This is a genomic window from Flagellimonas flava, from assembly GCF_050617915.1.
Lineage (GTDB): Bacteria > Bacteroidota > Bacteroidia > Flavobacteriales > Flavobacteriaceae > Flagellimonas > Flagellimonas flava_A.
In genome coordinates, this window is record NZ_JBODQE010000011.1 from 1 (window position 1) to 85,440 (window position 85,440).

Sequence of the window (85,440 nt, forward strand, 5' to 3'; positions counted from 1 at the left end):
GGTATCTTTTAGTGGTTTGCACGTGTTTTTTAACCTTGATTTGAAAAACATGGTGAATTCAAATCAATTGGTCGAACCAATGCCGAGCTTGGCTCGGTATCTTTTAGTGGTTTTCACGTGTTTTTTAACCTTGATTTGAAAAACATGGTGAATTCAAATCAAATGGTCGAACCAATGCCGGGCTTGGCGAGGTATCTTTTTTGTAATTGACCGGATTTTTATCCGAAATAGCTACCTTCGAATCCATGGAAAAAATAAACAGCTTTTTGGTAGATGCCAATTCATGGGCAAACTGGCCCATGTTCATCTTATTGATAGGAGGTGGCCTCTTCTTGATTTTTTATTCCAAATTGACCCCATATCGTTTTTTTGGTCATGCCATTGCCATTACCAGAGGAAAGTACGATGACAAAAATGCCAAAGGGGATGTGAGTTCATTGCAGGCCCTATCTGCTGCAGTGGCGGCTACCGTGGGTCTGGGAAACATTTCTGGGGTTGCCATTGCTATTCACGATGGGGGTCCTGGGGTTGTCTTTTGGATATGGATGACGGCCCTAATAGGGATGTGCATAAAATTCTATTCCTGTAGTTTATCCATCATGTTCAGAGGCGAGGATTCCGAAGGAAAACTCCAAGGAGGCCCCATGTTTTATATCACCAAAGGATTGGGAAAAAAGTACAAGCCCCTAGCTATCTTCTTTTGCCTCTCAGGCATTTTTGGATTTCTGGGCGTTTTCACAGCCAATCAATTTACCGAGACCTTTATGAGTGTGATTGAACCTGCTGACTCGCTTTTTGCCATGAGCGATTTCAATTGGAAATTGAGCGTAGGAATTGTTCTAGCCATCATTACCTCCTTTGTAATCTTTGGAGGTCTGACCAAGATTGCCAAAGTGGCCACAGCCATTGTTCCAGTTATGGTCATGGTATATTTAGTGGCTGTAATCGTTGTTATGGTGTTGAATGCCTCCCAAGTGATTCCTGCTTTAAAACTTATCATAACTGAAGCCTGGAACTTTAAGACTATAGTAACCGGTGGATTCTGGGGCTTGGTCATCATTGGTGTTAAACGGGCCATGTTCTCCAATGAAGCAGGTTTGGGTAGTGCGCCCATGTATCATGGGCAATCCAAAAATGATGAGCCCATTCGTGAAGGTTTGGTGGCTATGTTGGGTCCATTTATTGACACTATTTTGGTTTGTACCTTTACCGCAGTGGTTATTATTTTAAGTGGTGCCTATTTGGATGATTCCAGCGGAATAGTGATGACATTGCAGGCGTTTAGGACTACCTTGTTTGGTTTTGGGGATGATTTGTTAATGATTATTGTTACCGCTTTTGCCTTGTCTACCTTGTTTACCTATTCCTATTATGGGGTAAAATGTCTGTCCTTTCTAACCAACGCAAAAATTGGGAGGTTTTATAACCATTATTTTGTGATTATGATTGTCTTTGCAGCAGTAGCCTCGTTGGAATTGGTCAAAAACCTAATTGATTTGTCCTACGCCTTGATGGTAATCCCCAATATGATCGCTGTATTGATTTTGGCCCCCAAGGTAAATGCAGCGGCTAAAAAGTACTTTCAAAAGTTGAAACATGAACAAGCATAGATCGGGCTTTGTAAATATTATCGGCAACCCCAATGTGGGGAAGTCTACCTTGATGAACGCTTTTGTTGGTGAAAAACTCTCCATTATTACCTCCAAAGCACAAACCACTAGGCATCGTATTCTTGGTATTGTAAATGGGGATGATTTTCAGGTGATACTTTCCGATACCCCTGGAATCATTAAACCGGCCTATGAGCTGCAAAGTTCAATGATGGATTTTGTAAAATCGGCCTTTGAAGATGCAGATGTACTGCTCTATATGGTGGAAATTGGTGAAAAAGCCCTAAAGGACGAAGCCTTCTTCAAAAAGATTGAAAACAGTAAAATACCAGTGCTTTTGCTTCTCAATAAAATTGACACTTCGGAACAGGAAATCCTTGAAGAACAGATTCAGCATTGGCAAAAACTACTTCCCCAGGCAGAAATTCATCCCATATCCGCGCTTGAAAACTTCAATGTGAAAGAAGTTTTTGACCGAATTTTGGAGTTGCTTCCAGAAGCACCACCCTATTATCCCAAAGATCAATTGACCGATAAACCGGAACGCTTTTTTGTGAATGAGACCCTACGGGAGAAAATCCTTTTACATTATAAAAAGGAGATTCCCTATGCAGTTGAGGTGGAAACCGAAGAATTTATTGAGGACGAGAACATTATCAGGATCCGTTCGGTAATTATGGTAGAACGTGATACCCAAAAAGGAATCATTATTGGTCACAAGGGGAGTGCATTGAAAAGAGTGGGAGTTGAGGCCCGAAAGGATTTGGAGAAGTTTTTTGATAAGCAAGTTCATATAGAACTGTACGTCAAGGTCAACAAAAACTGGAGAAACAATACATCCCAGCTACGCCGTTTCGGATATAATAGTTAAAACCCTGTTTTCTTCATCGCTTGAGGCCAGCAATAAGTTGCCTGATATAGGTTTTAAGTTGATCTGTTTGCGGTTGACCCTTGGCTCGTCCCATTCTTCCAAAAGCGTACAGGGCAAACCAGATAACCACCAAAAAGAACATTCCCGCCAACCAAAGAGTAACATCATACCCCAATGAATAATTGGAATAGGCAAAAACGCCCAAAATTATAAATAGGGTACCTACCCCAAAATGTAGGAACATAAAAAAGGTCCATAGGGTAGGATTTGGCCCAAAAACCCCATGGATCTTGCTAATCCCTTCTTCAAAGGAGGTGAGCTCCAAGTGCACCTGGGGGGTCCAAAAATTGGTTTCGGACTTTTTGAACCGGATGTAAATATGCTCATCCAAACGCTTGATCAAAAAAGGATCTGGGGCTTTTTTGTCAAAAACGGACTTTAGTTGTTCCAAATCTTCGTGAAAAGAAATCTCAAAACGTGGTCGTAAAACAATTTCATTGGTAAAATCACTCATAAGTGGTTGACATTGATAAAAAAAGGTATCATTTTTTCTTCATAAATAATGGTATTTTTGCCAAAATTTAATGCGGATGGGAGCTATTGTAGCCATTGTGGGAAGACCCAATGTAGGCAAATCCACTTTTTTTAACCGATTGATCCAACGTAGGGAAGCCATCGTGGATGCTGTGAGTGGGGTTACACGTGATCGCCATTATGGAAAAAGCGATTGGAACGGCAAGGAATTTTCTTTGATCGATACCGGTGGATATGTTGTGGGAAGTGATGACATTTTTGAGCAGGAAATTGATAAACAAGTTGAGTTGGCCATTGATGAGGCAGATGCTATAATTTTTATGGTGGATGTGGAATCTGGGGTAACCGGGATGGATGAAGATGTTTCCAGATTACTACGTAAAGTAGATAAACCAGTATTCCTGGCCGTCAATAAAGTAGATAATGCCCAGCGCGAATCCGATGCTGTGGAATTTTATGCCTTGGGTTTGGGAGATTACTACACCTTGTCCAGTATCAATGGTAGTGGAACGGGAGAGTTGTTGGATGCCTTGGTCGAGGTGCTTCCAGAGATAGAGGAGGAAGAAAGTGAACTGCCCCGCTTTGCAGTCGTGGGCAGGCCCAATGCTGGAAAATCATCCTTCATCAATGCCTTGATCGGGGAAGAAAGATATATCGTAACTGATATTGCAGGGACTACCCGTGATAGTATCGATACCAAATACAACAGGTTTGGGTTTGAATTTAATTTGGTGGATACGGCAGGTATCCGAAGAAAGGCCAAAGTAAAGGAAGACTTGGAATTTTACTCCGTAATGCGATCCGTAAGGGCCATTGAACATTGCGATGTTTGTATTCTATTGTTGGATGCCACCCGTGGATTTGACGGACAGGTGCAGAACATTTTTTGGCTCGCACAGCGCAACAACAAGGGGATTGTAATTCTTGTCAACAAATGGGATTTGGTGGAAAAAGAAACCAATTCGGTCAAGGAGTACACCCAGAAAATCAAAAAGGCCATAGAACCTTTTGACGATGTCCCTATTTTGTTCATTTCCGTGCTTACCAAGCAACGGATATTTAAGGCCATTGAGACTGCCGTTGACGTGTACAAAAACCGCTCAAAAAAGGTTGTTACACGGAAGCTAAACGATATTATGCTGCCCATTATTGAGCATACACCACCTCCGGCTTATAAAGGAAAGTATGTGAAAATAAAATTCTGTACGCAACTACCTACCCCGTATCCGCAGTTTGCATTTTTCTGCAATTTGCCCCAGTATGTCCGCGACCCGTACAAGCGATTTTTGGAGAACAAGCTTCGGGAGCATTTTGATTTTAGTGGTGTACCCATCACCATTTTTATGCGGAAAAAGTAGGTCTTATTGGTCGGAAGCCAACTCCACTTGTATAGGTTGTTGAATTCGATTACCACCGCCATCTACCGCAGTAAGGGTATATGACCCTGGCTTCACCGGCAAGATCAGCTCATGAAAGCTGGTGGTCGTGTTCACATAGGTCTCATCCAAATACCAGTGCACGGTGCTATCCTCTTGTTGATGGGCCAGTTTAAAAACCACATCTTTTTGACTTGTTCCCAAATCTTTAGGAATAAGAATTTCCTCATTTAATCGGGGATGAATGAACTCCATCAGTTGCTGTTCTTCTGAACCACATCCAGAAAGATATGGGGGTAAGCTTTTATAATTGGGATTGGTATCGGCATAGTAGTACTCCACAACAGGCGGTAGGCTAAACCAACTTTTTTGTACCATATCCTCCATCGGATAACAAGAGGAGGTAACTCGATAGGATTCTTGGGCATCCAAAAAAACTTGATGATGGTAAGGGCAGGTGGCACTTTTAAATCCGTTGGCGGGAAGTTGCAGTTTCTGGGTATCTTCACAGAAAACTGAAGCCCGTTGTCCGCTTCTGGTACAGGTTTCCAAAGCAACAAGGTCGTCATAGGGCTCTTGGAACCAACCACTATGGGGTAAAGTGGCCAAAACATCAAACAAAATGGGAGCCGCTGCCGAAATGCCTACCAACCCGGGTCTGCCCTCGCCATCTGCATTACCAGCCCAAACACCTATGGCATATTTTGGGGTTACCCCCACTGCCCAAGCATCTTTAAAGCCAAAACTTGTTCCAGTTTTCCAGGCTATGGGTTGGGCAGCATCAAAAAACTGCCAATTTTCATCCCCTTCCGGGCGATTGACCTCCCTTAAGGATTTAAATGTATGATAAATGGCTCCTGCACCGAATATTGGGGCTTCGAACTGCTCTTTCCCAAAATCGGTTTCCTGCTCGTTTAGATAGGAAGGTTCAGAAAACTCATCGGAACGATAGGTGCTGGAATGGGACACAAAGTAATTTAGGGTTGATGTGGCGGAAGCGTAGCTTTTGGTGACATCCCACAAGGAGCTTTCAGCACCTCCTAAAATCAAGGACAATCCATAATAATCAGCGGGCTTGTCCAAGGATTTCATTTGCATTTTTTGGAGTTTGTTGTAAAACTTTTGAAGCCCAAATTGCCTTAATAAGCGAACGGCCGGCACATTCAATGATCGGGAAAGCGCCCAGCTAGCTGGAACTACTCCCGCATGTTTTTTGTTGAAGTTTTTTGGATTATATCCATTGATTACAGTTGGAATATCGTTGACCAAGCTGTTCGGGAGCAATTGCCCTTCATGCAACAAGGATGTAAATAGAAAGGGTTTTAGGGTGCTTCCTGTACTTCGGTTTTTGGTGATGATATCCACATAATTGCCATGTTCCCCAGATGCTGGGGAGTTTCCCACATAGGCCAAGACCTTTCTGGTTTCCACATCAAGAACCAAAATGGCCAAATTATGGATTTCGTTGCTTTTTAAGCGTTGATAATGTTGCTCAGCAAGCCTGTTGACATGAATTTGCAGCTGCCTGTCCAAAGAAGTGGTAACCGATTTTCCTGAGTGCTCTCTTTTGATTCGTTCCGTTAAATGGGGCGCAATATTGGGCAGCGGCATCGGTTTTTGAGGCAATGGCTCAGCTATGGCAAGCTCATAGGTGGTTTGACCAATGATGCCCTTGGCCCACAACTTTTTCAATAGGTGGTTCCGTTTGTTTCTGAGGGTTTGCTCGTTTCTTCCAGGAAAAATTAGAGATGGGGCATTGGGTAACACCGCCAAAGTTGCCGATTGCCCCCAACTTAGCTCATGGGCTGGAATGCCAAAGTAGCGCCAAGCAGCCGTTTCCAATCCTACTACATTCCCACCGTAAGGGGTATGGCTGGCATAAAGGCGTAAGATATCTTCTTTGGAATAGCGTAGTTCCAATCGGGTGGCCAGAAAAAGTTCAATGCCTTTTTCCCAATAGGTTCTGGATTTGTTTTTTCTGCTCAGCCTTATGAGCTGCTGGGTAATCGTGCTTCCACCCCTTCGGGAGTTCTTGGTAAGGTTGTGCTGTATCGCTTTGAAGATGGAAACCGGGTTAAAACCGGGGTGTTGGTAAAAATACTCGTCCTCAAAGAATAGAACAGATTGCTTAAATCGGTAAGGAACCGAATCAAGCTCAGGAAAACGCCACTGGCCGTCCTCTGCAATTCGGGCTCCGACCAATACTTGGTCTGAGCTTAAAACTACGGTAGAGGTGGGGTCATCAAAGAGCAATTTAGGAAGACAAAACAGCCATATAGTGAATAGCATCAGAAAGGATCCCAGCCCAATCTTGTGCTGTAATGTTAGCTTGTTGTATATGGATGTGAGGTTTATCATCCTGTACTTGATATTATCGTACCACTTTGATCCATTGCCCCTTGTTTCGGGCACTATAGTTATTATCGTACATGGCCTCTACTTGTGCTCCAGGCAGATAGTAATCCCCTAGGTAAGAGGCGTTTAATTTTACAGTAAAAGTTTTACTCTTTTTAGCATCCAAATCGAAATAGAAATGGGTTCGGTCATCCCTTGTGTCCATATAAGATGCATTCCCCGAATTATCATTCCCGATGCCAGCATAAGAGGTGTCCACAATTTCCCATCCGCTTGGAACAATCTGGGTCAAGGCCACATCATTAATGAAATCGTTGGAAGTGTTGAACACATTAATTCGGGCTTGAAGTTCGGTTCCTTGTCGCAACTGACGCACATCCACTGCATTACCCAGTGGATCCTGATAAGTTACCGAAAGCCTTAGGTTTTGTTGTTGGGCAAGTTCTTGTCCTACCGGAAGTCGACCACTTAGCGAAAGGGTGGCATAAATGATGTTCCCTTGATGATTTTCTATCTGCACCTTATCCGTGGCAGATGTGATAGAAAGGGGCCGTTGGGCAATGGCCCTATCTGTTTTTACATTCACTTTTTTGCCATTTTGGGTAAAGCTCAAATCCAAGGATTTACCTCCATTTTTACTTACCATTTTTGCCATGGACAGCAGGGCATAGGCGGTTTCTTGGGTACTGTACCACCTTTGGGACGACAAATTTTTTGCTAAGGATTCGGCAAGTTCCCGCTGTTGGCTATGACCCAGAATCACCGTGGTTTCCAACGCCATGGCTCTATTCCGGAAAACAGAACCATAGGTTCTGTAATTGTAGCTATTTGACTGAAAATTGATATTGGCGGTTTGCGCAATCTGCTGGGCCACTTCTTTTTTGCCGGCCAGGGCATAGGCTGCCGCCAATCGCCATTTGGCTTCATTGCTCAATTTGTTGGACTCCCGTAATCTATTCATGGCCGCCAATTCCGGTTGTTGGGCCAGGGCCAGGGTATACAAACGATACGCCTGGGCCATATCATCATTATAACTGCTGCGTTGATTGCTCCATTGCTTGGCCGTATTTTTCTGATAGCGCAACCAATTGCTCAAAAAAGTGAGGGGTAGTTGATATCCTTTTTGCTTGGCTTCCAACATAAAATGGCCTGCATAAGAGGTTCCCCAATCGTTAGCACCTCCATAATTGGGCCAATAACTGAGTCCTCCATTGGGCATCTGAAAATCGTTCAAGCGTTTAATGGCAGCCTTCACATTTTTCTCTACCTCTTTTTCCTTGTCAAAAGTGATATCAAGGACATCGGCCAAAAAGAGCTGTGGAAAAGCGGCTGAGGTAGTTTGCTCAACGCATCCATGCGGATATCGAATCAAATATTCCATGCGTTTGGAGAAGTCCATGGGCGGTAGTGTGGAAAACTCTATGAATGCTGCGTTAGTCCCGGAAGTTCCGAAGGGTTCCAATGAGACCATTTGGGATTGGTTGCCTTCAATGGTATGTAAGCTGTTTTTGGAAGTGATTGGATTGGGGTTTTCCACATTAATTTCTATGGAACTACTAGCGCTTTCTCCCGCCCCGGAGGCTGTAACTTTTATATTTTGAAAGGAGGTTGTTGGATGTGCCTCAAAGTCAAAATTGACGATTTGTTCTCCAACGGAATCAAATGTGATATCCTTTGTTGTTGGACCAATAGGCTTTAGCGCTTTGTCAGATTCTATGGTAACCCTAACATTTTTCACCTTTTTCTCCATGGCAAAAACGGTTACGGGGATGGTTACTTTTTCTCCAGGAGATAATTTCCTTGGAATGGATGTCAATACCATCAACGGTTTCCGGACAGGAGTAGTTTTATCTACATTGCCATAGGCTCCTTTTTGATTACCAGCCACCACCATGGTTCGCACAGAACCTATATAATTGGGCATTTTTATGGTGTGGTCTGCTTTTTCCCCAGCATTTAAACTGAAGGGACCCAGGTAGGTGACCACGGGTTTAAAACGCTGCGCTTTACGGTTTTTGGCGCCTTCTCCAATTCCACCCCCTCCAATGGCGTAGATATTGTCCACACTAACGGAATAGGCTCCCATCACATCATCAAAAATGTCAAAGGTTTTGACCCCAAGCGCCTGTCTGGCATAAAAGGAGCTATGAATGTCCGGGGTTTTGAATCGGGTTAGATCCAAGAGTCCGTCATCCACTACTGCCAAGGAATAGGTCATGGGTTTGTTATCGGCTTCGGATACGGTTACCTTGAAAGATTGTTCCGGTTGCAACACTTCCGGCATTTTTAGTTCGGGTTTTAGAAAAGTGTCTGGATTCTCTACCAATAGGGGAACTACGCCGTACAATCGTATGGGGAGGTCATTTTTAACTTGCCCATGTGGTTGTAAAAGGGAAATATTGACATATACATTGGGAGCCATCTCTGCCGTTATCGGAATTTTGGCTTGGGTTTCCTTGGCTGATGTCTCTATCCATTGCTGGGACAAGACTTCGGAGCCATTTTCTATGCTGAGCAGGGCCCGCCCTCCTCTGTCTGAAGGGAAGGTGACCACGGCGTTTTCGCCTAGGGTATATTTCTCTTTATCTGCCGAAAAAATGAGAATCTTGGAGCTTTCCGAATCGCCTGAAGCTGGTCTTCGCCACCAATTTCGATAAAAGTAAGCGGTGCGACCAGTAGCATGTCCAGATGCCTCGTCAATGACCCTGATCAGGAAACGACCTCCATCATCATCGGGAATGTTGAGGTTAAAACTGCCCTTTCCATCGGCTTTGGTGGTAACTGAGATTTCCTTGAAAGGACGGTGAACCGTTGCGTTTTCATATCGGGAAAGATTGTCATATCCCCGGTTCCACCACCAGCGCCATTCGATTTTGAAGATTTGCACCTTGAGTTTTCGGTTGCCCTCGGTTTTACCCAATGCATCCACGCTGACCACATCAAAGTTGTTGTTTTCATCCGTAAGGAAAGAACCATATTGCTTGGCTTTTGGGGAACGAAGTCCCACAAAATGTGTAAACGGGGCCAACTTTTTGCTAAAAACATCTATGGAAAAATCACCACCACCTTCAAACACCTTTGTGGTAAAAACCGCTTGAAGCATCCCTGGAGCTTTTGCATTGACATCCAATTTCTTATTGATGTCCAAAATCCCATTTTCATTAAGTTTGGCATCGACCCATTGGGTTTCAATTTCATTGAATGTGCGCACAGGATCTTGAAAAACATAACCATTAAAGCCGGAAAAAGCGGATGCAGCATTTTGCAATTTGGCATTGATGTCCACTTTAAGATTACGTGCTGGGGCACCATGGAGCCATTGCACCTTGGCCTGCCCTTTGTTGTTTTGATTTGCTTTTAATATCTCGTCCTCAAAAGCAAAATCCACCTTTAAACGGTTGGGCTTTATGGTAGCAACCTTGAGACTTTTATGAAATTGGGCGCCACCAACCACAATTTTGGCGTTCCAAGTACCAGTGGGAGCATTGGGTTTGGTGGGTATTGGGAAATAGTAGAACTGCCCTTCCTTTATGGCATATAGTCCATCTGCAACCTGATTGCTTTCTTTTTTCAACAGGGTACGCTGCACCAACTTTCCACGAGCATCGTTGACTTCCAAGGTAATTGGGTGCCCTTCGGGCAATGGATTGTTTCTGTCATCCAGCACGAAGGTTAAATGGACGGTGTCACCAGGTCGGTGAACCCCTCTTTCGGTATATATAAATCCTTGCAGTCCGCTTTGCAATTCTTCCCCGGATACGTCAAATTTACTTAATGAAAGTGCATTGCCATCCACTAACTTAGCGTAGGCGAAATTGTTGTTTTTTTCTGCTACGGCAAACGCCAAACTTTTCTCACCATCATAGATACCAAATCCGGAGGCGTCCGTGGTCACTTCACCCAACAATTGCTGCTGAAAATTGTAAAGCCTGATTTTGGTGTTGGCCTCTGGCATCGCTGTCAGTAAATTGGTGGCTGCAAAATGATAGGAGCGGTTGTTCCCCTTTTTTACGATCAATCCCAAATCGCTGCCCAACAAATGTGTAGAAGCTATTCTATCCTCATTGTAATAAGCTTGATGACAAGGATTGTCCCGTTCCTCCCAATTGTAGGAGTAATTTCTCCAATAGTAAATTTCATTGTCCCAATACCGTTCCTCCAGACGCTCTTCCTCAGCATTTAGTGAGGAGTTCACCTTCTCTTGTACCGCGAGCATTTCGCTTTCCACTCCGTCATTACAGCTATAGGTTGTATGCTCCTTTTTAAAACTGAACTCTACACGATACAACGAACCTGGGTTTATGCTGATCAATTCCGATAAATCCAGAGCATTTGCTTTCCAATAGCTTGAGTTTTCATCCCCTTCTGTAGCGAGGGGAATGACCTTATGGGCGACCCTTCGTCCCACGGGTCTTAAATCTGACCGGTACTGGGGCGTGAGGTTATTGTCTTGCAGAAATTGCAGCATATTATTTTCAAAAACCTGAATGACCCTGACCTCCACAGCCGCAAGATTGACCGTTTCAAAATATATGGGGGTGGAAGCGGCATTGGGTAGGATGGTGCCTTTGGAGAGGAGCCGAACATTGGGTTTGAGTTGTTCGAAGGAAATCCACTTGGAAAAACTGTTTTTAAGACTGAATCCGTAAGCACTTTTGATACCCTCAAAGGCATTCACTTTAACTTCTCCCAATATTCTGTTTGAGGGATAAACCCGGAGGACATTTCCATCCACTTCATAACGTAGGCTTTCGGCACCTTCAATGGTGACCAGTCCGTTCAGATTTTGGTTTTCATTTATGGGCTCCGAAAAGTTCAGGGTTAGGGCGGCATTGGGAGCTGTTGAGGTTTTGGCATCGACCACCACAAACTTGTTCAGCCCTGGAATGGTATATGCCTCTGAGCCTTTGTTGTCAATATTGAGTTTGGAGCCGTCCCAACTGAGTCGTAATTCACTGTCATCTGTTTTTCGGGAAATACTATCTATGGTAAAACTGAAGTATTTGGCATCTTCTGTAGTGTTTTGCCAGTTAATGGCAACTTTATTATTTTCCTGCGTTGCGGACAAAATAACGGATATTTTTTCAGCGGATAACACATCAGAAGCTTCCAGGGTGCCCGTCAAATACTGCCAATTTTTGCTGTAGGATTGCAGATTTCCAAGGCTAATCTTAAAATTGGGAGCAAGAGTTTTAAATCCGAAGGTGTATTTTTTGAAATCACTCTTAATGTCATCAAACAACTTGTGAAGTTGCAGGCTTACCATGTATTCTGTGTCCGGTTTTAAATATTCCGATGGTTGAAAAGTGAGTTCCCTACCATTTTCAATGACCAGTTTTCCATCCACTTTTGGAGATATTTTTAAATATTCCGAAGGAAGTTCTTGGGTCAGTTCAAACTGATCCAATTGTTGGGCCAGCACTATTTGTATGGGTGCGGCAATACTTTCATTGCCATGGGTATGGTAACTGATATAATCCTTAAACTTAAATAGGTTGTCCAGATTTTCTGGATCTATCTTCTTTCTACAGGATATGGTAGATAACAAAAGGAAAACGAATAGAAAACGAAGCGTGCGAGCCATCTTGAAAACGGAATTTAATGAACAATGAATTTGCCAAAGACAAGATAGCTTAATTATGGAGAGAAGCGGGGGACGATCTTATGAAGAACGTGTTATGATTTACGGATGGGCCATTTGAATGGACGGAACCTTATGAAAAATTTATGATTTGACCATTTCAAATGGCTTTCAAAAACAATATCTTGAAATTCATACAACAACCTAAAAACGAACATCATGCGAAATCTTTTTCTTTGCCTATTTTCCCTGGGAATCATGGGAATGGTAAATGCCCAATCTGACTATGAATTGATAGAACAAACCTTGGGCTATTATATGGAAGGGGGTTCCAATAGGGACTTCAACACCTTAAAAAAGGCCTTTCATGAAACGGCCACCATGAAGTACATTACGGAAGAAGGCTACAAAGAAGTTAATGCACTGGAGTTTTTCAGTGGAATGAAAACAGGGGATCGGGTAAACCGCAAGAACCGAATTGCTGAAATCACTGTCTCCGGACATGCTGCCAACGCCCGATTGGAACTGGAATATCCAGATTTCACTTTTGTGGATTTCATGAACCTGCTCAAAATTGATGGAGAGTGGAAAATTGTAAACAAGATTTTCTATAAACGCGTAGACTAAGTCATAATCCCAATAACTTTTTTAAAATGATAAGAACTGCTTTGATCATGGCGGTAATGCTCGTATTTGCCGCTTGCAAACAAACCGCTGAGCCGGTTGCAGAACTGGAAACAGAAGATAAAATAACCGAAGAAGAAGCCTTGGACCTGCTTCATACCTGGACCAACGCCTATATAAAAGGGGATGCCGGTCCCCTCATAGAAGTACTGGATGATACTTGGGAATACTCTGGCTCCAGCGATGGAAAAACCACAAATAAAATTGCCACCATTGACGAGTTTAGTCAGGCGGATTATTCATTTGACGCGATTGAGTACCACGACCTAAAGGTTAAGCTTTACAACGATATAGCAGTGGTCAGGGGATGGGAAAGAATGGTGATTTTAGGGGCCGACAAACAGGATACCACAATTTTAAAGTTGCGATTTACCGATGTTTACCAGAAAAAAGAGGGCAAGGTGAAGGCTATAGCCACGCATAGCTCGCCCATGGATTAGCTTTTTAAACCTTTCTACAGATTAACCGTGGCGACCCCATCTGTCAGGGGAACCTCTTGGTTGATATCATTTATCCTAATGGCTGTTAGGACGGGAATAGGGCTGCAACATTCGGTCGCTTGCGAAAACTCGAAGGTGGCATTTACGGTAAACGAGTGTTCATCACTTAGCCTAATGAAGTAATTAAAGGAACCTTCGCTCCAATCGGGGTCCTGAACCAACATGATGGGACTTGAGATGGATTCCAATGAAAATTGCGTGTTTTCATCATCCACGGTTACATCGTTAATGCTATAGGTGCCGTTATCAAACACATTGTTACCGTCCAGAAGAACATCAAAAGCCAAAACGCCCAACCGCGGGCATAAGTCAGAACAGTTCTCATCGTCAGAATTCAAACAGGACCAAAAAAGGAGGGCGGGTAAAGTCAGGAGAAACCGTCTACGTATCATGGCGAAGTTTTTTTGATAAAATTTAACCAAAAAAGTTGCTTTTCACAAGGGTTTGGGGACTAATTACCAGACTATTGGGAAATAGTTACCATCCTCCAGAAGCACCACCGCCTCCAAATCCGCCCCCTCCGAAGCCTCCACCAAAGCCACCGGAGCCACCGGAGCCAAAACCTCCACCTCCAAATCCACCAGAGGAACCAGAGCTTCTGCCCATATTGCTCAAGATGATCATGTCCCAGATATCTGGGCCTCGTCTTCGGCCTCCGCCACGACCGCCGCGGTTGTTTTTGCCCTTTCTGAAGAGGATGATCAAAACAATAAGAAATATGATCAGGGGCAACAGTTTTTCAAAAGGAAATCCTGAATCGTTCCCAAAACTTCGATCTTCAGTGAATTCCCCATTTAAAACCTGAAAAATGGCATTGGTTCCTTTGTCCAGTCCCCCATAATAATCCCCTTTTTTAAATTCGGGAATGATAACGGATTCGATAATACGTTTGGACATAAAATCCGTGAGGGCGCCCTCTACGCCATAACCAGTATTAATAGCAATTTTGCGATCATCCCTCGCTAAAAGTATCAATACACCATTGTCCTCATCCGCTTGTCCTATGCCCCATTTATGCCCCCATTGAGCCCCAAGGTAAGTAATGTCCTCCCCTTTGGTGGTGCCAATAATGGCAACCACAATCTGGGTAGAGGTGCTATCCGAATATCGAAGAAGTTTTTGCTCTAAAGCCTGGTTTTGGTGAACTGACAAAAGCTTTACATAGTCGTAGACTCTGGTTTGTTTTTGGGGTTTTTCAGGTATGGTAAACTGCCCCCAAGAGATGGAGGTTAAAAAGAGAGCAAGGAGAAGGTTAACCTTTGGATATGGCATCGCTCAATTCATTGGTGTCTGTTTGGTCCCAAGGAAAATGAACCTGCAATTCCTTCCCGGCGCGTTGCACGCCCTCTACAATGCCCTGTTTAAAGTCGCCAGTTTTAAAATGATTGGAAATAACCTCCTTGGTGGATTCCCAAAAACCTTTGGGTACCGCCCTGTCAATTCCCGTATCACCGTAGATCACAAATTTCTTGTCCTCCACCGCAACGTACAGTAGCACACCATTACTTTCTTTGGTGTTGTCCATTTTTAGGAAATGGAATACCTGTTGGGCGCGGCTAAAGTGATCCATTTTGGCCGTTGACTCTATATGTACCCGAATTTCACCGGAGGTGTTTTTCTCTGCTTCAAGAATAGCTGTCACTATATCTTGTTCTTCCTCATAGCTAAGGAAATCCTCTACTTTGGACATGTTTAATCAAATTCTAAATTGACTTCAGGAACTATTTCAGCACCATCCTCAGCTTCAAAATATGCCATTTCCTCGAAGTCAAATATGTTGGCAAGCAGGTTGTTGGGAAAATCTCGTACATGTTCATTGTAAGGGCGGACTGTTTCATTAAACCTGTCCCGTGCAACATTTATTCTGTTTTCAGTTCCTTCCAGTTGAGATTGAAGCTCTAAAAAGTTTTGGTTAGCCTTTAAATCGGGATAGCGCTCTACAACCACCAATAGCCTACTTAGTGCACTGGTAAGGCCACTTTGAGCAGCGTTGAATTCGTTTAATTGCTCAGGTGTAATTTGAGTTGGGTCAATGTTAATTCCTGAAGCTTTGGATCTGGCTTCAATTACATCCTTAAGTGTTCCTCGTTCAAAATCGGCAGCGCCTTGTACCGTTTTTACCAGATTGCCAATTAAGTCACTTCTTCGCTGATAAGAGCTTTCCACCTTGGCCCATTCTTGCTTCGTCGTTTCTTCTAGACCAATTGTCGTGTTATAAAATCCTTTTACCCATCCATAAATGCCAACCGCTAAGACAGCAATAATTATCAACGGTATTAACCACTTTTTCATCTTCTTGGTTTTAGTGTTTTATATAGTTATAGTTGTTCCTTGATCTTGAGCAGTTCGGCCTTCACTTTTTGTAGTTTCTGAATGACCTCGAAATTGGAGAGGGTTTTTTGTTTTTCCTCCTTCAGATGGATTTTGGCACCCTCCAGGGTGAAGCCCCTTTCCTTGACCAAATGATAGATCAGCTGTAGATTTTTTATGTCTTGGGGAGTAAACTTACGGTTGCCCTTGGCATTCTTTTTGGGTTGGAGCACATCAAATTCCTTTTCCCAAAAACGAATCAGGGAGGTATTTACCCCAAAAGCCTTGGCCACTTCGCCAATGCCATAATATCGTTTTTCGGGAAGATCTATGTGCATTAATCCAAGGATTGATTCTCTTGATTGGCGAACTTGAGCATGTTTTCAAACTCTTCCGCCGTCAAACTTCCGTAGTAGAAGTTGATCGGATTGATCCGTTCCTCGTCCTTAAAGACTTCGTAATGTAAGTGCGGGGCCTCTGACCTACCCGTATTGCCCACAAAGCCAATAAGATCCCCACGCTTGACTTTTTGACCTTTGGTTACGTTGTATTTGCTCAAATGGGCGTATAGCGACATATAGCCATAACCATGATCTATGCGAATGTGCTTTCCATATCCCGAGGACCCATTATCTGCTCGTTTGACAACACCATCCCCTGTGGCGTAGATCGGAACCCCCCTTGGAGCGGTAAAATCCATGCCCCAGTGCATCTTTCTTGCTTTTGTAAAGGGATCGGAACGCCATCCAAACCCGGAGGCCATTCGGGTTAAATCCTCGTTACGCACTGGCTGAATGGCAGGAATCGCAGCCAACAGTTTTTCTTTTTCCTCCGCCAACTTGGCAATTTCATCCAAGGATTTGGATTGGATTACCATCTGCTTCTGAATAATGTCTAACTGCTGAGTAGCATTGATGATGATTTCTGAATTATTGAAACCTTCCAAGGATTTATATCTATTGATTCCCCCAAATCCTGCCCTGCGTTGTTCCTCAGGAATGGGATTGGCCTCAAAATATAAGCGGTAAATATTGTTGTCCCTATCCTCAATGTTGGCCAAAACCTGCTCCATTTGCTCCATCTTTTTGGTCAAAATCTCAAATTGAAGCTCATAATTCCGCACCTCCCGATCCAGGGAAAGTTCCTTGGGGGTATTTAACCAACTGGTGTTTAGAAGGACGATCAATCCAAGAATACCAAACAAAGCTGAACCCAACAGGAAAAAGAGAAAATTTCGGTACTTTTTGGACTTTTTGGGTTCAATCTTTCGGTAAGAAAGAGTATCCGGATCGTAATAGTACTTAACTTTAGACATGTAGGGATTTTATCCTATTTTTGCGCATTCTTTTTAAGGAGAACAAACAAATATAAAAATTGTTTTGCTTAAAGTGTTAAATTTAATAAAACCCTTGCATTTCCGATGACATCCCAAGAAGTCAGAAACCACTTTTTAAACTTTTTCAAGGACAAAAAACACAAGATTGTCCCTTCGGCTCCCATGGTCATGAAGGATGATCCCACTTTAATGTTCACCAATGCGGGAATGAACCAGTTCAAAGAGTTTTTCTTGGGAAATTCCGTACCCAAATCCAAACGGGTGACAGATACCCAAAAATGCCTTAGGGTGAGTGGTAAACACAATGATTTGGAAGAGGTGGGCAAAGATACCTACCACCACACCATGTTTGAGATGTTGGGGAACTGGAGTTTTGGGGATTATTTTAAAAAGGAGGCCATTCAGTGGGCTTGGGAATTGCTTACCTCAGTTTATAAAATTGACAAGGATAGCCTGTATGTCTCTGTTTTTGAGGGGAGCGATGATGCGGACAATTTGGAGATGGACAAGGAAGCCTTTGAGCTTTGGAAGGCCATTGTTCCTGAGGATAGAATCATTATGGGGAACAAAAAGGACAACTTTTGGGAAATGGGAGACCAAGGTCCCTGCGGTCCTTGTTCCGAAATCCATGTGGATATACGATCTAAGGAGGAGAAAGCCAAAGTATCAGGCGCCTCCCTGGTAAACCAAGACCATCCACAGGTAGTGGAAATATGGAACCTGGTGTTTATGCAGTACAACCGTAAGGCCAACGGACAACTGGAAAGCCTTCCGGAAAAACACGTGGACACTGGAATGGGCTTTGAGCGACTCTGTATGGTGTTGCAGGGGGTTCAATCCAACTACGATACGGATGTATTTACCCCTTTGATTCGGGAAATTGAGACCATAACGGGCAAGAAATACGGCAAAAACGAGGAAACCGATATTGCCATCAGGGTGGTGGCTGACCACATAAGGGCCGTTGCCTTTTCCATTGCTGACGGACAACTTCCTAGTAACAATGGAGCAGGGTATGTGATCCGAAGGATTTTAAGACGGGCCATCCGTTATGGATTTACTTTTTTGGGAACCAACAAGCCTTTTATCTATCGCTTGGTAAAGGTGTTGGGGGAGACCATGGGGAAAGCTTTTCCAGAACTTCGGGAGCAATATCAGCTTATAGAAAACGTGGTCAAGGAAGAGGAAAGTTCCTTTTTGAGCACTTTGGAACAAGGTTTGGTCCTGTTGGATTCTGTAATCAAATCTTCAAAGGATAAAACCATTGATGGGCAGAAAGCCTTTGAATTATATGACACTTTTGGGTTTCCTATTGACTTGACTTCCTTGATTTTGGAAGAAAAGGGATATCAGTTGGATACGGAAGGTTTTGAAAAAGCCCTGAAAGCCCAAAAAGACCGATCTAGGGCTGCCTCAGAAGTGTCCAAAGAAGATTGGACGGTTCTTTTAGAGGACTCGGAGCAAGAATTTATTGGTTATGATAGTCTGGAAGCAGAGGTAAAGGTGGTCAAGTATCGAAAGGTAACCAGCAAGAAAGGTGGAGATCAATATCAATTGGTTTTCAATCTAACTCCATTTTATGCTGAAGGTGGTGGACAGGTTGGGGATAAAGGTTACTTGGAAACATCCAATGGCGATGTGGTCTATATCATCGATACCAAAAGAGAAAACAACGAGATTGTCCATTTTACGGAAAATTTACCCAAGAATATCTCTGGAACCTTTAAGGCAGCGGTGGACCAAAAACAACGTTGGCGCACGGCCAGCAACCATACGGCTACCCACTTGTTGCACCAGGCTTTGAGAGAGGTGCTGGGAACCCACGTAGAGCAAAAAGGTTCTGCAGTGCATTCCAAATATTTACGTTTTGATTTTTCCCATTTTTCCAAATTGAGCACCAAAGAACTTCGGGATGTGGAGAATTTCGTCAATGCACGAATAGAGGGGCAACTGCCTTTGGAAGAAAATAGGAACATTCCTTTGCAAGAGGCTATGAACCAAGGTGCGATGGCCCTGTTTGGGGAAAAGTACGGCGATACCGTGCGGACTGTTCGTTTTGGCCAATCCATTGAACTTTGTGGAGGTACCCATGTAAAGAATACGGCAGATATCTGGCATTTTAAAATTGTTTCCGAAGGAGCAGTGGCAGCAGGTATCCGAAGGATAGAGGCCATTACTTCTGATGCGGTAAAGGAATTCTACTTTTCCAATAACCGAATGCTTTTCGAGATCAAGGACTTGTTGAACAAAGCTCAGGACCCAGTAAAGGCGGTGACAGCACTTCAGGAAGAAAACAATGCGCTAAAAAAGCAAGTGGAGCAATTGTTGAAGGACAAGGCCAAAGGCCTTAAAAATGAACTTATTTCAGAATTGAAGGAGGTAAACGGAATCCAGTTTCTGGCCAAACAGGTGGAATTGGATGCAGCTGGAATCAAGGATTTGGCCTTTGAAATGGGCGGGCAAGTCAATAATCTTTTCCTTCTTTTGGGAGCAGAAAAAGATGGAAAAGCACTTTTATCCTGTTACATTTCCAAAGAATTGACGTCCAACAAGGGATTGAACGCTGGAGCCATTGTTCGTGAATTGGGAAAACACATCCAAGGCGGAGGAGGAGGACAACCTTTCTTTGCCACGGCCGGAGGGAAAAATCCGTCCGGGATACCCGCAGCATTGGACAATGCCCTGGAAATTGTAAAAACAACCACATAATAAGTGCCCTTTAAGCTAAAGCATATCAACTGGAAATACATTTTTGGAGAAATCCTTTTGTTGTTTGTTGGTATTAACTTGGCCATTTGGTTCAACGATTGGAATGCTTCCAAATCCATCCAAAAAGATAAGGAGGTGGCCCTGGTTAAGATCAAGGAAGAAATAGAGGCCAATAGGGAAGAATTAGTGGCCAATAGTGCCGAGAACCAAAAGATTCCCGCCTTTTTTGCTGAGATGGATAGCTTACAGGGCAACAATGACTTGTTGGTCACTTCCGTGGAAGTGATGCAAGGGTTTGTAGGCCGATATCCCCAATTTTTTCAGGAGATTGATTCGAGCAGGGTTGAAGATGGCCTGTACCAATATGAAGTAGGGGCCTTGGTGAACCTGGAAATATCGGATTTGAGCAGCATTGCTTGGGAAATTGCCAAGAGTACTGGCATATTCCACGAATTTGGCTACGAATGCCTATATGAGCTTCAAAGCCTGTACAATACCCAAGATCTGGTTAAAATTGAACTCAACAACGCCACCACGGCTTTAAGAAATGGATCCATGAAGGAGCTTGTGAGAGTGTTGAATGTTATGGGGCAGTTGGAAGACCAATTGGAAGGGCAGTACGAGGAGATGATCCAATCCATTGACAACTGTAAATAAGGTTGGAATGAAACTGCAGACAAATATTCCTTTGGAAAAGGAAGGGAATCCCATCAACTATCAAAGCAAATTACTCTTATTGGGTTCTTGCTTTGTTAAAAATATGGGAAACAAACTGAAGTTTTACCAGTTCAAAACCATACTAAATCCCTTTGGGATTCTGTTTCACCCACTGGCTATCGAGAATTTGGTCAGTCGGGCTGTAAAGGAAAAACCCTATCAAGCAGAAGAAGTATTTGAACAGAATGGAAGATGGCTGTGTTTTGACGCGCATTCTGATTTAGCAGCAAATTCTAAGGATTCACTCCTTGAAAATTTGAATTCGACTTTACAGGAGACACAAAAACGGCTTCATTCAGCTTCGCATATAATGATCACCTTGGGGACAGCTTGGGTGTATCGAAACCATTCAACCCAAAAAATAGTGGCCAATTGCCATAAGGTACCCCAAAAGGAGTTTGGCAAGGAATTGTTGACGATCAAAGAAATTGAATCCAGTCTAGAGCGTACCTTGGAGTGCATTTCAGAAGTAAACAAAAAAGCAACCGTTGTTTTCACGGTATCTCCTGTTCGGCACCTCAAAGATGGCTTTGTGGAGAATCAGCGGAGCAAGGCGCACCTAATTGCGGCAGTGAATGGTTTTTTGTCGCCTCAAGATGTCACCCTGAGCCAGTCGAAGGGGCGGTCGAGAGTGCATTACTTTCCAAGCTATGAAATCATGATGGATGAGCTACGGGATTATCGGTTTTATGGCAAAGACTTGATCCATCCCAACGAATTGGCGGTTGACTATATCTGGGAACGGCTTAAATCGGTTTGGATATCCGAAGAAATCTATCCAGTGATGGAGGAAGTGGAAGGAATTCAAAAAGGGTTGGAACACCGTCCCCTTAACCCGGAATCAGAAGCACATCAAAAGTTCAGAACGTCGCTAGAGGCGAAAATCACGTATCTCAAGGAGAGGTATCCCTTAATGCATTTTGAACGATGAAAAAAATACTCATGGGGGCTTTGGTCGCCCTTACTTCCATTTTAATTTACAAATCTTGTACGGACTACACCCAGGATAAAGCCGTTTTATCGGAGAGTTCCCTGCTTATTCAACAAGAGTTGAAAAATGTCTCCAAGTTGATTGTGACCGAGGGGCATTTTTCGGAAGTATATAATTATGCAGATTCCAAGGAGTTGTTTGGAAGTTTGGTCACCGCGGACAAAAAAGCGTTGGTCGTGGCAAATGCCCAAGCCATCATTTCCTATGACCTTTCCCAATTGGAAGTTGAAGTGATTGAGGCGGAGAAAACCATTCGGATTTTGTCGATACCGGAACCGGAGATTACAATCAATCCAGATTTTGAATATTATGATGTAACGGCAGATTATTTTAATCCTTTTAGGGCGGAGGACTATAATTTAATCAAGGAAAATGTAAACGAGTCTCTCCGAAAAAAAATTGAGGCTTCATCCCTAAAATCAAATGCTGAGAACAGATTATTGAGCGAGCTTTCGCGGATTTACGTGCTGTCAAATTCGATGGGTTGGAGACTCACCTATCAAGAAAAACCCATTGCTTCGACCAATGAATTAATTGACCTTGGTAAAACTTTGGTCGATTAGTTGTAATCCGTCGTCAATCAAATGTCCAACCTCTGGACGCAACTTTTTTACTTCTTCCAAATGGGATTTAATGGTGATGGCCAACTCGTCTCGCTCCCCTTTCCTGGCCAGTTCGTAGAGTTCAACAGGTAGCAACCAATCTTCAGGGAATTCCTCTTTAACTTCCTCAAAAAGCTTGCCTCGGGAAATGAAGGTATTGATACCATCTCGATAATCACGAACCCGCTTGTAATGTGCTTCAAGTTTTAAACGCTGATCATCCCTTGTTTTTTTAATGGTAGTTTCTGTAATCTTGTGCGTGATGAGGTCAAAACTGAGTAAATCGGCTGGGCCATTATAGGCTGATACCACATGCTGTCCAACGGCCATATGATACAGGCCCCATTCGGGTAAGAACAGCACTTCATCCTGATAGCTTACTTTACAATCCTTGAAAGTAATCAGAATAATTTTTCCCTGTAGGTTTCGGGTACCGGTTACAATGGTACCTTCTACTTTTACGCCCCCTTCAAACTCAAGGGTGACCTGTTCCTCCTCAAAAATCTTATAGGCTTTTAGATCGCGCGGGCTCATATCTTCTATGGCAAGATTAATTCCCTTTAGTTTTCCAATGGGAGAGCCAAATCCATCAGCATGGTCCAAAGTGCTATGGCCTACGAGTTCCTTATCCCTGTACGCCAGGGCAGTTGGGCCATTGGTTTTGATATAAATGGGTTTTCCGTTATGCTCCATAACCTCACTAAAAGTCCCGGAAATTTGAAGCCCGGTACTCAATTCCAAAGTTCCCAGAGCTTTGGAAGAAATAAGTTTTTGAACCCCTTCCAGGCCACCCGTTCGCAATGCCATGCTGTTGGCAAAATCCTCCAACACTTGACTCAAATGCGCAAAGTGTGGGGTAACGAACAGTTGAGGTTGGGGTTTTGTTATGTCAAAAGCGGTTTGCGCTGCTTCAAGGGTATACGGTAATTTTTGCACATCGCTTTGCATGCACCATTTGCTCTCACCGATGGAGGAAAGCAGTCCAGCTCCGTAAATTTTTGGATTCTCAACGGTACCGATCAGGCCATACTCCACGGTCCACCAATGCAAGTTTCTGATGAGCGCCATTTCACTGGGGTCGCCCATGTTCTCCTGCAAATGTTCAATATGTTTTTCGGCCTCGTCGATTTCTTTTTGGGGCGTACCGGCAGCTTCCTTGATAATGGAAAGATGTCGCACTGCTTCGTACAGCTCATAATCCTTGGCACTGGAGATGGCCTTGCAACCAATTTCCCCAAACCTTCGCAAATATTCCGCATATTCCGGATTGGCAATTATGGGGGCATGCCCAGCACCTTCATGGATAATGTCGGGAGCAGGGGTATATTCAATGTTTTCCAATTGCCGAATATCCGAGGCGATGACCAATACATTATAGGCTTGGAACTCCATGAAAGCGGCTGGAGGGATAAAACCATCCACTGCTACGGCAGCCCATCCGATTTCCTTCAGAATGCGGTTCATTCCGTACATATTGGGAATATTGTCGATGGAAATTCCAGTCTTTTCCAATCCTTCCACGTACGATTTGTGGGCTACTTTGCTCAAATAATCCACATTTTTTCGCATCACATAGCGCCAAACAGCCTGATCTATGGGGGTGTACTCCTCGTAGTTCTGTGGTTTGATGAACTGCTTTAGGTGTTCTGGAAGCTTGTCCAAAATAGGATTGCTTTCGTAGGCTCCTTGTTCCATTGAATGCTATAAATAAGGTATATATACTACATAAAGTTACAATATATAGTCGTAACACTGGTAAATGAATAAAATGAAGGAATAAAGTCTTTTTTATTTATAAAATTTAGTAATTATGTCTAATTTTATGATAAAATGAACACTTGGACAGGAAAATATGCAGGAACGCTTGGACGCCATTGATCGTGAGATTCTAAAAATATTGGAAAAGGATGCCAAAACCATTGCAAAGACCATTGCGGAGCAGCTGGGATTGACCAAGACACCGGTCTATGAGCGTATACGAAGATTGGAGCAGGAGGGCTACATCAAAAACTACGCTGCCATTCTTGACAAGGAGAAGATTGAACACAGTATCACCGTATTTAGTTTTGTGTCCCTAGAAGCCCAAAAAGGCCATTTAATGGACGACTTTTTAAACCAAGTGAAACAGTTTGCAGAAGTAACCGAATGTTTTGTGGTGGGAGGGGAATTTGACTTTTTACTCAAGGTCATTGTCAAGGACCTGGATGCCTATTACGATTTTGCCAAGACCAAGATTGCCTCTTTGCCCAATATTGGCGCTGTAAAAAGTGCCTTTGTATTAAAGGAAGTGAAAAACGAAACGAGTTTTCCGTTATTGTAAAAAAGAGAACGAAGAATCCAATTCACTTATCAACCGCAATAAACTCCAAACCAGTTACTACAGACTCTTCGTTCTACTTATTTTTTTAGTTGGATGCCACCGCTGGCATCGGAGGATATTCTTTAAGAATATGGGAAACAAATTCGCGGATGCGCTCCTCCTTCTTTTCAATGTTCTTGGTATTGTTAAGCGTGCCCACACCACGTCCCTGCCAAACCAGTTCTTTTTTGTTGGCATCAATAACGTCAATGTACAGGGAGCCTTCGGTACGGGTGCTTACATTGTTGCCGAAGCCTCCTCCCCAGCCCCAGCCCCAACCAGGACCCCAGACCCAAGGATTGTAGAAACCGCCCCATGCGCCGCCCCATCCAAAGTTATTGTTGTACACATCCACACGTTCACGTTCCTTGGTGAAAATGCTGATCAGCACGTCAGGTTTTTGGGATTTGGCAAAGCCACGGGAAGTCATTTCCGTCTCAATAGCCTTTAGAATTCGTTTTTTGTCCAAATCTGATATTTGGGCCTTATCAATGCCGGTTTTGTAGAAGGCATAGGTTTGATATTCGCCAAAATTCGTTTGGGTATCATAATCGGAAACCACGCGTACAGAAGAGCAGGAAACCATAAATGTCGCCGCTAAGGCGACCAAGGTGAGAAGTTTTACATTTTTCATATCAATTTTACTTTTGAGTTCAACAGAAAAGACTATAAATAAGTCACAAATATTATGCCGAACATACTATTAACGCTGGCTATTTGTCTTTTTATCATAGCCATAGGGGCAGTGTCGGCATCCACTTTCACAGCAATAGCCCCTTTTAAGGTGGTATTGTTTTGTAAAGACCTTATATCCTTCCTCGGATAAGTAATAATCGCCCTCTTCAAGAGGAATGAGCTCCTTCATTTATAATGAATCCTGTCCAATTACCTATAAAATTAAACTATTCCGATGAAAGGCTTTATATGGGGTAAATTGGGTTATTCACCGAAATTGTTAATCTTATTATCGATGCAATCCATTCTTGAGTGGCTTCAAAAGTTATATTTGTAGGAAACCTATGATAATTCGGTTTGATCTTAGTCTTTAAACATTTCTTTTATCGAAACTATGTTGGCTTGTCCGTATGGCCCTTTATCATCTTAAAGGAAGGTGCACTTAGGAAGGACGATGTACTGATTAACCACGAGCGCATACATCTGAAACAACAACGGGAGCTTCTCATCATACCATTTTACATCCTGTATATTTCCGAGTGGTTATTGCGTACCGTTTTATATCTGGATAGTTATAGGGCCTACCAAAATATCAGTTTTGAACGGGAGGCCTACGCCAATGAAGATGATATGGAGTATATTTTCCAGAGAAAACCCTATAGTTTTGTAAACTATTTGATGCGTTAATTCCCAAGCTTGTTGATTCCCAACCAGAAAATTGAACTACCACTTTTAAAGGAAAGTGGCGTGACTCTTTACATGAAAAGGGAGGACATCATTCACCCTCATATTTCCGGGAACAAATACCGAAAACTCAAATACAATCTTATTGAGGCGAAACAGCAGGGACATGACACCTTGCTTACCTTCGGTGGGGCATTTTCCAATCATATAGCAGCTACAGCCTATGCGGGAAAGGAAGCTGGACTGAAAACCATCGGGGTCATCCGTGGGGAGGAGTTGGAGGAGGGGTGGCAAGATAATCCAACCTTAAAACTGGCTTCCGAACATGGAATGCGATTTCATTTTGTTTCACGAAGCGAATATCGGAATAAGACAACGGATGCCTATCAGGAAAAATTGAAGATGACTCTTGGCGGATTTTATCTACTACCTGAAGGCGGCACCAATGATTTGGCCATCAAAGGGTGCGAAGAAATTTTGACGGAAGAGGATAAGAAATTCGAATTTGTTTGTAGCGCCGTGGGTACAGGTGGAACCATCGCCGGAATTATCAATTCGGCCCAACCGCATCAACGGGTATTGGGCTTTCCTGCCCTTAAAGGCGACTTTTTGCAAGCTGAAATTCGGAAATGGTCCGATGGTGGTGATTGGGACTTGATCCAGGACTACCATTTTGGCGGATATGCAAAGATCACAACAGAACTGGTGGACTTTATCAACCATTATAAAAAGAAAACTGGCATTCCCTTAGATCCTATTTATACTGGAAAGATGCTTTTTGGTATTTTTGACCTAATTAAAAAAGGCTTTTTTAAGTCGGGCACCCAAATTTTGGCCATCCATACTGGTGGTTTGCAAGGGATAAAAGGCATGAACGAAGTACTTAAACGAAAGAATTTACCGTTATTGGATTTATGATCAGGAGAATTGGATATGTTGTGGTACTCGCCATGTTACTAACGGGTTGTAAGTCCAAAAAGCGAACGGTTACACGTCAGCCCAAACCTGTTGTGGAGACCAAGACCAACATTCCACGAAACCCTAACCGGGATTTACCTAAGGATGGACCCAAAGAGTCCGAACTGTATCCAATGCCTGCCAACCCAGGCCGATTTGTTAAATTCCCGATTGCAGATACCCAGGAATACATTGAAACTTTTGCGGAAATCGCCCAATACGAAATGCGAGCCTTTGGCATTCCGGCCAGTATTACCTTGGCGCAAGGAATTTTGGAAAGCGGATCGGGCAAAGGCGAGTTGACCAGAAAGACCAATAACCATTTCGGGATCAAATGCCATACGGGATGGGATGGTGAGTTTGATTTTCATGATGACGACGCCAAAGGAGAGTGTTTTAGAAAATACAACCACCCCATGTATTCCTTTAGGGACCATAGCATTTTTCTTTCGTCACGTTCACGCTATGCTTTTCTCTTTAATTACCGACGTGATGATTATAAAAAATGGGCTTACGGACTGAGACAAGCGGGCTATGCAACGGACCGCAAATACCCCCAAAAGCTGATAGCCTTGATAGAGCGGTACGATTTGGACCAATACGATGATGAAGTAGTCCGAGGAGGTTTGGACACCGTTCGGGCACCCAAAAAATACGATGTGTTCACCCATGTGGTAGAACAAGGAGATACGCTGTATGGCATCTCCAGAAAATATACCATTTCGGTGGATGAGTTAAAAAGGCTCAACAATCTGAACAGCAACACCATTTCCATTGGGCAGGTGCTCAACATCAGAAAAGAAAAAACGAAGTAAACGCCTCAGTTCGAGTGGTTCCGACTTTGTCGGAAGTGTATCAAGAACAGCAACGCGTCTATAACAATAAGATTCCCGTTTACACGGGAATGACATAAGAACACTACATGCTATACCAACGAAGCAGTGCCTTGTTTACGGAGGCCAAGAAATACATCCCCGGTGGGGTAAATTCCCCAGTACGAGCCTTTAAAGCCGTAGGCGGAGATCCCATATTTGTAAAAGAGGCCAAAGGGGCTTATTTATACGATGAAGATGGTAACCAATTAATTGATTACATCGCTTCTTGGGGCCCATTGATTTTGGGTCACGCCCATGAACCCGTAATCAATGCGGTGATTGAAAAGGCCAAAAAAGGAACCTCATTTGGTATGCCCACCGAAATTGAAACCGAACTGGCCCAACTGGCCGTTTCCATGGTGCCCAATATTGACAAGATTCGTTTTGTGAACAGCGGTACCGAAGCGTGTATGAGTGCTGTGCGTTTGGCTCGAGGGTATACGGGCAAAGACAAAATCATCAAATTCGCGGGCTGTTACCACGGCCATTCCGATTCTTTTTTGATTCAGGCAGGGAGTGGAGCAGTGACTTTTGGAAGTCCCAATAGTCCTGGAGTGACCCAAGGAACCGCTAAGGATACCTTACTGGCCAATTATAACGATTTGGAAGGGGTGAAAGCCCTTGCCGAAGCCAATAAAGGTGAGATTGCTGCGATTATTTTGGAACCCGTAGCAGGGAATATGGGTTGTATTATTCCTACAGACGAATTTATCCATGGCCTTCGTGAGTTGTGCACTCAAGAGGGTGTTTTGTTGCTATTTGATGAGGTGATGACTGGCTTTCGATTGGGCAAAGGTGGAGCACAGGAAGCGTTGGGCATTGATGCCGATATTGTAATGTTCGGAAAAGTAATTGGGGGAGGATTGCCTGTGGGTGCTTTTGCAGCTAGGGCCGAAATCATGTCGCATTTAGCTCCCGATGGACCAGTGTATCAGGCTGGAACCTTAAGCGGAAACCCCTTGGCTATGAGCGCTGGATTGGCCATGCTCACGGAGCTCAATAACAAACCTGAAGTGTTCAGCAGTCTAGCCGAAAAAACGGAGTATCTACATAAAGGCATTGCCGAAGTTTTGACCGAAAAAGGAGTGACGCACCAAATCAACCGATATGGCAGCATGATTTCGGTGCATTTTTGCGAAGACCCGGTAGTGGATTTTGCTTCTTCGGCCAAAGGCAATAACGATACTTTCAAAAAATATTTCCATGGCATGCTGAAGCAAGGGGTGTACCTCCCACCTTCCGCATTTGAAAGTTACTTCCTAAATGATGCGCTTACCTATTCGGATTTGGACAAGACCATTGAGGCTGTAAAAACTATGTTTTAGTTTTCATCCTTACCGATTTCTTACGAAATCACCTTTCACTCAACAGGGAGAGGAGCAATTATGAACTTGACACGAGACCTCCTTCCCTTTAAGGGAAGGTGTCCGAAGGACAGAAGGGTCAAAATATGAACCTGGTTACAACTAATCAAAATGCTCCCGAATCTCCTGTAGCACCGAAGCCAAATTCTCAAACACCATACTGTTTTCAAACCGAAGCACGGTGAGACCAAGACCTTCTAGATGTTGGGTACGGAAATAATCCTTTTCTTGGGCCACAGCATTAAAATGAACCTGCCCGTCCAATTCAATGATCAGTTTTTCAGAAGCGCAATAGAAATCCGCAATGAAATTATCAATGCTGTGCTGTCTTCGGAACTTTCTTCCGTCCAGTTGTTTGCGTTGCAATTTGGTCCACAGAAAAGCCTCAGCTGGAGTCAGGTTTTTGCGTAGGTCTTTCCGATACTGTTTAAGTATACGTTTGTTATGTCGCCTCATTGGGTATTGTAAGATTGGGTAGGGGTAAGGTAGGTAAAATAATATTTAGCTAAAACCCCTCCGTCCTCGAGCACCTCGCCTCCTAGGAAGGAAGGAGTTTTTTTAAGTGTAAGACATAAGTAAATACTAAACCTCCTCCATGATCATCTCCTTGCTCACGATCATACCTGTAAAAGTGCCTTGGTATACCGCATTGGAAACCGTCCGCATACGGGTGGTATTGTCCCCGCAGGCATAAATTCCTTCCACGGTGGTTTTTTGCATCCCGTTCACAACAATGTATCCTTGCTCGTCCAGTTCTGCGCCCAGGGAAATGGGAATATCACAATGTTGTTCAAAAGGGATATGGGCATAGAGCGCTGTGACCGCTGCCGTACTTCCATCCGAAAAACGTAGCTGTTTCAGATAGCCTTCCTCATGCTCCACTTTCTGTATTTCCTTGTTCACTACCTCAATATTGAGGTCTTTTAGTTGCGTTATTTGTTCTGGGGATAAATTGGACTTGCCATTGGTATAAAGGGTAAGGTCTTTGGTCCAATTGGTCAGAAATTTGGCAAATTCAAAAGCTTCTTCCCCATGGGCCAACACCCCTGTTTTGGCACCTCTTACTTCGTAACCATGGCAATACGGACAGTGCAAAATGGAAATCCCCCAACAATCCGAAAAGCCTTCAATGGGGGGCATAATGTCCTTTATGCCCGTGGCAAATACCAGCTTGTTAGCCGTGAACCGCTCCTTGTTGGAAGTGGTAATTTCAAACCCATCTGCAATCTTTCTACCTTCGATAGCCAAGCCATCAAAAAAATGAACGGTACTGTATTGCTCCACCTGACTTCGGCCCAGTTGGGCAATCTCATGGGGAGGCACCCCGTCCTGGGTCAAAAAATTATGAGAATAAGGCGTCTGTCGGTTACAGGGTTTGCCGCTATCTATGATCAATACTTTTTTCAGGGCCCTGCCCAGGGCCATGGCCGCAGAAAGGCCTGAGTAGCTTCCGCCAACGATAATAACATCAAAGTGGTTCTTTTTCATGGGATTATAGGTGCTAAAATTTAAGGGATGGAGCAGCATGCTGGAAGCCGTGACCGTCCCGCTCTTGTTTATAAATGTCCTTCGGCTCATGGGTCTCATGACATACTCTTAATTGTACAGGTACAAAAGTAGCGGTCATCGGAGTCATGGAGGTAGGACAAGTATGGGCTTGAATAGGACTTATGTGAAGTTTTGCCGGTAGGCGTCCGGCGATTGCCCAGAATGTTTTTTAAAGAAGCGGATAAAATAGGAAACGTCCTCGTAGCCCAACTGATGGGCAATTTCCTTCACCTGGTTACTTGTGGCCAGTAATCTCCGTTTGGATTCCAAAATTATTTGGTCGTTGATCACCTCACGACAGGTCTTACCCAATCCGGATTTGGTAATGGCATTGAGTTGATAGGAACTCAAGTGCAGCATTTCTGCATAGTCTGATACCTTTTTATGGGCAGCCAGATGGGTTTCCAAAAGTTCCAAAAAAGCCTCCAGTCGCTCACGGGGATAGAGATCTGGGCCTTTAAGCTTGGGAACATTGGGCTGCTGCTGACGTAAAAGCTCAATGAGGAAAATGTCCAGTTGCGCCTTGATCATTTTTTCATGGCCAGGTCGTTCCGCGGAAAATTCGTCCAAGATGGCATGTAGGGGAGCGGTCACTTTAGTGTAGGTTGTTGGATTGAAGGAATACAGTGTGGTATTGCTGCAAGAGCGGAGCAGTAATCTGGAATCCATGCTGCAATTGTCAAAAAAGTCCGAGGTAAACTGCATTACAAAACCAGTGGAACCTGTATCCAATTGCAGGTCGTGCACCTGGCCGGGCCGCATAAAGAACACGCAATGGTCACCTACGGGATAGGGGGTAAAATCGATATGATGTTGGCCAGAGGCACGCTCCAGGGCCAGGATAAAGTAAAAATCGTGCCGATGCAGTTCTTGCACCATGGGAATTTTTTCCAGGAGTTGGGCAATATCCCTAATGATAAAATTCCCCAAAAGGTGAGGTTCCTCTTGGAAATGGTGTAGCCGTGCAATTGGAATTTCTTTCATGTGATTACTCCTAACCCTATTCAGCAATATATAAAGCTAGTTTGTTATACCAATTTCTCCAAGGGTATTACAGGAATCAGTCAATTTCGTTAAAGTGTGTTAAAATATTACCGAACGTTTGGTAAAATTAAAAATCATTGTACATTTGTCCCATGAGAATGGCAAAAGTATCAGATCAGGAAATTTTAAACGGGCTTATGTCCGTGTTTCGCTCTAAAGGCTATGATGGGGCCAGCTTAAATGAGTTGGCCGAGGCCACAGGGCTTAAAAAGGCCAGTCTCTACCATCGCTTTCCCGGAGGGAAAAAGGAAATGACGGATGCCGTGCTGGACTTTATGGAGGCCTGGATCAACGAGAAGGTCTATACGGTACTTTCCAATACGGAAACACCACCTCAAAAACGGCTAAAAGATGCCATCCACAATATTGGCGAGGTGTACGGCCATGGCACCAAGGTTTGCCTATACCGCTCCTTGAGTATGGACACTGGCATGTCGCTCTTTGGCAATAAAATAGAAAAGGGGATTGGGCAGTGGTTGGATTCGTTTAGTATTCTGGGTCAAGCTTTTGGAAAAGATGAAGCGACGTCCAAACAGCTGGCTCAGCAGAATTTTGTGGAGATCCAAGGGAGTTTGGTCCTTAGTAAGGCTACGGGTAGTACAGAGCCTTTTGCCAAGACTCTCAAAAATATTGAACAGAGATATACAACATAAAAAAATTTAATTATTTAAATAACCGAACGTTCGGTAATATAACAAAAACAACAATTAATATTAAAATCATGAAAACAAGTAAATCAATTCTAGTAGTATTTGTAATGGCACTTTTTGCGGCCTCGAACCTTAACGGACAACGAAACAAGTCCGGTGTAGACACGTATCCAACCACTTTTCATACCGCCAAGGTGGCCGGTTTGGATATTTTTTATCGCGAAGCAGGACCCAAAGATGCCCCAACCCTTTTGTTGTTGCACGGCTATCCCACTTCTTCCCACATGTTCCGAAATCTAATCGAAGATTTGTCCCAAGATTACCATTTGATAGCTCCGGATTATCCTGGCTATGGACGCAGCTCCCAACCCCCCATGTCCGAGTTTGAGTATAGCTTTGACAATTTTGCGGAGATAGTGGACGAATTGTTGGTGCAGCTCAAGATCAATCGGTACAGCTTGTACCTAATGGATTATGGTGCTCCTGTAGGCTATCGCATTTTTGAGAAACATCCGGAAAGGGTAGAAGCCTTCATCGTGCAAAATGGAAATGCCTATACAGAAGGTTTGGCAGATTTCTGGGATCCCTTGCGCAAGCTTTGGGCCAATAATTCAGAAGAAAACAAGAAGCCCCTGGAAGGATTTCACCAATTGGGAGGTCTTAAATGGCAGTACCTGCATGGGGTGCAGGACAGTACCAAAATAAGCCCAGATAACTGGCACCATGACCTGCAACACTTGACCCGTCCAGAGAACAACGAAATCCAGCTGGCCATGTTCTACGACTACCGCACCAATGTGGATCGTTACCCGGGATGGCAAAAGCTCTTTAGGGAATACCAGGTTCCCACTTTGATCGTGTGGGGAAAGAACGACTATATTTTCCCTCCCTCAGGTGCCCATCCGTACAAACGTGATCTTAAGAACGTGGAGTTCCATTTGTTGAACACGGGCCACTTTGCCCTGGAGGAAAAAGGGGATGAGATTGCGGGGTACATCAGTAATTTCCTAGCTAAAAACAAGATAAAATAAGTTAACAACCCGTAATTAGGTGCACTGCCCGTGGCTCATTTTTTTTCATGAGGTTGCGGGTAGTGTTTTGGGTTTTCATCCGACTTAGGTTGGTATAAACTACACACTATGGAACAAGAAGTAAAGCAGCCGATTCCTCCATTTACCTTGGAGACGGCCAAACAGAAAATACAATTGGCGGAAGATGCCTGGAACAGTCAAGATCCCGTAAAAGTTTCCAAAGCCTATAGGGTGGACAGCGAGTGGCGAAATCGGTCGCAGTTCATTAATGGGCGGGAAGAAATCCAAGCTTTTTTGACCGACAAATGGGAAAACGAAAGACACTATAAACTCAAAAAGGAGTATTGGGCCCATGGGGATGATCGTATTGCAGTCCGCTTTGAGTATGAGTATCAAAACAAGGACGGACAATGGTTCCGTGCCCATGGCAATGAGAATTGGGAGTTTGATCCAAATGGCCTGATGAAGAAGCGGTACGCGAGTATCAATGATGTGGCTATTGCAGAAGGGGATAGGAGGTTGTAATTTAGAAACAAAAACGGGGCTAAACAGCCCCGTTTTCCACAAAAATCTAACTAAACCAACCTAACTAAATCGGTTTGATCCAAAGCAGGTGCTTCCACTTGCTTCTTTCTTTAATGATGAGCAAAATGTTGATGGCAAACAGACCTCCGGTCTCGAGCAGTTCACCCAGTTCATCGGCCTCCAGGAACAGATGGAATAAAAAGATGTGCAAGGTTATAGGCAGCAAGAAAATTGCACCCACAAAACTGGTACCTTGCAACAGTACCAACAGACCAAATAGCAATTCACAAATACCCAGTACCTGCCAAAAGTATCCGGTCTGTTTGGCTCCACTGATGTACAATATTTTTTGAAGGGTACTTTCCTTTTCTGGAGCTTTGAACTTCTCGGCTTTCTCCACCACTTCAACGGGGGAAGGAATGGGCTTTTGAAACTTCTGGATGCCTCCGTAGAACATCATTCCTCCCAAAATCAGACGAAGGATTATAAAAACAATATTCTTAACACTCATGATGTCCGTTTTAAAGTCTTTCGTAGGTAAATTGGGCGTTACCACGTACCCCTTCGTTACTTATATAAGCCGTGAACATCATCTTATAAAAGTTGCCCGCGGTATCTTTTAGCACATAATAGCGGTCATCCTTTAATACTCCGCCAAAGGCATCTCTCCAGCCACTACCGATTACGGTTCTGTCATCGTAAACCAAGGCGGATTCGTCCACATCGCCCCTGGCAAAATTGGCATAGGAAGGCACGTCGAACTCAGTAACCACACCTTCGGAATTCTTTTCATAGGTGGTTATCTGGTACAGTCCAGCACCCCCTAAAGTGTTGTGCACGGCAAAGTCAGAATAGGTCAATCCGGCAACAAGCGGACCTTGATAGCCGTAATAGGAAAACACCCCACTAAAGTTGATGTCCCAGGCATCAGCTGCTGGTTCTACACTTACGCTTTGACCATCGGTCAGGCTAAAGCCGGACACCAAGTAGCTGGAATTCTTGGGAACTGTAACCTCAGAGAAATTGGCTGTCTCGTCCAAGGCGGCATATTGAATGGTATAATTGCTTCCATCGCTCAAGATCCGCACCTTCATAAAGCCTCGATGGTCGCCGGTAGTGTTGATACTTCCAGGTTCGGCGGCTTCGGTAGGAATCTCGTTTCCAAGACCCACAATGTAAACATGGTTCTCGTCGGCCGTTGTGGAAATCTCTGCAAAGGCTGTCCCTTCCAAATCCCCTTGCCAGCTATCGGTAAATACAACACCTTGGTCAATATCCCCATACTGGAAATAACCCACAGGCAATCCTTGAAGTAGTTCTTCCACAGTGTTTACGGTTACTGTGGTTGGTTGAAAGGTCATGGGGTCCAAGGTGTTCAATTCCAAGGGAGTGGTCAAGGCTGTGGCTTCAGTTACCGAAAGTAGATCGGTAATTCCATCCAACTCAGCGGCCGATACCAATAAGGCGGCATTCAAATACACCCGGTTTTCAGTACCATTGAACAGACCTAGTTCCCAAGTATCCCGTTTAACCGCAGTTTGAACTCCGGAGCTAAAGTCGAAATAAACCTGATTGGGCATGTTGGAACCCCCGTTTTCCAAATCGATGATTCCATTTAAGGCCGCGATGGGTGAAAAACTGACCGTGGCTGAGTTTACGGAACCATTTAGCCAGTCCGTATTGTCAAAACCATCCAAAGCGAAAGTCACCGACTTGGTGGTTCCCTCAATGGGATCCAAGATTTTGGTGAAGGTGATAGTAGAGCTTAAGTCGCCAACGGCTACAGGAAGGGAAATGGTTCCGGAGGTTGCTGCTGGAACGGTAGAGAAATCGGTGCCGTAAACCGCATTTTCACCCGTAAAGGACACAGTGATGGTACCTGCTTCCGTGGCCGCCCTAGAAAAATTTAAGGTGATTTCCTTGGTGGTATCCGTTTCCGAAGTGCTAATGGTGGCAGAACTAAAGGTTACCGAGAAATCAATAAGATCATCGGAATCATCACTACTGCAAGAACTCAAAATCGCCAAAAACAGCGACACATATAAAAACGTAAGTTTTTTCATGGTTTTTAATTAAGGTTTAATTTGTATGATAGTTTTAAAAAATAGGATCTCCCGTTACCGAACAACCTGCTGGCAGTTGAATTGGATGCATGAGTTCCTGAGGGAACATCGGAGGCGTTTACGGTAACAATGTCGAAGATATTTCGGGCACCAAGGGTGATATCCAAATCCTTGGTTAAACTTGTTCGGACAGAAGCATCCATCCAGGTGAAATCATCCGTTTGCCCTACCACGGGACCGCTATCCCCAGGGACCAAAACCTGTGTTCTTCCAGTATACTTTAGTTGGGTGGAAAGAGTGGTTTTCCAAGAAGGGATGGTATAGCCCAAGGTAGTCTGAAGATTGAAACTCCAGAGGTAGTCGCTATTACTATCTTCAGACCCTTCAATGGCGGTGGATTCGCCCATATAAGTTGCGCCCAATCCAGCTTGCCAACGATCCAATTTGATGCTGTTCTCCCACGAAAAGCCCAAAATTTTGGAAAAATCCACATTGGCAAAAGTGAAGAGGCTTCGGTCATTGTCATCCGCGGTTACCACGCTGGCAATCTTGTCCTGAATATCAAAGTAATAGGACTTAATCGCCGATTTTAGGAGGCCACTTTCCCCGATTTTGTACTTGTTTTCCAAATTCAAGAACACGGAAATTCCATCTTCGGGTTGCAGGTTGGGATTGCCTTGAACATTGTGGTTGGCATCCACAAAGTAAAAGAAAAGTTCCTCAAAATTGGGCGCCCTAAAGGCTGAGCCAAAGACGGCTTTTAGTTTGAAGGTATCTGTAAAATCATAGGTAGAGGACAGGGACCATATCAATTGGTTACCGAACTGGGAGTTGTTGGTGAATCTTGCCCCTGGATAAAAGGATAGCTTGTCCGTTAGATTAAAATCCAGTACTCCAAAAAAGTCATAGTTTTCCAAAGTATTTTCTACCACATCATTGGAATATTCCCCGGTGGCAATGGCATCAAACCCGGTTTGGCGGGTAAACTCATACCCCAACTGCGAATTAAAAAACTCCGATTTGGGGACGATGTTGGATACAAAACCCTTGGAATAGTAAATTTTACTGGACTGACTCAGGTCATCCGAAATAAAGGATTCAATGCCCTGCTGTAGAATGTTGTAAACATATTGTTGGTAGTAGCGTTTTTGGTCCTGGTATGAAAAGAACAGATTGTAGTTGGTCTGTCCTTTTAAAGGACCCGAAACGGTGAGGTTGTTGACCCAGCGATCGGTTTCAAAAATTTCATCCAATGCGGTTGGGTTTACCAAACCGGTGCCGGGATCCAAGCGTCCGGTTACGTTTCGATCATAAACAGTCACCTCTTCATCAAAGTACTGCAGCTTAAAAAAGATATTGTGCTTGCCCAAGGTGGCATTTAGGTTACCAAATGCGGTTAGTTGTTCCTTAGGATTCCACTCGGTTCCGCGGAGACCGTCATTGATCAAGGTATTATCTTGGATATTGACATAATCCTTACCTCGGAAGTTGTTAAAAAAGCCAGCATAATCGTTTCTGGATGCTCCAATGGAATAGCCCAATTTGTTATTGACCTGATTGCTGATTTTGAAGTTTTGGATGTGTCGGCCTTCATCGAACAGGGCATATTCGTCACCTACGGTTTCTTCTTGCACTGAAACCTGTACCTGCCAGGCATAATCACCTTCCAAGCCCCGCTTGGTTACAATATTGATAACCCCCGCTACGGCATTGTCCCCATATAATACTCCCATGGAACCTTCCACGATTTCGATACGGTCAACATCCTCCAAGTTGATTTGGGTGATATCGATGTTGTTGCCCACTCCGTTGTCACTGGCCACGGGGATGCCATCAATCAGGATTTTCACGTATTGCCCATCCAAGCCAAACATGTTCACAGTTGATCTTCCAGTGGAGGCATCCGGGGTAATTGTGATGTTGAGGTTATAGTTCAGTATATCGGCAAGATTGTTACCCGCAACTTTGGCAATGTCCTTTTGATCTACCACCCCAACGGCAAATAATTTCTTGCTGAGCGACATCACTTTACTCTCTCCGGTCACTATAACTTCAGTCAAATGCTTTAGCGACATGGTTTCTTGCCCTAAAGAATCAAGCTGCTGCGCGTTACTGTAAATACCTAATAAACAAGATAGTGCGACTACGTATATTTGGTTATTTAGATTCATTCTTGATTAATTGTCGACAAATATATAAGTTATTTTAATTCAGTCTAAATAAAATTAATATTTTTGTCACTCAATTTTTAATTCATCTATAAGAATACCACTATGAAGAAATCAACCATTTTATGGGCACTATTGGTAAGTGCAACTACAATTATGCAAGCGCAGAAAAAAAAGGATTTGGACCGCCAAGCTATTTTGGACATGTGCGGTTGCTACGACATCACTTTTAAGTACACGGAGACCTTTGCCCCTGAAATCGATTACGAGAAGAAAATGGACTATACAGCGGGTGCCTTGGAACTGGCTTTGCCCATTGTTGACGAAAAAAACAAGATTTCCATCCAACATTTATTGGTGATCAATGATTCCATGGTCATCAAACATTGGCGTCAGGATTGGGAATACGAAAACCAAAATGTGTTCTACTACGACAAGGACAACAATTGGAAATTTGGCACGCTTCCGAAGGAACAAGTTAAGGGCCAATGGAGCCAAAAAGTATATCAGGTGGACGATAGCCCACGCTATTCCGGTTCTGCCACATGGGTACATGTAGACGGCAAACATTACTGGGAAAACAAGACGGATTCACCTTTGCCAAGACGCGAATACTCCAAACGAAGCGACTACAACGTTATGAAACGAGGTAACCGTCAGGAAATCACTTCCTATGGTTGGGTTCATGAGCAGGACAACGATAAGATTATCCGGAAGGATGGGAAGGCCGATGTACTGTTGGCCCAAGAAAAAGGGATGAATATTTATAAAAAAGTGGAGGATTCCAAATGCCAGTTGGCTGTGGATTGGTGGAACGAACATAAGGAGTTTTGGGCCAATGTTCGCGATTCTTGGGACCAAGTCTATGACCGTCAAGGGGATTTAACCCTGCGCAAAAAAGTAGACGAAAAACCTATGTTTATGCACTTTTACCCTTTAGAAAAAGCAGAAGCAGGTGCTGGAGAAATTTCCCAATTGATCAACAAGTTTGTTGCGGATTCAGGCCAAACCAATGAAGAAAGCAAATAAGTACAATTTTCAGAATTGGGTCGTGCTGTGCATGGCCTTTTTCTTTTTGGCTTTTACCTCCGATAAGATTTCGCCCCGTTTACAGCAAAAGTTGGAAAGTGCCGTACAAACCACTTTTGAAGTTGAAGATTTTGAACTTCAACCTATGAATGTAGATTTAGGCGAAGACAGTTTGTTTAAAATACTGCTTCAAAACGAGATTTTGGGTTACGCCTATTTGGGAAAGGCCCCTAGCATGAAGGATATTTTTGACTATGTGGTGCTTTTTAATCCAGATCTGAGCGTTAAAAAAACCAAAGTGCTGATTTATCGAGAGAATCATGGTCGGCAAATAGGGAGTCAGCGGTGGTTAAAACAATTTATTGGCAAAACCTCGGAGAATTCCCTGGAGTATGGGACGGATATTGATGCCATTTCAGGAGCTACAATTTCCGCCAAATCCATGACCAAAGCTGTCAATGGGGTTTTAGAAAAAATGAAGTTACTTCAGGCCAATAACAACATTTAAACCATAGTAGTAAACGGGGCTTAAAGCCCCGTTTTTTTCGGTCATTTTGTTTATTGCAAGGCTTCACCAATAATAAAGACAAGATTTTTTAAACTATCATCCCGTTTGGGAAAAAGGGCCTGCATCCTTGAATCCTGGACCATTTGCTGCATCCCCTCAGGACTGTCAAAATAAAATCTATGAATCTCATTGGGTTGCTCCACCAAGTCGTTTGCGGAGGCAAATGGGATTAGAAAGCGCTCAAAATGGGTTCCAAACTCTGGGATGATCTCACAAGCCTCATTGTGGTATTCCGTAAACTGCTCTTGAAACTTTTTCCCTTCCTTATAATAGATCAAGGCAATACCATAGGTTTTGGTGGCGTCCCCAATTTCTCTGAAAAACGGAAAGTTTGGATCATTCTGGGTGGCAAAGCCGAACATTTTTTCCACAGAGGTGGCAATATAGTCCTGCTTTAACTTTAGAAATTCAGGATCCTTGTCAAACGCTTCTTTGGCGGCTACATTGGGATATACCGCAAAATGGATTTCATCGGGCAGATCCAGGTCGCCCATGGCCAACATTTTTGGCTTAATGACCCGCTCTATTTTGGCCCCATATTTTTCCAGGAGCACATTACCTCTGCTTCGCAGTTTTTCAAAATCTTTTTCCTTTCCTTCTTTGAGATAAAAGAACGCGGTATTGATAATTTGTTCATCCTTGTCTGTAATTGTTTCCTTGTCTTTGTTTGCTGTTTTTGAAATAATGAATCCGCTAAGAACCACTGTGGCCATTAGCATTAAACTGAGGGTGATTGTTTTTTTCATGATGTCATTGATTTAGATTTAACTCATTCAAGGACACAAAGTTGCAGATGAAACGGGAGAAGAATTTTAGGCTCAGGGCCAACTATTTACCTAGGAAGCCCAATCTATATTTGGAAGGGGAGCTACCAAAATGCTGCTTGAATTTAAAGGAGAAGTGATGGATGGTTTTAAAGCCTGTTGCAAAGGCAATGTCCTGGATAGAATCATCGGAGACCTGCAATAAATCTTTGGCTTTTGCCAGACGTTGACCAAGGATATACTGTTGGGGAGGTAGTTGGTAGATTTCCTTGAACTTCCTTTTAAAGGTGGAGAGACTCATATGGGTAAGTTGGGCCAGTTCGTTGATGCTTATTTCCGAGAAAATATGAGCCGCTATGGTGGTTTTAAAATCCACCGTTCGCTCTGTAAAAAGGTTTTCCAGTATTTGAAGAATGTGAGGTGCGTTCTGCGTTTGCATCAAAAGCAGGACAATCTCCTTGGTTTTTAGGCAAAGGAGCTCCTCGTTGACCAAATGAGGGTTATCAAAGTAGAACAGCACGTCTTCTACATATTTGTCCACCGGGATTGAGGCTTCAATCAGTGCCATATTGTGACGTGGTGTGTTCTTCTTTTTATTGACCAAAAAGTTGGGAAGGTCGTTCCCATATATTCTTCGCAGTACTTCTGGATGGAAATGCACGGCAACCGCCTGGTATTGTCCAGTTTTTTTATCTGAAACCATTTGCCCCACATAGTTGCCACACTTCATTAATACAGACTGCTTGGTGTTTATTTTAAGGAATTCACTTTCTGAAAAGGACTTATAACCCCCTTCCCTGACATGAAGAAAACAGGCCTCGTTATGCATGGGGTTGGGTGCCCTAAAAGGGGGTAAAATGAGGGCTTTTTCAAACAACAATTTCCCAAAAAGATCAATGCGCTTGTATTCTTTAATCATGGTTAGTTATTTAAAGTCAAATAAGGATTTGGCGGGGCATAGCCCCGCCATCAACAAGTATGTGGCATTCAAGCTATAATATAGGAATGCGCTTTCCACAACCAAAACCTTGAGGTATGGGATTTTGCTTTTTGGTTTCCTTTAGCTCAGTTTAGGGAAACGGTGAGCAAGTGTTCCATTTGCAATTCTTCTTTGATCAGGGCATCTTGAATAGGTTGGGTCTTTGCATTAAATTCCACTGTGCCATAATCGATTCCCGAAACTGTTCGGGTAGGCCTGTTGCCTTTGTCCATTTCAACAAGTTTTAAGGTGTCATCGGCTACCAATTGAGGATCAATGGCATCATCGCTATTGAAAAGACCTTCAAAATTTTTGAGCATGGCATGGGGAACTTCCTTAAAGACGCCATAGGCCTCAAAGGTTATTTGGTCAGCTTCTTTGGGCCCAGTAAATAAAAGATTGGTGCCAAACGGTCCTGGTTCTACGATGCACACTTCCACGCCAAAAGGAGCCAATTCGTATCGCAGGGATTGTGAATATGCCTCAACAGCATGTTTGCTGGCGCAATACACGCCAAAATAGGGGAATGCAAGTCTTCCAGCCAGGCTAGTGGTATTAATGATCAAGCCATCCCCAGCTTTTCTCATGTGGGGGGTCACCGCCTTTACCGTTCGTGCAATACCAAAGAAGTTCACATCGAATTGCTTCTGGATTTGTTCCAAGCTGTACGCTTCCGTGATACCTACAAACATGACCCCTGCATTGTTGACCAGCACATCAATTTTACCGTCTTCTGAAACAATGGTTTCCACGGCGTGATCTATAGAGTTGGAATCCGTGACGTCCAGTTCAAGCACTTTAAGCTGTAAAGCCTCTTTGGATGCAATTTGTTCCAGTTCTTTTTTCTTTTCCAAGTTCTTGCCATTGGCATTGCGCATAGTAGCCCAAACTTTGTGGCCTGCCTTTGCGGCCGATAGAGAAGTTAGGTATCCAAATCCGCTGCTACTTCCTGTAATTAAGATGTTTTTTTTCATGATGTTCAATTATATAGTAGACTAGTCGTCTACTAAATGGTTAAAAAAATTTAGGTTAATAATTCTTCTGTAAATTCAATAAAGAGGGAGAGGGGTTTTGCACTTTTGGTGGACTTCATCCTTAGGATGGCCCCTTCCCAGTTGTTGAGCATGTAGGCTGCCAATTTTTTTGCATCTGTGGTATTGCCAATGCTACCATCCTCTTGCCCTTCCTTGATGCAAGCTTCAAATAGCGCTTCCCACCGATCAAGCTCATGGGCAACCCCATGGGCATAGCTCGATTTTAAATCGCTTAGTTCCAAGCTACAATTCCCCAGCAAACAGCCTTCTGTAAAGTCTTTCTGGATGTACACTAGTCTAATATCCTGGAAAAAGGTCATGAAGCGCTCCTTGGGATTCTTGGTCTTATCCTTAAAGTAGGAGTTGAGCAACTTTAAGGACTCATCCCCATAATTCTTAATGATTTGCAGTCCGAAATCTTCCTTGCTTTTGAAATAGTAATAAAAGGAACCCTTGGGAATATCCACGGCACTTAAGACTTCATTGATGCCCACATTGTTGAATCCCTTTTGAATAATCAGATCCCCCCCAATTTTTAAAATACGCTGTAAAGTAGTTTCCTTTGCTGTTTCCATATTGTATTAGACCAGTCGTCTACAAAAGTAGCACATTTTTTTATATTACCGCTATTTTGTAGAAAAAGGTCAATCAATTCTAAGTCAAAGTGATATCGGAATGATTGTAACCTACTAGTTGTAAGGTTTTTGTACCAGCCTTTTGGAAATCCACCAATAATTGCCAGCTGGGTCTTTAACCCCTGCCTGCCGATCTTCATAAGACATATCGGCTGGTTCAAGAGCAGATTCGGCTCCATTATCCAAAGCGTGTTGGTACATACGATCTACATCGTTTACAAATAAATAAAAGGAGGTGCGCATTCCTTCAAATTCCCCACGGGCCTGACTGATCATAAAGCAACTATTACCAATCTTAAGAATACAATTGGCCACATCGCCATTGGGCATGTTTGTTCGATTTAATTCCTGGGCATGGAAGGCATTTTTTAGAAAGCTAATTTCCTGAATGGGGTCAGAAACAAATAAGTAGCTACTAACCGTTTGGAACCCTTCCGGGATGTACGTATTAAAAATGTCCATTTGTGTATGGTTTAGGTTAATGTGTTGTTTTCAAATTACGTAAATTTAAGTACCTATATATATGACGAATGATCAGAGAGTTATTGGACATCAACGACTTTATAGTTTTAGTGGAAGAGGCAGATTCCAAGGCAATTACCATTGATTCTTGCACTTTTGATGAGCCGGTAATTGCGGTTGCCTTCTATGGAGCGGGAAATGTGGAACTAAGCGTCCAATTTGAAGGGAAAGAAAAGGCGTATCGGCATAGTAAAGGACTTGCTTTATCCTTTTATGCCGATGACAAGGTGGAATTTGTCCATACGGTCTCCGCAAATAAACCCCTGGAATGCATTCTGATTGCCACCTCACCTAGAAATTTGGAAAAGTTACCCCATGGGGAGGGGGAGTTGTTTGCGCAGATGTTGAACCAGTTGGTGCATCCTTCCGACCATTATGTGCAGGGCCCCAAATTTTATATGACCCCAGAGATGCAGTCCATTGTCCACCAGATATTTCATTCGCCCTACCAAGGAAAGACCAAAATGATGTTTTTCCGTAGTCAGGTTACGACTTTGCTATCCCATTTTTTTGGACAATTGGCACAGCGGGATGAGGACGGAATCAAAACATCTGAAAAGGAAAAGTTGGTGCAGGCCAAGGAGATCTTGGCACAAAACCTGGATGCACCTCCTTCCTTATCAGAACTTTCCAAGCAAATAGGATTGAACAGCTTTAAACTGAAAAAGAACTTCAAGGCTTATTTTGGGGTGCCGGTTTTTAAATATCTCCAAAACGAACGATTGTCCAAGGCGCATGACCTATTGCGAAATCAGGAGGCCTCGGTGCAGGAGGCCGCATGGCATGTTGGATATGACAGTTTGAGTTCCTTTTCCAACGCCTTTGCAAAAAAATACGGTTTTCGTCCCAGTCAAATACGAGGGTAGCTAGTGTGTATCCGTACGAACCGAACAAATGGATACGGTACCTTTTTTCCCTTTGAGCGGCACACTCCCAATATGTTCAAAAATGTAATGGGAGTCATCCAGATGATTTTTCAAAGTCTCAGATACCAAAAGTTCACTGCCCAAATTGTTGCACTGCCCTTGAATCCTGGCTGCGGTATTGATAGTATCGCCATGATAGGCTATTTCCTTTTTGTATTTCCCCACTTCGGTTACCGTAACAATACCGGCGTGTACGCCAGCTTTAAAAAAGGGAAGGCAGTCGTAGGTGTTCTCGTAATACTCCCGCTTGCTTTCCAATTGCTGTTTGAACCTGTAAAAGGTCTTGAGTAGATTCTGATTATGAATGCCTTCTTCCAAAGGCCAGGTCAACACGGCCTCATCCCCCACATACTGATATATTTCTCCATTATTGGCCGCAGCAATTCCCAAATCGTTAAAACAATCCTGTACCAATTTGCTATAGGTTACATGACCCAATCGCTCAGCCAAAGTAGTTGAGGCTTGTAGGTCCAAAAACATAAAGATGCGTTCTTCCTCATGGGGCGTGTAGAACCTTCCCATAATCAATTTGACCAAATTCCCTTCCCCAAGCATAAGGTTTACCTGCCGAAGAATGGACAAAAAAATATTCACACAGGTCACGTAAAAATAAATGGCCACACTTCCTGTATCAAATGCAAAAGTGAGCAGATCAATGGACGTTCCAAAATACAGACTGTATATGCCGAAGGCAACTACCACTAGGAGAACCATAAATAGGAGTGTGTAGAGTAGCTGTATAAGCAGAAACTTTCTAAGTGAAATATTCTTATAGATCCGTTCTTCGGAAATAATTTGAGCCAAGCCAGAAACGAATCCCATGATGGGTCCCAAAGAAAAGGCAATAAGCAGGCTGTCCAGAAATTCAAACTTAAGAGTTCCCACTTCTTCAGTGCCCACACCACGAACGATACTTAGAAAGACAAAACTCAAGGTCCAACCAATCATATAGAATCTAAGGGTGCGCCATCGGCGCTTGCTGATCCAAGTTCCAAACATGTTTTCAAAGTTATCCTTTTCGAACAAATCTTCCTCCGTTTTGAACAAATCAAGCCAGAAAACCCAAGGTAGTTTTGTCTTGTCATCAAAAAAACCAAAGAAATGAAAACAATAAAAACATTAGGAATATCCATCGCGATCTGGATTCTAGGGGTATCTGCTTTCACATTGATTTACGAGCTACCTATACTGGAAAACAGATATGTACAAGCCAATATTGGGTTGGCCTTGGTAGTCCCCATTTTGGTATGGGCAGGTGCTTGGTTGTACTATCGCAAGGGCAGCTTAACCCACGGGTTAAACTTGGGATTGGTCATGCTTTTGGTAAGCGCAACCATGGACGCTTTGATCACAGTGCCCTTATTGATTCTTCCATCTGGAGGGACCTATGCAAGCTTCTTTGGATCTCTGGATTTCTGGCTAATCGGTCTGGAATTCATCGGGATAAGCACCCTCTTTTGGTATTTCAAGGTGCATAAACCAAAACAACAATAAAAAGTATAACATCAAAATTAGAAAATCATGAAAAACAACATTTTAGTATTGGGCGGAAAAGGAAAAACAGGCCGCCGAGTGGCAGAACGGCTATCAAAATTGGGACATAATGTGCGTATTGGATCCCGAAGTGAAACTCCCGCATTTGATTGGGACAAACCAGAAACTTGGGCGAAGGCCATGGAAGGAATGGATAGCATGTATATTACTTTTCAACCCGATTTGGCCGTACCCGGGGCATTTGAGGCCATTCAGGGATTGATGGAGGAAGCAAAGCGACAAAACATCCAAAAGGTAGTGTTGTTATCCGGTAAAGGTGAAAAAGAGGCGGAGCGCTGTGAGCAAGTCGTCATTGATTCTGGGGTGGCAAATACCATTGTTCGTGCCAGTTGGTTCAACCAAAATTTTAGCGAAAGCTTTTTCTTGGAACCCATTCAGCAAGGATTTGTGGCTTTACCCCACGCCGATGTTGAAGTTCCTTATGTGGACGCCGATGACATTGCCGATGTGGTGGTTGAAGCTTTATTGAAGGAGGAACACAATGGAGAAATCTACGAATTGACGGGTCTAAGGTTGTTGACCTTTAGGGAAGTCATTCACGACATCTCCAAGATTACGGGTAGGGAGATTGGATTTATGCCTATTTCCCTGGATGATTATGTAAAAGCTATGGAAGATCAAGGTGTCCCTGCGGATTACGTTTGGCTGATTAATTATTTGTTCGCCGAAGTACTCACCAATCCTGATAATCAGGTTATCAAAAGGGATATTGAAAAAGTGTTGGGAAGAAAGCCCACAGATTTTTCAGAATATCTGGAAAGAACAGTAACCACTGGCATCTGGAACGAACCAGTTAAGGCGTAACCCCAGTTTATTTGAAAACCAAGGCGGGCATTACTGTCCGCCTTTCTCTGTTAGGGGCATTAAAAAATGCTTAACGGCATAATTACCAATTTCTCGTCCTAGCCGATGCCCCTCCTCTGAATCATACCGGAAATGGATGCCCAGGTAGATACGCGATAGTGAAGCTTCCAATCCCGCTTCGGTAAAACTTGTAAATGACCGTGTAGGGGGATGCATCTCCATTTTCTCCGAAAACGGTCCGGCAATGTCCACTTCCTGGGTCACCATTACAAAATCGTAGTCGTTTCCTTTACCTAACGTATGCGCCAAGGTTTCCATGGCTGCAGAACTTGCGGTGCCATGAGCCGAGGGATACGAAGGAAATGCATAGGTGTGTTTGTGAAGGTTGTTCCATTCCAAATCTGGTTGGGTATTTGGATTTTCGTCATTTTCTGCCCAGCGGATGGCAGTATAAGGTCTCCAATGGTTGTAATGGAACTTGTTATCGAAAACATTGATATAGGCATCGTATACTGCCATGTTCATTAATGCGTAGAGCCGTGCTGCTTCCCATAGATTTAATTCTTCTTTTAGCACCAGTTGCCGAGCCAATCGGTTATGGGAGTTTTCCACAAAATCCTTCCACCACATAGCTAAATGGGCTTGATCTGCTGTCCGTGTTTCATTTTGAGTACTGCCAACTTCCTTTACTTCATTAAAAGCCTCAGTATATGCTTCACTTTGGATATCTGGCGGAGGTGGAGATCGAAAATGATCAGGCTCGGGCAGCATAAATGGCTCTGCCTTTGCCCAGCCTGAACCAAAAATAAAACCTTCTGGAGTTCCACTATGCTCGTTGAACTCTGCATAGACACCTGGAGCCATAGGATGCCAAGTATATTCGGCTTCACCGTCCCAATCATCTTGCTGACGTTTTTGTAGAATAGCTTTTACCGATTTTTCAGCAAGTGCTTTGGCATTGGAATATGGATTTTCAGGATCAGGGAGCCAAAGATGGAGTTCTGCATCAAATTCATCTCTTCTGTCCGGATATTGCGCAGTTGCTACCAGATATGAAGCGTAAGCAGCAGTTGCCAATGGATCACCTTGCCCATTTGGTTCAGAAAAAGAATAGTTGTTGTAGACAGGTGAAATTGAATTAAGGGCATCATGAATGGCGATATGCATCATTGAGATGGTCCGGAGGCCCTTAAGGGTAAGTAGACCATCTTCTTCCACAGCGATTTCCATTATTTTTTGATTCCAAGCGTTGAGTACTTCAGGGCCGTAAGCTGTAATGTCAACTCTCTTTTCTGTACATCCAAACCATAAAAATGTACAAAGAGCAACAACAACCAACCTGGACAAGAGTGAGATTGATTTTTTCATGTCTTCGCGAATTTAATTACAACCATAAGCTGCTGAATTTTCCAAACAGATTTGCGTGAAAAATGAGCAGTTATGATTCGTTTGCGTTAAAATAAAGGGGGAAGACTTCTGATAACTAATTTACGTTAAAATTCTAATAATCAATAGGATAATATCGATAAATAAGAGGTCTTACATTAGTCAGGAGCAGATTCTCGATAATCAGGAAACAATCGACCGTCCATCCAACTCAATTCACGTATCTCTACAGTGGTCTTGGTCCAATGTGTGGACTCGTCGTAGATTTCACCTTGTTCTTTCTTGAACAGGATTTTGTCTGGAAGTCCGCCCAGATCATTGGGAAAAATAAATTGTTCTGCGTGGAAGTATACCCCAGCGTCTGAAACTTGCGAAAGTGCAGCTACATCTTTAAGCTCACCATTCTGAACAAAAAGATAGATGCCTCCACCGTCTTCTCCGCAAGCTTCCGAAAAATAATCAACATATAACATGCCGTCCAAACCTGGAATACCCTTGTCGTCAAATGTTTTTATGTCAAAATGCGAATTGGACAGGGAAATTTTCTTTTCATCATACTTCCCGTTCACTACATTTCGGATGTTGAGATAAATTCTTTCCCCTTCCTTGGAATAGGCGAAATAATAGTTTTCACCGTTCAGTGTTTTTCGTTCCAAAGAGAGCAGTCCGCCAAGGACATATCCAGTGACGCCATCATCATATTTTACCTTGTAAAAAGGGGAATCAAAACCTTTATAGGGCCAGGAGAAATTGGTCTTTTCCACAATTTCTACCCATTCCCCAATTTTAAGCAGTTCCAGAACCTTGGATTCTGCACTGGGTGAGGTTCTAAGTTTAACGTCATTGCCAAAAACATATACCTGTTGCCCTGCCTGAAAGGAACATTCTTCTTCAGGACAATGATAGCTGTTTTGCGCATGTGTAAAAAGGAGTGTAAATAGGGTGGTTAGGGCCGTGATCAGAAATTTTGCTTTCATATCGTATCAATTTTAAGATGAAGACAGCCCAAATGGGTGTTATCTTATATACGGAGCAAAATGTTAAAATGGTTTATGGCAAGGCCGTGGAACAGCTCAGAAATGAAAGGGCAAAAAAAAGAAGCCCCGTCCATGGCAAGGCGGGGCTTCTAAAATCAACAAAAAACACTATCCTCTTCTTCCCTTCTCCTGCATTTTCTTTTTGCCGTTCATACGTTTTCCAAGTGCTAATTTTTTCCAAGTTTTGTATTGTTCCTCGGTCAATACCTCCTTCATTTTTTGATGATGTGCGATTTGACGATCCAATCGGGCATTTTCCATGGCAAAACGTTCATCTGCCGTAGGTTTTTTAAAAGTGCCGCCTTCCTTTTTTGCTTGGAACTCTTCATGCTTGGCCTTTCTAAACTCAGCCTGTTCCAAGCTAATGGCCATGACCTGTTGCTCTTGTCGACTTGTAAGGTCGAGTGCCAAAATGAGCTTTTTGGTATGGAGCGTCGCCAGCTGTTCGGCCGTCATGTCCGCCTTAATTTTTTTCCCCATCCTGGAATCCTGATGTCGTTGTGCCATTGCTCCAACAGAGGTCAACAACACTACAAGTACTACTAATCGTTTCATATGCTTAAATTTTTAATGATTTGGTTATTGGACATAGCTTACGCCCAATGGTTTAATAACCAAGTATCATTTATGAAGCTTTTAAGAATTGGATTAGCAGGCGACCTACTGGGAAGATTTCAAAGACTCTTCTTGGGTTTCGTTATGTTCCAAGGTATCTGCGAACTGTGTTTCAACAACTTCCCCATTTTGGATTTGTTGCTGAAATTCTTCATACTGTTCTACACCATAATAGATGGTGGCTGAAATCAGAAAAGCGCAGAAATAAAGTAGACTTTTGATTTTGTAGGTCATGATTTTAGGATTTGGGATTACTAAAATAGGGAAACCGTTAGCGCGTTCCCACGATATGTTGTGAAAATAGCACTTTTAGATGTGAATCGGATAAAATGTATGGTATAATCGATAAAATGCATGGTTTACCGAAAATCCATCAAGTCTTGTGTTATATTCCTACAAAACCATGGTTATTTTGGATCCAAAATCGCGTCAATGCGCTCCAAAGCATCTTGCAGATGATACCTGCTCATACGATCGGAAATTCTGCCCAGCCCATTTCTGATATCCCTTTTTAGATTACCCAGCTCTGCTCTTGCAACGGAACGAATGTCAGACTGACTTGTGTTTATTATGGTAGATTTACGATAGCCCCCAAAGTCAGGAAGCTTTCCTTGATTTCCAGCGGTCATCAAATACTCCAATCGATCAATATGGGCCTTCTGAAGATTTCTTCTGTAGGTATCAATGGCCCTTCCGCTTCGTGTTTCTGACCAAATTCCACTTCGTAGATCTTGCATCATTTCCAACAAACCGTAGGCATTGGAACCGTTTATGGTCTCATTTTCAATAAGACGTGCCATTTTTCCCAGATGCAGGATGGTGTTCAAATATCGAACTTGGGTGGAACGAATATTCTCCACAGATCCAGAATATTGAATTTTATTAAAAATATCCTGATCAATTAGCCATTCCGGGGTCTTAAATAATTGCTCTTGGATGAAGGCCATGCAGTTTTTCTGATGTTCCTTGGACACATGGGTGTAGACTGCACCTTCTTGATCTGCCGTTTTGTGATGCTCGTATACCCCACCAATATTATTGGAAACATGGCCCATATATCTTCTGTATTGGGCTACCACCTGACCGTAGAGGGTTTCAAGATCATCATAGTTCTTTCCATCCTCGGTTGTCCATTGCGCCAGATTTGGAACAATTCGCTTTAAATTTTCAATCCCATAAAGACTGGCTTTAATAGCATTGTCTCCTAAATCCTCAGTTTGGGAGCTTGGATCGTGGATGTCACCAACCTGCTGGTGACCGAAGCGGTACATGGGGTCATTTTCATGCTCACGAATCCAACTGTTCAGAATAGGTTTCTCCTCTGTGGCGGATTTGTCCAAAATAGGTTTGTATCCCCATTTAATGGCATATTTATCATAAACCCCAATATTGGGCATCAATGCCACATCCCCATCTCCCGGTTGTGCCACGTAATTGAATCGTGCATAATCCATAATGGATGGAGCAGTGCCGTACTTTTGGGTAAAAGAGGCAGATCTTAGGGAATCCACGGGATATGCCACACTGCTTCCCATGTTGTGCGGTAATCCAAGCGTATGTCCAACTTCATGGGCGGAAACGAAACGAATCAACCGACCCATGATTTCATCCTTAAATGCTACGCCTTGGGCCTCTGGATTAATAGCTGCCGTCTGTACAAAGAACCAGTTGCGTAAAAGGGTCATTACATTATGGTACCAATTGATATCGGATTCCAAAATCTCTCCACTTCGCGGATCACTTACGTGTGGTCCGTTGGCATTGGGAATTGGAGAGGCTAAATAGCGCACCACGGAATACCGCACATCTTCCGGTGACCATTCAGGGTCTTCTTCAGGGGTCGGAGGGTCTTTGGCCAAAATGGCATTCTTAAACCCGGCTGCTTCAAAGGCCACTTGCCAATCTTCAATTCCTTGCTTTATATAAGGAAGCCATTTTTTAGGGGTAGCCCGATCCACATAATATATAATGGGCTTCTTGGGTTCTACCAATTCTCCTGCTTTGTACTTTTCAATGTCTTCGGGTTTCACCTCCAAACGCCAGCGATCCAAATAGCGAACTGTCTTACTTTCCTGGGCATCCAAGCCGTAATCTACCTGTCCGCGGGCAAACCAACCCACACGCTCATCAGAGTATCTACGTTTCATAGGTTCCTTGGGCAACAGAATCATGGAATTGTTGATTTCTATGGAAATGGAACCCAAACTCTGATTGCTGGGAGGTTCTTTGGCAAAATAGGTCTTCACGTGACGGGCTTCCACATTAAGCGGATAACTTTTAATGGTTTCAATATAACTTCGCTCTCCGTCCAAACGGCTTACCTTGAATTGTTTGCGACGGCCTTCCGGTAACCCAAGGGGATTAACGTCCTTGGTAAACAAAGGGTCTACCTCAATGACTGTAGCTGGGTTTAAGGAATCTTTTTTATTAAATGCCTTGATATTGAATGCAAAAAGTACCGGTTCAAAATTGGAATTGACCACGGCTTCATGAATGGGGAGTGAATCTGCCGCCACATTCCCATAAGAAACGACCCGCAACAGTACCTTTTTAGGTTTTTTCTCCCATCGCAAAACCTGCGTATTGATTTTTCCACCGCCAAAACCTATACCCGTGGCGGTTTTGGAGATTCGGCTTACCATTAGCATTTCCCTGTTAAACAAAGAATCAGGGATTTCGTAGAAATGCTTGTCGTCTACCTCGTGAACTTTAAACAAACCGTCGTCTGTTTTAGCTTCCTTGGTGATTACCTTGTCATAAGGCTTGATATCCCCATTTTTGGGTTTATCCTTGCTTTTTTGCTCGGTATCCTTCTTTTTCTTTTTGAACAACTGGGCTTCTGTGGTTTGGAAGGAACCTATTAATAATAGGAGCAGAAGCACTTTAGGAAGCAAATTTTGATTCATTTGAAATCGGTTTGGTGTAATCAACGGCCCCAAAGAACCTAAAAAAGAGGAAAATAGACTGTTAAATAATTACTAACTCTCATTTTTTTGGAACAATGTGCCAACCTTTGGGAGTCCTGAATTTTACTGATGGTTTGGCTTGAAACCCTACCTATAGCTGGGCTGAAGGGGAATCAGTTTTTCCTTAAAATTTCCCAAAAGCTGTAACAATTTAGAATTTGGGTAGTCTTATAAGCATATATCATCAATCAAAAAATTCAATCAAAAATGAACAAGTTATTAATCATTTACGGCTGCGTCCTCTTAAGTAGTTCCGCCGTAGCAAACGACCAGCAAAGTACCCATGCTGTTGTAGAAACACAAACCGAACAGCTTAGTACGTTTGAGAACAATGTAACGCTACTTCAAATTGGTGGCGATTTAAATGAGGCGACCTCAAGATATTATGATATTTGGAGTGAAGGAGCCTTTGAACTTAATTTAAATGAAATAGAGTTCTTGGAAGAAGATGTTGAAGTTGACCTTGGCTTTGACACCTCGGATTATCTTCCTTCGGATTTTAATCCCTACGAAACCTATTTTGATTTGAATTCCATTATATACATCGAAGAAGAAACCGAATTGCAATTGGATTTTGACTCCAGCTTGAACCTACCAGAGGGATTTGACCCCTATTCGGAAATAGTGGATGTACATTCCATCAATTATATGGAGGATGAGGATTTAGATCTTGGTTTTGATACTCGTGATTATCTTCCAGAAGGTTTCACACCTTATGAAGCCTATATCAATTTAAATGCGATTCCGTATATAGAAACTGAAGTTGAGTTGGAATTGGGCAATGGTTTTGAACATACCCTTCCAGAAGGATTTGATCCTTACTCTGATGTTTTGGAAGTGGCTGCCATTAACTATATGGAAGACGAAAATATAGAATTGGGTTTTGATACTGCAGCGTATCTCCCAGAAAACTTTGACCCCTATTCCAGGGTTGATTAGGTAGGATGTAATTTTCATTTTACAAATTTTTGAGTTAGTTAGTTAAGAAAAGCCCTCGGTTCCGAGGGCTTTTTGATTTTACCATGTTATTCTCTTCAAAATTTGCTGCGCCCCTTCTCAGTTAACAAAAAAATAACACAAAAATCGACCAAGTGTAAATGGCAAAAAAAAGCATTTAACACTATCAATCTGACAAAATTTATCGCTTGAAATTACAGGGTTCGTAACTGTTAAAATGAGTTTTTAGCAACTCCATTATTATCCTCATTTAACCCTTTCGTTAACAAAAATCTAATTGTAATAATCTTCACAATTTGTGGTTTTATCTTTGTCCTATAATTAAAAAACGACGGTTATGAAAATCAGAAATATATTAGTAACAGTTTTCGCGATAGGCACCATCTTTGCTGCTGCGAACAATAAAAAGAACGTTGCTCCCGTAGAGCATTTTGACGTAAATACCCTGGTATTTATTGAGGAAGAAAGTGATTTGGGATTAGGTTTCGATACTGCCCAATATCTACCTGAGAATTTTGACCCTTATAGTGGTGAGTTTTCCCTAAAGGCCATCAATTATATTGATGACTGTGATGAAATAGAATTAGGATTTGATACTTCCGAGTATCTACCTGCCGGATTTGATCCGTATATACAGTAAAGTTAGTTTCATACTATTTTTTTGAGTTAGTTAGTTTAGTTTGTCAAAAGCCTCTCCACTTGGAGGGGCTTTTGTAATTTAATGGCAGTATGTGGACTGTTCTTCACTTGTTGCATATGTCAGGTCGAGCGGAGTCGAGACCTACTCAAAAGAATTGTTTTTAAGACCTCTCGATGCTCCTTCGACTGCGCTCAGGATGACATCTCGAAGTGACACCAGCTATTATTAAGGCCGAAATCTTGCATTATTACTAAAACAACATGGGAATAACAAACTGGAACACCAAAATCAACAAGCCCACAGCAATCAAATTCAGGATTACCCCAACACGGGCCATTTGGGCAACCTTGATGTAGCCGCTGGCAAAGACTATGGCATTTGGGGGAGTGGCCATTGGTAACATAAATGCACAACTACTGGCAATGGTCACGGGAATCAATAAATAAAGTATTGGAATGTCCAGACCTATGGCTATTCCCGCAACAACGGGGGCAAGCACAGCGACTAAGGCCACATTGCTCATCAACTCGGTCATAAAAAGCATGAGGGCAATCAATAAGGAAGCTGTAAGTAGGATGCTTATTTCGCTGTTGGCAATTGCTCCTGCTACCAAATCCACGATGCCGCTGGAAGACATTCCTTTCGCTAGGGCCAGTCCTCCTCCAAAAAGAATCAGGATGCCCCAGGCCAGTTTGGAAGTGTCTTTCCACTGAATGATAAAATCCCCTTTTTTTAGATTATAAGGAACCGCAAACAGAGCAATGGCGGCAAAAATACTGATCATGGTATCGGAGAGTCCAAGTTTCGGGAAAATACTATTGATCAAGGCCCTGAATATCCAAAGAAAGACAGTAATGCCAAAGATGGTCAATACCAGCTTTTCCTTACCAGAGGTGGGTCCGAGTTTTTCCAATTCAGTCTGAATGACTTCTTTAGAAGCATTGAATTGAAGATCTCTGTTGGGATACATCCATTTGACCAAGACCACATAACAAATCCCGATCATGATTATGGAAAATGGCAGACCAATGGTCATCCATCTTAAAAATGAGATTTCGGTGTTGTATTCATTTTCCAAGAGCCCGATCAATACGGAATTGGGAGGTGTCCCTATAACGGTAGCAATACCGCCTGCATTGGCTGAAAAAGCAATGCCCAGCATAACACTCAAGGCAAAATTTCTATCGTTTTTGGTAAATCCATCCTCATCATTAATCAATAAATTGATCACCGACAATGCTATGGGAAGCATCACCACGGTACTGGCCGTATTGCTGATCCACATGCTCAAAGCTCCTGTGGCAATCATAAAGCCCAAAACAACCCTATTGGGTGTGGTCCCTGTCAAACGAATGATGTTCAGGGCAATGCGTTTGTGCAGATTGACCTTCTCCAACGCCAAAGCCATGACAAATCCTCCAAAAAACAGGAAAATAATGGGACTACCGTAATTGGCACCTACCTCTGCAATGGGCAAAACCTTTGCCAGAGGAAATAAAAGAAGAGGCAAAAGTGCGGTAACAGAAATGGAAACCGCTTCGGTGATCCACCAAATCAACATCCAAAGGGCGACCGCAATTACGGGGTCTCCCTTTTCAGATATAATTTCAATAGGTAGGAAAGTTAGCAACAGGTAGGCTATTGGCCCAAGCAACAACCCAACGATTTTGGATTTATCCATATGGTCAAAAATTCAATGGCCTAAAGATAATCGGTGGAGGGCATATGAAAAAACCTTCCGTTAAGGAAGGTTTAATCACAAACTAAACTCGCTTAATTCAAAGCATAAATGAGCGAACTACAAACTAAAACGCAATCTCGCAAAAAGGTATCTTCCGCTGTAGCCAAATTGGGAGGTTCTTCTGGAGTACACAAATTGATCTCCAGAGGTGCCACCTTCCCTGTTTTCATCAGGATATACATCCAAAAGATTATTGGCTCCCACGGTAAGGGATAAATTATCAGTAAAGGTTTTCGTCACTGTAAGGTCTGTCACCAATTTACCGCCATAAATGGCATCATCGCTTACAGGTGTTCCGTCCACACGGGCATCTCCATTAAAATCGTCGGGATCGGTCACTTCTCCAAAAAAGACGTTTCGCAGCATGAAATCCCAAGAGTTCCAGGTCACCAAATTGGTCAGGTTCAGCTTGGTCCTAGGCTGCGCCAAGGTCAAAAAGGCCTCTTCCTGGCCATCAAAGAACGACCCGCTCAATCCGGCATTTGCGATAAGCTCTGGCACAAAAATGTCTTCCACCTCTGTTTTGTTGAAGGTGGCCGCAAAATCGTTTTTGACAATGGCATCTCCCCAATTGGTTTTGTGGGACAATACAATATCGACCCCAGAAGATTTAGTGTCAATGGCATTGACAAAGAAACGGGCACTGGTAGCCCCTGCAGCTTCAAAAATATTGGTCAGCTCGGGATCGCCACCGTTTCCAAAACTTCCCGAGTACACAATTCGGTCGTCAATATTGATTAGGTAACCGTCAATGGTGATGGTAAATTCCCCAAATTTTCCAGTAAGTCCAGCACTAAAGCTGTTGGAAGTTTCTTCCTTCAACTTGTCAATTCCGATAAGGGAAGCCGCTCGACTGTCATTGGTAAAGGTGCCCTGTTCAAATGGAACATTATCCACAAAAACCGTACTGGTTCGGCTAAAGAACTGCTGGTGCAGGGAAGGTGCCCTAAACCCAGAGCTGGATGCGCCTCTTATAGAAAAGTTGTCCGATAGCTTAATTCTCGTGGCCAACTTATAATTGAAAGTGCTTCCAAAATCTGAATAGTTCTCGTACCTACCTGCCAGACTTAACAACCAGTTTTCGGTAAAGTCGGCTTCAAAATCGGCATACAGGGAAATGTTGTTTCTGAACTTTTCTGTGGCATTTCCAGGATCATATCCCCTAAAAACTTGTGCTCCACCACCAAGGGGCGCTCCTGTAAAGTTGTTGCGAACCAGCATGTCATCTGGAGTAACACTGTTTACTGGATTTCCATTGATATCATAGCTGGTATAGGAGGACTCTTCGCCAGCAATAATCTCATACTTCTCCACTTTGTATTCAGCACCAAAGGCAGCGTTGAAGCCTTCAAAAATATCATCGTAAAAACGATTGAAATCCAAATTGGTGGTGTTTTGGCTAAAGCCAAGGCCACCAGCATCGAAGGTTCTCGGGGTTGCAACACCCAAGGTTCCATTACTGGAGTTACCTACGGTAATGTCAAAGGTGTTTTTTCCATAGGTATTGGAAAAGTCCACATCCCATTCGTTGATTTTCCCTTTAATTCCAATAGCTAAGGACTGATCCAAAATGTCCGTTCCAATGTTTGGCAGAAATCCATTGGGGAATGCGGGGGTATTGGCTCGACCATCGCCTTGTGCTGGTCTTCTGTAAAAACCAGAGGCCAGACCCTGTCGGTAGCTAATACCTCCAAAACCGTAAATCTCGGTGTTGTCGGACACTGGGATGGAGAGATTGGCAAAAAACTTACCTTCCCTTAGTCTTGAGGTACCCACTTTAAATCTAAAATCCTTTCGTGTAAGTCCACGGACTGCCAGTTCATCCTCATCTGCATCAAAACCGAGCAAATCCCTAAAAGTGGCAATGTCCGTTTCATCATTAAGATTAAGTCCTGCAATTTGATCTTTGATGCCCTGATCCAAATAACCGATTCCTTGGGCGGCATTGGCGTAATCCTGCAAGGTCATATCGGCTACGGTACCACCGCCAGCAGCAAAAACACGTTCGGCTCCATGGAATCCACTAAAAATATCTCCTGCGTAATCTTTGTTTCTTAAGGCTGGTTCCCGAGTGGACAGTGATCCTGTAAAATTGATATATCCTCTGTCGCCTATTGGCAGTCCATAATTGGCATCCAGTTGGAACTTTTCCCCATCACTTCCACCTTCAAACTGGTTGCTGTTTTCACTGAAATTGGCTCCTGTGGTCAGCGAAAGGTCCAATTTTCCTGTCGCTTTTTTCAATACGATATTAATGACCCCGGCAATGGCATCGGAACCATATTGGGCAGCGGCTCCATCCCTAAGTACTTCAATGCGCTGAATGGCGGCGGCTGGAATAGCATTCATATCCGTTCCCACACTACCTGCTCCAACTGTACCATTTACGTTGATTAGAGCCGTGGTATGTCTTCTTTTTCCATTGACCAATACCAATACCTGATCAGGTCCTAATCCCCTTAAAGATGCTGGATCAATATGATCGGTGCCATCTGAAACGGTTTGGGATTGGGAAGTAAAAGACGGGGCAACATAATTCAAAATCTGGTTAACGCTCACCTGTGGCCCTTGATTGGCAATTGTGCTTACATCAATAACATCAACAGGTACTGTGGTCTCGGTTGCTGTCCTATTCGGATTTCTGGAACCTACCACTACCACATCTTCCAAACGTGCAGCGTCTTCCTCGAGCACTATTGCAACGTTGGATTGCCCGTTAACGGCAACTTCTGTTGTTTTAAAACCGAGATAGGAGATGACCAGGGTTGCATTGGCATCGGCCAATTCCAAGGTAAAATTTCCGTCAAAATCGGCTTGGGTGCCATTAGTGGTTCCTTTGACCAAAATATTGGCCCCGGCCAAGGGATTATCTTGATTATCCTTTACTGATCCTGTAAGTTCATGCTGTTCCAAGGGCACGCCTGTAGCACCAATTTCTATTTTTTTGAGAACGATTTGACTTCCATTGATAGTGTAGGAGAGTCCCTCTTTGGAGGTCAATCGGTTGAGTACGGGAAATACGTTTTCATCCTCTGCCCTAAGGGAGGTTTTTTTGTTGTCGTTGATTTCATTCACATTATAAAAGAACTTGTAACCTGATTGTTCTTTTATTTCCTTGAGAATTTCCTTCAAAGGTGTGTTTTCAAATTGAAAACGCATTTTCTTCTGCGAATACATATCATTCGCAGCGAGCTGACAAATCACGAAGAAACTGAGTAAAACACTTAACTTCATCTTTAGTGTCATTTTGTTGCTGGTCACCAAGAAATTGGGTGACTTGAAAACCATGCTTTTTTTCATAATTTTGAATGTTTGATTGTTAATAATCTGAGTTAGCGATCGAATTTTGGGGAAGGTGCTGCAACACCTTCCTTTTTTATTTGGATATAGTGATTACATTATTTTCAATTGTATAGGTAAATGGAGTACTTGATGCAATGGTGCCCAGAATACTATTGATGGACTCATTCTCAAACTCTCCATTGAATATCTCGCCCTCCAAATGCGTAGCATTATTAATAATGGAAACATTATGGGAGCGTTCCAGTTTGTCCAGTATTTGGGCAAAACTGAGGTTGTCTATGATCAGTAGGTTTTCCATCCATCCAGTATAAATTCTAGTGTCCACCTTGTTTCTCGTGATGGAACCATTTTCCTTGACAAAGGAAGCTTGGTAACTAGGCGATAGCAAAACCTTGGTATCAGGATTGGAATTTTCATAAACACTTACGGAACCTTCAACCAAGGTTGTAGCTATTTCTCCATCCGATTTATAAGCGGAAACATTGAATTGGGTTCCCAATACTTCAATGTCCAAATTCTCGGCGTTCACAATAAAGGGCCGGTCCTTATCCTTGGCCACATCAAAATAGGCTTCCCCGTTGAGGTAAACCACCCTGTTTTGGGTGGAAGTGTTCAAGAATTGCGGAAACCTAAGACTGGTACCAGCGTTGAGCCATACTTTGGTGCCATCAGATAAAGTAAGCTTAAAAGTTTGGCCATAGGGAACATAAATTTCGTTGAATACCAAATTGGAGCTAACGCTTTCAGAGGTGTTGCTGAAGTCCAAGCCTTGATCCTGTTTTTGGGCGATGGCCCTACCATTTTTATCCAACAGTTGGGTGCTGCCGTCCTGGGTAATGACTTGTTGACTTCCATCTGCCAAAGTGATGGTTATTTGCTCCAGAGCATCTGAATCTTGTTGCTCTGTCTGGACAATGGTCGCCTCTGTTGGTTCACCTATAAACTGGGTTAGCAATATGCCAACGGTTAAAACCCCAATGACAATAGCAGCATATTTCAACATCCTGTTGACGGCTATTTTTTTCGATTTTCTTTCATCAATGGAAGCTAGAAACAATTGGAAGGCTTCGCTTTCATCAAAATGGTGGTATAGATTGTTTTCTGACCTTTTTTTGATTTCACTTTTAAAGATCTGTAGGTTGTCATTGTTTGCCAAAACCCATTTTTTGAGTTGCTTTCGCTCACTTTTGGAAATGGTTCGGTTCAGAAACTTCTCAATTAATTCTTGCATTTTTGATAATCTTTCAACCTAAAGATGCCGATTTAGCAAAAAACCCCTACGTTTTTTATAAATTTTTTACTTTAGCCCATATTTTTTAAAATGAATGAAAAACTACTCATAGCAAAATTGAAGCAAGGCGATGTGTCCGCCTATGAGTATTTGTTCAAGGAATATTACGATTGGTTGTGCAACTATATCTTTCAACTTAGCGGCAATAGAACCCTTTCCAAGGACTTGGTTCAAGAGGTGATTTTAAAGTTTTGGGAAAAGCGGGATCAGATTGTCATCAAGGGTTCATTAAAAGGCTATTTGTTCCGTTCATGCCATAACCAGTTCCTAATGCACGTACGCAAGGAAAAAACCCGCCCCGACCTATTGGATAGGGTACGATGGGAGGTTATTTACAATGGATATACCGAGCAAAAGGAAGAGGAAATGCCCATGCGTCCTGTTATGGAAAAATTGGAAGAGCTCATTGATAAATTGCCCCCCAAATGCAAGGAAATTTTTATCATGAACAAATTGGAGCGGCGCAAATACCGAGAAATTGCAGAGGATATGGGAATTTCAGTTAAAACAGTGGAAAACCAAATGTCCAAAGCCTTGCGGATCATTCGAGAGAATGCCTCCATGCTTATGCTCTAGATAACTTCTTTTAAGCGGGGGTAACCACCCCATCTTTTGATCTTCCCAACTTTATATTGACCAAAATCTCATGCAAGGTTTCTGTGGCCAAACCGTGCAAAACCAATCTATAAGCCGCTGTGTATGTGGAGGTGGGAACCATGGGATGCTTGTTGTTTACCAACCCCAAATGACCAGGGGTACCTAAAATTTGCGTGGTATAAATGGCGATGGTTTCATCCAGTTGCAGGGAATTGGAAGCCCTAACAAAATCGTTGGCGGTTAGAAATAATTGGTAAAATGGAGTAAACAATTCTATGGCCGATCTCAAATCAAGAATGTTGGTCCATCTGTTTGGAAATTGGATATGGTCAAATTGATCTTCGGAAACCATTTCCAAATTTAAGGTGGATTGTTTCTCTATAGTTTGCTCTTTCTCCCTGAGTTCACTATTCAGTTTGATGACAAAGTTGTACAGGTTTAGATCATGGTTGAGAAATAAATCGTCTCTTACGTCTTTAAAATCATAGGGTTTTAGCGGACTGGTCGTTACCTCGGTTCCAGGAACATTTTTGGCGATAAACTCCAGAATTTCGCTCCCCGCATGAAAATGACGGAATATCAGCAAATTGGCATCCGGGCTTACAAAGTTCTTTAAGCCCCAGGCCAAAATACGATGCAATGCCTTGGAAGAATTGAAAAGTTTGGGCACAAAAAACTTCAGGATATGAATAAAAAACATCGAAATTTTGGACCATAGCTTGATAAACGGCAATAGATATCTTGTGGATCGGCTATTGTTGTCCCGCATCAATGCCTGTTTGGTCTGATTGTTAATGGGGATACTACTGTCCAGGTACATGGCCAACCAAGGATTGGGATCCCGGGTGTCATGGTTTTTGATGTCAAATTCCTTGTCCATAATGTTGCCTAATAATTTCCAAGTTCCTTGAGCTGCAAATGATACAGCAAGGCCGTTGTTTTGGCCGTTTTTGCTATTTGCTCCGCTAGATCCATGTTCATCAATGGGTGGTTCAAAGCTTCCTCCAATCTATGAAAATGATTCTCGTCCGCTACCCCATGATATGTTAAAAATGAGACTTGGTCGTCTTCCAACTGCAGCTGATCTTGAATCAGATTACCCCAATATCCGGCCAGTCGTTTGCCTATACCCTCAATAATGAACATGGCCCCCAACAGGTTGATGGGATTGGGTTTGCTGGCCATTTGAAACATATAGGAGGACAAAGCCACACTACCAACATTTTTTTCCCCACTTTGAATTTTTTCCAAAGGCTCACCAAGGGCAACAAAATTCTTTTCAAGCAGCTGATAGTCCTTGTGCTCCGTTGCTGTATGCCTAATAAAAGCAGAACGTAGTTCAAAAAGTTCAATGTCGATGTTGGAAGCTGCCCGCGAGATCCATTGGGAACCATCAATCACTTGCTGCCTCAAATCCATCAATAGGAGTTTATAGTTTTCCAAACTAAGGGTGCCTTGGTGAATCTGCTGTACAATGGGAATCTCCAGAAGCTTGTTTTCAAAATCTATCCAAATTTGGGTCAATTGTCGGACAAGCCATTCCGAGGTAGGGTTACTATCCACAACCAATTCTGGAGCTTCCACTTTTCTGATGGGATATTTATGGGGCTCTTCCTGATCGGAACCTACCACCTTGAGTTTCATAAAAGAAGTGATAAACTGCCCACTTTCCGGAACCATGCAAAGGATGGTGTCGTTCTCTTTCAACTTTCCGGAATACATCAAATCCTCCAGCATAATAAAGATGGATGCTGCACCCGTGTTCCCTTTTGTGGTAAGATTACTAAACCATTTTTCCCCTGGAATATGGGCCCCACCTTTTTCCAACAGCTCCTTAATGGGTTGCTTAAAATATTGGGAGGAGTAATGGCAACACAACCAATCTATGTCTTTAGTGCTCATTTTTCCTTCATCGATCAAGCTAAAATAGTGGGATACCCCCACAGCAATTACCCTGTCCAGTAAACGAGTATTTTGCTTTAGATTTATGGCACCTTGGGCCGATGCGGTTTCGTAATCAGGATAATCCAGCCAACCTTTTATAGATCCATTGTTTTTAGCTACATCACCAACATACATGCACAAGGGATGTTCATTGGCATGCGATTTAATATCAATCCATTCAATTTTTAGCGAAAGGCCTTTGAGGTTGGGCTTGTTGGCCAAAACCATGGCGCCAGCTCCGTCGGATAGCATCCACCTGAGAAATTCCGTGTCAAAAGGTAAGGAGGTATTACCCTGCCCTTCAAAACGGGATGCTTTGAACAATCTGCTGGCAAATTCGCTGCCAACACAAAGCGCATTGTTTTTCTCCTTGGCTTTAATTTGGGTAAAGGCACTTTTAACCGCCATCATGCCACTGGCACATACACTTTGGAAATTGGCCAACTCGCATTCGGGGATTCCAAGTTCCGCATGGACCAAACTTGCAAATCCTGGTACTGGAAGATCTCCTTGCGTGGTGCCCACGGCTATCATCTCCAAATCCTGGGGCATGATTCCGCTTTTTTTCAGGGCATTTCTGGATGCCTCGGCCGCTAATTCGGCATTGGAATGGGTGCTTTCTTGCTTTTTGTTTAGGGCGTAGTATCTATTTTCAATACCGTTTTGTTCCAAAATCTTGGATTTTACCCTACTGGATTTTCCGTTGATACGTCCTAGATAATCTTCCATCTCATCATTGGAAATGGCCTTGTTGGGCAAAAAACAACCCAATGAATTGATATAAACCTCGTTCATACGCCTTTTAAATTATTGCGTATGGACAAGATAGGGCTATTGCCAAATATAAAATCCCCAAAAATGTATTAAAGTATTCGTAATGTTTGCCAATGGCATTGAATCCATTTCATTAGGATTATTTTGCCTCTAGAGTAATACGAAACAAAAACTATGTTTGCCAAATACTTGGTTGGATAGTATTAATATATGATGGAATCCTGAGCAATTTTGGGCAAGGCGTAATCACCAAAGTCTAGAATTGTTGAATCTTGGTTTGGGTTCTTTTCGGTAGCTTGACTTGCTTTGGTTTTATATAAAAAGACCTTTTCCAATTTTTTGAAATCACTTAGAGAGGGGATAAAGGAACTTTCAAAATTTGAATGGGTTAGATTCACGGATTTCAAGTTTTCCAGTTGGGACAAACGCGCAATACCATTGCCAGATATGGATGTGTTGTCCAATTTTAGGGAGGTCAAATTAGGTAGGGAGGTGAGTTTGTCAAAAATACCATCGTTTATTTGGGTTCCGCCAAGGTCCAAAACCACTATTTGCTGTTTAATGGGATGTAATATCTCAAAATCGTCATTACCAAAAGAGGGTTTATTGATGCATGAAACACTTAAAAAGTTGGAGGTATTGCTGATTTGCTGGACATGGATTCCGAATGCTTTGATGGCATTGATTGAATCCGTATGGGCAGCCGCAACGGTAGTGTCCGGATAAAAGTTGTCTTTTATTTGCGGGAAAAAAGAAAGAAACAGGTCTTTTGATAATCCCAATTGTCCGATGGTTGTTTTGGAGGGGTTGCCATGGGATATCCAGGTCTTTATAATGGCTATTTCTTCCTTGCTCAACTGGGTTTTTTCTTTTGGGGGCATATGGTCTTCATCATCCATGGGCAATATAAGTCGACTATATAAAGGACTTTCCTGTGGATTATTGGTTACGATGGTCTCTCCATTTTCCCCACCCCTTAACAAGTCCTCCAAGGTATGAAGTTTAAGCCCCCCTTTTGATTTCTTTGGACTGTGACAACTCACGCATTTGTTGTTTATTATGGGGTGAACCACATCTTCATAAAAAAGTGAAGTTTCCCAGCTTTCCTCAGTGAGGGCAATAGGTTTTTCTTCGAAGATTTCATAACCAAAAAAAGACTTAACACTATTTGGAAATGGTTCAATCAGGTAGCCTTTGCCATGGGTAATGTCCCCACCCAAATGCCCAGTAAATGAAATCAACAGCAGCATCAAGACTGAAAAAAGCGCCGTTGGAAATTGTTTCAGTAGCTGCAAGAACTGTTTTTCGGCAATTCTGAAATACATCAAAAAACAAAACAACGTGGTAACGATACCCAGCCACAAATGCCATTTTACCGTATCAAAGGCATATCCCTCGCCCCTGTATTGTAGGTATCCCGTTATGCATGTCAAAAGCGCACAAATACCAGCCCAGAAAAAGATTAGGGCAACCATCGATTTGTAGGCTTGTTTCTTGTGATCATACCATTGCAGCAAAAGGCCCAAAATGATAAAACCAATGGGCAAATGCACCAATAACGGATGTAACCGACCTAAAAATTGCTTTAGTATATCCATACGGGGAGGGGCTTATTCAATTTTCATCCTTTTTTTCAGGGCATTCATGATGAACACATTGGCTTTCCACTGGTCTGCTACCGGAATTTTGGTGTACGGAAGTGCGGGTAAATAGGTGGGAGGGCCAAATTCTGAGGTGATAGTTACCACATCCTGTCCTTCGGACCAACGTTTCCGTATGATATGTTCCCAAATATCAAGATGTCTATCCAAAGCTTTTTGCCACTCCGGTGCCTCAGGGTCGTTTACCTGTGGACCTTCTGCATGTCCCACCCTTGCATGGATGTGGTATGTTCGGTCAACGATTTCCTCCAATTCCTTGCTTTGTCCCTCTAAAAGGGATTCATGAACCACCATCCAATGGCTTATGTCCAAAGTCAATTTCAAATCTGGGATGAGTCGAACATATTTTTTGGTGTCCGGAAGGTTGTAGCTGAATCGTCCGCGATGGGTCTCATGATAAATGGGAATGCCACTTTCTTCTGAAATTTTGTTCGCTACTTCTATAAAAGCCTTGTTCTGCTCCGTGGTAAAAAAATCGCTTCCCGTATGGCAATTGATTAAAACAGGTTTCCATTGGATCAGCACCTTGAGCTTTTCTTCAAATTGGGTCAAACTTTGTTTGAAGGGGACACTTTTGTTGGTGCCATGCATCAAATTAAGTTGCAAATTGTGCTTTTTTAGTGCCGTTTTCAGCGCATTTTGACTTTCTGGATTTGAAGGCAACCAGACATCAATGCCGTTGAAACCAGATTTTTTGGCTCTATCGCAAAAAGCATCCCATGACAGCGTGTTTCCCCAATTGGTCTGAAAAAACAACAATTTTTGCTCCTGGGCATGTGTGTGTCCCAAAAGAAGTACGAATAGTGCAATAAGAATGTTTTTCATAAATCTTTGAAGTTCCCTTATGGTTTGGTTGGTTTAAGCTAATATGTCTTTGATGACCACTCCCTCCACATCGGTCAATCTAAAATTCCTGCCTTGGAATTCGAAGGTGAACTCTTCATGATCAAAACCCAATAAATGTAAAATAGTCGCATGGACATCATGAACGGACACCTGCCCTTCAATTCCTAGAAACCCTATGTCATCGGTTTTGCCAAAGCAGGCTCCTTTTTTTATGCCTCCACCTGCCATCCACATGGTAAAGGCATCCCCGTGATGGTCCCTACCTTTAAAACCCATTTCCTTGTTGCCCCTGTTTTCCTGCATAGGTGTACGTCCAAACTCACCACCCCAGACAACCAAAGTTTCGTCAAGCAGTCCCCGTTGCTTTAGATCCAATAGCAAAGCTGTAATGGGGCGGTCTATTTCACGGCATTTATTTCGCAAGCCAAGGTCAACAGCAGTGCTGTGGTCAGTACCATGGCTGTCCCAGCCCCAATCAAACAATTGTACAAATCTAACACCGTCTTCAACCAGTTTTCGGGCTAAAAGGCAGTTGTTGGCAAAGGATTCCTTTCCAGGTTGCACGCCGTACATTTCCTTGATGTTCTCTGGCTCGTTTTCAATATTCATAACCTCTGGAACGGCAATTTGCATACGATAGGCCATTTCGTACTGGTTAATGCGAGCTAATATTTCTGGGTCGGCATATTTGGTGTACTCTTCCTTGTTGATTTTGTTGATGGCCTCAATGGTGCTTTTTTTCAAATCTCGGGAAAGTCCTTTGGGATCTTCAATATAGAGAACGGGGTCTCCTTCAGATCGGCACTGCACGCCTTGATATACCGAAGGCAAAAATCCACTTCCCCATACACTCTTGCCAGCATCTGGAGTATTTCCTCCTGAGGTCAAGACCACAAAGCCCGGTAAATTTTGATTTTCAGACCCTAAACCATAAGTGGCCCATGCTCCAATACTGGGTCTTCCCAGCCGGGGACTTCCAGTATGCATAAACAGTTGTGCAGGGCCATGGTTAAATTGGTCCGTATGTACTGCCTTTAGAAAAGCTACTTCGTCAATTACCTTTTTGAAATGAGGTAAATAATTGGATACCCAATTTCCTGATTCACCCTCTTGTGCAAATTCGGCCTGTGGCCCCAGCAATCTTGGAGTTCCTTTGATGAATGCAAATTTTTTCCCTTGCAACAGTGATTCCGGACATTCTTGATTGTTCAAGGTATGGAGCACAGGTTTGTAATCGAACATTTCCAATTGGGAGGGAGAACCTGCCATGTGAAGATAAATGACGGACTTCACTTTGGGAGTATATGGAGGGGGCAGCGTAGCCAACGGATTTAAATCCCGTTCTGAAAATGTGACCTTTTGCTTTTCAGTCTTTGGTTGTAAAGGGTCACAACCTAAAAAGATGGAACCTAGTGCCAGCCCTCCTAGTCCGGTTGCGCATTCCTTAATAAAATGCCTTCGGGTTTTGGCTTGGGCATCCCGCATTAATTTCTCTCGAATAAGTCGCTCTATTGGATCCATATCAGGCCTTGGTTAAAAATTCATCCAGGTTCATAATAGCATTCGCAACCACTGTTAAAGCAGCCAGTTCAGCTGTTGGGCCCTCATCAAAATATAAAAATTGAAGTAAGCCCTCCCTATCGTTTTCAAATTCTAACATTGATGTGTTATAGAGCTCCATCAACGCTTCCAATTTTTCTGTGCTTATTTTGGATAGTGTTGCTTTTTCAAATCCATGTGACAATTGTCTCTCAACCTCATCAAAATTTTGCATGGCCTTTGCCAGATGGTAGGATGCTTCTAGGTAAACAGGATCGTTCAATGTGACCAATGCCTGCAAGGGTGTATTGGTGACTGTCCTTCGGATGGTACAAACTTCCCGGCTACCTGCATCAAAAGTGATAAAAGAAGGATACGGACTGGTTCTCTTCAAATAGGTGTATACAGCTCTCCTATAGCGATCGTCATTTGTACTTTCCACCCATTTCTCACCGCTATACACTGTTTGCCAAACACCTTCGGGTTGCGGAGGCATCACTCCTGGGCCATACATTTTGCGACTCAACAAACCGGAAACGGCCAATGCCTGATCTCTAATTTGCTCGGCACTTAGGCGCTGCCTAGGACCCCTGGCATAAAGTTCATTTTCTGGATCTCGTTGATAAGTCTCCGGTGTTAGTTCCGAATTTTGTTGGTAGGTTCCGGATAATACAATGTCCTTGACAAGGGACTTTATACTCCATTCGTGTTCATTCATAAATCGCAAAGCCAACCAGTCCAACAGCTCTGGATGTGATGGGAAATCGGATTGTGATCCTATGTCCTCGATGGTGGAAACAAGACCTCGCCCAAAGATTTGATGCCAAACCCGGTTTACCAAGGTTCTAGCAGTTAACGGATTTTTTTTGTCGACCAACCATTTGGAAAATCCCAATCTATCCTCGGGCCAGTTTTCATTCCATGAATTCAACGTTAAAGGTGTTGCGGGTTTAACCGTGTCTGTCTGAAGCAGCCAATTGCCTCGTTCAAAAACTTGGGTGGTCCTGGCCATATAGTCTGGACTTTCTGCTGTAATGGGCAGGGTTTGGGTTTTGAAGTTGATTGTTTGGTCAAAAACGTTTTGAATTTGGGAAAAGCCGGGTTGATCTCCTCCAGGAAGATTTGGCAAAAACCCAAGCCAATAGATATGCAAGGCGTTGGTGGTTTTGGGAACTTGGGGGTTACTTATTTTGATGTGAATGTTGATCAACCCTTCCACACTTTGGATGGGGATTCGCTGGGTTATGGGTTTCTTGGTCTTATTTAGGACATATTGAGACAGGATTTCACCCTCTTCGTTATCTTTTCGAACGGTGACAGTGGTACCGTTGTAATTGGAATAATGATTAAGGTAGAAAGATGTTGCACCGTGGGTCCACACATTCTCCAATCTGCAAGCACCCTTGTCCCAGAGCACAGCAGACGCATGGTCGTCATAAGAACCATTCACAAAATCTTGCAATGCATGGGATTTGTAGACCGGCTCTCCATACCTTAAGAAGTTCTTGTAAACCTTGGCCGTATTCTGATCACCGTACTTGGTAACCCAAGTGTTCAATTGATCCACCGACGCCTGTTGCTCAGGGGAATAAAAACGTAAAACTGGGGCTTCGTCTGGAGTGTCCTCATCCCTGGTATTGTTGAAAAATGCCATAAGATGATAATAATCCTTTTGCTTAAAGGGGTCATAGGGGTGCCCGTGGCATTGCACACAGCCCATGGTGGTGCTCTGCCAGACATCAAAAGTGGTATTTAACCTGTCTATGACTGCAGCAACGCGAAACTCTTCATCATCGGTTCCCCCTTCGTCATTGTTCATCGTGTTGCGATGGAAAGCCGTAGCTATCAATTGATCCATAGATGGGTTGGGCAACAAATCCCCCGCCAATTGCTCTATGGTAAACTGATCATAGGGCATGTCCATGTTCAATGCCTTGATGACCCAATCCCTGTATTGCCACATGCTTCTGCCCAAGTCTTTTTCATACCCCTTTGTATCCGCATAACGGGCCATGTCCAGCCACCAACTGGCCCATTTTTCACCATAGGAAGATTGTGCCAAAAGACTATCCACCATTGCTTCGTAAGACCAATTCCCCGAATCAAATTTTTGTAATAGGAAAGGGTTGGGCGGCAATCCTGTAATGTCCAAGGCCACTCTTCTCGCGAGTATATGGTTAGCTGCAGGAGGACTTGGGTCAATCCCTTCTTTATTTAATCGTCGGAGAATGAACTGATCTATACCATTTTTGGCGAATGATTTATTTTCACTGGAAAACCCAGCTTCCTCGGTTATTTTTGGTACTTCAACTCTTTCAGGTAGGGTGTAGGCCCAATGTTCCCCCCACTGTGCACCTTGGTTCACCCATCGGGTCAATAAATCGATTTCTTCATCGGAGAGTTTGGGTTTTTCATAGGGCATTCGAAGTTCGGGGTCTTCTTCCTTCAAACGCTTTATGAACTCACTTCCAGCAGCATTTCCTGGAATAATAGCGGGTTTACCCGATTCCGTGTTTGCAAAGGCTTCCTCTTCAAACAAGAGACTGAACCCAGCATTTTTTTTGACACCGCCATGACAGGTAATGCAGTGTTTATTGAGGATGGGCTTTATTTGGGTACTGAAATTCACTTCTTCCGAAGGTTTGAGCAAATTCCAAATTAAAACCAATGAAAACAACCCCAATGCTACCACTATGCCGGATGTTACTTTCTTGCCCATTTTTATGTTCGGAATACCTTAAACGCTGTGAATCATAAATATAGGAAATTTGGAAAGTGGTCTAGCTAATCTTCGCCGAACGACTTTTGAACGATGCTGAACATAGATATCGAGATGAAATTCATCAAATTATGCCCAGCTTGACGGATATTTTATTGCCAATGAGGATTATTTTCCGCAGTTGCCGGAATTGAACCTTTTGAAATAGGCCACCAATTTCAATTTGGCATACTCCGGGGGGTCAAATTTCCCCTTTTTGTTCAAGCAACGGGCTTCTTCAGAAAGCTGTCCGTGATAGTAATTGTTTTCCTCTACCCGATCTGGCCCCAAATAATCGGGATGGCGCTTCCATAAAAACTTTTTGAACAACAATTGAACAATCTTTCCACGCTGATCCCGAATAAAGAACTTTTCAATATTGTCCAATCTTGTTCTGTACAAGGGAACTTCCCCATCCACCAAAAGCTCTAAATACAATCTTTTTTTCTCCAAGGAAAATTCACGGTGACGATCAACCCGTTCCAGCATCAGCAGGTTGTTATTTCCATTGTCAATATCCACTTCCTGAATCAGAAGTTCCTTTTTCCCTTTTAGGACAATTTTCTCCACCTCCCAGACAGGGATGTTCTGGAATTTCCCGCGGGCAGTAGTAGCAAACGAAACTACGCTTACGGGTTTGGACGCGACTACATTTTTAACGAAGCCTTCCAGTTGTTCTCCATCAGATTTGGTGACAACGGCTTTTACCGCCCCTAATTGCCCATTTGCAGAAAAGGACATAAATAGGGCAAGCAAGACTAGTCTCATAAGGTTTTGGGTTGACTATTATACAATGAAGTTGGGGTGGAATTAGGCTTTTAATCTGGCAAGCAGTCCATCATCGGTTTTTTGCACTTCAAATAGCCCAAGTTTTGCCAAATTTTTGGTGCTTTTATCCCATTTTTTACCACTAAGTGCCGCTTTTTCCTTTAGATCGGCCAAAGGCAATTCACCTATGGGCTTCAGGATTTCCATTATGATTTTTTCCTCTTCGGTAAGTTCCACCTGTTTCTTCTCGGGACGCATTTGCGGGAAGAACAACACCTCTTGAATGGATGAGTTATTGGTCATCAGCATAACCAAACGATCAATACCGATTCCAATCCCGGAAGTTGGGGGCATACCATATTCCAAGGCACGTAAAAAATCTTGGTCAATGAACATGGCCTCATCATCTCCTTTTTCAGAAAGTTTGAGCTGCTCTTCAAAACGTTCCCGTTGATCAATGGGATCGTTCAACTCGGAATAGGCATTGGCCAATTCTTTCCCGTTCACCATCAGCTCAAAACGCTCCGTAAGGGCAGGATTGTCACGGTGCTCTTTTGTCAACGGACTCATTTCTTTGGGATAATCGGTAATAAAAGTGGGCTGCACATAGTGATGTTCGCACTTCTCCCCAAAAATTTCATCAATGAGTTTACCAACGCCCATGGTTTCATCCACTTCAATATCGAGTTTTTGGGCTACTTCCCTAAGTTGGGTCTCGTCCATACCCGCTACATCATGACCTGTGTGTATTTTAATCGCCTCCAAAATAGGTACACGGGCATAGGGAGCCTTGAACTCAATTTCATTATCTCCTACGGTGACCTTGGTGCTTCCATTGGCATCCAGGGCGATTTTCTCCAACAACTGTTCGGTGGTTTCCATCATCCAATTGTAGTCCTTATAGGCCACATAGAGCTCCATCACGGTAAACTCTGGATTATGGGTTCGATCCATCCCCTCGTTTCTAAAATCCTTGGAGAATTCATATACCCCATCAAAACCGCCGACGATAAGCCTTTTAAGATAAAGCTCGTTGGCAATCCTGAGGTACAAGGGAATGTTCAGAGCATTGTGATGCGTCAAAAACGGACGTGCCGCGGCTCCACCGGGAATAGGCTGTAAAATGGGAGTTTCCACTTCCAAATATCCCCTCTCATTGTAGAATTCACGGATGCTATTGGTGATTTTGGTTCGCTTTATAAAGGTTTCCTTTACGGATGGATTGACCACCAAATCCACATATCGTTGACGATAGCGAAGTTCGGGATCATTAAATTCATCAAACACCTTTCCATCCGCATCTACTTTGGGCAGTGGCAGGGGCCGAAGTGCCTTGCTCAACAGACTAAAATTTTTGACCATTACCGTCTTTTCACCCACTTGGGTGGTAAACAGTTCGCCTTCAATTCCGATAATGTCACCAATGTCCAATAGTTTTTTATAGACCTCATTGTAGTGTGTCTTATCATCTCCAGGACAAATTTCATCTCTATTGAAATAAACCTGGATACGACCCTCGCTATCTTGCAACTCGGCAAAAGAGGCTTTTCCTTGGATTCGTCTTGACATCAGTCTACCGGAAACCACCACCTTTTTTCCTTCCTCAAAATCGTTTTTGATGCTTTTGGACGTGGCATCAACTGGATAAAGTGCAGCTGGGTAAGGGTTGATTCCCAACTCCCTTAGCTTTGATAATTTTTCCCTTCGAACGATTTCCTGTTCCGATAGTTGCATAGTCTATAAAAAATTAAAGCGCAAAATTACACTTTTGCGCTTTAATTCCTTACTTCGACCCGCTTATTGTGGCATAATTGGGGGTATAGGGTTGGCCACTTAGAATTTGGGCCATGTCTTCTTCCAAAGATTCAATAGGACTTTCCACGATTCGGTTGACCTCTTTTCCATTTTTATAGAAGAGCATGGTTGGTACCCTGATGATGTTCAAACCTCTTTCTTCTCCTGTTGGGCTGGTTTTTACCTTCCCCTTTCTACGGTCCAAGGCCACAATATCAATGTTTTCCATAGGAAAGCCTGCTGTTTCAAGGATTTTCAGAAAACGGGGCACCTCCCTTTTACTGTCTCCGCACCAGGTGCCCAAAAACAGTTTAAGGTGACAATCCTGCAAAGAAGTTTTAAAAAGCTCCACTAGGGCACTGTCCACAACATAAGATTCATGTCCTGATTGGAACCAGTCCTTATAGGGTTGGGTTTGTAGCCCTTCCACATTGATTTTCCCCAATAAAAAGGACTTCCCGTTTTCCAATTGGACTTCTTCATTAAAGGTTTGGGAGCTCAATACTCCAGCACAAAACAACAGAAGTGCTAAGAATGTACATTTCATGATTTTCGGATTTAAAGTTGCTCCGAAAATGACCTAAATACTGCTTGAATCTTATGTGAAAGGGTTGGAATTGGGGTCTAGACCCTGGGTGGATTTTTACTTTTTGAATCGGGCAACAACTTCCTGTCTGGAGGATACGTCCAACTTTTTATAGAGATTGTTGATGTGTGTTTTGATGGTGCTCAAGCTTACAAACATTTCGGCCGCAATCTCTTTGTTGCTTCGGTCGTTGAGGATGTAGTTCACTATTTTTTGTTCTTGGGAGGTGAGTTTTTGCAACAGCTGCTGTTTTTGCTTTTTGGTTTTGGACTGGTTTCGAAATACTAGATAGATATTGAGTCCAAGGGAAAATACAAGCAAGCCTGTTAAAACCCATTTCCAACTCCAGGCATCTCCGTTACGGAAGGAGACCAAATGTTGATCCGAGACAATTTCAGCTTCATACTGCTGGGTAAAGCCTGTATTGGGATAGCTGCTCTTCAATCTGGTTAGCAAATTAGCATAGTAATCATTTTCAGAAACGTCCAACAGGTAATGGTTATAGGTTTCGTTTCTTTTATCCGAAAGGAAATCGTAGATATAAAGTTCGGCCAGAGGTTCTTCGGCGGATTGCCCAAAGTCTTGGAGCTTTCCAAACCATTTATCTGAGTTAAGCTTTTGGTTGGCCTCGCTTCTAAACTCCATGAAATCGAAAACCATCTCCTCCTTTAAGGCTTCTATATCGAGTATTAATGCTGATTTGGGATTGGTGGAATTTACGGTGCACAGCGTCTGGTTTCCAAAGGAGGTGGGAAAATGCAAGGTATCCCTATTGTTGGCAATAAACAAAACACTTTGGCTACTGTTGCAATGTCCTAAAAAATGCTGTGCATTGGCATTTTCAGAGCATCCGTCCAAATGAATTCGGTATATCCTATTATCATCCAAAAGGTTGTTGCCTTCAAAACTAAATTGGCCCAATGAATCCACAGGTACCTTTCTGATAATCTGCTCCAAATACACCCTGGAGGATTTGCGATAATCCTCAACTAAGGACAAATAGACCATACTGCCAGAATTTTCCTTGGATAATTCTCCAGAAAAATGGTATTGCCCCATAACAGCAAAGCTGCTCAATAGAAAAACTAAAAATGCAAAAGCACGCATACAGGTCTAATGGAAATTAAAAATAGTGGTTTTGTGTAACAAAATGGGTAAATAAGCTACCTATAAGTATCATCAAACATTAATCAAGATCATGAGTTTCTGGCGAGTTTTATTGGCTATAATTTTTCCCCCTTTGTCAGTTATCGGAAAAGGTTGTGGGTCTTTTGTTATTGTATTACTTTTAACCCTTTGCGGCTGGGTTCCTGGAGTTATTGGGGCTCTGGTCATCCTAAATAACACTAACTAAAATCACTTCCATGAAAAAAATCCAGTTTTGGGCCTGTGCCATTGTACTTGCCTTGACCTCCTCTTGCAATTTTACCGAAGAAATTTTTTTGAACGAAGACGGAACGGGCAAGCTGTCCATCAATTTTGATGGCTCGGAACTTATGGAAATGGCCGGGGAGGAAATGAAAAAATCCAATGAAAAACCTGTGGATTCCTTGATTTCCTTTAAGGACTTGTTGGAAGAAAAGAAGGACAGCATATCACAATTATCACCTGAGGAACAAGCAAAACTGAAAAAATTGGAGCCTTTTAAAATGCACATGGTCATGAACCCGGATGAAAAGGTGATGAAATTTGATCTTTTCAGCGAGTTCAAGAAAATAGAGGAGGTCAATGATGCGTTCAATGCCTTCCAAGGGGCCAGTTCCTTTGGTCCAGGTAATGGACAGGAGCAACCTGGCGGTTTAGGTTCCGAGGAACCTACCACTGAGGTATCTTATTCCTTTGCCAAAAATACGTTTACCCGAAAGGCTAAAATCATAGATCAAGTACTTTTTCAGCAAAGTTTGGACAGTATGCAAGGAGCGGAAATGTTCCTTTCGGGCTCTACCTATACTTTGAAATATCATTTCCCGCGAAGGGTCAAATCCGCCAATGTGGAAGGTGCTACTTTTAGTGCCGATGGCAAAACGCTTTTCTACGAGGTTGGATTTATGGATTTAATGAAGGATCCATCCTCCTTGGATTTGGAAGTAGAGCTGGAAGATTAGACTGCTGCGCTGGGTCTTCGTATCTTTGCAGGATGAACAAGAAAGTTATTCTTCAGGATTTGGGACTCAAAGATTACAAGGAAACTTGGGATTATCAGGAAGAATTGTTCCAAGAAATTGTAGATCAAAAAATCCAAAATAGGAGAAACGGCACCCAAGAGCCCACCCAGAACCATTTTCTATTTGTTGAACATCCCCATGTGTACACTTTGGGCAAAAGTGGGAACATGGACAACCTTTTGGTCAACGAAGCCCAATTAAAGGCCAAAGAGGCTTCGTTTTATAAGATCAATAGGGGAGGGGATATCACCTATCATGGGCCTGGACAAATTGTGGGGTATCCCATTTTGGATCTGGACAACTTTTTTACGGATATACATAAGTACCTTCGACTTTTGGAGGAAATGGTTATTTTAACCTTGGCGGAATACGGATTGAAGTGTGAACGCTCCGAAGGAGAAACTGGGGTTTGGCTGGATGTAGGTACTCCTTTTGCTCGAAAGATTTGCGCTATGGGTGTACGTGCCAGTAGATGGGTGACCATGCATGGTTTTGCCTTGAACGTGAATGCCGACCTCGGCTATTTTGACCTCATGATTCCCTGCGGAATCAAGGACAAAGCAGTTACCTCCTTAAATGTGGAGCTGGGTCAAAAAATGGTGGACATGGATGAGGTAAAGGGTAAACTGTTAAAGCACTTTGAACAACTTTTTGAAGCAGAGCTAACAAAACAAAAAACCGAGGTGTAATGCCCCGGTTTCCTATTCAGGTTGGTTGCCGGCAAATTATTGCTGGTAGGAGGTAAGCAAGCTAATGCTTCTTAATTTTCCACCTTCTTTGTTATAGTCTTCAGTCTTGACCATACCAACATTTTCCGCCAGCCATTGTTTGGTATATCCTCTATTCGTAATTCCCATTTTCATCTCGGAGGTATATGCAAGAATCATGCATTGGAACGTACCCGCGGGAGTAGTGATTTCTTCCTCACCTATTACCGTTCTATTGACCATTTTTATTGCGGAATTCATCGCCACGGGTGCCCCGGTCACAGTAATTTGCATTTCGGCATCAGGGAGTACCTTACCTACTTCCAAATCGTTGGGGAGGTAAATGTTGTTGCCGGTAATATCCAATTCCATATCACCAAATTGACTGGTCATACGTGAACCCATCATGGATTTAAAGTCGATGGAAACACCATCTTCTTCACAGTGCATCCCATAGGTAGAGTCGCCAAGGAGTACATCTTTTTTATCGTACATTTCCATGGAGTAGAGCACTTTGTCGCCAGCGTCATTTTTAACACTATAAACCACTTTTCCTTCCTTTTTCATCTTGTTGTTGTACAAGGAAATCTCAAATTTGGCTCCATCGGAAACAGGATAGTATTTGCTACAATCGGTTTGGGCCAGGATACCTCCGCTGTAAACCAGACCTAGAACAAGGAGTATGAGGATTGCTTTCTTCATTTTATTGTCTTATAAATTCAACTCTTCTGTTTTGCGCTTTCCCATCCGGACTGTTGTTGTCGGCTACGGGCTCAGATTCCCCTTTACCGTCCACAGTCAATCTGTTACCATTTACTCCGTAAACGGATACTAGTGCATTTTTTACCGATGCCGCGCGCTTCTTGGACAGAGCCATGTTGTTTGCATCGCTGCCATCGCTATCCGTATGCCCCACAATTTTTAGGTTGATGGTTCCATCTTGCTGCATCACCTGGTAAATTTGTCGAATAATACCCATGGATTCAGGTTTGATATTGGCTGATCCAGTGTCAAACAAAATTCCATTAGTGGAAATTTTACCTTCTGCAATTAGTTTTCTGCGCAGGTCAACGCCCCCCTCAGCAACTTTAAGATTGGATATGAAAACCTTTTCCTTTCCATCCTTAAAGCCGTTGGCAAGGAATTTTACAGTGTGAATAACGGCTCCTGGGGCCACCAATCTGGGAACATCAATGTATTTTACCTCGTTTACCCATAATCTAAACCGTTGTTTGTTTACGGCGATGGAAACATGGGGATTATTCAGAACCACATCCCTAAGATCCGCCTTGACCGTGCTTCTTATTTCCCTTTTTCCGTTGATATTGTTCTGCACCGTAACTCCAATGGCGGCATACTGACAGAATGGAATTTCTGCGTAGGCATTGTTGCTTCCCGGTTTAAATGCATCATCATTACTTAGGGTTATGGCCACCTTTGCTTGGGAGGAGGTTTGTCTATCCAGACCTACAGCGGCCAAGTCGAACTCAATGGTATACTCTTCCGGTAGTTGCGGAACATTGGGTATGTAATAAATGTTGAAGCCTGATTTTAGTTCCAACCATTTTTGTGGTGAATCTCCCAGAGTCACAATTTCACCGCCTGCATTGGTGTTCCATTTAGAGGGGAAGTCCCCAATAAAATCATTGCCAAAATCATCGAAGAACATTTGCTTGTCACCGGGCACATAGTCGAACTTGCTGTAGACCTCTATGGTTTTAGGGCCAGATGAACTGGTTGGCCCCCCAGATTGCCCACTTTGGGAATTGGGCTCATTGCCAGTTGGACTGGGCGTGGTGTTTGGGCCTTGTTTGTTTCCTCCAGAGCCCGGCTCCAAAATACTGTCCAGAACCTGATCTGTTTTTTCTGAGGCTTCTTTATCAACGCGTCGTTCAATGGTACGTTCAGCAGCTCTTTCTGCACGTTTACCAAGTTTTTTTAATAATTGGGCATTGCCGTTCAGACAAAACCCAAATACGAGGACAAAACCCAATAGGATTTTGCCAGGGGATGAGGTTTTCATTGCTATAGTGTTTTGATAGTGTGTCTTTTAAGTTAAAAGATCCACTAGAAAACTACAAAAGTTATCCCCGCAAATGAGAACAAGATGTGTGATCTGTTCCAACTTTTGTATAAGCTGCAATTGAGGGCTTTAATTGATCCTATAGACAATTATGGAATTTTCTTGATCTTTGGCCACAAGCTCCAACCGCTTGTCGTTGTCCATGTCTACCATATCAATGAGGGAGTTCCCAAAAATAGGGAAGTTGGGAATGGATTTGGCCTGGCTGTCAAAAAGATAGATTTTTTGACTTTGGATGTCGGTTACACTCACATAAATCTTGTCATAGATGTAGAAAATCTTCGGTTGGGTATATACCCCGAGCTCCAGCTCCACCTTTTTTCCTTTGATGGTAAGCACATTATCATCCATAAACACCAAGGTTTTACTGGTGGTGTACATTCCATGATCCTGACTTAGGTTGAAATTGGTGCTGGTGAGTTTTCCCCGGGTATCTATTTGGTGAAGTACTCCTTTTTTATTGGTGACCGAAAACTTATTCTTATATAAAAAGACACCATTGTCGGAGAAATCGATTTTTTCCGCCACTTTAATGCGGTCTCCCCCTGAGCGGTGAAGGATTTTTAACGTTTTGTCCTCCAATTGAAATACGAGATAGTCCTTATTCCCCATTCTAAAATGGTTGGGTGCAGATAAGATGGGACTTTGCGCGCGGGTATAGGTGAAGCCATCCACTATGTTACCCCGATTGTTGTACATGAATACCTTTTCACCTTGTGTGACCACAAAGCGATAGTCCTTCCGTCCTTCATAGTCAAAAACGGCAAGCGGGTTCAAATTTCCTCCTTCGTATTTCATTTTGAAAGGAGGTACGTCTTCCCCATTTCTATCCACGATCATAAACTCGTTGCTGGTGCAAAATGCCAACTGCAACCTACCATTTTTGTAGATGTCCACTTGATAGATTTTGCCTTGGATTCTCCCCTCCAACTGCTTTTTCCAAAGTACTTTCCCATCTGTGGAAATGAGGTGTAGTACATTGTTTTGATCCTGTACCACAACTTCTTGTTTGTTGGTACGATGGTTTTTTACAAATTGTGGGTTAATGGCCAAATCTGTATCCAGTTCCAAAGTGAACAGAGGTGTGACAGATTTTGAAGTAACGGTTTTGGCAATCTTGCCAATGCTAATATTGGCATGGGAAAACCCGTTGTCCGATACAAACTGGGCTGCAAAAGTATGATCCTTAAAGTTGGAGGCCTTGAACGCATCACTCACTGTAGGCACCAAATCCTTTTCGGCAAAATAGTCCACTCCAGAGGCATTGGAGACAAACAGGATGCTGGATTCGTTGGCCAGGGTTTCAGCAGCGGTCTTAAATGCAGCTGTATTGCCAAAAGTGGCACTGCTTTTATAATTGCTCAATACGGTTTGAAGCGCTTCCTTTTTCTCGGAAAAGACAAAAGTATTCTCAAGAATGGTGCAAAAATTGGATTCAAACCCAGTCAACAATGGATTAAACCCTTCAGTTAAGAAATCCTTGGACTTTAAGGACAGGATCTCACTTCCCTGATAATTGGAAGTGCCAGTTTTGTCATTGTTTAGAAATTCAGAAATACTTTCTGTCCCAAAAGAATTGAGAAGTACCACCTTGTCATTGTTTACCCTGATAATGCCCAGTTCCTCAATGGTATTGAATAACGAATCGGTGGGCTTCACCCTATTTAAATACTCATTCTGATTTTTCGCAAAAACGGAATAGTCATCAAAAGTGTAGGAAACCAAAGCCTGCGTGTTTTGCGGAGCAAAAAGCTGGGCCTTATTGGCCAATGGACTGGTACCCTTAAATAGATTGATGAAATTTTTTGTGGAATCGGAAGCCAAAGCTACCCCGCTAAGGCTAATTTGATCCGAATTGGCTGAAAAATCCAGAGACAACCAATCCGAAAAGGAATGTGTACGGTCTTGCCCCTCTTTGATTTGGGCTGAGGGCATTGCGGAGGGTTCGTCCAAATGAACAAAAATTGTTGCGGATTTGGATGGGGCCGATGTGCTGTACAATCGTTTAAGTACCCCGCTTGCCGTATTGGGATTTGGGGTTCTAGCTATATTTTCTATCAGTATTTGGGAAGAGCTTAGATGCAAAACATCGTCCAGTAGAAGACTGAATACGGCTTGGTCGCCCTGTGTATATTTGGTGATGTTTTTGTTTTGATATGTCAAAGTCTCCACCGTGCGGTCCCCAATGCTGTCCGCCGAAAAGCTAGTGGCATTTCGTTTTAAGGTAAAAACAAACTCATGATTGTTCTTTCCCACTTCATAAAAGGCTGCTAAACATTCAGCGTCAGTACTTAGGTATTGGAGTCCATTTAGTTTGTTTTCCAAGTCTTGGTGAATGCCAAAACCCTTGGTTTTTTCCAAAAATGAACTGTTTTTCAGTTCACTTTTAAAATTGGAGAGGTTATTGATCTTGATGATCAAACTGGCGTTGGGCAATAAATGACTCAACAAGGAATCGGTTGATTGCACTTCAGGCTTGCAGCAAAGAAGAAATGGAGCAAGCAAATAGAGTAGTGCCTTATGTTTCATTTTTGAAGTTTGGAACAAATTTAGGTTTTTAGAAGTCCAGAGTCAATTGTTCTGGAAGCTGTCTGAAGCTTTTTCTGTGGTATTTGGTGAGGCCAAATTCTCTTATGGCGTCGCGGTGCTCCTTGGTAGGGTATCCTTTGTTCTTTTTCCAATTGTACATGGGGTACTCTTCATGGATTTTTGCCATAAACTCATCCCTATAGGTTTTGGCCAACACGGAGGCGGCCGCTATACTCATGAATTTTCCATCACCTTTGATGATGCATTCATGCCCAATTTCCAAATACGGTTTAAACCTGTTTCCATCTACCAAAATAAAGCTTGGTGTGGTTTGCAATCCATCAAGTGCGCGATGCATGGCCAAAATGGAGGCGTTCAAAATATTGATGCTATCGATTTCCTCTTCAAAAACGTGACAAACCGAATAGGAAACGGCCTCACTTTCCAAAATAGGTCTCAACTGTTCCCTTTTTAGTTCGGTAAGTTGTTTGGAGTCGTTCAATATGCCATTCTGAAAATCCTTAGGTAAGATTATGGCTCCTGCCGTCACGGGCCCGGCCAGACAACCTCTACCTGCTTCATCGGTACCGGCTTCATTAATAAATTTGTAGTGGTTTTTGAGCATGGTTAAAAATGGCACTCGTCATCTTGGACCATTGAAAACTAAGAAGAATTGACCTAAAAAAAAACCTTAGTTTTTCTACAACTAAACTTTCACATTTCTTTAGAAACAAAACATATACCTTTGCCTGACCAATAGTACGGAATGAGATTTGTATTTTTTGCCCTACTCTTTATTGTGAATCTGTCCTTGTTTGCCCAGCAGGATTCCGTTCCACCGCCAAAAAAGATTGATTCCCTACCCACAATCCAGGACTCCATTCCAAAAGTTCAAAAATTGGATTCTTTGACCGTTAAGTTGGACTCTATTTCCTTGGCGAAAAAATCGGATTCAATTCCTGCCAAACTGGATTCAATTGCTAAAATGAAGAAGCTGGATTCTGTTACCATGAAAAGGGATTCAGTTAAAAAACCCAAGAAGCTGGATTCCCTGGCCAAAAAGAAACCGGCCAAGAAAAAACCAATGCTGAATAGACCTAGGATACCTGAATTGGTGGAGGACACGGTTCGTATTGAAGATTACAAGATTATTTCCTATGCAAGAGATACGACCATTTTGGATACTACCTTGACCATAAGAAAGGAGTACAAATACAATTATCTGCGAAGGGATGATTTTGAAGTAATGCCCTTTGAGAACATTGGGCGTCCTTATAATGTGTTGGGAAGGGAGTTCTCCAAGAATTCGTACTACCCACTTCTCGGAGCCACCGCTCGCCATGCCAATTACATGGAAGTGGAGGATATTAATTATTACCATGTCCCTACACCAATGACCGAGCTGATGTTCAAGACTACCTTGGAACAGGGGCAGTTGTTGGATGCTTTACTGGCTTTCAATCTTTCAAAACAGTTTAGCGCTTCCGTAGCTTATAAGGGGTTTAGGTCTTTGGGGAAATATAGGTTTGATCAAACCCAATCGGGCAACTTCAGGACTACTTTTAACTATGTGAACAAGAAGAACAATTATACCATTCGTGGCCATATTACAGCCCAAGATTTGGAATCTGAGGAAAACGGAGGATTATTGCTCAGGGAACAATTTGAGAGCACAGCCACCGATGACTTTTCCGATCGTTCCCGAATAGATGTTGTATTCACCGATGCCAACAATAGAATTTTGGGCAAGCGGTACTATTTTGATCACCAGTGGAAACTGTTCAATGTAAAAAAGGATTCCACAAAGGGGTTGCCTACCAGCTTGACTTTGGGTCATGAGTTTACCTATGAGACCAAATTTTACGATTTTACCCAATCTTCCCAAAACAGTGCTTTTGGAAGTGATCCTTTTGTTACCCCTATCGAGGACAGGGCTCGTTTAAAGACCATGTTCAATAAGGTTTCCGCGGAGTTTTCCAACCGTATCTTGGGAAAACTTACAGGAATGGTGAGCTTGTATAACTACAACTACTTTTTCAATAGCATTTTGGAAACAGATACAGGGATTATCCAAAACAAATTGGAAGGAGAGGAGATAAGTGTGGGAGGAACCTATCTCAAAGATTTGGGAAGGTTAAGATTGAGTGGTGATTTGAATTACAATATATCTGGAGATATGGCAGGTAATGCCTTTAATGCCAAATTGGAGTATCAAATCAATGACAACTATAAGATAACTGGAGGGATTCATGCTTCGTCCAGAATGCCTGATTTCAATTATTTGTTGTATCAGAGCGATTATCGAAATTACAATTGGCAAAACACTGATACGTTTGACAAACAACAAATTCAGAACATAAGTTTTGGGATTGACTCAAAGCTTTTGGGCCATTTGGAAGCAGAGTACAGTGCCATTGATAATTATACCTATTTCCAATCTACCGCAACCCAGGAACAAATTGACAATGGAGAGGAAACCGCTTTTGTGAGACCATTTCAGGAAGCGTCTACCATAAATCATTTACGTGTAAAATATTTCAAGGAGGTTAAATGGAGAAGGTGGGCTTTGGCCAATACGGTCTTGTATCAAAATGTAACGCAGGACAATAACGTAATTAATTTACCCCAAGTATTGACAAGGAATACCTTGTATTTCTCTAAGGATGTATTTAAAAAAGCAATGTTCTTGCAAACAGGCGTAACGTTTAAATATTTTGCTTCCTATAATATGAATGCGTACAATCCATTGTTAGGGGAGTTTTATATTCAAAACAATGAGGAGTTTGGGGGTTACCCGCTGCTGGACTTCTTTATTAATGCAAAAGTTAGACAAACAAGGATTTATTTGAAGGCGGAACACTTTAATACCTTGTTTACTTCTGAACCTAATTATTACTCGGCTCCAAATTACCCGTACCGTGATTTTGTAATCCGTTTTGGTTTGGTTTGGAATTTCTTTTCATAAAGTTGGAATAATTATCGGATAATTCTTTGTTGAAAAACAGCAGGTTACAAAATCATTCATTTTTTTGACAAAAAATATAGCCGAAACTATTTGCTGAGTAAAAATAACCTGTTTATATTTGCACCCGCTTAGCTGATAAGGCCGGGCGTTTTTAAGGGTTGATATTGGGGTCTTCGGGCCTGTTTTTTTGCCCTTTGGTTTAGAAGTTCATTTGACATATTGTATAGACAGCGTAAAAGAGAATAACGAGGAACCATTTTGATGTCAGTTACTTGGATTGTTCGGAAGTTGAAATTATTTAACTTTTTACAATGAAGAGTTTGATCCTGGCTCAGGATGAACGCTAGCGGCAGGCCTAACACATGCAAGTCGAGGGGCAGCGGGGATTGCTTGCAATCCGCCGGCGACCGGCGCACGGGTGCGGAACGCGTATGGAACCTGCCCCTGTCAGGGGAATAGCCCAGAGAAATTTGGATTAATGCCCCATGGTATCGAGGTATCGCATGATACTTTGATTAAAGATTTATCGGACAGGGATGGCCATGCGTACCATTAGCTTGTTGGTGAGGTAACGGCTCACCAAGGCAACGATGGTTAGGGGCCCTGAGAGGGGGATCCCCCACACTGGTACTGAGACACGGACCAGACTCCTACGGGAGGCAGCAGTGAGGAATATTGGACAATGGTCGGGAGACTGATCCAGCCATGCCGCGTGCAGGATGACTGCCCTATGGGTTGTAAACTGCTTTTACATGGGAAGAAACCTATCTACGTGTAGATAGCTGACGGTACCATGAGAATAAGGACCGGCTAACTCCGTGCCAGCAGCCGCGGTAATACGGAGGGTCCGAGCG

75 protein-coding genes and 1 rRNA gene are annotated in these 85,440 nt (G+C 42.9%); 30 read left to right on the top strand and 46 right to left on the bottom strand.

Features of this window, described 5'->3' with window-relative positions:
• The first annotated feature begins 245 nt into the window (after positions 1-245).
• The gene (locus tag ACRHOZ_RS18760; protein WP_431129045.1) at positions 246-1,610 is read left to right on the top strand and encodes an alanine/glycine:cation symporter family protein; all 1,365 of its coding nucleotides are present in this window, start codon (positions 246-248) and stop codon (positions 1,608-1,610) included.
• Positions 1,597-2,481, top strand: coding sequence for a GTPase Era (gene era, locus ACRHOZ_RS18765; RefSeq protein ID WP_431129048.1), 885 nt, complete (start codon positions 1,597-1,599; stop codon positions 2,479-2,481). The genes ACRHOZ_RS18760 and era overlap by 14 nt, the downstream gene beginning before the upstream one ends.
• Positions 2,482-2,494: 13 nt before the next feature.
• Here the strand turns inward: era and ACRHOZ_RS18770 are convergent, their stop codons facing one another.
• Complete coding sequence (locus ACRHOZ_RS18770; protein ID WP_431129051.1) at positions 2,495-2,995, bottom strand: GTP-binding protein; 501 nt, start codon at positions 2,993-2,995, stop codon at positions 2,495-2,497.
• Between the two features lie 76 nt (positions 2,996-3,071).
• Between ACRHOZ_RS18770 and der the strand changes: the two genes are divergently transcribed.
• Entirely contained in the window at positions 3,072-4,373 is a 1,302-nt protein-coding gene (der, locus tag ACRHOZ_RS18775) for a ribosome biogenesis GTPase Der (RefSeq protein ID WP_431129054.1), read from the top strand.
• Between the two features lie 3 nt (positions 4,374-4,376).
• On the opposite strand, the gene pbpC is transcribed toward der, so the two are convergent.
• Entirely contained in the window at positions 4,377-6,749 is a 2,373-nt protein-coding gene (gene pbpC, locus ACRHOZ_RS18780) for a penicillin-binding protein 1C (RefSeq protein WP_431129057.1), read from the bottom strand.
• Positions 6,750-6,762: 13 nt separating this feature from the next.
• Complete coding sequence (locus ACRHOZ_RS18785) at positions 6,763-12,330, bottom strand: alpha-2-macroglobulin family protein (protein WP_431129060.1); 5,568 nt, start codon at positions 12,328-12,330, stop codon at positions 6,763-6,765.
• 216 nt (positions 12,331-12,546) lie between these two features.
• Here ACRHOZ_RS18785 and ACRHOZ_RS18790 point away from each other — a divergent pair, with 216 nt between their 5' ends.
• Both ACRHOZ_RS18790 and ACRHOZ_RS18795 read left to right on the top strand, forming a co-directional pair.
• Positions 12,547-12,954: a nuclear transport factor 2 family protein gene (locus ACRHOZ_RS18790; RefSeq protein ID WP_420400848.1), complete on the top strand. Its 408-nt coding sequence runs from the start codon at positions 12,547-12,549 to the stop codon at positions 12,952-12,954.
• A gap of 26 nt (positions 12,955-12,980) precedes the next feature.
• Entirely contained in the window at positions 12,981-13,451 is a 471-nt protein-coding gene (locus ACRHOZ_RS18795) for a nuclear transport factor 2 family protein (protein WP_431129063.1), read from the top strand.
• A 14-nt stretch (positions 13,452-13,465) separates the two neighbouring features.
• Here the strand turns inward: ACRHOZ_RS18795 and ACRHOZ_RS18800 are convergent, their stop codons facing one another.
• From ACRHOZ_RS18800 to ACRHOZ_RS18825, 6 genes are all read right to left on the bottom strand, one after another.
• On the bottom strand, positions 13,466-13,903 hold the full coding sequence (locus tag ACRHOZ_RS18800) for a hypothetical protein (protein ID WP_431129066.1): 438 nt from the start codon (positions 13,901-13,903) through the stop codon (positions 13,466-13,468).
• A gap of 85 nt (positions 13,904-13,988) precedes the next feature.
• Positions 13,989-14,783: a TPM domain-containing protein gene (locus tag ACRHOZ_RS18805; RefSeq protein WP_431129069.1), complete on the bottom strand. Its 795-nt coding sequence runs from the start codon at positions 14,781-14,783 to the stop codon at positions 13,989-13,991.
• Positions 14,764-15,201 (bottom strand): TPM domain-containing protein, encoded by a 438-nt coding sequence (locus ACRHOZ_RS18810; protein WP_431129072.1) that lies wholly within the window; start codon positions 15,199-15,201, stop codon positions 14,764-14,766. Before ACRHOZ_RS18810 ends, ACRHOZ_RS18805 begins: the two co-directional genes overlap by 20 nt.
• Before the next feature lie 2 nt (positions 15,202-15,203).
• Positions 15,204-15,803: a LemA family protein gene (locus tag ACRHOZ_RS18815; RefSeq protein ID WP_431129075.1), complete on the bottom strand. Its 600-nt coding sequence runs from the start codon at positions 15,801-15,803 to the stop codon at positions 15,204-15,206.
• A 26-nt stretch (positions 15,804-15,829) separates the two neighbouring features.
• Complete coding sequence (locus ACRHOZ_RS18820; RefSeq protein WP_138838093.1) at positions 15,830-16,159, bottom strand: MerR family transcriptional regulator; 330 nt, start codon at positions 16,157-16,159, stop codon at positions 15,830-15,832.
• Entirely contained in the window at positions 16,159-17,136 is a 978-nt protein-coding gene (locus ACRHOZ_RS18825; RefSeq protein WP_431129079.1) for a M23 family metallopeptidase, read from the bottom strand. Before ACRHOZ_RS18825 ends, ACRHOZ_RS18820 begins: the two co-directional genes overlap by 1 nt.
• A gap of 105 nt (positions 17,137-17,241) precedes the next feature.
• Here ACRHOZ_RS18825 and alaS point away from each other — a divergent pair, with 105 nt between their 5' ends.
• The 4 genes from alaS to ACRHOZ_RS18845 are packed head-to-tail and all read left to right on the top strand — an operon-like array spanning position 17,242 to position 22,137.
• Positions 17,242-19,866 carry an alanine--tRNA ligase gene (gene alaS, locus ACRHOZ_RS18830; RefSeq protein WP_431129081.1) on the top strand — a complete coding sequence of 875 codons (2,625 nt, stop codon included), beginning with the start codon at positions 17,242-17,244 and terminating at the stop codon, positions 19,864-19,866.
• Between the two features lie 3 nt (positions 19,867-19,869).
• A complete protein-coding gene (locus ACRHOZ_RS18835) occupies positions 19,870-20,523 on the top strand; it encodes a hypothetical protein (protein WP_431129084.1) in 654 nt (217 codons plus the stop codon).
• Between the two features lie 7 nt (positions 20,524-20,530).
• The gene (locus ACRHOZ_RS18840; protein WP_431129087.1) at positions 20,531-21,514 is read left to right on the top strand and encodes a GSCFA domain-containing protein; all 984 of its coding nucleotides are present in this window, start codon (positions 20,531-20,533) and stop codon (positions 21,512-21,514) included.
• Entirely contained in the window at positions 21,511-22,137 is a 627-nt protein-coding gene (locus ACRHOZ_RS18845) for a DUF4230 domain-containing protein (RefSeq protein WP_431129090.1), read from the top strand. The genes ACRHOZ_RS18840 and ACRHOZ_RS18845 overlap by 4 nt, the downstream gene beginning before the upstream one ends.
• Here ACRHOZ_RS18845 and ACRHOZ_RS18850 read toward each other — a convergent pair.
• Positions 22,105-23,871 carry an aromatic amino acid hydroxylase gene (locus tag ACRHOZ_RS18850; protein WP_431129093.1) on the bottom strand — a complete coding sequence of 589 codons (1,767 nt, stop codon included), beginning with the start codon at positions 23,869-23,871 and terminating at the stop codon, positions 22,105-22,107. The two genes, ACRHOZ_RS18845 and ACRHOZ_RS18850, sit on opposite strands and share 33 nt — an antisense overlap.
• 157 nt (positions 23,872-24,028) lie before the next feature.
• Between ACRHOZ_RS18850 and ACRHOZ_RS18855 the strand changes: the two genes are divergently transcribed.
• Entirely contained in the window at positions 24,029-24,496 is a 468-nt protein-coding gene (locus ACRHOZ_RS18855) for an Lrp/AsnC family transcriptional regulator (protein WP_431129095.1), read from the top strand.
• An 85-nt stretch (positions 24,497-24,581) separates the two neighbouring features.
• Here ACRHOZ_RS18855 and ACRHOZ_RS18860 read toward each other — a convergent pair whose 3' ends face one another.
• Together ACRHOZ_RS18860 and ACRHOZ_RS18865 are read right to left on the bottom strand one after the other, a co-directional pair.
• Positions 24,582-25,169, bottom strand: a complete 588-nt coding sequence (locus tag ACRHOZ_RS18860) for a DUF4136 domain-containing protein (protein WP_420400835.1) — start codon at positions 25,167-25,169, stop codon at positions 24,582-24,584.
• 69 nt (positions 25,170-25,238) lie between these two features.
• On the bottom strand, positions 25,239-25,400 hold the full coding sequence (locus ACRHOZ_RS18865; RefSeq protein WP_420400834.1) for a DUF5522 domain-containing protein: 162 nt from the start codon (positions 25,398-25,400) through the stop codon (positions 25,239-25,241).
• 167 nt (positions 25,401-25,567) lie between these two features.
• Here ACRHOZ_RS18865 and ACRHOZ_RS18870 point away from each other — a divergent pair, with 167 nt between their 5' ends.
• From ACRHOZ_RS18870 to hemL, 4 genes are all read left to right on the top strand, one after another.
• The gene (locus ACRHOZ_RS18870) at positions 25,568-25,897 is read left to right on the top strand and encodes a hypothetical protein (RefSeq protein ID WP_431129099.1); all 330 of its coding nucleotides are present in this window, start codon (positions 25,568-25,570) and stop codon (positions 25,895-25,897) included.
• A 9-nt stretch (positions 25,898-25,906) separates the two neighbouring features.
• Positions 25,907-26,812: a 1-aminocyclopropane-1-carboxylate deaminase/D-cysteine desulfhydrase gene (locus tag ACRHOZ_RS18875; RefSeq protein WP_431129102.1), complete on the top strand. Its 906-nt coding sequence runs from the start codon at positions 25,907-25,909 to the stop codon at positions 26,810-26,812.
• Positions 26,809-27,666, top strand: coding sequence for a glucosaminidase domain-containing protein (locus tag ACRHOZ_RS18880; protein WP_431129105.1), 858 nt, complete (start codon positions 26,809-26,811; stop codon positions 27,664-27,666). Before ACRHOZ_RS18875 ends, ACRHOZ_RS18880 begins: the two co-directional genes overlap by 4 nt.
• Before the next feature lie 107 nt (positions 27,667-27,773).
• Positions 27,774-29,051, top strand: a complete 1,278-nt coding sequence (gene hemL / locus ACRHOZ_RS18885) for a glutamate-1-semialdehyde 2,1-aminomutase (RefSeq protein ID WP_431129108.1) — start codon at positions 27,774-27,776, stop codon at positions 29,049-29,051.
• Positions 29,052-29,192: 141 nt separating this feature from the next.
• Here hemL and ACRHOZ_RS18890 read toward each other — a convergent pair whose 3' ends face one another.
• The 3 genes from ACRHOZ_RS18890 to ACRHOZ_RS18900 all read right to left on the bottom strand — a co-directional run bounded on the left by ACRHOZ_RS18890 (position 29,193) and on the right by ACRHOZ_RS18900 (position 31,622).
• Complete coding sequence (locus ACRHOZ_RS18890) at positions 29,193-29,546, bottom strand: endonuclease domain-containing protein (RefSeq protein WP_431129112.1); 354 nt, start codon at positions 29,544-29,546, stop codon at positions 29,193-29,195.
• Between the two features lie 126 nt (positions 29,547-29,672).
• Positions 29,673-30,677: an NAD(P)/FAD-dependent oxidoreductase gene (locus tag ACRHOZ_RS18895; RefSeq protein ID WP_431129115.1), complete on the bottom strand. Its 1,005-nt coding sequence runs from the start codon at positions 30,675-30,677 to the stop codon at positions 29,673-29,675.
• Positions 30,678-30,758: 81 nt separating this feature from the next.
• Positions 30,759-31,622: a helix-turn-helix domain-containing protein gene (locus ACRHOZ_RS18900; protein ID WP_431129118.1), complete on the bottom strand. Its 864-nt coding sequence runs from the start codon at positions 31,620-31,622 to the stop codon at positions 30,759-30,761.
• A 158-nt stretch (positions 31,623-31,780) separates the two neighbouring features.
• On the opposite strand from ACRHOZ_RS18900, the gene ACRHOZ_RS18905 reads away from it, so the two are divergent.
• The 3 genes from ACRHOZ_RS18905 to ACRHOZ_RS18915 all read left to right on the top strand — a co-directional run bounded on the left by ACRHOZ_RS18905 (position 31,781) and on the right by ACRHOZ_RS18915 (position 33,888).
• Positions 31,781-32,335, top strand: a complete 555-nt coding sequence (locus tag ACRHOZ_RS18905; protein ID WP_420400823.1) for a TetR/AcrR family transcriptional regulator — start codon at positions 31,781-31,783, stop codon at positions 32,333-32,335.
• A gap of 68 nt (positions 32,336-32,403) precedes the next feature.
• Complete coding sequence (locus tag ACRHOZ_RS18910) at positions 32,404-33,363, top strand: alpha/beta fold hydrolase (RefSeq protein ID WP_431129121.1); 960 nt, start codon at positions 32,404-32,406, stop codon at positions 33,361-33,363.
• A 108-nt stretch (positions 33,364-33,471) separates the two neighbouring features.
• Positions 33,472-33,888 (top strand): DUF1348 family protein, encoded by a 417-nt coding sequence (locus ACRHOZ_RS18915; RefSeq protein ID WP_431129124.1) that lies wholly within the window; start codon positions 33,472-33,474, stop codon positions 33,886-33,888.
• Between the two features lie 64 nt (positions 33,889-33,952).
• Here the strand turns inward: ACRHOZ_RS18915 and ACRHOZ_RS18920 are convergent, their stop codons facing one another.
• Genes ACRHOZ_RS18920 through ACRHOZ_RS18930 form a run of 3 tightly spaced genes read right to left on the bottom strand, consistent with a single transcriptional unit; the run spans position 33,953 to position 38,026 of the window.
• On the bottom strand, positions 33,953-34,399 hold the full coding sequence (locus ACRHOZ_RS18920; RefSeq protein WP_431129127.1) for a DoxX family membrane protein: 447 nt from the start codon (positions 34,397-34,399) through the stop codon (positions 33,953-33,955).
• Positions 34,400-34,409: 10 nt separating this feature from the next.
• Entirely contained in the window at positions 34,410-35,951 is a 1,542-nt protein-coding gene (locus ACRHOZ_RS18925; RefSeq protein WP_431129130.1) for an HmuY family protein, read from the bottom strand.
• Between the two features lie 5 nt (positions 35,952-35,956).
• Positions 35,957-38,026: a TonB-dependent receptor plug domain-containing protein gene (locus tag ACRHOZ_RS18930; protein WP_431129133.1), complete on the bottom strand. Its 2,070-nt coding sequence runs from the start codon at positions 38,024-38,026 to the stop codon at positions 35,957-35,959.
• Between the two features lie 198 nt (positions 38,027-38,224).
• Here ACRHOZ_RS18930 and ACRHOZ_RS18935 point away from each other — a divergent pair, with 198 nt between their 5' ends.
• Together ACRHOZ_RS18935 and ACRHOZ_RS18940 are read left to right on the top strand one after the other, a co-directional pair.
• Positions 38,225-39,148, top strand: coding sequence for a DUF6607 family protein (locus tag ACRHOZ_RS18935; protein ID WP_431129136.1), 924 nt, complete (start codon positions 38,225-38,227; stop codon positions 39,146-39,148).
• Positions 39,132-39,656, top strand: a complete 525-nt coding sequence (locus ACRHOZ_RS18940; RefSeq protein WP_431129139.1) for an FMN-binding protein — start codon at positions 39,132-39,134, stop codon at positions 39,654-39,656. Before ACRHOZ_RS18935 ends, ACRHOZ_RS18940 begins: the two co-directional genes overlap by 17 nt.
• 50 nt (positions 39,657-39,706) lie before the next feature.
• On the opposite strand, the gene ACRHOZ_RS18945 is transcribed toward ACRHOZ_RS18940, so the two are convergent.
• The 5 genes from ACRHOZ_RS18945 to ACRHOZ_RS18965 all read right to left on the bottom strand — a co-directional run bounded on the left by ACRHOZ_RS18945 (position 39,707) and on the right by ACRHOZ_RS18965 (position 43,590).
• A complete protein-coding gene (locus ACRHOZ_RS18945) occupies positions 39,707-40,462 on the bottom strand; it encodes a hypothetical protein (protein ID WP_431129142.1) in 756 nt (251 codons plus the stop codon).
• 82 nt (positions 40,463-40,544) lie between these two features.
• Positions 40,545-41,399, bottom strand: a complete 855-nt coding sequence (locus tag ACRHOZ_RS18950) for a helix-turn-helix transcriptional regulator (protein WP_431129145.1) — start codon at positions 41,397-41,399, stop codon at positions 40,545-40,547.
• Positions 41,400-41,545: 146 nt separating this feature from the next.
• Entirely contained in the window at positions 41,546-42,433 is an 888-nt protein-coding gene (locus ACRHOZ_RS18955; protein ID WP_431129148.1) for an SDR family oxidoreductase, read from the bottom strand.
• A gap of 50 nt (positions 42,434-42,483) precedes the next feature.
• On the bottom strand, positions 42,484-43,068 hold the full coding sequence (locus ACRHOZ_RS18960) for a TetR/AcrR family transcriptional regulator (RefSeq protein ID WP_420400812.1): 585 nt from the start codon (positions 43,066-43,068) through the stop codon (positions 42,484-42,486).
• A gap of 114 nt (positions 43,069-43,182) precedes the next feature.
• Positions 43,183-43,590, bottom strand: coding sequence for a VOC family protein (locus tag ACRHOZ_RS18965; RefSeq protein WP_431129152.1), 408 nt, complete (start codon positions 43,588-43,590; stop codon positions 43,183-43,185).
• Positions 43,591-43,658: 68 nt separating this feature from the next.
• On the opposite strand from ACRHOZ_RS18965, the gene ACRHOZ_RS18970 reads away from it, so the two are divergent.
• Positions 43,659-44,516, top strand: a complete 858-nt coding sequence (locus ACRHOZ_RS18970) for a helix-turn-helix transcriptional regulator (RefSeq protein WP_431129155.1) — start codon at positions 43,659-43,661, stop codon at positions 44,514-44,516.
• On the opposite strand, the gene ACRHOZ_RS18975 is transcribed toward ACRHOZ_RS18970, so the two are convergent.
• Positions 44,517-45,575 carry an adenylate/guanylate cyclase domain-containing protein gene (locus ACRHOZ_RS18975; protein WP_431129158.1) on the bottom strand — a complete coding sequence of 353 codons (1,059 nt, stop codon included), beginning with the start codon at positions 45,573-45,575 and terminating at the stop codon, positions 44,517-44,519.
• Positions 45,576-45,677: 102 nt separating this feature from the next.
• On the opposite strand from ACRHOZ_RS18975, the gene ACRHOZ_RS18980 reads away from it, so the two are divergent.
• The gene (locus tag ACRHOZ_RS18980; protein WP_431129161.1) at positions 45,678-46,070 is read left to right on the top strand and encodes a DUF5367 family protein; all 393 of its coding nucleotides are present in this window, start codon (positions 45,678-45,680) and stop codon (positions 46,068-46,070) included.
• A 27-nt stretch (positions 46,071-46,097) separates the two neighbouring features.
• On the top strand, positions 46,098-46,934 hold the full coding sequence (locus tag ACRHOZ_RS18985; RefSeq protein WP_431129164.1) for an NAD(P)H-binding protein: 837 nt from the start codon (positions 46,098-46,100) through the stop codon (positions 46,932-46,934).
• Between the two features lie 30 nt (positions 46,935-46,964).
• On the opposite strand, the gene ACRHOZ_RS18990 is transcribed toward ACRHOZ_RS18985, so the two are convergent.
• The 5 genes from ACRHOZ_RS18990 to ACRHOZ_RS19010 all read right to left on the bottom strand — a co-directional run bounded on the left by ACRHOZ_RS18990 (position 46,965) and on the right by ACRHOZ_RS19010 (position 52,878).
• On the bottom strand, positions 46,965-48,302 hold the full coding sequence (locus ACRHOZ_RS18990) for a vanadium-dependent haloperoxidase (RefSeq protein WP_431129166.1): 1,338 nt from the start codon (positions 48,300-48,302) through the stop codon (positions 46,965-46,967).
• A gap of 176 nt (positions 48,303-48,478) precedes the next feature.
• Entirely contained in the window at positions 48,479-49,297 is an 819-nt protein-coding gene (locus ACRHOZ_RS18995) for an SH3 domain-containing protein (protein WP_431129169.1), read from the bottom strand.
• Positions 49,298-49,465: 168 nt separating this feature from the next.
• Positions 49,466-49,912, bottom strand: coding sequence for a hypothetical protein (locus ACRHOZ_RS19000; protein ID WP_431129172.1), 447 nt, complete (start codon positions 49,910-49,912; stop codon positions 49,466-49,468).
• A gap of 105 nt (positions 49,913-50,017) precedes the next feature.
• A complete protein-coding gene (locus ACRHOZ_RS19005) occupies positions 50,018-50,206 on the bottom strand; it encodes a hypothetical protein (protein ID WP_431129175.1) in 189 nt (62 codons plus the stop codon).
• A gap of 173 nt (positions 50,207-50,379) precedes the next feature.
• Positions 50,380-52,878 carry a zinc-dependent metalloprotease gene (locus ACRHOZ_RS19010; protein ID WP_431129178.1) on the bottom strand — a complete coding sequence of 833 codons (2,499 nt, stop codon included), beginning with the start codon at positions 52,876-52,878 and terminating at the stop codon, positions 50,380-50,382.
• A gap of 267 nt (positions 52,879-53,145) precedes the next feature.
• On the opposite strand from ACRHOZ_RS19010, the gene ACRHOZ_RS19015 reads away from it, so the two are divergent.
• Both ACRHOZ_RS19015 and ACRHOZ_RS19020 read left to right on the top strand, forming a co-directional pair.
• Positions 53,146-53,877 (top strand): hypothetical protein, encoded by a 732-nt coding sequence (locus ACRHOZ_RS19015; RefSeq protein ID WP_431129181.1) that lies wholly within the window; start codon positions 53,146-53,148, stop codon positions 53,875-53,877.
• Positions 53,878-54,232: 355 nt separating this feature from the next.
• The gene (locus tag ACRHOZ_RS19020) at positions 54,233-54,535 is read left to right on the top strand and encodes a hypothetical protein (RefSeq protein WP_431129183.1); all 303 of its coding nucleotides are present in this window, start codon (positions 54,233-54,235) and stop codon (positions 54,533-54,535) included.
• Between the two features lie 250 nt (positions 54,536-54,785).
• Here ACRHOZ_RS19020 and ACRHOZ_RS19025 read toward each other — a convergent pair whose 3' ends face one another.
• From ACRHOZ_RS19025 to ACRHOZ_RS19035, 3 genes are all read right to left on the bottom strand, one after another.
• Entirely contained in the window at positions 54,786-56,216 is a 1,431-nt protein-coding gene (locus ACRHOZ_RS19025; protein ID WP_431129186.1) for an SLC13 family permease, read from the bottom strand.
• Positions 56,217-56,333: 117 nt separating this feature from the next.
• The gene (locus ACRHOZ_RS19030) at positions 56,334-59,576 is read right to left on the bottom strand and encodes a TonB-dependent receptor domain-containing protein (RefSeq protein WP_431129189.1); all 3,243 of its coding nucleotides are present in this window, start codon (positions 59,574-59,576) and stop codon (positions 56,334-56,336) included.
• Between the two features lie 76 nt (positions 59,577-59,652).
• A complete protein-coding gene (locus ACRHOZ_RS19035; RefSeq protein ID WP_431129191.1) occupies positions 59,653-60,810 on the bottom strand; it encodes a FecR family protein in 1,158 nt (385 codons plus the stop codon).
• Between the two features lie 90 nt (positions 60,811-60,900).
• Between ACRHOZ_RS19035 and ACRHOZ_RS19040 the strand changes: the two genes are divergently transcribed.
• Positions 60,901-61,446 carry an RNA polymerase sigma factor gene (locus ACRHOZ_RS19040; RefSeq protein ID WP_431129194.1) on the top strand — a complete coding sequence of 182 codons (546 nt, stop codon included), beginning with the start codon at positions 60,901-60,903 and terminating at the stop codon, positions 61,444-61,446.
• Positions 61,447-61,456: 10 nt separating this feature from the next.
• On the opposite strand, the gene ACRHOZ_RS19045 is transcribed toward ACRHOZ_RS19040, so the two are convergent.
• From ACRHOZ_RS19045 to ACRHOZ_RS19090, 10 genes are all read right to left on the bottom strand, one after another.
• Positions 61,457-62,347 (bottom strand): DUF6999 family protein, encoded by an 891-nt coding sequence (locus tag ACRHOZ_RS19045; RefSeq protein WP_431129197.1) that lies wholly within the window; start codon positions 62,345-62,347, stop codon positions 61,457-61,459.
• 8 nt (positions 62,348-62,355) lie between these two features.
• Complete coding sequence (locus ACRHOZ_RS19050; protein ID WP_431129200.1) at positions 62,356-64,206, bottom strand: 3-oxoacyl-[acyl-carrier-protein] synthase III C-terminal domain-containing protein; 1,851 nt, start codon at positions 64,204-64,206, stop codon at positions 62,356-62,358.
• 182 nt (positions 64,207-64,388) lie between these two features.
• Positions 64,389-65,783, bottom strand: a complete 1,395-nt coding sequence (locus ACRHOZ_RS19055; protein WP_431129203.1) for a c-type cytochrome domain-containing protein — start codon at positions 65,781-65,783, stop codon at positions 64,389-64,391.
• Positions 65,784-65,795: 12 nt separating this feature from the next.
• Positions 65,796-66,671, bottom strand: coding sequence for a sugar phosphate isomerase/epimerase family protein (locus ACRHOZ_RS19060; RefSeq protein ID WP_431129206.1), 876 nt, complete (start codon positions 66,669-66,671; stop codon positions 65,796-65,798).
• 33 nt (positions 66,672-66,704) lie between these two features.
• Entirely contained in the window at positions 66,705-68,213 is a 1,509-nt protein-coding gene (locus ACRHOZ_RS19065) for a DUF1501 domain-containing protein (RefSeq protein WP_431129209.1), read from the bottom strand.
• A gap of 1 nt (position 68,214) precedes the next feature.
• A complete protein-coding gene (locus ACRHOZ_RS19070) occupies positions 68,215-70,950 on the bottom strand; it encodes a PSD1 and planctomycete cytochrome C domain-containing protein (RefSeq protein ID WP_431129212.1) in 2,736 nt (911 codons plus the stop codon).
• A gap of 168 nt (positions 70,951-71,118) precedes the next feature.
• Entirely contained in the window at positions 71,119-71,757 is a 639-nt protein-coding gene (locus ACRHOZ_RS19075; RefSeq protein WP_431129215.1) for a hypothetical protein, read from the bottom strand.
• Positions 71,758-71,799: 42 nt separating this feature from the next.
• The gene (lysS, locus tag ACRHOZ_RS19080) at positions 71,800-73,491 is read right to left on the bottom strand and encodes a lysine--tRNA ligase (protein WP_431129218.1); all 1,692 of its coding nucleotides are present in this window, start codon (positions 73,489-73,491) and stop codon (positions 71,800-71,802) included.
• 49 nt (positions 73,492-73,540) lie between these two features.
• Positions 73,541-74,098 carry a thioredoxin family protein gene (locus tag ACRHOZ_RS19085; protein WP_431129221.1) on the bottom strand — a complete coding sequence of 186 codons (558 nt, stop codon included), beginning with the start codon at positions 74,096-74,098 and terminating at the stop codon, positions 73,541-73,543.
• A 96-nt stretch (positions 74,099-74,194) separates the two neighbouring features.
• Positions 74,195-75,244, bottom strand: a complete 1,050-nt coding sequence (locus ACRHOZ_RS19090) for a response regulator transcription factor (protein ID WP_431129224.1) — start codon at positions 75,242-75,244, stop codon at positions 74,195-74,197.
• Positions 75,245-75,335: 91 nt separating this feature from the next.
• On the opposite strand from ACRHOZ_RS19090, the gene ACRHOZ_RS19095 reads away from it, so the two are divergent.
• The 3 genes from ACRHOZ_RS19095 to lipB are packed head-to-tail and all read left to right on the top strand — an operon-like array spanning position 75,336 to position 76,991.
• On the top strand, positions 75,336-75,491 hold the full coding sequence (locus ACRHOZ_RS19095; RefSeq protein ID WP_116183855.1) for a YqaE/Pmp3 family membrane protein: 156 nt from the start codon (positions 75,336-75,338) through the stop codon (positions 75,489-75,491).
• Between the two features lie 10 nt (positions 75,492-75,501).
• On the top strand, positions 75,502-76,242 hold the full coding sequence (locus ACRHOZ_RS19100; RefSeq protein ID WP_431129228.1) for a hypothetical protein: 741 nt from the start codon (positions 75,502-75,504) through the stop codon (positions 76,240-76,242).
• 32 nt (positions 76,243-76,274) lie between these two features.
• Positions 76,275-76,991 (top strand): lipoyl(octanoyl) transferase LipB, encoded by a 717-nt coding sequence (gene lipB / locus ACRHOZ_RS19105; protein ID WP_431129231.1) that lies wholly within the window; start codon positions 76,275-76,277, stop codon positions 76,989-76,991.
• A 36-nt stretch (positions 76,992-77,027) separates the two neighbouring features.
• On the opposite strand, the gene ACRHOZ_RS19110 is transcribed toward lipB, so the two are convergent.
• From ACRHOZ_RS19110 to ACRHOZ_RS19125, 4 genes are all read right to left on the bottom strand, one after another.
• Entirely contained in the window at positions 77,028-77,711 is a 684-nt protein-coding gene (locus tag ACRHOZ_RS19110) for a TapB family protein (protein ID WP_431129234.1), read from the bottom strand.
• Position 77,712: 1 nt separating this feature from the next.
• On the bottom strand, positions 77,713-79,032 hold the full coding sequence (locus tag ACRHOZ_RS19115) for an OmpA family protein (protein ID WP_431129237.1): 1,320 nt from the start codon (positions 79,030-79,032) through the stop codon (positions 77,713-77,715).
• Between the two features lie 129 nt (positions 79,033-79,161).
• Positions 79,162-81,621, bottom strand: a complete 2,460-nt coding sequence (locus tag ACRHOZ_RS19120) for a ribonuclease HII (RefSeq protein ID WP_431129240.1) — start codon at positions 81,619-81,621, stop codon at positions 79,162-79,164.
• Between the two features lie 28 nt (positions 81,622-81,649).
• The gene (locus ACRHOZ_RS19125; protein ID WP_431129243.1) at positions 81,650-82,246 is read right to left on the bottom strand and encodes a ribonuclease HII; all 597 of its coding nucleotides are present in this window, start codon (positions 82,244-82,246) and stop codon (positions 81,650-81,652) included.
• A 141-nt stretch (positions 82,247-82,387) separates the two neighbouring features.
• On the opposite strand from ACRHOZ_RS19125, the gene ACRHOZ_RS19130 reads away from it, so the two are divergent.
• The gene (locus ACRHOZ_RS19130; RefSeq protein WP_431129246.1) at positions 82,388-84,586 is read left to right on the top strand and encodes a putative porin; all 2,199 of its coding nucleotides are present in this window, start codon (positions 82,388-82,390) and stop codon (positions 84,584-84,586) included.
• A gap of 308 nt (positions 84,587-84,894) precedes the next feature.
• Positions 84,895-85,440 (top strand): 16S ribosomal RNA (locus ACRHOZ_RS19135); the annotation flags it as partial.

What these genes read in the sequence shown, in the direction of transcription:
- ACRHOZ_RS19075 (WP_431129215.1), bottom strand. Translation starts at nt 71,757, where the DNA reads ATGAGACTAGTCTTGCTTGCCCTATTTATGTCCTTTTCTGCAAATGGG.
- ACRHOZ_RS18960 (WP_420400812.1), bottom strand. Translation starts at nt 43,068, where the DNA reads ATGGAAACAGCAAAGGAAACTACTTTACAGCGTATTTTAAAAATTGGG.
- ACRHOZ_RS18855 (WP_431129095.1), top strand. Translation starts at nt 24,029, where the DNA reads ATGCAGGAACGCTTGGACGCCATTGATCGTGAGATTCTAAAAATATTG.
- hemL (WP_431129108.1), top strand. Translation starts at nt 27,774, where the DNA reads ATGCTATACCAACGAAGCAGTGCCTTGTTTACGGAGGCCAAGAAATAC.
- ACRHOZ_RS18980 (WP_431129161.1), top strand. Translation starts at nt 45,678, where the DNA reads ATGAAAACAATAAAAACATTAGGAATATCCATCGCGATCTGGATTCTA.
- ACRHOZ_RS18880 (WP_431129105.1), top strand. Translation starts at nt 26,809, where the DNA reads ATGATCAGGAGAATTGGATATGTTGTGGTACTCGCCATGTTACTAACG.
- ACRHOZ_RS18790 (WP_420400848.1), top strand. Translation starts at nt 12,547, where the DNA reads ATGCGAAATCTTTTTCTTTGCCTATTTTCCCTGGGAATCATGGGAATG.
- ACRHOZ_RS19015 (WP_431129181.1), top strand. Translation starts at nt 53,146, where the DNA reads ATGAACAAGTTATTAATCATTTACGGCTGCGTCCTCTTAAGTAGTTCC.
- ACRHOZ_RS18810 (WP_431129072.1), bottom strand. Translation starts at nt 15,201, where the DNA reads ATGTCCAAAGTAGAGGATTTCCTTAGCTATGAGGAAGAACAAGATATA.
- ACRHOZ_RS18850 (WP_431129093.1), bottom strand. Translation starts at nt 23,871, where the DNA reads ATGGAACAAGGAGCCTACGAAAGCAATCCTATTTTGGACAAGCTTCCA.
- ACRHOZ_RS19040 (WP_431129194.1), top strand. Translation starts at nt 60,901, where the DNA reads ATGAATGAAAAACTACTCATAGCAAAATTGAAGCAAGGCGATGTGTCC.
- ACRHOZ_RS18860 (WP_420400835.1), bottom strand. Translation starts at nt 25,169, where the DNA reads ATGAAAAATGTAAAACTTCTCACCTTGGTCGCCTTAGCGGCGACATTT.
- ACRHOZ_RS19090 (WP_431129224.1), bottom strand. Translation starts at nt 75,244, where the DNA reads ATGCGTGCTTTTGCATTTTTAGTTTTTCTATTGAGCAGCTTTGCTGTT.
- ACRHOZ_RS19005 (WP_431129175.1), bottom strand. Translation starts at nt 50,206, where the DNA reads ATGACCTACAAAATCAAAAGTCTACTTTATTTCTGCGCTTTTCTGATT.
- ACRHOZ_RS19050 (WP_431129200.1), bottom strand. Translation starts at nt 64,206, where the DNA reads ATGAACGAGGTTTATATCAATTCATTGGGTTGTTTTTTGCCCAACAAG.
- ACRHOZ_RS19125 (WP_431129243.1), bottom strand. Translation starts at nt 82,246, where the DNA reads ATGCTCAAAAACCACTACAAATTTATTAATGAAGCCGGTACCGATGAA.
- ACRHOZ_RS18990 (WP_431129166.1), bottom strand. Translation starts at nt 48,302, where the DNA reads ATGAAAAAATCAATCTCACTCTTGTCCAGGTTGGTTGTTGTTGCTCTT.
- ACRHOZ_RS18895 (WP_431129115.1), bottom strand. Translation starts at nt 30,677, where the DNA reads ATGAGACCCATGAGCCGAAGGACATTTATAAACAAGAGCGGGACGGTC.
- ACRHOZ_RS18760 (WP_431129045.1), top strand. Translation starts at nt 246, where the DNA reads ATGGAAAAAATAAACAGCTTTTTGGTAGATGCCAATTCATGGGCAAAC.
- ACRHOZ_RS18845 (WP_431129090.1), top strand. Translation starts at nt 21,511, where the DNA reads ATGAAAAAAATACTCATGGGGGCTTTGGTCGCCCTTACTTCCATTTTA.
- ACRHOZ_RS19115 (WP_431129237.1), bottom strand. Translation starts at nt 79,032, where the DNA reads ATGAAAACCTCATCCCCTGGCAAAATCCTATTGGGTTTTGTCCTCGTA.
- alaS (WP_431129081.1), top strand. Translation starts at nt 17,242, where the DNA reads ATGACATCCCAAGAAGTCAGAAACCACTTTTTAAACTTTTTCAAGGAC.
- ACRHOZ_RS19055 (WP_431129203.1), bottom strand. Translation starts at nt 65,783, where the DNA reads ATGGATATACTAAAGCAATTTTTAGGTCGGTTACATCCGTTATTGGTG.
- ACRHOZ_RS18915 (WP_431129124.1), top strand. Translation starts at nt 33,472, where the DNA reads ATGGAACAAGAAGTAAAGCAGCCGATTCCTCCATTTACCTTGGAGACG.
- ACRHOZ_RS18935 (WP_431129136.1), top strand. Translation starts at nt 38,225, where the DNA reads ATGAAGAAATCAACCATTTTATGGGCACTATTGGTAAGTGCAACTACA.
- ACRHOZ_RS18785 (WP_431129060.1), bottom strand. Translation starts at nt 12,330, where the DNA reads ATGGCTCGCACGCTTCGTTTTCTATTCGTTTTCCTTTTGTTATCTACC.
- ACRHOZ_RS18925 (WP_431129130.1), bottom strand. Translation starts at nt 35,951, where the DNA reads ATGAAAAAACTTACGTTTTTATATGTGTCGCTGTTTTTGGCGATTTTG.
- ACRHOZ_RS19020 (WP_431129183.1), top strand. Translation starts at nt 54,233, where the DNA reads ATGAAAATCAGAAATATATTAGTAACAGTTTTCGCGATAGGCACCATC.
- ACRHOZ_RS18770 (WP_431129051.1), bottom strand. Translation starts at nt 2,995, where the DNA reads ATGAGTGATTTTACCAATGAAATTGTTTTACGACCACGTTTTGAGATT.
- lipB (WP_431129231.1), top strand. Translation starts at nt 76,275, where the DNA reads ATGAACAAGAAAGTTATTCTTCAGGATTTGGGACTCAAAGATTACAAG.
- ACRHOZ_RS18815 (WP_431129075.1), bottom strand. Translation starts at nt 15,803, where the DNA reads ATGAAAAAGTGGTTAATACCGTTGATAATTATTGCTGTCTTAGCGGTT.
- ACRHOZ_RS18965 (WP_431129152.1), bottom strand. Translation starts at nt 43,590, where the DNA reads ATGGACATTTTTAATACGTACATCCCGGAAGGGTTCCAAACGGTTAGT.
- ACRHOZ_RS18865 (WP_420400834.1), bottom strand. Translation starts at nt 25,400, where the DNA reads ATGAAGGAGCTCATTCCTCTTGAAGAGGGCGATTATTACTTATCCGAG.
- ACRHOZ_RS18795 (WP_431129063.1), top strand. Translation starts at nt 12,981, where the DNA reads ATGATAAGAACTGCTTTGATCATGGCGGTAATGCTCGTATTTGCCGCT.
- ACRHOZ_RS18805 (WP_431129069.1), bottom strand. Translation starts at nt 14,783, where the DNA reads ATGCCATATCCAAAGGTTAACCTTCTCCTTGCTCTCTTTTTAACCTCC.
- ACRHOZ_RS18930 (WP_431129133.1), bottom strand. Translation starts at nt 38,026, where the DNA reads ATGTCGCTAAAGCATTTGACTGAAGTTATAGTGACCGGAGAGAGTAAA.
- era (WP_431129048.1), top strand. Translation starts at nt 1,597, where the DNA reads ATGAACAAGCATAGATCGGGCTTTGTAAATATTATCGGCAACCCCAAT.
- der (WP_431129054.1), top strand. Translation starts at nt 3,072, where the DNA reads ATGGGAGCTATTGTAGCCATTGTGGGAAGACCCAATGTAGGCAAATCC.
- ACRHOZ_RS19035 (WP_431129191.1), bottom strand. Translation starts at nt 60,810, where the DNA reads ATGCAAGAATTAATTGAGAAGTTTCTGAACCGAACCATTTCCAAAAGT.
- ACRHOZ_RS19010 (WP_431129178.1), bottom strand. Translation starts at nt 52,878, where the DNA reads ATGAATCAAAATTTGCTTCCTAAAGTGCTTCTGCTCCTATTATTAATA.
- pbpC (WP_431129057.1), bottom strand. Translation starts at nt 6,749, where the DNA reads ATGATAAACCTCACATCCATATACAACAAGCTAACATTACAGCACAAG.
- ACRHOZ_RS19130 (WP_431129246.1), top strand. Translation starts at nt 82,388, where the DNA reads ATGAGATTTGTATTTTTTGCCCTACTCTTTATTGTGAATCTGTCCTTG.
- ACRHOZ_RS19070 (WP_431129212.1), bottom strand. Translation starts at nt 70,950, where the DNA reads ATGGGCAAGAAAGTAACATCCGGCATAGTGGTAGCATTGGGGTTGTTT.
- ACRHOZ_RS18970 (WP_431129155.1), top strand. Translation starts at nt 43,659, where the DNA reads ATGATCAGAGAGTTATTGGACATCAACGACTTTATAGTTTTAGTGGAA.
- ACRHOZ_RS18975 (WP_431129158.1), bottom strand. Translation starts at nt 45,575, where the DNA reads ATGTTTGGAACTTGGATCAGCAAGCGCCGATGGCGCACCCTTAGATTC.
- ACRHOZ_RS19095 (WP_116183855.1), top strand. Translation starts at nt 75,336, where the DNA reads ATGAGTTTCTGGCGAGTTTTATTGGCTATAATTTTTCCCCCTTTGTCA.
- ACRHOZ_RS19060 (WP_431129206.1), bottom strand. Translation starts at nt 66,671, where the DNA reads ATGAAAAACATTCTTATTGCACTATTCGTACTTCTTTTGGGACACACA.
- ACRHOZ_RS18945 (WP_431129142.1), bottom strand. Translation starts at nt 40,462, where the DNA reads ATGAAAAAAACAATCACCCTCAGTTTAATGCTAATGGCCACAGTGGTT.
- ACRHOZ_RS18950 (WP_431129145.1), bottom strand. Translation starts at nt 41,399, where the DNA reads ATGATTAAAGAATACAAGCGCATTGATCTTTTTGGGAAATTGTTGTTT.
- ACRHOZ_RS18910 (WP_431129121.1), top strand. Translation starts at nt 32,404, where the DNA reads ATGAAAACAAGTAAATCAATTCTAGTAGTATTTGTAATGGCACTTTTT.
- ACRHOZ_RS19025 (WP_431129186.1), bottom strand. Translation starts at nt 56,216, where the DNA reads ATGGATAAATCCAAAATCGTTGGGTTGTTGCTTGGGCCAATAGCCTAC.
- ACRHOZ_RS19100 (WP_431129228.1), top strand. Translation starts at nt 75,502, where the DNA reads ATGAAAAAAATCCAGTTTTGGGCCTGTGCCATTGTACTTGCCTTGACC.
- ACRHOZ_RS19045 (WP_431129197.1), bottom strand. Translation starts at nt 62,347, where the DNA reads ATGGACAAGGAATTTGACATCAAAAACCATGACACCCGGGATCCCAAT.
- ACRHOZ_RS18820 (WP_138838093.1), bottom strand. Translation starts at nt 16,159, where the DNA reads ATGCACATAGATCTTCCCGAAAAACGATATTATGGCATTGGCGAAGTG.
- lysS (WP_431129218.1), bottom strand. Translation starts at nt 73,491, where the DNA reads ATGCAACTATCGGAACAGGAAATCGTTCGAAGGGAAAAATTATCAAAG.
- ACRHOZ_RS18840 (WP_431129087.1), top strand. Translation starts at nt 20,531, where the DNA reads ATGAAACTGCAGACAAATATTCCTTTGGAAAAGGAAGGGAATCCCATC.
- ACRHOZ_RS18995 (WP_431129169.1), bottom strand. Translation starts at nt 49,297, where the DNA reads ATGAAAGCAAAATTTCTGATCACGGCCCTAACCACCCTATTTACACTC.
- ACRHOZ_RS18800 (WP_431129066.1), bottom strand. Translation starts at nt 13,903, where the DNA reads ATGATACGTAGACGGTTTCTCCTGACTTTACCCGCCCTCCTTTTTTGG.
- ACRHOZ_RS19085 (WP_431129221.1), bottom strand. Translation starts at nt 74,098, where the DNA reads ATGAAATGTACATTCTTAGCACTTCTGTTGTTTTGTGCTGGAGTATTG.
- ACRHOZ_RS18905 (WP_420400823.1), top strand. Translation starts at nt 31,781, where the DNA reads ATGGCAAAAGTATCAGATCAGGAAATTTTAAACGGGCTTATGTCCGTG.
- ACRHOZ_RS18920 (WP_431129127.1), bottom strand. Translation starts at nt 34,399, where the DNA reads ATGAGTGTTAAGAATATTGTTTTTATAATCCTTCGTCTGATTTTGGGA.
- ACRHOZ_RS19110 (WP_431129234.1), bottom strand. Translation starts at nt 77,711, where the DNA reads ATGAAGAAAGCAATCCTCATACTCCTTGTTCTAGGTCTGGTTTACAGC.
- ACRHOZ_RS19000 (WP_431129172.1), bottom strand. Translation starts at nt 49,912, where the DNA reads ATGAAACGATTAGTAGTACTTGTAGTGTTGTTGACCTCTGTTGGAGCA.
- ACRHOZ_RS18900 (WP_431129118.1), bottom strand. Translation starts at nt 31,622, where the DNA reads ATGAAAGAAATTCCAATTGCACGGCTACACCATTTCCAAGAGGAACCT.
- ACRHOZ_RS19065 (WP_431129209.1), bottom strand. Translation starts at nt 68,213, where the DNA reads ATGGATCCAATAGAGCGACTTATTCGAGAGAAATTAATGCGGGATGCC.
- ACRHOZ_RS19120 (WP_431129240.1), bottom strand. Translation starts at nt 81,621, where the DNA reads ATGAAACATAAGGCACTACTCTATTTGCTTGCTCCATTTCTTCTTTGC.
- ACRHOZ_RS18985 (WP_431129164.1), top strand. Translation starts at nt 46,098, where the DNA reads ATGAAAAACAACATTTTAGTATTGGGCGGAAAAGGAAAAACAGGCCGC.
- ACRHOZ_RS18940 (WP_431129139.1), top strand. Translation starts at nt 39,132, where the DNA reads ATGAAGAAAGCAAATAAGTACAATTTTCAGAATTGGGTCGTGCTGTGC.
- ACRHOZ_RS18890 (WP_431129112.1), bottom strand. Translation starts at nt 29,546, where the DNA reads ATGAGGCGACATAACAAACGTATACTTAAACAGTATCGGAAAGACCTA.
- ACRHOZ_RS19030 (WP_431129189.1), bottom strand. Translation starts at nt 59,576, where the DNA reads ATGAAAAAAAGCATGGTTTTCAAGTCACCCAATTTCTTGGTGACCAGC.
- ACRHOZ_RS18825 (WP_431129079.1), bottom strand. Translation starts at nt 17,136, where the DNA reads ATGTCTAAAGTTAAGTACTATTACGATCCGGATACTCTTTCTTACCGA.
- ACRHOZ_RS18955 (WP_431129148.1), bottom strand. Translation starts at nt 42,433, where the DNA reads ATGAAAAAAAACATCTTAATTACAGGAAGTAGCAGCGGATTTGGATAC.